The organism is Curtobacterium sp. Leaf154 (genome assembly GCF_001424595.1).
Classification (GTDB): domain Bacteria; phylum Actinomycetota; class Actinomycetes; order Actinomycetales; family Microbacteriaceae; genus Curtobacterium; species Curtobacterium poinsettiae.
Genome location: NZ_LMOS01000003.1, coordinates 112987 through 225976, shown reverse-complemented (window position 1 = coordinate 225976; position 112990 = coordinate 112987). Strand labels below are relative to the sequence as shown.

General features: G+C 71.1%; 111 protein-coding genes (2 of these 111 running past the window's edge). 75 read left to right on the top strand and 36 right to left on the bottom strand.

Going from position 1 to position 112990, the window contains the following annotated elements:
- The 12 genes from ASF75_RS05765 to ASF75_RS05710 all read left to right on the top strand — a co-directional run.
- Positions 1-1318, top strand: the 3' portion of a protein-coding gene (locus ASF75_RS05765) for an ATP-dependent Clp protease ATP-binding subunit (RefSeq protein ID WP_082509472.1). Its footprint begins 851 nt before the window's first position; the window shows 1318 of its 2169 coding nt (coding positions 852-2169); its start codon lies beyond the left edge, outside the window; it ends in the stop codon at positions 1316-1318.
- A 76-nt stretch (positions 1319-1394) separates the two neighbouring features.
- A complete protein-coding gene (locus ASF75_RS05760) occupies positions 1395-1949 on the top strand; it encodes a DUF2231 domain-containing protein (RefSeq protein WP_056069534.1) in 555 nt (184 codons plus the stop codon).
- 45 nt (positions 1950-1994) lie between these two features.
- On the top strand, positions 1995-2648 hold the full coding sequence (locus ASF75_RS05755; RefSeq protein ID WP_042538709.1) for a response regulator transcription factor: 654 nt from the start codon (positions 1995-1997) through the stop codon (positions 2646-2648).
- Between the two features lie 62 nt (positions 2649-2710).
- The gene (locus ASF75_RS05750) at positions 2711-3865 is read left to right on the top strand and encodes a sensor histidine kinase (protein ID WP_056069531.1); all 1155 of its coding nucleotides are present in this window, start codon (positions 2711-2713) and stop codon (positions 3863-3865) included.
- Positions 3862-4380, top strand: a complete 519-nt coding sequence (locus ASF75_RS17595) for a hypothetical protein (RefSeq protein ID WP_056069528.1) — start codon at positions 3862-3864, stop codon at positions 4378-4380. Before ASF75_RS05750 ends, ASF75_RS17595 begins: the two co-directional genes overlap by 4 nt.
- Positions 4377-5498: a peptidoglycan-binding protein gene (locus tag ASF75_RS05740; protein ID WP_156463796.1), complete on the top strand. Its 1122-nt coding sequence runs from the start codon at positions 4377-4379 to the stop codon at positions 5496-5498. The genes ASF75_RS17595 and ASF75_RS05740 overlap by 4 nt, the downstream gene beginning before the upstream one ends.
- Positions 5495-6256, top strand: a complete 762-nt coding sequence (locus ASF75_RS05735; RefSeq protein WP_235517551.1) for an ABC transporter ATP-binding protein — start codon at positions 5495-5497, stop codon at positions 6254-6256. Before ASF75_RS05740 ends, ASF75_RS05735 begins: the two co-directional genes overlap by 4 nt.
- Complete coding sequence (locus tag ASF75_RS05730; protein ID WP_235517550.1) at positions 6253-7440, top strand: ABC transporter permease; 1188 nt, start codon at positions 6253-6255, stop codon at positions 7438-7440. The genes ASF75_RS05735 and ASF75_RS05730 overlap by 4 nt, the downstream gene beginning before the upstream one ends.
- Before the next feature lie 197 nt (positions 7441-7637).
- Complete coding sequence (locus ASF75_RS05725; RefSeq protein ID WP_056069518.1) at positions 7638-8426, top strand: DeoR/GlpR family DNA-binding transcription regulator; 789 nt, start codon at positions 7638-7640, stop codon at positions 8424-8426.
- On the top strand, positions 8423-9418 hold the full coding sequence (locus ASF75_RS05720; protein ID WP_056069513.1) for a 1-phosphofructokinase family hexose kinase: 996 nt from the start codon (positions 8423-8425) through the stop codon (positions 9416-9418). Before ASF75_RS05725 ends, ASF75_RS05720 begins: the two co-directional genes overlap by 4 nt.
- A 73-nt stretch (positions 9419-9491) precedes the next feature.
- Positions 9492-11600, top strand: a complete 2109-nt coding sequence (locus ASF75_RS05715) for a fructose-specific PTS transporter subunit EIIC (protein WP_056069509.1) — start codon at positions 9492-9494, stop codon at positions 11598-11600.
- Between the two features lie 410 nt (positions 11601-12010).
- Entirely contained in the window at positions 12011-12784 is a 774-nt protein-coding gene (locus ASF75_RS05710) for a DedA family protein (RefSeq protein ID WP_228499450.1), read from the top strand.
- Between the two features lie 3 nt (positions 12785-12787).
- On the opposite strand, the gene ASF75_RS05705 is transcribed toward ASF75_RS05710, so the two are convergent.
- Positions 12788-12991, bottom strand: coding sequence for a DUF2945 domain-containing protein (locus ASF75_RS05705; RefSeq protein ID WP_017886355.1), 204 nt, complete (start codon positions 12989-12991; stop codon positions 12788-12790).
- 199 nt (positions 12992-13190) lie between these two features.
- Between ASF75_RS05705 and ASF75_RS05700 the strand changes: the two genes are divergently transcribed.
- Together ASF75_RS05700 and ASF75_RS05695 are read left to right on the top strand one after the other, a co-directional pair.
- On the top strand, positions 13191-14243 hold the full coding sequence (locus ASF75_RS05700) for a serine/threonine-protein kinase (protein WP_051067362.1): 1053 nt from the start codon (positions 13191-13193) through the stop codon (positions 14241-14243).
- Between the two features lie 77 nt (positions 14244-14320).
- The gene (locus ASF75_RS05695; RefSeq protein ID WP_017886354.1) at positions 14321-14941 is read left to right on the top strand and encodes a phosphoribosylanthranilate isomerase; all 621 of its coding nucleotides are present in this window, start codon (positions 14321-14323) and stop codon (positions 14939-14941) included.
- 233 nt (positions 14942-15174) lie between these two features.
- Here the strand turns inward: ASF75_RS05695 and ASF75_RS05690 are convergent, their stop codons facing one another.
- The 3 genes from ASF75_RS05690 to ASF75_RS05680 form a co-directional block, all read right to left on the bottom strand.
- Positions 15175-15933 carry an HAD-IIB family hydrolase gene (locus ASF75_RS05690; protein WP_017886353.1) on the bottom strand — a complete coding sequence of 253 codons (759 nt, stop codon included), beginning with the start codon at positions 15931-15933 and terminating at the stop codon, positions 15175-15177.
- Positions 15934-16015: 82 nt separating this feature from the next.
- On the bottom strand, positions 16016-16450 hold the full coding sequence (locus ASF75_RS05685) for an acyl-CoA thioesterase (protein WP_017886352.1): 435 nt from the start codon (positions 16448-16450) through the stop codon (positions 16016-16018).
- A gap of 85 nt (positions 16451-16535) precedes the next feature.
- Complete coding sequence (locus ASF75_RS05680) at positions 16536-17132, bottom strand: nitroreductase family protein (protein WP_056069506.1); 597 nt, start codon at positions 17130-17132, stop codon at positions 16536-16538.
- An 84-nt stretch (positions 17133-17216) separates the two neighbouring features.
- Between ASF75_RS05680 and ASF75_RS05675 the strand changes: the two genes are divergently transcribed.
- Both ASF75_RS05675 and ASF75_RS05670 read left to right on the top strand, forming a co-directional pair.
- On the top strand, positions 17217-18140 hold the full coding sequence (locus tag ASF75_RS05675; RefSeq protein WP_056069503.1) for an AEC family transporter: 924 nt from the start codon (positions 17217-17219) through the stop codon (positions 18138-18140).
- A gap of 416 nt (positions 18141-18556) precedes the next feature.
- Positions 18557-18955, top strand: a complete 399-nt coding sequence (locus ASF75_RS05670) for an aldehyde dehydrogenase (protein WP_235517549.1) — start codon at positions 18557-18559, stop codon at positions 18953-18955.
- A gap of 29 nt (positions 18956-18984) precedes the next feature.
- Here ASF75_RS05670 and ASF75_RS05665 read toward each other — a convergent pair whose 3' ends face one another.
- Both ASF75_RS05665 and ASF75_RS05660 read right to left on the bottom strand, forming a co-directional pair.
- The gene (locus tag ASF75_RS05665; protein WP_056069500.1) at positions 18985-19233 is read right to left on the bottom strand and encodes a hypothetical protein; all 249 of its coding nucleotides are present in this window, start codon (positions 19231-19233) and stop codon (positions 18985-18987) included.
- Positions 19234-19361: 128 nt separating this feature from the next.
- Positions 19362-20198 carry an exodeoxyribonuclease III gene (locus tag ASF75_RS05660; protein ID WP_056069497.1) on the bottom strand — a complete coding sequence of 279 codons (837 nt, stop codon included), beginning with the start codon at positions 20196-20198 and terminating at the stop codon, positions 19362-19364.
- Positions 20199-20313: 115 nt separating this feature from the next.
- Here ASF75_RS05660 and ASF75_RS05655 point away from each other — a divergent pair, with 115 nt between their 5' ends.
- The 6 genes from ASF75_RS05655 to ASF75_RS05630 all read left to right on the top strand — a co-directional run bounded on the left by ASF75_RS05655 (position 20314) and on the right by ASF75_RS05630 (position 23419).
- Complete coding sequence (locus ASF75_RS05655; RefSeq protein ID WP_017886346.1) at positions 20314-20808, top strand: Asp23/Gls24 family envelope stress response protein; 495 nt, start codon at positions 20314-20316, stop codon at positions 20806-20808.
- Positions 20805-20996 carry a DUF2273 domain-containing protein gene (locus tag ASF75_RS05650; protein WP_056069495.1) on the top strand — a complete coding sequence of 64 codons (192 nt, stop codon included), beginning with the start codon at positions 20805-20807 and terminating at the stop codon, positions 20994-20996. Before ASF75_RS05655 ends, ASF75_RS05650 begins: the two co-directional genes overlap by 4 nt.
- Entirely contained in the window at positions 20993-21406 is a 414-nt protein-coding gene (locus ASF75_RS05645; RefSeq protein ID WP_056069492.1) for a hypothetical protein, read from the top strand. Before ASF75_RS05650 ends, ASF75_RS05645 begins: the two co-directional genes overlap by 4 nt.
- Positions 21403-22017 carry a hypothetical protein gene (locus ASF75_RS05640; protein ID WP_056069488.1) on the top strand — a complete coding sequence of 205 codons (615 nt, stop codon included), beginning with the start codon at positions 21403-21405 and terminating at the stop codon, positions 22015-22017. Before ASF75_RS05645 ends, ASF75_RS05640 begins: the two co-directional genes overlap by 4 nt.
- A complete protein-coding gene (locus ASF75_RS05635; RefSeq protein ID WP_056069485.1) occupies positions 22014-22616 on the top strand; it encodes a hypothetical protein in 603 nt (200 codons plus the stop codon). Before ASF75_RS05640 ends, ASF75_RS05635 begins: the two co-directional genes overlap by 4 nt.
- Before the next feature lie 65 nt (positions 22617-22681).
- A complete protein-coding gene (locus ASF75_RS05630; protein ID WP_235517548.1) occupies positions 22682-23419 on the top strand; it encodes an aminoglycoside 3'-phosphotransferase in 738 nt (245 codons plus the stop codon).
- Between the two features lie 20 nt (positions 23420-23439).
- On the opposite strand, the gene ASF75_RS05625 is transcribed toward ASF75_RS05630, so the two are convergent.
- Positions 23440-24792 carry a M23 family metallopeptidase gene (locus ASF75_RS05625; protein ID WP_156463795.1) on the bottom strand — a complete coding sequence of 451 codons (1353 nt, stop codon included), beginning with the start codon at positions 24790-24792 and terminating at the stop codon, positions 23440-23442.
- A 74-nt stretch (positions 24793-24866) separates the two neighbouring features.
- On the bottom strand, positions 24867-26534 hold the full coding sequence (locus ASF75_RS05620) for a hypothetical protein (RefSeq protein WP_056069478.1): 1668 nt from the start codon (positions 26532-26534) through the stop codon (positions 24867-24869).
- 96 nt (positions 26535-26630) lie between these two features.
- Here ASF75_RS05620 and pyrE point away from each other — a divergent pair, with 96 nt between their 5' ends.
- Both pyrE and ASF75_RS05610 read left to right on the top strand, forming a co-directional pair.
- A complete protein-coding gene (pyrE, locus tag ASF75_RS05615) occupies positions 26631-27182 on the top strand; it encodes an orotate phosphoribosyltransferase (protein ID WP_017886338.1) in 552 nt (183 codons plus the stop codon).
- The gene (locus ASF75_RS05610; RefSeq protein ID WP_056069475.1) at positions 27179-29461 is read left to right on the top strand and encodes a septum formation family protein; all 2283 of its coding nucleotides are present in this window, start codon (positions 27179-27181) and stop codon (positions 29459-29461) included. The genes pyrE and ASF75_RS05610 overlap by 4 nt, the downstream gene beginning before the upstream one ends.
- Positions 29462-29629: 168 nt before the next feature.
- On the opposite strand, the gene ASF75_RS05605 is transcribed toward ASF75_RS05610, so the two are convergent.
- The gene (locus ASF75_RS05605; RefSeq protein ID WP_056069473.1) at positions 29630-30583 is read right to left on the bottom strand and encodes an aldo/keto reductase; all 954 of its coding nucleotides are present in this window, start codon (positions 30581-30583) and stop codon (positions 29630-29632) included.
- 108 nt (positions 30584-30691) lie between these two features.
- On the opposite strand from ASF75_RS05605, the gene ASF75_RS05600 reads away from it, so the two are divergent.
- On the top strand, positions 30692-31336 hold the full coding sequence (locus ASF75_RS05600; RefSeq protein WP_056069470.1) for a HEAT repeat domain-containing protein: 645 nt from the start codon (positions 30692-30694) through the stop codon (positions 31334-31336).
- Between the two features lie 372 nt (positions 31337-31708).
- Here the strand turns inward: ASF75_RS05600 and ASF75_RS05595 are convergent, their stop codons facing one another.
- Positions 31709-32398, bottom strand: coding sequence for a metal-dependent transcriptional regulator (locus ASF75_RS05595; protein WP_017886335.1), 690 nt, complete (start codon positions 32396-32398; stop codon positions 31709-31711).
- 37 nt (positions 32399-32435) lie between these two features.
- On the opposite strand from ASF75_RS05595, the gene ASF75_RS05590 reads away from it, so the two are divergent.
- A complete protein-coding gene (locus ASF75_RS05590; RefSeq protein ID WP_071250520.1) occupies positions 32436-33326 on the top strand; it encodes a CPBP family intramembrane glutamic endopeptidase in 891 nt (296 codons plus the stop codon).
- Positions 33327-33481: 155 nt separating this feature from the next.
- Here the strand turns inward: ASF75_RS05590 and ASF75_RS05585 are convergent, their stop codons facing one another.
- From ASF75_RS05585 to ASF75_RS05575, 3 genes are all read right to left on the bottom strand, one after another.
- Positions 33482-35449, bottom strand: a complete 1968-nt coding sequence (locus ASF75_RS05585; protein WP_235517547.1) for a phospholipase C — start codon at positions 35447-35449, stop codon at positions 33482-33484.
- A 152-nt stretch (positions 35450-35601) separates the two neighbouring features.
- Complete coding sequence (gene efeB, locus ASF75_RS05580; RefSeq protein WP_235517546.1) at positions 35602-37026, bottom strand: iron uptake transporter deferrochelatase/peroxidase subunit; 1425 nt, start codon at positions 37024-37026, stop codon at positions 35602-35604.
- Positions 37023-38216 carry an EfeM/EfeO family lipoprotein gene (locus tag ASF75_RS05575; protein ID WP_082509466.1) on the bottom strand — a complete coding sequence of 398 codons (1194 nt, stop codon included), beginning with the start codon at positions 38214-38216 and terminating at the stop codon, positions 37023-37025. The genes efeB and ASF75_RS05575 overlap by 4 nt, the downstream gene beginning before the upstream one ends.
- Before the next feature lie 555 nt (positions 38217-38771).
- Here ASF75_RS05575 and ASF75_RS05570 point away from each other — a divergent pair.
- On the top strand, positions 38772-39188 hold the full coding sequence (locus ASF75_RS05570; protein WP_042539144.1) for a hypothetical protein: 417 nt from the start codon (positions 38772-38774) through the stop codon (positions 39186-39188).
- A gap of 49 nt (positions 39189-39237) precedes the next feature.
- Here ASF75_RS05570 and ASF75_RS05565 read toward each other — a convergent pair whose 3' ends face one another.
- Positions 39238-40035, bottom strand: coding sequence for an HAD-IIA family hydrolase (locus tag ASF75_RS05565; RefSeq protein ID WP_017886329.1), 798 nt, complete (start codon positions 40033-40035; stop codon positions 39238-39240).
- Positions 40036-40223: 188 nt separating this feature from the next.
- On the opposite strand from ASF75_RS05565, the gene ASF75_RS05560 reads away from it, so the two are divergent.
- Both ASF75_RS05560 and ASF75_RS05555 read left to right on the top strand, forming a co-directional pair.
- Positions 40224-40913, top strand: coding sequence for a TetR/AcrR family transcriptional regulator C-terminal domain-containing protein (locus tag ASF75_RS05560; protein WP_017886328.1), 690 nt, complete (start codon positions 40224-40226; stop codon positions 40911-40913).
- Between the two features lie 42 nt (positions 40914-40955).
- A complete protein-coding gene (locus ASF75_RS05555; RefSeq protein ID WP_056069460.1) occupies positions 40956-41603 on the top strand; it encodes a TrmH family RNA methyltransferase in 648 nt (215 codons plus the stop codon).
- Between the two features lie 103 nt (positions 41604-41706).
- On the opposite strand, the gene ASF75_RS05550 is transcribed toward ASF75_RS05555, so the two are convergent.
- Entirely contained in the window at positions 41707-42696 is a 990-nt protein-coding gene (locus ASF75_RS05550) for a LacI family DNA-binding transcriptional regulator (RefSeq protein ID WP_017886326.1), read from the bottom strand.
- 515 nt (positions 42697-43211) lie between these two features.
- Here ASF75_RS05550 and ASF75_RS05545 point away from each other — a divergent pair.
- Entirely contained in the window at positions 43212-43850 is a 639-nt protein-coding gene (locus ASF75_RS05545) for an endonuclease domain-containing protein (RefSeq protein ID WP_056069458.1), read from the top strand.
- Positions 43851-43927: 77 nt separating this feature from the next.
- Here the strand turns inward: ASF75_RS05545 and ASF75_RS05540 are convergent, their stop codons facing one another.
- Genes ASF75_RS05540 through ASF75_RS05530 form a run of 3 tightly spaced genes read right to left on the bottom strand, consistent with a single transcriptional unit; the run spans position 43928 to position 47456 of the window.
- The gene (locus ASF75_RS05540; RefSeq protein ID WP_056069455.1) at positions 43928-46009 is read right to left on the bottom strand and encodes a YhgE/Pip domain-containing protein; all 2082 of its coding nucleotides are present in this window, start codon (positions 46007-46009) and stop codon (positions 43928-43930) included.
- Complete coding sequence (locus tag ASF75_RS05535; protein ID WP_056069452.1) at positions 46006-46794, bottom strand: hypothetical protein; 789 nt, start codon at positions 46792-46794, stop codon at positions 46006-46008. The genes ASF75_RS05540 and ASF75_RS05535 overlap by 4 nt, the downstream gene beginning before the upstream one ends.
- On the bottom strand, positions 46791-47456 hold the full coding sequence (locus tag ASF75_RS05530) for a TetR/AcrR family transcriptional regulator (RefSeq protein WP_250891817.1): 666 nt from the start codon (positions 47454-47456) through the stop codon (positions 46791-46793). The genes ASF75_RS05535 and ASF75_RS05530 overlap by 4 nt, the downstream gene beginning before the upstream one ends.
- Positions 47457-47754: 298 nt before the next feature.
- On the opposite strand from ASF75_RS05530, the gene ASF75_RS05525 reads away from it, so the two are divergent.
- The 10 genes from ASF75_RS05525 to ASF75_RS05485 all read left to right on the top strand — a co-directional run bounded on the left by ASF75_RS05525 (position 47755) and on the right by ASF75_RS05485 (position 62235).
- Positions 47755-51255 (top strand): S8 family peptidase, encoded by a 3501-nt coding sequence (locus ASF75_RS05525; protein ID WP_056069446.1) that lies wholly within the window; start codon positions 47755-47757, stop codon positions 51253-51255.
- Positions 51256-51419: 164 nt separating this feature from the next.
- Positions 51420-51584 (top strand): hypothetical protein, encoded by a 165-nt coding sequence (locus tag ASF75_RS17590; RefSeq protein WP_156155336.1) that lies wholly within the window; start codon positions 51420-51422, stop codon positions 51582-51584.
- Between the two features lie 230 nt (positions 51585-51814).
- Positions 51815-53149 (top strand): adenylosuccinate synthase, encoded by a 1335-nt coding sequence (locus ASF75_RS05520; protein ID WP_017886319.1) that lies wholly within the window; start codon positions 51815-51817, stop codon positions 53147-53149.
- Between the two features lie 2 nt (positions 53150-53151).
- Positions 53152-53709 carry a hypothetical protein gene (locus ASF75_RS05515; RefSeq protein WP_031259331.1) on the top strand — a complete coding sequence of 186 codons (558 nt, stop codon included), beginning with the start codon at positions 53152-53154 and terminating at the stop codon, positions 53707-53709.
- A gap of 158 nt (positions 53710-53867) precedes the next feature.
- Positions 53868-55670, top strand: coding sequence for a S8 family serine peptidase (locus ASF75_RS05510; protein WP_017886317.1), 1803 nt, complete (start codon positions 53868-53870; stop codon positions 55668-55670).
- Positions 55667-58342 carry a hypothetical protein gene (locus ASF75_RS05505; protein WP_056069443.1) on the top strand — a complete coding sequence of 892 codons (2676 nt, stop codon included), beginning with the start codon at positions 55667-55669 and terminating at the stop codon, positions 58340-58342. The genes ASF75_RS05510 and ASF75_RS05505 overlap by 4 nt, the downstream gene beginning before the upstream one ends.
- A 108-nt stretch (positions 58343-58450) precedes the next feature.
- On the top strand, positions 58451-58942 hold the full coding sequence (locus ASF75_RS05500) for an SRPBCC family protein (protein WP_017886316.1): 492 nt from the start codon (positions 58451-58453) through the stop codon (positions 58940-58942).
- A gap of 257 nt (positions 58943-59199) precedes the next feature.
- Complete coding sequence (locus ASF75_RS05495) at positions 59200-60174, top strand: CPBP family intramembrane glutamic endopeptidase (RefSeq protein WP_056069440.1); 975 nt, start codon at positions 59200-59202, stop codon at positions 60172-60174.
- On the top strand, positions 60161-61567 hold the full coding sequence (locus tag ASF75_RS05490) for a sensor histidine kinase (RefSeq protein WP_056069437.1): 1407 nt from the start codon (positions 60161-60163) through the stop codon (positions 61565-61567). The genes ASF75_RS05495 and ASF75_RS05490 overlap by 14 nt, the downstream gene beginning before the upstream one ends.
- Positions 61564-62235, top strand: a complete 672-nt coding sequence (locus ASF75_RS05485) for a response regulator (protein ID WP_056069434.1) — start codon at positions 61564-61566, stop codon at positions 62233-62235. Before ASF75_RS05490 ends, ASF75_RS05485 begins: the two co-directional genes overlap by 4 nt.
- A 47-nt stretch (positions 62236-62282) precedes the next feature.
- Here the strand turns inward: ASF75_RS05485 and ASF75_RS05480 are convergent, their stop codons facing one another.
- Positions 62283-62813 carry a hypothetical protein gene (locus tag ASF75_RS05480; RefSeq protein WP_056069431.1) on the bottom strand — a complete coding sequence of 177 codons (531 nt, stop codon included), beginning with the start codon at positions 62811-62813 and terminating at the stop codon, positions 62283-62285.
- Positions 62814-62930: 117 nt separating this feature from the next.
- Here ASF75_RS05480 and ASF75_RS05475 point away from each other — a divergent pair, with 117 nt between their 5' ends.
- On the top strand, positions 62931-63464 hold the full coding sequence (locus tag ASF75_RS05475) for a hypothetical protein (protein ID WP_156463793.1): 534 nt from the start codon (positions 62931-62933) through the stop codon (positions 63462-63464).
- Between the two features lie 179 nt (positions 63465-63643).
- On the opposite strand, the gene ASF75_RS05470 is transcribed toward ASF75_RS05475, so the two are convergent.
- Together ASF75_RS05470 and ASF75_RS05465 are read right to left on the bottom strand one after the other, a co-directional pair.
- Positions 63644-64927: a PP2C family protein-serine/threonine phosphatase gene (locus tag ASF75_RS05470; RefSeq protein WP_056069426.1), complete on the bottom strand. Its 1284-nt coding sequence runs from the start codon at positions 64925-64927 to the stop codon at positions 63644-63646.
- Between the two features lie 74 nt (positions 64928-65001).
- On the bottom strand, positions 65002-65724 hold the full coding sequence (locus tag ASF75_RS05465) for a CPBP family intramembrane glutamic endopeptidase (protein ID WP_017886308.1): 723 nt from the start codon (positions 65722-65724) through the stop codon (positions 65002-65004).
- A 131-nt stretch (positions 65725-65855) separates the two neighbouring features.
- On the opposite strand from ASF75_RS05465, the gene ASF75_RS05460 reads away from it, so the two are divergent.
- The 18 genes from ASF75_RS05460 to ASF75_RS05375 all read left to right on the top strand — a co-directional run bounded on the left by ASF75_RS05460 (position 65856) and on the right by ASF75_RS05375 (position 85938).
- Positions 65856-67328: a polysaccharide biosynthesis tyrosine autokinase gene (locus ASF75_RS05460; RefSeq protein WP_235517540.1), complete on the top strand. Its 1473-nt coding sequence runs from the start codon at positions 65856-65858 to the stop codon at positions 67326-67328.
- A 15-nt stretch (positions 67329-67343) separates the two neighbouring features.
- The gene (locus tag ASF75_RS05455) at positions 67344-68291 is read left to right on the top strand and encodes a hypothetical protein (protein WP_017886306.1); all 948 of its coding nucleotides are present in this window, start codon (positions 67344-67346) and stop codon (positions 68289-68291) included.
- A gap of 13 nt (positions 68292-68304) precedes the next feature.
- Entirely contained in the window at positions 68305-69771 is a 1467-nt protein-coding gene (locus tag ASF75_RS05450; protein WP_231564076.1) for a sugar transferase, read from the top strand.
- Positions 69772-70578 carry a WecB/TagA/CpsF family glycosyltransferase gene (locus ASF75_RS05445; RefSeq protein ID WP_017886304.1) on the top strand — a complete coding sequence of 269 codons (807 nt, stop codon included), beginning with the start codon at positions 69772-69774 and terminating at the stop codon, positions 70576-70578.
- A complete protein-coding gene (locus ASF75_RS05440; RefSeq protein WP_017886303.1) occupies positions 70571-71665 on the top strand; it encodes a glycosyltransferase family 4 protein in 1095 nt (364 codons plus the stop codon). The genes ASF75_RS05445 and ASF75_RS05440 overlap by 8 nt, the downstream gene beginning before the upstream one ends.
- Positions 71658-72770, top strand: coding sequence for a glycosyltransferase family 4 protein (locus tag ASF75_RS05435; RefSeq protein ID WP_235517537.1), 1113 nt, complete (start codon positions 71658-71660; stop codon positions 72768-72770). Before ASF75_RS05440 ends, ASF75_RS05435 begins: the two co-directional genes overlap by 8 nt.
- Positions 72763-73629 carry a glycosyltransferase family 2 protein gene (locus ASF75_RS05430; RefSeq protein WP_017886301.1) on the top strand — a complete coding sequence of 289 codons (867 nt, stop codon included), beginning with the start codon at positions 72763-72765 and terminating at the stop codon, positions 73627-73629. The genes ASF75_RS05435 and ASF75_RS05430 overlap by 8 nt, the downstream gene beginning before the upstream one ends.
- On the top strand, positions 73626-74927 hold the full coding sequence (locus tag ASF75_RS05425; RefSeq protein WP_042539119.1) for a hypothetical protein: 1302 nt from the start codon (positions 73626-73628) through the stop codon (positions 74925-74927). Before ASF75_RS05430 ends, ASF75_RS05425 begins: the two co-directional genes overlap by 4 nt.
- Positions 74924-76003 carry a glycosyltransferase gene (locus ASF75_RS05420; RefSeq protein ID WP_017886299.1) on the top strand — a complete coding sequence of 360 codons (1080 nt, stop codon included), beginning with the start codon at positions 74924-74926 and terminating at the stop codon, positions 76001-76003. The genes ASF75_RS05425 and ASF75_RS05420 overlap by 4 nt, the downstream gene beginning before the upstream one ends.
- Positions 76000-76569, top strand: a complete 570-nt coding sequence (locus tag ASF75_RS18290; protein WP_269429903.1) for an acyltransferase — start codon at positions 76000-76002, stop codon at positions 76567-76569. Before ASF75_RS05420 ends, ASF75_RS18290 begins: the two co-directional genes overlap by 4 nt.
- On the top strand, positions 76562-77650 hold the full coding sequence (locus ASF75_RS05410) for a hypothetical protein (protein ID WP_152427178.1): 1089 nt from the start codon (positions 76562-76564) through the stop codon (positions 77648-77650). Before ASF75_RS18290 ends, ASF75_RS05410 begins: the two co-directional genes overlap by 8 nt.
- A 143-nt stretch (positions 77651-77793) precedes the next feature.
- A complete protein-coding gene (locus ASF75_RS05405; RefSeq protein WP_017886296.1) occupies positions 77794-78621 on the top strand; it encodes a hypothetical protein in 828 nt (275 codons plus the stop codon).
- Complete coding sequence (locus ASF75_RS05400; protein ID WP_152427177.1) at positions 78618-80069, top strand: oligosaccharide flippase family protein; 1452 nt, start codon at positions 78618-78620, stop codon at positions 80067-80069. The genes ASF75_RS05405 and ASF75_RS05400 overlap by 4 nt, the downstream gene beginning before the upstream one ends.
- Positions 80070-80193: 124 nt before the next feature.
- Positions 80194-81099 (top strand): beta-1,6-N-acetylglucosaminyltransferase, encoded by a 906-nt coding sequence (locus ASF75_RS05395; RefSeq protein ID WP_017886294.1) that lies wholly within the window; start codon positions 80194-80196, stop codon positions 81097-81099.
- Between the two features lie 40 nt (positions 81100-81139).
- Positions 81140-82168: a GDP-mannose 4,6-dehydratase gene (gene gmd / locus ASF75_RS05390; protein ID WP_017886293.1), complete on the top strand. Its 1029-nt coding sequence runs from the start codon at positions 81140-81142 to the stop codon at positions 82166-82168.
- Entirely contained in the window at positions 82168-83139 is a 972-nt protein-coding gene (locus tag ASF75_RS05385; protein ID WP_017886292.1) for a GDP-L-fucose synthase family protein, read from the top strand. The genes gmd and ASF75_RS05385 overlap by 1 nt, the downstream gene beginning before the upstream one ends.
- 35 nt (positions 83140-83174) lie before the next feature.
- Positions 83175-84995 carry a DUF4012 domain-containing protein gene (locus tag ASF75_RS05380; protein WP_017886291.1) on the top strand — a complete coding sequence of 607 codons (1821 nt, stop codon included), beginning with the start codon at positions 83175-83177 and terminating at the stop codon, positions 84993-84995.
- 379 nt (positions 84996-85374) lie between these two features.
- Entirely contained in the window at positions 85375-85938 is a 564-nt protein-coding gene (locus ASF75_RS05375; RefSeq protein WP_017886290.1) for a hypothetical protein, read from the top strand.
- A 69-nt stretch (positions 85939-86007) separates the two neighbouring features.
- On the opposite strand, the gene ASF75_RS05370 is transcribed toward ASF75_RS05375, so the two are convergent.
- The gene (locus ASF75_RS05370; RefSeq protein WP_056069421.1) at positions 86008-86472 is read right to left on the bottom strand and encodes a VanZ family protein; all 465 of its coding nucleotides are present in this window, start codon (positions 86470-86472) and stop codon (positions 86008-86010) included.
- Between the two features lie 259 nt (positions 86473-86731).
- Here ASF75_RS05370 and ASF75_RS05365 point away from each other — a divergent pair, with 259 nt between their 5' ends.
- Together ASF75_RS05365 and ASF75_RS05360 are read left to right on the top strand one after the other, a co-directional pair.
- Positions 86732-87061 carry a hypothetical protein gene (locus tag ASF75_RS05365; RefSeq protein WP_056069418.1) on the top strand — a complete coding sequence of 110 codons (330 nt, stop codon included), beginning with the start codon at positions 86732-86734 and terminating at the stop codon, positions 87059-87061.
- Between the two features lie 101 nt (positions 87062-87162).
- Positions 87163-87492, top strand: coding sequence for a hypothetical protein (locus tag ASF75_RS05360; RefSeq protein WP_231564075.1), 330 nt, complete (start codon positions 87163-87165; stop codon positions 87490-87492).
- A 103-nt stretch (positions 87493-87595) separates the two neighbouring features.
- On the opposite strand, the gene ASF75_RS05355 is transcribed toward ASF75_RS05360, so the two are convergent.
- The 3 genes from ASF75_RS05355 to ASF75_RS05345 are packed head-to-tail and all read right to left on the bottom strand — an operon-like array spanning position 87596 to position 89705.
- The gene (locus ASF75_RS05355) at positions 87596-88327 is read right to left on the bottom strand and encodes an SOS response-associated peptidase (RefSeq protein WP_040419122.1); all 732 of its coding nucleotides are present in this window, start codon (positions 88325-88327) and stop codon (positions 87596-87598) included.
- Positions 88328-88376: 49 nt separating this feature from the next.
- On the bottom strand, positions 88377-89006 hold the full coding sequence (locus ASF75_RS05350; protein WP_056069415.1) for a hypothetical protein: 630 nt from the start codon (positions 89004-89006) through the stop codon (positions 88377-88379).
- A gap of 3 nt (positions 89007-89009) precedes the next feature.
- On the bottom strand, positions 89010-89705 hold the full coding sequence (locus tag ASF75_RS05345; RefSeq protein ID WP_056069413.1) for a hypothetical protein: 696 nt from the start codon (positions 89703-89705) through the stop codon (positions 89010-89012).
- A 254-nt stretch (positions 89706-89959) separates the two neighbouring features.
- On the opposite strand from ASF75_RS05345, the gene ASF75_RS05340 reads away from it, so the two are divergent.
- The 3 genes from ASF75_RS05340 to ASF75_RS05330 are packed head-to-tail and all read left to right on the top strand — an operon-like array spanning position 89960 to position 91770.
- Positions 89960-90385: an organic hydroperoxide resistance protein gene (locus tag ASF75_RS05340; RefSeq protein WP_017886283.1), complete on the top strand. Its 426-nt coding sequence runs from the start codon at positions 89960-89962 to the stop codon at positions 90383-90385.
- 10 nt (positions 90386-90395) lie between these two features.
- Positions 90396-90782, top strand: coding sequence for a YchJ family protein (locus ASF75_RS05335; protein ID WP_056069410.1), 387 nt, complete (start codon positions 90396-90398; stop codon positions 90780-90782).
- Between the two features lie 34 nt (positions 90783-90816).
- Complete coding sequence (locus ASF75_RS05330; protein WP_056069407.1) at positions 90817-91770, top strand: SDR family NAD(P)-dependent oxidoreductase; 954 nt, start codon at positions 90817-90819, stop codon at positions 91768-91770.
- A 20-nt stretch (positions 91771-91790) separates the two neighbouring features.
- Here ASF75_RS05330 and ASF75_RS05325 read toward each other — a convergent pair whose 3' ends face one another.
- Entirely contained in the window at positions 91791-92657 is an 867-nt protein-coding gene (locus tag ASF75_RS05325; protein WP_082509515.1) for a shikimate dehydrogenase family protein, read from the bottom strand.
- A 58-nt stretch (positions 92658-92715) separates the two neighbouring features.
- Here ASF75_RS05325 and ASF75_RS05320 point away from each other — a divergent pair, with 58 nt between their 5' ends.
- Positions 92716-93723: an iron-siderophore ABC transporter substrate-binding protein gene (locus ASF75_RS05320; RefSeq protein ID WP_056069403.1), complete on the top strand. Its 1008-nt coding sequence runs from the start codon at positions 92716-92718 to the stop codon at positions 93721-93723.
- A gap of 86 nt (positions 93724-93809) precedes the next feature.
- Here the strand turns inward: ASF75_RS05320 and ASF75_RS05315 are convergent, their stop codons facing one another.
- Positions 93810-94214 (bottom strand): DUF1304 domain-containing protein, encoded by a 405-nt coding sequence (locus ASF75_RS05315; protein WP_017886278.1) that lies wholly within the window; start codon positions 94212-94214, stop codon positions 93810-93812.
- A gap of 60 nt (positions 94215-94274) precedes the next feature.
- On the opposite strand from ASF75_RS05315, the gene ASF75_RS05310 reads away from it, so the two are divergent.
- On the top strand, positions 94275-94610 hold the full coding sequence (locus tag ASF75_RS05310; protein ID WP_017886277.1) for a chorismate mutase: 336 nt from the start codon (positions 94275-94277) through the stop codon (positions 94608-94610).
- On the top strand, positions 94607-95695 hold the full coding sequence (locus tag ASF75_RS05305) for a lactonase family protein (RefSeq protein WP_056069400.1): 1089 nt from the start codon (positions 94607-94609) through the stop codon (positions 95693-95695). The genes ASF75_RS05310 and ASF75_RS05305 overlap by 4 nt, the downstream gene beginning before the upstream one ends.
- 321 nt (positions 95696-96016) lie before the next feature.
- On the opposite strand, the gene ASF75_RS05300 is transcribed toward ASF75_RS05305, so the two are convergent.
- Genes ASF75_RS05300 through purS form a run of 4 tightly spaced genes read right to left on the bottom strand, consistent with a single transcriptional unit; the run spans position 96017 to position 100302 of the window.
- Positions 96017-96937 carry a 2-hydroxyacid dehydrogenase gene (locus tag ASF75_RS05300; protein ID WP_056069397.1) on the bottom strand — a complete coding sequence of 307 codons (921 nt, stop codon included), beginning with the start codon at positions 96935-96937 and terminating at the stop codon, positions 96017-96019.
- Between the two features lie 13 nt (positions 96938-96950).
- On the bottom strand, positions 96951-99332 hold the full coding sequence (gene purL / locus ASF75_RS05295; protein WP_235517536.1) for a phosphoribosylformylglycinamidine synthase subunit PurL: 2382 nt from the start codon (positions 99330-99332) through the stop codon (positions 96951-96953).
- A 17-nt stretch (positions 99333-99349) separates the two neighbouring features.
- Positions 99350-100045 (bottom strand): phosphoribosylformylglycinamidine synthase subunit PurQ, encoded by a 696-nt coding sequence (gene purQ, locus ASF75_RS05290; RefSeq protein WP_031259320.1) that lies wholly within the window; start codon positions 100043-100045, stop codon positions 99350-99352.
- A 5-nt stretch (positions 100046-100050) separates the two neighbouring features.
- Complete coding sequence (gene purS, locus ASF75_RS05285) at positions 100051-100302, bottom strand: phosphoribosylformylglycinamidine synthase subunit PurS (protein WP_017886272.1); 252 nt, start codon at positions 100300-100302, stop codon at positions 100051-100053.
- A 178-nt stretch (positions 100303-100480) separates the two neighbouring features.
- Here purS and ASF75_RS05280 point away from each other — a divergent pair, with 178 nt between their 5' ends.
- Together ASF75_RS05280 and ASF75_RS05275 are read left to right on the top strand one after the other, a co-directional pair.
- Positions 100481-101089: a PadR family transcriptional regulator gene (locus ASF75_RS05280; RefSeq protein ID WP_056069391.1), complete on the top strand. Its 609-nt coding sequence runs from the start codon at positions 100481-100483 to the stop codon at positions 101087-101089.
- Positions 101086-102630, top strand: coding sequence for a DHA2 family efflux MFS transporter permease subunit (locus ASF75_RS05275; protein ID WP_056069388.1), 1545 nt, complete (start codon positions 101086-101088; stop codon positions 102628-102630). Before ASF75_RS05280 ends, ASF75_RS05275 begins: the two co-directional genes overlap by 4 nt.
- Positions 102631-102733: 103 nt before the next feature.
- Here the strand turns inward: ASF75_RS05275 and ASF75_RS05270 are convergent, their stop codons facing one another.
- Together ASF75_RS05270 and ASF75_RS05265 are read right to left on the bottom strand one after the other, a co-directional pair.
- Positions 102734-103555, bottom strand: a complete 822-nt coding sequence (locus ASF75_RS05270) for a cytochrome c oxidase assembly protein (protein ID WP_056069385.1) — start codon at positions 103553-103555, stop codon at positions 102734-102736.
- A 166-nt stretch (positions 103556-103721) separates the two neighbouring features.
- Positions 103722-105035, bottom strand: a complete 1314-nt coding sequence (locus ASF75_RS05265) for an acyltransferase family protein (protein ID WP_017886268.1) — start codon at positions 105033-105035, stop codon at positions 103722-103724.
- Positions 105036-105204: 169 nt separating this feature from the next.
- On the opposite strand from ASF75_RS05265, the gene ASF75_RS05260 reads away from it, so the two are divergent.
- Together ASF75_RS05260 and ASF75_RS05255 are read left to right on the top strand one after the other, a co-directional pair.
- Entirely contained in the window at positions 105205-105651 is a 447-nt protein-coding gene (locus tag ASF75_RS05260) for a Fur family transcriptional regulator (protein WP_017886267.1), read from the top strand.
- A gap of 94 nt (positions 105652-105745) precedes the next feature.
- A complete protein-coding gene (locus ASF75_RS05255) occupies positions 105746-107263 on the top strand; it encodes a catalase (RefSeq protein ID WP_042539102.1) in 1518 nt (505 codons plus the stop codon).
- A 74-nt stretch (positions 107264-107337) separates the two neighbouring features.
- Here ASF75_RS05255 and ASF75_RS05250 read toward each other — a convergent pair whose 3' ends face one another.
- The 3 genes from ASF75_RS05250 to ASF75_RS05240 all read right to left on the bottom strand — a co-directional run bounded on the left by ASF75_RS05250 (position 107338) and on the right by ASF75_RS05240 (position 109738).
- Positions 107338-107904, bottom strand: coding sequence for a GNAT family N-acetyltransferase (locus tag ASF75_RS05250; RefSeq protein ID WP_056069381.1), 567 nt, complete (start codon positions 107902-107904; stop codon positions 107338-107340).
- A gap of 110 nt (positions 107905-108014) precedes the next feature.
- Entirely contained in the window at positions 108015-108884 is an 870-nt protein-coding gene (locus tag ASF75_RS05245; RefSeq protein ID WP_056069378.1) for a VOC family protein, read from the bottom strand.
- A 68-nt stretch (positions 108885-108952) separates the two neighbouring features.
- Positions 108953-109738 carry an SDR family oxidoreductase gene (locus ASF75_RS05240; RefSeq protein WP_056069376.1) on the bottom strand — a complete coding sequence of 262 codons (786 nt, stop codon included), beginning with the start codon at positions 109736-109738 and terminating at the stop codon, positions 108953-108955.
- A 127-nt stretch (positions 109739-109865) separates the two neighbouring features.
- Here ASF75_RS05240 and ASF75_RS05235 point away from each other — a divergent pair, with 127 nt between their 5' ends.
- The 4 genes from ASF75_RS05235 to ASF75_RS05220 form a co-directional block, all read left to right on the top strand.
- Positions 109866-110441, top strand: a complete 576-nt coding sequence (locus tag ASF75_RS05235; protein ID WP_139179626.1) for a hypothetical protein — start codon at positions 109866-109868, stop codon at positions 110439-110441.
- Complete coding sequence (gene lepB / locus ASF75_RS05230; RefSeq protein ID WP_071250460.1) at positions 110438-111085, top strand: signal peptidase I; 648 nt, start codon at positions 110438-110440, stop codon at positions 111083-111085. The genes ASF75_RS05235 and lepB overlap by 4 nt, the downstream gene beginning before the upstream one ends.
- Positions 111082-111909, top strand: a complete 828-nt coding sequence (locus tag ASF75_RS05225; protein WP_156463790.1) for a helix-turn-helix transcriptional regulator — start codon at positions 111082-111084, stop codon at positions 111907-111909. Before lepB ends, ASF75_RS05225 begins: the two co-directional genes overlap by 4 nt.
- 252 nt (positions 111910-112161) lie before the next feature.
- Positions 112162-112990, top strand: the 5' portion of a protein-coding gene (locus tag ASF75_RS05220) for an MFS transporter (protein ID WP_056069370.1). 791 nt of this gene lie beyond the right edge of the window; 829 of the gene's 1620 nt are visible here — the first part of the coding sequence; its start codon is at positions 112162-112164; the stop codon falls past the right edge of the window.

The window sequence follows — 112990 nt, the reverse complement described above, 5'->3', positions numbered from 1 at the left end:
CGCGCTCAAGCAGGAGAAGGACGACGCCTCCAAGGCCCGCCTCGAGACCCTGCGCAACGAGCTGCACACGCGCGGGGCCCGGCTGGCCGAGCTCGAGCAGCGCTGGCAGGCCGAGCGCGCGAGCCTGAACCGCATCGGTGAGCTCAAGCAGCAGCTCGACGACCTGAACATGCGGTCGCAGCGAGCCCAGCGCGAGGCCGACTACGAACTCGTCTCCCGCCTGGAGTACGGCGAGAAGCCCCGCATCGAGGCCGAGCTCGCCGCCGCCGAACAGGCCGAGAGCGCCGACCGGATGGTGAACGACAGCGTCACCGACGAGGACATCGCCGCCGTCATCGCGCAGTGGACGGGCATCCCGCTCGGCCGACTGCTGCAGGGCGAGACCGAGAAGCTCCTGCACCTGGAGAGCGAGCTCGGCCGCCGCATCATCGGGCAGCGCACGGCCGTGACCACCGTGTCCGAGGCCGTCCGGCGCACCCGCGCCGGCATCTCCGACCCGGACCGTCCGACCGGTTCGTTCCTGTTCCTCGGCCCGACGGGCGTCGGCAAGACCGAGCTGGCCAAGGCGCTCGCCGAGTTCCTGTTCGACGACGAGAAGGCCCTCGTCCGGATCGACATGAGCGAGTACGGCGAGAAGCACTCCGTGGCCCGCCTGATCGGTGCCCCGCCCGGGTACGTCGGGTACGAGGCCGGTGGGCAGCTCACCGAGGCCGTCCGGCGTCGTCCGTACTCGGTGATCCTGCTCGACGAGATCGAGAAGGCCCACCCCGAGGTGTTCGACGTGCTGCTCCAGGTGCTCGACGACGGACGGCTCACCGACGGCCAGGGCCGCACGGTCGACTTCCGGAACACGATCCTGGTGCTGACGTCGAACCTCGGGTCGCAGTTCATGACGGACCTGTCCCTGAGTGACGTGCAGCGGGAGGAGGCGGTCCGTGAGCTCGTGCGGCAGGCGTTCCGCCCCGAGTTCATCAACCGCCTCGACGACATCGTGGTGTTCCAGGCCCTGACCGCCGAGGACCTCGGACAGATCGTGTCGCTCTACGTCGACCGGCTGGCTCGTCGCCTGACCGACCGCCGGCTCGAGCTCGCGGTCACCCCCGAGGCGCGCGGCTGGCTCGCGGAGCGCGGGTACGACCCGCTCTACGGTGCGCGGCCGCTCCGCCGCCTGATGCAGCGGCAGATCGACGACCGGTTGGCCCGAGCGATCCTGTCGGGTGACGTCCGTGACGGCGACACCGTCCGGGTGGACGTCGCCGCGGACGGCGACGGCCTGACGGTCGAGCCCTTCGAGCTGGCCGAGATCGTCGAGGAGTAGCCCACCAAGACGGACGGGAGGCCCGCCACCGGTTCCTGAGACCGGTGCCGGGCCTCCAGGGTGTTGGCTGCAGAGCATGCCTGAGATCCGCGCGCTCCGCCGCCTCACCGACGCCGTCGAGCACGCCAGCGTGCTCGACAAGGCCGTCGACATCGACCGTGCCGTCGTGAATGCCCTGGCCAAGCCGAAGGCCCTGCGTCAGCTGCTGCACGGAGTCCCGTTCGGTCACCCGATCCACCCGCTCATGGTGCAGGTGCCGCTCGGCGCCTGGATCTCCGCCGCGGTGCTCGACCTGCTCGGCGGGAAGGGCAACGCGAAGGCCGCCAAGACCCTGGTCGGCGTCGGGGTCGTCTCGGCGAGCAGCGCCTCGGTCGCCGGCTACGTCGACTGGTCCGAGCTGGACCGCGAGCAGCTCCGCACCGGATGGGTGCACCAGGCCGTGAACTGGACCGGACTGTCGCTGTACGGCCTGTCGTGGCTGCAGCGGAAGCGCGGCAACCACGGGGCCGGCAAGCTGCTCGGCTTCGCCGGGTTCGCCGTCGTGAGTGTCGGCGGGTACCTGGGCGGACACCTGTCCTACCGGCAGCGCGCCGGCGTCAGCGACCACGGCGAGGTGCCGTTCGACGCCTGATCTGCCTCCCAGGTCCAGTACAGGTACGTCACGTGTGATGTATCGATGCGCGTACTCGTGGTGGACGACGAACGGCCCCTCGCCGACCTGATCGCGACGGGCCTGACCCGACAGGACATGGCGGTGGACGTCGCCTACCGAGGCGACGACGCCGACGAGCTGCTGGCGGTGCACGACTACGACGTCGTCGTGCTCGACCGCGACGTCCCCGGGCTGCACGGCGACGAGGTCGCACGGCGTCTCACCGCTCGTGGCGCACTCACACGGATCCTCCTGCTCACCGCAGCGACCACGTTGCGCGACCGGGTGCAGGGGCTCGAGCTCGGTGCGGACGACTACCTGACCAAGCCGTTCGAGTACCCGGAACTCGTCGCCCGGGTCCGCGCGCTCGGTCGGCGGAGCGTCCCACCCGTCGCCCCCGTGCTCGAACGCGCGGGACTCGTCGTCGACACGAACCGGCGGATGGCCACGCGTGACGGCCACCCGCTCGACCTGACGTCGAAGGAGTTCGGGGTGCTCGAGACCCTGCTCCGCGCGGACGGTCGCATCGTCTCCGCCGAGCACCTGCTCGAGAAGGTCTGGGACGTGAACACCGACCCGTTCACCGCCGCGGTCCGCGTGACGATGTCGAAGCTGCGCCGGAAACTCGGGGACCCGGACCCGATCCGGACGGTGCCCGGCCAGGGCTACTCGCTGTGAGTCGGTGGGCCCGAGGCTGGAGCATCCGGACCCGGACGGCTCTGACGTTCGCGCTGGCGGCCATGGCGCTCGCGACCGGGGTCGTGGTCTTCACGAACACCATGTCCCTGGCGGGCGTCGGCGCGGGTCTCGACACGGCAGCCGTCGAGCGACCACCGTCCGGATCGGACAGCGCCACGACCGCTCCGGCCCCGCTCGCGGTGGACCCGGCGGCGGCGGACGAGCGCACTGGTGCCGTGGCGGTGATCCGCCTCGTCGCGGTGCAGCAGTGGCAGTGGTCCGCGATCGGGATCGCCGGCGCCGGGATCGCTGCCGGCGGCATCGGTTGGATCGTCAGCCGCCGGGTGCTCCGTCCCATCGACCGGATCACGGCGACCGCGAACCGGATCTCCGCGTCGAACCTGCACGAGCGCATCGCCCTGGGCGGACCCGACGACGAGCTCCGACGGCTCTCGCGAACGGTCGACGACCTGCTGGCCCGCCTGGAGACCGCGTTCGAGAGCCAGCGACGGTTCGTCGCCCAGGCGTCCCACGAACTCCGGACGCCCCTGGCAGTGCAACGCGCCGCGGTGCAGATCGGGCTGCACGACGACGCCGACCCGGCCGAGGTGCGTGCCGTCCGCGCCGAGCTGCTCGAGCAGAACCGGCGGACCGAGCGGCTGGTCGCGTCGCTGCTCGTGCTCGCCGAGGCCGACCGCGGCCTGGCGGGCGCGACACGGGCCGTCGACCTCGTCGAGGTGACCGACGAGGTCGTCGCGAGCGCGGCCCGGGACGCGGCCGAGGCGGGAGTGACGCTGACCCACGAACGCCGGACCGGGCTTCCTGGCAGCCTGGTCGTGTCCGGCGAGCCGACGCTGCTGCGGCAGCTGCTCGGCAACCTCGTCGGCAACGCCGTCGAGTACAACGAACCCGGCGGTGCCGTGCGGGTGACGACGGAACCGGACGGCTTCGTGGTCGAGAACGACGGGCCGGTGGTCGCGGCGGACGAGGCGGCGTTGCTCGTCGAACCCTTCCGTCGCGGCGGCGCGGACGCCGGACGTGGGCAGCACAGCGGTCTGGGCCTGTCGATCGTGGCCGCGATCGTGCACGCGCACGGGTGGACGCTGTCGATCACCGCACGGCCGACCGGTGGGCTGCTCGTCCGGGTCGGTGTTTCGCCGGTGCAACCCGACGTGCACGCGGGGCGAAACAGCCCGTCCGCTGTGCTGGAGGCATGAACCACACCACGATGACGACCACCCGTCGCACCCGGTCCCTGATGAGCGTGGCCGCGGCCGTCGTCCTGCTGCCCCTGCTGCTGGCCGGCTGCTCCGACCCGGCACCCGACGACGACGCGACGACCGCCTCCGGGGGCGCGGCACCCGGCGTCGCCCTCGCCGAGTGCATGCGCGACCGCGGCTACGACATGCCGGACCCCGGCACCGGCGGCGGGTCGATGCAGCTCAGCGCACCGGACGGCGTCGACCCCGAGCAGTACCAGGACGACCTCAAGGGCTGCCTCGACGACTCTGCGGCCGCCGGTGACGCGCAGGCCGCGCAACCGATGCCCGGCACCGAGGAGATCGCCCGGAGGACGGCGGAGTGTCTCCGGGAGCAGGGGTTCCCGGACTACCCGGACGACCAGGACGCGCAGATGCGGTTCCAGCCGGACGACCAACAGGCGTTCGACGAGGCCGCCGGGCCGTGCACCGACGCGGCGTTCGAGGCTGTCCAGGGCGGAGCCGGGTCGTGACCCACCGACGCGCCCGTCGTCGGGTGATCGTGTCGGGGTGCCTCGTCGCAGCGGTGGCCGCGGGGGTCGGGACGTGGGCCCTCGTCGCGGCGCCGAGCGGTGCGGGCGCCTCGGCCAGCAGTGCGTCGCGCGGCGGGACTGCACCCGCCGGAGCCACCGGCACCGTCACGCGCGGTGACCTGACGGATTCGAAGGTGTTCGCCGGGACGCTCGGGTACGGCGCGGCCTCGGGGGTCCCCGGTGCAGCCGCCGGCACGATCACCTGGCTGCCCCGGGTCGGCGACGTGGTCGAACGCGACGGGGCGCTGTACGCCGTCGACGAGCGGGACGTCCGGTCGATGTACGGCACCGTGCCGCTCTGGCGCGATCTGGAACGGGGGCTGCAGGGCGCCGACGTCCGGCAGCTCAACGAGAACCTGGCCGCGCTCGGGTACGACGTGTCCGTGGACGACCGGTTCGGCCCGCGGACCGAGCGAGCAGTCCGGCAGTGGCACGAGGACCGGGGACACGAGGGCACCGGGGTGCTCACTGCGGACGACGTCGCCTTCGTGGACGGCGCGGTCCGGGTCGCCTCGGTCGAGGGGCGCCTCGGCGAGCGGATCGACGGTGGTGCGGGAGCGGCCGCGGGTGGTGCTGGTGCAGCGGCCGGCAGCGCGGGCGCGACGACCGACGTGCTGCAGGTCACGAGCACCCGGCGGGTCGTCACGGCGACCGTGCCGCAGCGCGATGCCGAGCGGCTCGCCGTCGGCACCGACGTCGAGGTCCGCGTGAACGGCGCCGGTGCGGCCATGCCCGGTTCCGTTGTCGACGTGCAGCCGACGACGAGCGAGGACGGCGGCACGGCCGTCGACGTCTCGGTGTCGTTCGACCCGGGCAAGCGGTCCCTGCCCGAGGCCGCGTCCGCGCAGGTCGACGCGGAGGGCGCCACCGAGCACGACGTCCTGTCCGTGCCGGTCGCCGCCCTCGTCGCGGGCGCCGGTGGCAGGTACGCCGTCGACGTCGTGCAGCGGGACGGCACGACCGAGCGGGTCCGGGTCGAGCCCGGCTTCAGCGCCGACGGGCGGGTCGCGGTCACCGGCGCCCTGACCGCGGGCGACCGGGTGGTGGTGCCCGGATGAGCGCCGTCGTTCCCGCCGTTCCCGCCGTGCCCGTCACGGCCGCCGTGCCCGCCGCGGCCGTCCTGCCGGCGGTCGCCGTCCTGTCGCTCCGGGACGTCACGAAGACCCACGGCGACGTCGGAGCCCTGCGCGGGGTCTCGCTCGAGGTCGGCGCGGGGGAGCTCGTCGCGGTCGTCGGCCCGTCGGGCTCGGGCAAGTCGACGATGCTCAACGTCGTCGGCACGCTCGACCGTCCCACCTCGGGCACGGTGACGATCGCCGGCAACGACGTCGCGACGATGTCCGACGATGATCTGTCCGGCCTGCGTGCCGACCACATCGGGTTCGTCTTCCAGCACTTCCACCTGCAGGCCGGGGCGACCGCCGCCGAGAACGTCGCCGACGGCCTGCTCTACCAGGGGGTCCCCCGGCGCGAGCGGCACCGCCTGGCCGTCGAGGCCCTGGTCCGCGTGGGACTGGCACACCGGGTGGACCACCGACCGCACCAGCTCTCCGGCGGCGAGCGCCAACGCGTCGCCATCGCGCGGGCCGTCGTCGGCGACCCGACGATCTTGCTCGCCGACGAACCCACCGGGGCGCTCGACACGGCGTCCGGTGCGACGGTCGTCGAGCTGCTGCGCGAGCTCAACGCTGCGGGCACGACGGTGGTGGTCATCACGCACGACCTGGACCTGGCGGCATCGCTGCCCCGGCAGGTCCGGATGCGCGACGGCATGATCGAGCCCGAGGTCGCGCCGGTCGACGAGGTCGCCCCGTGAGCCGCCGTCGGTCCGTGGGCGGACTCGACCTGCTCCGCCTCGGCGTCTTCGGGCTGCGGACCCGACCGGGTCGCGTCGTGCTGTCCGCGCTGGGCATCGCGATCGGCATCGCGGCGATGCTCGCGGTCGTCGGGATCTCGTCGTCGAGCAAGGCGAAGGTCGACGAGGTGCTCGACACGCTCGGCACGAACGTGCTCACCCTCACCCAGGCGCAGGGCCTCGGCGAACCGGTGCCGTTGCCGTCCACCGCACTCGAGTCGGTGCTGCGACAGGACGATGTCGAGTCGGCTGCTGCGGTCGGCACCGTGCCGGACACCGGCGTGTACCGGAACGACTTCGTCCCGGCACCCCAGACGAAGGGCCTCGGGGTCCTCGCTGCGTGGGGCGACGTGCCACGGGTGCTCGGCGGGCGGCTCGCAGCCGGGCGGTGGATCGACGACGACGCCGGCGCCCCGCCGCAGGTCGTGCTGGGAGCGCGGGCCGCAGTCGTGCTCGGCATCGGCGACCCACGGCCGGACAGCCGGGTCTGGCTCGGTGGACAGTGGGTGCAGGTGGTCGGGGTGCTCGAACCCGTGGCGCTCGCCGCGGACCTGGACTCGCGGGTGTTCGTGCCCCGCGGGTTCGCCGAGCAGCTGGGCTTCGACGGGGCACCGACCGCCGTCTACACACGCGTCGACCCGGCGCACGTCGAACGGTCGCGGGACCTGCTCGCCGGCGCGGTCCGGCCGGGGGACCCGCAGGACGTCGGCGTCACCCGGCCGTCGGACGCGCTGGCGGCGAAGGACGCCACCGACGACTCGTTCACCGGGCTGCTCGTCGGCATCGGCGGGGTGGCCCTGCTGGTCGGTGGCATCGGGGTGGCGAACACGATGGTGATCACCGTCCTGGAGCGCCGCGCCGAGGTCGGTGTCCGTCGTGCCCTCGGCGCACGTCGTCGGGACGTCCGCGACCAGTTCCTGGTCGAGTCGTTGCTGCTGTCGTTCCTGGGTGGGGTGGCGGGTGTCGTCCTCGGGGTCGGGGTGACCATCGTGTTCGCCGTCACCCGGGGGTGGCCGGTCGCGCTGCCGGTCTGGGCCGTCGTCGCCGGGCTCGGCGCCACCGTCGTGATCGGCGGGGTCTCCGGGCTCTACCCGGCGGCGCGCGCCGCAAGGATCCCACCGACGTCCGCCCTGGCGGCCGTCTGACGCGTGCGGTGGACGTCCGCACAGGAGGCCCGGTGTCGGTCCGCCGGACCGGCACCGGGCCTCCAGGCGGTCGCCGCGACCCCGCGGGCGTGATGGCCGATACCTGTGGACCTGTTGGTTTCAGGACGGAACGGTTGCGTTCTTGTGGGTTTGCGACGTACAGTGCTCGAAACCCAACGGAACGAAGGAGTTCGGGCATGTACGCAACCGAGCGGCACACCGCCATCGCCGCCGAGCTGCAGTCCGCCGGTCGCGTGTCCGTCGCAGGCCTGGCCGAGCACTTCGACGTCACCACCGAGACCGTGCGCCGTGACCTCGACGCCCTCGAGTCCGCCGGGGTCCTGCGCCGGGTGCACGGGGGAGCGGTGCCCGTCGGCCGCTCGAGCGTCGTCGAACTCAGCGTCGCCGAGCGCGAGGGACAGCACGGCACCGCGAAGTCGGCCATCGCCCGCGCCGCGATGCGCCTGGTGCCGCCCACCTTCACCGGCTCGATCGCCCTCGACGCCGGCACCACCTGCGCCGCCGTGGCCTCCGAACTCGCCCGCTGGGAGCCCGAGGTCGCCGGCTCGACGATCACCGTCATCACGAACTCGGTGCCGATCGCCGCGACCCTGCAGCACAGCGAGCACCTCGAACTGCACCTGCTCGGTGGCCGGGTCCGCGGCGTCACGAGCGCGGCGGTCGGCACGGCAACCGTCGAGCAGATCGGTGCGCTCCGCCCCGATGTCGCGTTCATCGGCACGAACGGCCTGTCCGCCGGCTTCGGCCTGAGCACTCCCGACGAGTACGAGGCCGCCGTGAAGGGTGCCTACGTGCTCGCCGCCCGACGCGCCGTGGTGCTCGCCGACGCCGCCAAGCACGGCGTAGAGGCCCTGATGCGGTTCGCACGCCTGGACGAGATCGACACGCTCGTCACCGACGACCAGCCCCCGGCCGACCTCGCCGGAGCACTCGCCGACGCCGACGTCGAGGTGGTCGTCGCATGAACGCCCGCATCGTCACCGTCACCCCGAACCCGTCGCTCGACCGCACGATCGAGCTCGCCGGTGAACTGCAGCGCGGCGCCGTCCAGCGCGCGACCCGGTCCACGGCGGAGCCCGGCGGCAAGGGCGTCAACGTCTCCCGTGTGGTCGTCGCGAGCGGTGGGGACACCGTCGCGGTCCTGCCCGGCGACGAGCTCGACCCGGTCCTGCTCGGCCTGGCCACGCGCGGCATCCCGACCGCCGCGCTGCCGATCGGGGCACCGCTCCGCTCGAACGTCACCGTGACCGAGCCGACCGGCACCACCACGAAGCTCAACGAACCCGGCCCCTCGCTCGCCGGGCGCCTCGACGACCTCGCCGCCCTGGTGGCCGACACCGCCGCCGCGACCGCCACCGGCCCCGCCGCCCGCTGGGTCGTGGTCGCCGGGTCCCTGCCGCCCGGTCTGCCGGACGACGCCCTCGCCGTGCTCGTCCGGGCCGTCCGTGCCCGCCACGGTGCGGACGTCCGGATCGCCGTCGACTCGTCCGGGGTGCCGTTCACCGCGCTGCTGCAGTCCGGCGAACACCTCGACCTGGTGAAGCCGAACGCCGAGGAACTCGCCGAGGTCGTCGGCGGTGACCCCGAGGAGTACGAGCGCGACCTCGACGCCGCCGTCGCCGGAGCCCAGCGGCTGCGGCGCAAGAACGTCGGCACCGTCCTGCTCACCCTGGGCAGCGCCGGAGCCGTGCTGGTCTCGGACGAGGGGGCCTTCGCCGCGGCCGCACCGAAGATCATCGCCCGCTCGACGGTCGGCGCGGGGGACTCCTCGCTCGCCGGCTACCTGCTCGCCGAGGTCGCGGGAGCGTCGCCGGAGCAGCGTCTCGCACAGGCCGTCGCCACCGGGGCCGCGGCCGCAGCACTGCCCGGCAGTGACGTGCCGGCACTCGACCAAACCGACCCGACGGCGGTCTCCGTCCGGGTGCTCGAAACGCACCCGGCTCCGGAACCCGCCTGATCCCCACCCCACCCGATCACCCCACGAACACCGCACCACCGCGCGATCAGCGCCATTGCGAAGGAGCAAGCACATGTCCGCAGACTCGAGTCCGCGCCTCATCAGCGCACAGCTCGTCGGCCTCGACGAGGACCTCGGCGCCACGTCGACCGACGTGATCCGGGTGCTCGCCGACCGCGTCGCCGCGACCGGCCGCGCCGCCGACGGTGCCACGCTCGCCGACGACGCCATCAAGCGCGAGGCGAGCGTCGGCACGGGCGTCCCCGGTGGCATCGCCATCCCGCACGCCCGGTCGGCGTCGGTGTCCGAGCCGACGCTCGCGTTCTCGCGCCTGGCCCGGAAGGTGCCGTTCGGCGCTCCGGACGGCGACGCCGACATCGTCTTCATGATCGCCGTGCCCGAAGGGGCGGACAAGGACCACCTGACGGTCCTCTCGACCCTGGCTCGCGCACTCATCCGTGAGGACTTCACCGCCGCGCTCCGCGCCGCGACCACGGCCGACGAGATCGTTCAGCTCGTCGACAACGAGGTGAGCGGCGAAGTGGCCGAGGCCGGCGTCGGGACGGCGAGCAGCGCCTCCGCTCCGGCGACGGCAGGCAGCGCGACCGCCGCGGCCCCCGCTGCCGACCGCAAGGTCTTCGTCGGCGTCACCGCATGCCCGACCGGCATCGCACACACCTACATGGCTGCCGACGCCCTCGTCGCCGCCGCCCAGCGCGCCGGTGCCGAGATGCACATCGAGACGCAGGGGTCCTCGCAGGTCGAGCCCCTCGACCCGGCCCTCATCGCCCGTGCCGACGCCGTCGTGTTCGCGGTCGACGTCGACGTCCGCGACCGCGGCCGGTTCGCCGGCAAGCCGCTGGTTTCCGGCCCCGTCAAGCGCGGTGTCGACGAGCCCGACAAGATGATCGCCGAGGCCATCCGCGCCTCGGAGGACCCGCACGCCGCACGCGTGCAGGGCGGCGCAGCCGTCGAGGGCGAGTCCACCGCCAAGAACGAGCACTTCGGCCAGTCGCTCAAGCGCTGGCTGCTCACCGGCGTCAGCTACATGATCCCGTTCGTGGCCGGCGGCGGGCTGCTCATCGCGCTCGGCTTCCTGCTCTCCGGGTACGGCATCGCGCTGGACCACGGTGACTCGGGGATGAGCAACGCCGCCTACACGCTCACGAACTCCACGCTGCTGAACCTGCCGCCGGAGGGCCTCGGGTACTACCTCGGCGCCGCCGCGTTCCAGATCGGACAGGTGTCGCTCGGCTTCCTGGTCGCCGCACTCGCCGGGTACATCGCCTACGCCATCGCCGACCGCCCGGGCATCGCACCGGGCTTCGTCGCCGGGTCGATCGCCGTCTTCATGAACGCCGGGTTCCTCGGTGGTCTGGTCGGTGGCCTGATCGCCGGTGCTGCCGCCTACTGGATCGGGCGCATCCCGACCTGGCGCTGGCTGCGTGGCCTGATGCCGGTCGTGATCATCCCGCTCTTCGCCTCGATCATCGCCTCGGGGCTGATGCTCCTGGTGCTCGGTGGCCCGATCGCCTGGGTCATGACCGAGCTCACCGCCTGGCTCAACTCCCTGTCCGGCGCCTCGGCCGTGCTGCTCGGGATCATCCTCGGCCTGATGATGGCCTTCGACCTCGGTGGTCCGGTCAACAAGGTGGCGTACGCGTTCGCCGTCGCCGGGCTCGGTGCCGGCACCGCCACGAACGTCGTGCCGTTCGAGATCATGGCCGCCGTCATGGCCGCCGGCATGGTGCCGCCGCTGGCACTCGCGCTCGCCTCGACCGTGCTCTACCGCAAGGGCTTCACGAAGCCGGAGCGCGAGAACGGCAAGGCTGCATGGCTGCTCGGTGCGTCCTTCATCTCCGAGGGTGCGATCCCGTTCGCCGCAGCCGACCCGCTGCGCGTCATCCCGGCGTCGATGGTCGGGGCCGCGATCACGGGCGCGATCTCGATGGCTGCCGGTGTGACCTCACGAGCGCCGCACGGCGGGATCTTCGTCTTCTTCGCGATCGGTGACGTCCTGATGTTCGTCGTCGCGATCTTGGCTGGGACCGTGGTGTCCGCGCTGGTGCTCGTCGCCCTGAAGAAGTGGGTGCGTCGTCGCCCCGTCGACGAGGCCGCTGCGGGCAACGAGGCTGCCGTGGCCGGCGAGACGATCGGCCAGCGCGCGCCGGTCGCCGCGTAGTAGATCCGCGAGACGCCGGCGTCCGACTGAGACGCCGTGGCGTCGCCGAGACGCCGTCGGATTCGGGGGCGTCTCGCGGGAGCACGGGCGCTTCAGCAAGACGACGGTGTCTCGCGGTGTCAACGCCACCATTCGACGGACGGGAGGCCCGGTGCCAGCTGGCACCGGGCCTCCCGTCCGTCGTCCCGTCGCCTTCGCCCGCCACGCGCGCCGAATCACAACGACTGGTCACGGATCGTCGTCTGCGCCGGTTCCATCCGACACTTGCTGACCAGTCCGCGGAGCTGAGCGGGGTGTCGTGACCGGGCGGCTCCACCGAGGCCGAAACCGAGGTCGTCGCTCTGCACGAACTCGGCCGACACCCAGGTGGCGCGCCGGGTCCTGACAGGGCGTTCAGGGATGCTGGGGGCATGACGACTGCCGTGACCGCCCGCGCCATGACCGTCGCCAGTGGCGACTCCACCGCCCCCTCGGACCTCGGTGGGCTCTCCGGCCTGGTGCTCCAGCTGATCGACGCCCTGGGGGAGTGGGGCGTCGGGCTGATGCTCTTCGTCGAGACGGTGTTCCCGCCGATCCCGTCCGAGGTGATCCTGCCGCTGGCCGGGTTCCTGGCAGGTGCCGGTCAGATGAACCTGGTGCTGGTCCTCGTGCTGGCGACGATCGGCTCGTACCTCGGGGCCCTGGTGCTGTACTGGCTCGGCGCGAAGATCGGGTTCGAACGCACCACGCGGTGGTTCGGCAAGCTGCCCCTCGTCGACGAGGACGACTTCCGCAAGGCGGCCGGCTGGTTCCACCGCCACGGCAAGAGCGCGGTCTTCTTCGGCCGGTTCATCCCGATCGTCCGCAGCCTGATCTCGCTGCCCGCCGGCGCCGACCGCATGCACCTCGGCACCTTCTCGGTGTTCACGATCATCGCGAGCGGCATCTGGAACAGTGCACTCGTGCTGCTCGGTGCAGCGTTCGGGTCGCAGTACGACAAGGTCGAGGCCTACACGGAGTGGATCGACCGCGTGCTCTACGTGGCCATCGCGGTGGTCGTGGTGAGCTTCGTGGTGCGGCGGCTCCGCCGGGTGCGGGCCGAGCGTCGTGCGGGCGGGTCCGACGACCACGACGACCGCGGCAGCAGCAGCCCGGCCGCGAGCGGTGCCCGGGGTCGTCGTCGCGCCGAGCCCGCCCGCGACTGACCCTCAGGCCTTCGTCAGCGCCGACTCCTTGTGGGCGGCCTGCTTGCCGCTCTTGCCCGACTCGACGATCCAGTACGGGTCGTCGTCGGTCGGCTTGAAGTGCTGTCCGTCGAACTCGAAGTCGCTCGTGCGCTTCCGCACGAGCGTGCCCGTCGTCTTGCCTTGCGAGGTGTTCCAGCGCACCTCGTCACCCTTCGACAGCGCCATGCTGTCCTCCTTGCGCGTTCGGTCTTCCTGATGGGTGTCGGACTGTACCCCGGCGATCCCCGGGAACCCGGGGAAGCACGGCGGTCACGATGTCGTAACGGCCCTGCGGATCCAGAGTCGGACGCGTACCGTTTCCCGTGAGTCCACACGTCGGCAGCGGCCGCGGAACCACGGGCTCCGGAACGGGACGACGGACACCATGACCCTGCTGGACAGCGCGCGGGCGGACACCGTCCTCGCTGCGCGGTACCGGCTCGTGAAGCTCATCGGCACCGGCGGCATGGGATCCGTCTACGAAGCCCGGGACGAGCACACGTACCGCGCCGTGGCCGTGAAGCTCTTCGCCACCCCGGACAAGATGACCACCGCCGACCGCGTGCGCCAGGAGCGCGAGATCCGGCTGCTCAGCATGCTCTCCCACCCCGGCCTGATCCCGCTGTACGACGCCGGCACCCACGAGTTCGAGGACGGCCCGCACCGGTTCATCGTGATGGAGCTCATCGCCGACACGACGCTGCTGCGCCGCCTGTCCGAGGGCGCGCTGCACAACTACGAGGTCGCCGACCTCGGCGCACAGCTCGCCGACGCCCTGGCGTACGTGCACTCGCGCGGCATCGTGCACCGCGACGTCAAGCCCGCCAACATCCTGATCAGCGACGAGGGCTCGTCCGGGTTCGCCCGCACCGTCAAGCTCACCGACTTCGGCGTCGCCCACTTCGTCGACGGCTCCCGCTTGACCAACGACGGCACGGTCATCGGCACCGCCGCCTACCTCAGCCCGGAGCAGGTCGCCGGCGAGCCCATCAGCTTCGCCACCGACGTGTACTCGCTCGGACTCGTCCTGCTCGAGGCGCTGACCGGCAAGCAGGAGTACTCCGGCACCCTGATCGAAGCAGCGCTCGCCCGGCTCCGCCGAGACCCCGAAGTGCCGGACGACGTCGCCGACGAGTGGCGCGAGCTGCTCAGCCGGATGACCGCCCGCGACCCCGAGCGCCGGCCCACAGCGGTCGCGATCGCCAACGCGCTGCGCGGTGGGTCCACCCAGATCACCGGCCCCGTGCCGCTCGGCCCGGAGCGCGTGAAGCACCAGCGCGACCACCGCATGCACCGCGCTGCCCACCGCCACGCCCGGCGCGGCACGTTCTCGGCGGTCCGCCGGTGGCGCCGACGGAACGTCCTGGTCGGGTCCTTCGCGGCGTTCGGCGTCACCGCGGCCTGCGTGGCCGCCTACGTCGCGGGCGCCCTGCACTGACCCACCCCGCGGATCCGGACTCCGGACTCCGGAGACCGGTGCGCTGCGGACAGCGGCACCCTGGCAAGATGGAAAGCATGACCGACCAGCGCTGGATCAAGATCTGCGGCCTGTCGACGCCCGACACCGTGGACGCCGCCGTCGACGCGGGTGCCGACGCCGTCGGGTTCGTCTTCGCGGCGGGCAGCCCCCGCACCGTCACCGCCGACCTGGCGAAGGAACTGGTGGAGCGGGTGCCGGACGGCATCGACGCCGTCGGGGTCTTCCGCGACCAGAAGATCGACGAGATCGTCGGCATCGCGTCCGAGGTCGGACTCACCACGCTGCAGCTGCACGGTGGCGAGTCGCCGTCCGACTTCGCCCGGGCGCGTGACGCCGGCTTCTTCACCATCCGGGCCCTCGCGGCCGAGGACTACCTGCGCGAGACGCCCGAACAGCGCGCCGCGTTCGACCACGACCTGCTGCTGCTCGACGCGGCTGTGCCCGGCAGCGGCCGACTGATCGACCCGGCCACGATCGACGGCGTCGACGAGGCCTGGATCCTGGCCGGCGGGCTGACCCCGGCGAACGTGGTCGCCGCGGTCGAGGCACTCGACCCCGACGGCGTCGACGTGTCGAGCGGCGTCGAGTCGGAGCGCGGCGTCAAGGACCCCGCGAAGATCCGCGCCTTCGTCGAGGCCGTCCGCAGCCTGGGCTGAGCGCGCGCTCGCGCCGATCGGCCGCGGTCGCGGCTCTGGACGCGACCGCGGACGGACAGGAGGCGCGGGGCGGGCCCGCAACGGGCCTCCCGTCCGCCGTGCCGTCCGTGTCGGGCGCGGAAGACGCCGTCGTGTCCTGTCGACGCCGCGATGCATCCGAGACGCCGCCGGATCCGGCGGCGTCTCGGCGACGCCGCGGCGTCCTGGCGAGACGCCGGCGTCTCGCGCGGGGATCAGCGCAGGGTGGGGATGAGCTCGGTCAGGAACGCGTCGGTGTCCTCCCAGCCCTCGACCGCGTGGCAGGGGACGCCCAGCGCCTTCACCGGGTAGTCGTTGCCCTCTGGGTCGAGCCGGTCCCCGACGAAGAGCATGTCGTCGAGCGCGATTCCGGTGATCTCGGCGAGGCGCTGCATGCCGTAGGCCTTGTCGATGCCCTTGCGGGTGATGTCGATGCTCGTCGAACCGCCCGAGCGGACCTCGAGGTCGGCGAGGTCCTGCTGCACCAGGCGGCGCAGGTGGTCCTTCTTCTCGCCCGTCGGGTCCCACTGCTTCTTGACGTCCACCGGTGCCGACTGGCCGAGGGCGGAGAACGTGATCTGCGACCCGCGGTCCTCGAGGATGGGGCCCCAGGTCTCGGACTCCCAGTACCCGGCTTCCTTCGCACGGGTCTCGACCGCGGCGAGGGCGCGGTCCTTCTGCTCGTCGGTGAGGTCCTCGGCGTACTGCAGCGCCCAGTCCTGGTCCTGCCACCGGTAGTAGCGGGTGCCACAGGTCGGCAGGAGGTGCAGGGCGTCGAGCGTCAGCCCGTCGCGCTGCCGGAGCGGGGTGACCAGCTGCTGCTCGAACTGCGTGAAGTTGCCGCCGGAGATGACCGCGACCGGCACGACCTCGAGCAGGGACGCGAAGGTCTCGAGCATGCGGGGGTCGAGGGAGGACTTCGACGGGGCGAGCGTGTCGTCCAGGTCGAAGGCGACGAGGCGGGGCGTGGTCATGCCCCTGATCCTGCCAGAGGCCGCCGATCACATGCCGCGTGCGGTGCTCCGGGCTGCCGGGTGCTGCGTGATGTCTGCGGGGTCACGCGCGGTGCGTGGCAGGGACCCGGTCGCGGGCGTAGGTGATGTCGGTGTAGCCGTGCGGGGCGGGGTTGCCGTCCTCGTCGAGGTTCACGAACACGACCTCGTCGATCGTCAGGATGCTCCGGTGCGTGAAGAGGTTGCGCGCCTCGGCCCGCATGGTGAGCGACGTCCGGCCGAACCGGGTGGCGACGAGGCCGATCTCGACGATGTCGCCCTCCTTCGCCGACGACAGGAAGTTGATCTCCGACATGTACTTCGTGACGACCTTGCCGTTGCCGAGCTGGATGATCGCGTAGACGGCGGCTTCCTCGTCGATCCAGCGGAGCAGGCTGCCACCGAACAGGGTGCCGTTCGCGTTGAGGTCCTCCGGTCGCACCCACTTCCGGGTGTAGAAGTTCATCTCCGGCGGGGCGTCGTCCTGGTGCTGATCCATGTCACGTCATGGTACGCCGACGGCCGCGCCCCCGCAGGGACACGGCCGTCGTGACGATCCAGGGGCGGCGGTGTGCCGCCGTCGCTCACTCCTTGACGAGGACGACCTCGTCGAGGGCGATGCGGCTGCGCGGGGCGACCTCGCGCTCGGCGGCCTTCTCGTCGAGCTGTGACGGGTGCGCGACGGTGCCGACTGCCGTGACGGTGTACGGGACGAACCGCTCCGGCAGGTCGAACGCGGTGCGCAGTCCGGCGGCGTCGATGCCCGCCATCTGGTGCACGTGCAGCCCCTCGGCGTGGGCCTGCAACGTCAGGGCGGCGAGCGACTGGCCGAGGTCGTACTGGGCGAAGGGACGCTCGTCGCCGTCGGCGGTCACGGTCTCGAGCACACCGACGACCAGGGCGCTGGCACGGAAGGCCCACGCGGCGTTGAAGCCGAGCAGGTTCTCGTTGATCTTCCGGAACGTCTCGGTACCGCGGCGGCCAGCGATGAAGCGGCGGGGCTGGAAGTTCATGGCCGACGGTGCCCAGCGAGCTGCCTCGAGGACGGCGTCGAGCTGGTCGTCCGAGATCGTCGCGGTCCCGTCGTACGAGCGGGGGCTCCAGCGCTCCTCGAGCAGCGGCACGAGCGGCTGGCTGGAGTCGGTGGACCGGGTCAGGGTGTCAGCGTTCGTCGAGGTCATGGTGCGCTCAACGGTATTCGATGCGTACGCATTTCCGACCTGAGTGACGTCACATCCCCGCCTCCAGGTGCCAGGATGGAGGGGATGGGTGGCGTGTTGACCGGCTTCGCGATCATCGGCGTGATCATCGCCGGTGGGTACGTCGTCGGACGCATCGGTCTGGTCGGCCCGCACGCACAGTTCGTGATGAGCCGGCTCGCGTTCTTCGTGCTCATGCCGTGCCTGCTGTTCCACACCATCGCGACGGCCGACATCGCGTCGCTGCTGTCGTCGATGCTCTGGGTCTCACTGCTGAGTGCTGCCGTGGTCGCCCTCGCCGCCGCCGTGGTGTTCCGCTTCGTGCTGCGGCGGTCCGTCACCACGACCACCGTCGGAGCGCTGGCCTCGAGCTACGTCAACGCGAACAACATCGGGCTGCCGGTGGCCGTCTACGTGCTGGGGCAGGCGACCGCGGTCGTGCCGGTGATCCTGCTGCAGCTCGTCGTGATGGCCCCGATCGCGCTGACGATCCTCGACGCCGCGACCGCGGGTGGTGGCGGGTGGGGCAGGCGGATCGCCGGGCCGTTCCGGAACCCGATCATCATCGCCTCGCTCGTCGGGCTCGTGTGCTCGGCGACGGGGCTCACCCTGCCCGACCCCGTGCTCGAGCCGTTCTCGCTCGTCGGCGCTGCCGCGGTGCCCGTCGTGCTGCTGTCGTTCGGGATGAGCCTGCACGGTGCGACCCCGCTGCGGGACCCGGCGATCCGGACGGACGTCATCGTGGCGTCGTCGATCAAGCTCGTGGTGATGCCGGCGGTGGCGTTCGTGTTCGCCCGGTTCGTGTTCGGCCTCGGGGACCAGGACGTCTTCGTGCTCACCACGCTCGGCGCCCTGCCCGCGGCGCAGAACGTCTTCAACTACGCGCAGCGCTACGGGGCCGCGGTGCCGGTGGCGCGTGACGTCGTGCTCATCTCGACCCTCGGCTCGGTGCCCGTGCTGGTCGCGATCGCCGCCCTGCTGCACCCGTAGCGCTCGAGACGCCGGCGTGTGGCGTTGCGGAAGACGCCGTCGTGTTGTCGAGACGCCGGCGTGTGGCGTTGCGGAAGACGCCGTCGTGTTGTCGAGACGCCTCGATCTCGCCGAGACGCCGCCGCATTCGGCGGCGTCTCGCGCACTTGCGGGCGTCGTGCGCGCACGCCGGCGTCTTCCGCGCCCTGGACGCGTGGCGGGACGGACGGGAGGCGCGTGGCGGGGCTGCACCGGGCCTCCCGTCCGTCACGTGGTGGCGACCACCGCGGACCGTGCGCAGGAGCGGTCGGGTCGCGCCCGCCGACCCGACCGTTCCTGCTCACGAAGTGGGAACAGCGCGCGCGTATGGTGGCGGGCACGCGGGGCGGACCGCCTCGCGACCGATGACCACGACGAGGAGACCTCCGATGGACACGATGGCGATGATGCAGAACATGTCGACGACGGACATGCCCGTGCAGATGGACATGAGCACGATGCAGGACACGATGATGGCGATGAACGCCGCGTCGATGGCCGCGACGATGTGTTCCGCGGCCGACATGCGCATGGGCGGCGACATGGCCACCTGCGCCGCGATGTGCTCGAACACAGCGATGCTCGCCGACACCGGCATGCGGATGATGATGCGTCCGATGGGCATGGACACGGCCGCGATGCAGGCGATGCTCATGGCCGTCGTCGCGATGGGCACCGCGTGCGCCGCCGAGTGCCGCACGCACCAGGACATGGACGAGTCGTGCCGCTACTGCGCGATGGCCTGCGACGAGATGGTGTCGAAGTGCCAGGCGATGCTCGACGCGATGACCGCGTGAGCCGCTCCGCGTGAGCCGCTCCGGCTGCGCTACGCGACGCGCGCGGTGGTCTGCCGGCTGCCGGCGCTGAGGATCTCGGCGACCGGGTGGTGGGCGACCGGCTCGCCGACCGACAGGACGCCGTCCGCGTCCGCCACCCGCAGCTGGGTGATGCTCCCGTCGAGGAACAGCACCACGGCGTCGGCTGCGCGGGTCTCGACGACGATGCCGTCGCGCCACGCAGCGGGGGCCGCGGTCGCCATGAGGCGCTGGATGGGAAGGATCGTCGTGCGGGACATGGCTTCACCTGCTCTCGAAGGGGTTCGGTGCAGGAAACCTACGTCGACGTGACGATCCCCGGCGCGACGGCGGACGCCGGGCGTAACAGAGCGGGTGCCGACGTTCCGGCCTGGTGCCCCGGCTCCGCTCAGAAGATCATCGGGCGGTCGTCGTCGAGCGACGTGTCCAGGTCGAGGTCCACCACCACGGGCACGTGGTCGCTCGGGGCGTCGCCCTTCCGCTCGTTCCGGTGGATCGACGCGTCGGTGACGACGTCGGCGAAGGCCTGCGAGCCGAGCACGAAGTCGATGCGCATGCCCTCGTTGCGTGGGAACCGCAGCTGCTTGTAGTCCCAGTAGGTGTACCCGTCGGGCACGATCGGGCGGACGACGTCCTGCAGCCCCCGGGCCTCGAACTCGCGGAACGCTGCCCGCTCGGGCTCGCTGACGTGCGTGGACCCTTCGAACACCCGCAGGTCCCAGACGTCCTGGTCGAGCGGTGCGACGTTCCAGTCGCCCATCAGCGCGAGCGGGGTCTCCGGCGACGCCTCGATCCACTCCGACGTCCGGTCGGCCAGCTGCGCGAGCCAGTCGAGCTTGTACGTGTAGTGCGGGTCGCCGAGCTCGCGGCCGTTCGGCACGTAGAGGCTCCAGAGCCGCACGCCGTCGACCGTGACGCCGATCGCGCGGGCCTCGACCGGCAGGTCCGGCCCCTCGTGGCCCTTCAGGAACCCGGGCTGGCCCGGGAAGTCGCGGGTGACGTCCTCCATCGGCAGGCGGCTGGCGAACGCGACGCCGTTCCACTGGTTCAGGCCGTGGGCCTCGACGTGGTAGCCCGCAGCCTCGAACTGCTCGACCGGGAACTGCTCCGGCTTGCACTTGATCTCCTGCATACCGAGGACGTCGACGTCCTCACGCACCAGCCAGTCGACGATCCGACCCACTCGGGTGCGGACGGAGTTCACGTTCCAGGTCGCCACGCGCATGGAACAAGAACCTACCGGTGCCGACTGACGACGAGGTCGGCAGGTGCATCGTCTGTGCGGCGTCCGGCACGATGGTGTTCGCTGGAGGCCAGCAATCGACCGCACGGAGGCAGCAATGGCATCGACGACGAACCGCGTCGACGGGACCCCGACGGGGGCCACGCTCGGCACCGGGGCCGGCAACACCCAGCCCGCAGGCACCACCACGACGCAGGTCACCGCCAAGGGCAAGACCATCATCGACGACACGGTCGTCGCGAAGGTCGCGGGCATCGCCGCTCGCGACGTGCCTGGCGTCTTCGCGCTCGGCGGCAACGCCTCGCGCGCGTTCGGCGCCATCCGCGACGCCATCGGCTCGAGCGCGCTCGGCCAGGGCGTCCGCGTCGAGGTCGGCGAGACCCAGGTGGCGGTCGACCTGACGATCGTCGTCGACTACCCGACGCCGATGATGGAGGTCGCCTCCGCGGTCCGCGCCGCCGTCACGAGCGCCGTGACCGAACTCGTCGGCCTCGAGGTCACCGAGGTCAACATCGCCATCAACGACGTGAACATCCCGGCCCTCAACGGCGTCGCGGACGAGCTCGACACCCGGGACGGTCGGGTCCGTTGAACGCCACCGTCGTCGGGATGGGCGTCGGTGCCCTGCTCGCGATCGTCGCCGTGACGCTCGGGTTCTGGGCGTTCGTCGTGGTCGCCGTCTGCGTGGCGCTCGGCGCACTGGTCGCACGCATCGTCACCGGCGACGTCGACTTCCGTCGCCTGCTCGACGTGCTGCGCGGACGCCGGAGCTCGTCGTGAGCGACGCCGCCGTCGCCACGACCGGCGACCGCGGCGTCCGGGTCCCCGGTTCCGGTCCTGGCGCTGCTCCCGTCGGTGTCCGGGTCCCCGGTTCCGACAGGATCGGAGCGCACGCGCTGGTGCGGACCGCGCAGGCGGTCGCCGCCGAAGCGCTGCGCGTTGCCGCCCGGGAGGTCCGTGCCCGCGTCGCCGACGACGGCCGCGGTGCGCTGGCGGTCGAGATCACGGCCCCGCTCGCCCTGCCGGTGCTGGGTTCGCACGCACTCCCCGACGAGCCGGTCGTCGCCACGGCGCACCGGGCTCGCGGCACGATCGCCGAGCGCTTCCGGACCATCACCGGCCGACAGGTCGCCCGCGTGACGGTGACGTTCGCGTCGTCGGTGGTGGACACCCCGCGGAGGGTCCGGTGACCGTCCCACCCCTCGTCGGCGGGCCCGCCGGGGACCACGCTGCCACCTACCGGCGCCTGCTGCGTCGGGAGACCCACGTCTCCCGTTCGGGCGCCGTCGTCGTCGCGATGCTCATCGCCCTGGTGCTCGCCGCCGCTGCGGTCTTCGCCGGGGCGCTCGTCCTGCTCGACCAGAACGTGCTCGGTGTCGACCCCCGTGCCGTGGTCGACGCCGCCCTCGCCGCGCCGGACGGCCTCGACACGACGATCGTGATCGGTGTCGGCGCCGTCGTCGCCCTGATCGGCCTGGTGCTCCTGCTGCAGGGGATCCTGCCGCAGCGGCGCCCACGCCACACGATGTCGTCCGACCGGCTCGCCGTGGTCGTCGACGACGAGGTCCTGGCCTCCGCCGCGGCCCGCGCCGCCCGATCCGCGACCCGTCTGGGCGCCGACGCCGCCGTGGGCACAGTCGGCCGTCGCACGGTCGACGTCGTGCTCCGGCCCGCAGCCGGGGTGGACGTCCCCGCGGTGGCCGCGACCGAGGCCGTCGAGCGGGAGTTCGCCGCGATCGACGCGCAGCCGGCCCTCGCCGCGCGCGTCCGGGTGCAGCCGACGGGGCGGGTGGACGGATGAGCGCCACGAACCGCGCACTCGGACGCACGGCACTGATCGTGCTCGGGCTCGTCCTGCTCGTCGCCGGGGTCGCCGCGATTCTGGTGCAGACCGCCCAGAGGTTGCCCCTTGTCGCGTCGTGGTGGCGCGCGGTCGGCGATGCCCTCGCCGGACTCGGCACCGGAGCGTCGCGTGACGACTCGGTGTTCGCGTGGACCTGTGTGCTCGGCGGTGGTGTCGTGGTCGGCGTGCTCGCCCTGGTGGTGCTGACGACGCTCGGCGGTGGTCGCGAGAGCACCGTCGTGGACAGCGACGGCTCAGCGGACGGCGTCGCCGGTTCGGTGCGCATCGAGTCCACCGCCGTGCAGCACGCGCTCTCCTCGGCCATCGGGGACCTGCCCCAGGTCGGCTCGCTCGCCGTCGACGTCTACCGGGTCCGTGGCGGTCGGGCGATCCGGGTGCGGGTCCGTCCGCGGCGGGGAGCCGCGCCGCGCGAGATCACCGAACGGGTCGAGGCCGTCTTCGCCGACCTGGACGCCCTGCTCGGCGAACGCCTGCCGGTGCTGCTCGAGATCGCCCGTGGTGGGTCGGGGTCCTCCCGCCCGGACCGCGTGCACTGAGCGTCGCCGTGGTGCGCTCGATCGGTGGACTGCCCCGGCCGGGTGAGACCGTCCCGGTACCGCGCGTGGTCACCGACGTCGCCCGAGGGCGTGAGGTCGCGCTCGTCTGGCACAACCAGATCGGCGGGACGACGTTCCGCATCGGGCCGGACGCGCACGCCGAGGAGTTCGTGAAGGTCTTGCCGCACGCCTACGGTTCGTGGATCAGCGGCGAGGCCGCGCGGCTGACGTGGGCGTCCCGGTACGCCCGGGTGCCGGAGGTGCTCGACCACGGCACCGACGAGGACGGCGTCTGGCTGCACACCCGCGCGGTGCCCGGCTGGAGCGCCGTCGACCCGTGTTGGCACGACGAACCCCGGACGGCGGTGGTCGCGGTGGGCGAGGGGCTGCGCGCGCTGCACGACGCCCTGCCGGTCGACGACTGCCCGTTCACGTGGTCCACGGCGGACCGGCTCGATCGCGCGCGTGCGGTCGACACCGACGCCGACCGCGGGCCGGGCGCGCTCGGTCCGGAGCCGCCGACCGACCGGATCGTCGTCTGTCACGGCGACCCGTGCACGCCGAACACGCTCATCGGTGCGGACCGGCGGTGGAGCGGGCACGTTGACCTGGACGCGATGGGGGTCGCGGACCGCTGGGCCGACATCGCGGTGGCGACGATGGCGCTCGGCTGGAACTACGGACCCGGGTGGGAGCCGCTGTTCCACCGGGCGTACGGGCTGCCGGACGACCCGGAGCGCACCGCGTGGTACCGGGCGCTGTGGAACACCGACGTGGACGACGTGGGGCCTGCCGCGGGCTGAGCCGGAGGCGGGCTGGTCCGCTAGAAGGCGACGCCGCGCGCCGACATGAACGGCACTGGGTCGGTGGTGGCGCCGTTGATGTGCACCTCGACGTGGCTGTGGCAGCCGGTCGATGCCCCGGTGGAGCCGACGAGTGCGATGAGCTGCCCCGCGGAAACCTGTTGTCCTCTGGCGACCCGGAAGCCGCCGTCGACGATGTGGCCGTACGCGGTCTGCACGCCGCCGCCGTGGTTGATCCGGACGTAGTTGCCGTACCCGCCGTACCAGCCGACGTAGTCGACGGTGCCGGCCGAGGCCGCGACGATGGGCGTGTAGCAGCCGCTCGCCAGGTCGGTGCCCTCGTGCATGGTCACGACGCCGGTGATCGGGTGCACGCGGTACCCGTAGGGGCTGATGACGTAGCCGCTGGCGGGGCGGACCCAGCCGGTCCCCGAGCCCGCGCCGACGGAACCGCCGCCGCCCGAACCGCTGCTGCCGGTCGAGCCGCCGCCTGACGGAGCGCCCCCGCCGGAGTTCGCGGCAGCCTGTGCGGCGGCCGCTCGCTGCGCGGCTGCTGCGCGCTCTGCAGCTTCGCGTGCCGCCTTCTCTTCCGCCGCCTTGCGGATGCGCTCACCCTTGGCGAACTCGGCTTCGGTCCGGACCCGGCCCGAGGTCAGCGTCGCGAGCTGGGCGTCGAGTCGTGCCTTGTTCGACTGCTGCTCGTCGTAGGCGGCCTGCACGGCGTCGGACGCCGTCTGGGCTTCCTGCATGCGGTCTTCTGCTTCGGCGGCGAGGTCGCCGAGTGCTTCGGCGGCGCGGTCTGCCTGCGCTTCGAGCGAGCTGGCGACGGCGGCGTCGGAGCTCGCGGCGGCCTGCACACGCTCGGCCTGCTCGGAGAGCTTGCTCAGCGCGCCGAGGTTGTAGAGGAGGTCGCTGGCGTCCTTGCCCTGGGTGATCACCGAGGTGGTGACGTCGGCGCCACCGGAGCGGGACATCTGCGCGGCGAACTGGCCGGCCTGCGCGGCGCTCTGGTCGGCGACCTCCGCGTGCTCCTTCGCGTCGGCGCGGAGCTGCTGTTCCTTCTCGGCGGCGGTCTGGGCCTTGCGCTGCGCCTTGTAGAACACGTCACCGAGCTTCTGCGCCTTCGCCTCGGCAGCCTCGACCTTGGCGTCGAGTTCGCTGATGATGCCCCGGATCTCGGTGATCTGCCCCTGCTTCGCGGATTCCTTGCCACGGGCGGACTTCACTTCGTCCCACGTGGGGTAGGTCACCGCCTGGGCTGCCGGGGCATCGACCACGACCGTGCCGACGAGGCCCGCGAGCGCCAGGCCGGTGACGGCGAGGCGCAGGCGCACGGGGACACGGGGGACGCGGAGGCGTGAGGGGCGAGACATCGAGCACGAGCCTATACATCCGTACAGCGAGCATCGGACGGCAACGCGCCGCTGTGGACAACTTCAGCAGCGGATCAGAAGCCGCGCTCGCGGCGGATGACGTCGGCGCTCCCGACGACGTCGCGCCGCAGGAGGGCCTGCCCCGCGGTGCCGGCGTAGTCGTAGACGTCGAAGCCGGTGCAGTGGGTGATCGTCGCCGGCGGGCCGAGGGAGTCCTCGACCGCGGTGGTCCAGAGGTCGTGCGACCCGACCACCACGAAGCTCGGGTCGGCACCGCGGTACGCCCCGAGGTCGACGAGCCACGGGTACGTCTCGAAGGTGTCGCGGACCTGCAGCAGCTCGAGGTTCGTCGACGCGTAGGTGGCGAGGGGACGGACGGTCCAGAACTGTCCGACGCCGGTGACCTGGCGTCCGTGCGCCCAACGGTCGAGGCACGCCGCCGCCGGGTACCGGGCGGTCGCCACGGCGTGGGCGGTCCCGGGGGCCACCGCGACGCCCACCGCGAGCACGGCGGCCATCGCGACCGCGCCCCCCGCTCGGACGCCCCGGTGGGGACGGTGGACCCGTGTCCGGCGCACCGCGGTGCGGGTGAGTTCGGCCACGGCGACGAGTGCGAGCAGCGGTGCGGTCACGATCGGCTGCAGGTAGCGCGGGGTCTCGGACCCGGCGACGACGACCCCGACGGACACGGCGACGACGGTCACCAGGGGGAGCAGCGTCGCGACCAGCACGGTGCGGGCGGTGCGGACCCGCCAGGCCCAGACCGTGCCGCCGACGGTGACGAGCACGCCGGCGAACAGCAGCAGCAGGCCGACGTCGCCCGGTGCCGTGCCCGCCCGGTCATCGGTCAGCGCCGCGAAGAACCGCAGCGTCTCCCCGGCCCGCGACGGCTGCACGTACGTCGCGGGGTCGAGGGAGACGAACGGCCGCAGCGGGATCCGCACCAGGTACCCGACGACCGAGCCGATGGTGACGGCACCGGACAGCAGCGCCGCCGGACGCCACGGCACCCGGCGCGCCAGCACCAGGAGCCCGAGCGTGACGACGACCGGAGCGGCGGACCACGGCACATACAGCGGGTTCGACGCCGTCGTGCACGCGGCGACGAGTCCGAGCACCACGAGCAGCAGCACCGACGCCCGGCCGAGCCGCACCGCCCGCAGCACGAGGATCGCGGTGCCGAGCATCGCCAGCACGGCACCGTAGTAGTAGGTCGTCGTGAGCAGCAGCGACGCCAGCTCGAGCGAGGTCGCCGTCGCCGACGACTCGGTCAGCACCAGCAGGGTGACGAGGCCGAGCGCCCCGGCCGACACCGCGATCCGGGCGGGGCGCCCGGCGGACGGCATCAGTTCGTTCGCGGCCGCACGCACCAGCGCGTAGACGGCGAGGAGCACGAGCACCCCGTTCAACGCCAGGGCCTGCTGCGGTGTCGCGGTCACCAGCGCGCTGAACAGGTACGCGGGCAGCTCGGGGAAGAAGAACAGCGCGGGCGACATCGCCCACTCGAACGGCTGCCCGGCCTGCAGCGAACGCTCGACGAGCGGCAGCAGCACCGAGTCGCCGTCGTACCAGAGCAACGCCACCCGTTCCGTCGCGATGACGTGGCGCAGGGCGATGACGGCCAGGGCCAGCGCGACCAGGCCGCCAAGGGCCTCCCGTCCGATCGTGACGGCCACGGCACCGGGCCGGCGGCCGCCGGCCGGAGCCGGCTCCACGGCGGCGCGACGCGGTGCACGGGACATGCCCCGGAGCGTACCGACGCTGCCTCGGTGCCAGCACGCACAGACGCTCAGGCTGGGGGAGCGCGCTGCGGGCCCGACCGGCTACCCTTGTGCGCTGTGACCGACGCGCGCGAACAGTTGATCCAGTACATCTCCTCCGAAGCGGTGTTCCACGGCGACTTCACCCTGACCAGCGGGAAGAAGGCGACGTACTACATCGACCTGCGGAAGGTCAGCCTGGACCACCGCGTCGCGCCGCTGATCGGACAGGTCATGACCGAGCTCGTGCAGCAGGTGCCGGACGTCTCCGCCGTCGGCGGGCTCACCATGGGCGCCGATCCCATCGCCAGCGCCGTCCTGCACCAGGCCGCCGCCCAGGGACTGACCTACGACGCCTTCGTCGTCCGCAAGGAGCCGAAGGACCACGGCCGCGGCAAGCAGGTCGAGGGCCCGGACCTGCAGGGCAAGCGCGTCGTCGTGCTCGAGGACACCTCCACCACCGGCGGCTCGCCGCTCAAGGCGGCCGAGGCGCTCGAGCGCGAGGGCGCGATCATCGCCGCCGTCGCGGTCGTCGTCGACCGGGACACCGGTGCCAAGGAGACGATCGAAGCGGCTGGCTACCCGTACTTCGCAGCCATCGGGTTGGCTGATCTGGGGCTGACCGCGTGACCGAGGAGCGTCCGGACGACGCACGCGAACCCGACGGCACCGCCGGCCCGGCAGACGGGGACGACGGCCAGGAGGCTCGGCGTGCGTCCGGATCGGACGCTCCGTTCCACGGTCTCCGCAGCGCTGCGGACATCTTCGGGGCCCCGCGGGGCGAGGAGGACTGGCCGTCGCGCCGGGAGCGTCGCGAGGCCGAGCGCACCGCGCGTGAGACGGGCGCACCGCTTCCCGAGCCGTTCGTGCCCGAGCCCGAAGATGCTGCGCCTGCGCCTGCGCCTGCTGCTCCTGCTGCTGCTGCTGCTCCTGCTGCGCCGGACGACTCGACCCAGGCCATCTCGATGCCCGCCGAGCTGCTCGCGCCGTCGGAGAACCCCGACGCCGCCGTCGAGCACGAGCGCTCCACGCTGCACGACCGGATCCCGGCCGCCGCGGACGTCCCCCCGGACTCCACCGCACCGCACCCGTCGTCGATCGTGCTGCCGACGGCCCAGGCCCACCGCGATGAACGTGCCGCCGCGTCCAAGGCGATCGAGGACGAGCGTCGCCGCGTCGACCCGTTCGGCGAGGGCCGTGCCGACGTCGACTGGCTCGGCCGTGCGACGGGATCGCACCCGGAGCCCGTGGCGCCCGCTGCGCCGCAGCCCCTCGGTGTCGAGAACGTGCTGCCCCCGACCGAGGAGCCGCCGACCTTCACCGACCTGTTGCGCATCACGAGCACCGGGCCGGTCCCCACGCAGACCGGCGCCCACGACCGGCCGTTCGACTGGGCGATCGGCGACGACGACGAGCCCGGCGAGGTCCCGGCGACGCTGACCACCGACTCGTTCGACACCACCGCACTGTCCGCAGGGTCCTGGTCGCTCGCCGACGAGTTCGACGACGAGGACGAGGTCGTGGCCGGCGAGGTCGACACCCCGGCCGCCGGGCTGCCCCAGGCGCCGCGCACCTACCCGGTGCCGCCGGCCGTGCCGGTGCCGCCCGCGGTGCCGCCGGCTGTGCCCGCTGCCGCCGCTGCCGGCGCAGGTGCTGCCGCCGCTGCTGCCGGCGCCGCTTCGCCGGACGCGAGCGACCCCGCGGACCCGACCGAGGCAGTGGACGCGCCCCGTGCGTCCACCGGAGCCGACGAAGCGGAGGCGACCGAGGGCCTCCGATCCGACGCCCCGACCACCGCGATCCCGGCAGCCGGGACGCCCTGGTGGTCCGAGCCCGACGCGACCGTGCCGCCGACCGCTGCGCCGCCGCTCGTGGAGCCGACCGCGGGTGCCCAGGAGTACCCGGCACACCTGCCGCCGTCGGTCGGACAAGACCTCGACGCCGTGCTCGGACTGGGCCGGACCGACACCGGTCCTCAGCCGGAGTCGCTGCCCGCCGCCGCGCCGGACGACCTGGACCAGTCCGAGTGGGACGGCCGCGAGACCAGCGACACGAGCGCCATCAAGGACCTGTTCGGCACCGAGGCCGTCGGGCAGCTCGGTGACACCGGCTACGACCCCGAGGACACCGGCACGCGGATGATGCCCGCGGCTGCCGTGCCCACTGCTGCTGCTGCGCCGGCTGCGGCCCGCCCTGCTGCTGGTGCTGGTGTCGGCCGGTCCGCGGCTGCTCCGGACCGACAGCCCGGCGAACGCGACAACTTCATCAACGAGGGCTTCGCGCGGCTGCGGAACGAGGGCAAGCGCGGCAAGCAGCTGCTGATCTACGGGTCGATCGCCCTGATCCTCGTGCTCATCGTGCTGGTCTTCCTGCTGTCGAAGTGGATCCTCGGCAACAACATCGCCGACCAGGCCGTCCCGACGAAGTCGCCCTCGGCTGCGTCGTCGGCATCGGCGGCCCCGACCGCCGCTCCCTCGACCGCGCAGTCGAGCGAGGCCACCGCACCCGCCGCCGCGCTGCAGTTCGCGACCACACCGGCCCAGCCCGGTGAGCACCCGTGGACCGACCTGGCCGGTGGGGAGTGCCTGTCCCCGTTCACGAACGCGTGGTCGCAGACCTTCACGGTGGTGGACTGCGCGACGCCGCACATCGGGCAGCTGACCGCACGCCTCGCCGTCGAGGGTGACACCTACCCCGGTGCCGAGGCCCTTGCGACCCAGGCGGCCGACCAGTGCCAGTCCGACACGGCCCTGAACGCCTCGGCCGCGGCTGCTGTGGGCGACGTGCAGGTGCAGGGTTCCTACGCGCCGGACCAGGCGACGTGGGACCAGGGTGACCGGTTCATCGCGTGCTTCGTGACGCGGTCGTCGGGGCAGCCGCTGACCGGGTCGCTGGCTCCGGGGGCGTAGGGGCGCGGGGCGGGGCGCACCCGTTCTGCGACGATCCGCCCCGTGATCGACGGGTGCTCTGTCGGAACATGCACACGCAGCGGATGCGTGCGCAACGAACGACATCCCACCCGTCGAACGACGAGTGGGATGTCGGAACATGCACGCGCATCCGTTGGCGCGCGGGCGTCAGGCGCTCGTCGGCACCTTCGCCGACACGTCGGACAGCGTCTGCAGCTCGTCGGCGGAGAGCTCGAGCTCGGCGGAGGCCAGCAGCGCCGGCAGCTGCTCGGTGTTCCGGGCGCTCGCGATCGGCGCGACGACGTCGGGCTGCGCCTGCAACCAGGCGAGTGCGACCGTGGCGATCTCGGAACCGTGCGCGTCGGCGATCGAGGACAGCGCGTCCACGACGGCGAGCCCTTCGTCGGTGAAGTAGCCGGACACCTGGCCCTCGCGGTCCTTGCCGGCGAAGTCGTCCTTCGTGCGGTACTTGCCGGTCAGGAACCCCGCGGCGAGCGAGAAGTACGGCACGACGCCGAGCCCGTGCTCGTGGGCGAGCGGTGCGATGTCGGACTCGTACGGCTGGCGGGTGACCAGGTTGTAGTGCGGCTGGATCGCGACGGGCTGGGCGAGGCCGTTCTCCGTCGCGATGCGGATCCACTCCGCGGCGCGGTCCTTCGAGTAGTTCGAGATCGCGGTGTACCGGACCAGACCGTCCTGCACGAGCTGGTCGAAGGCGCGGACGGTCTCCTCGAGCGGGGTCGACTGGTCGTCGAAGTGCGCGTAGTACAGGTCGATCCGGTCGGTGCCGAGGCGCTCGAGGCTGGCGCGGGCAGCGGCGGCGACGGTGTCGGCGCCCAGGCCCTGGAACTCCGGGTGCTGCGAACCCTTGGTGGCGATGACGACGTCGTCCCGCTTGCCCGAGGCCCGGAGCCACGAACCGATCACACGCTCGGACTCGCCACCCGAGTTGCCCGGCGCCCACGCGGAGTAGACGTCGGCGGTGTCGATGAAGTCGCCGCCGGCCGCGGTGTAGGCGTCGAGGACCCGGTGCGAGGTCGACTCGTCCGCCGTCCACCCGAAGACGTTGCCGCCGAGGGCGAGTGGGAACACGTGCAGGTCACTGGTACCGATGCGGGGCATGCGGAGGTCCTTTCGTGGTCGGAGGTGCGGTGGGAGCGAACCGCACGTCTCCCGACGCTATGCCCCGATGCTTGACACGGCCCCGGCGCGAGGGGCTTCGATGGAGGGATGACCACGCTCACCGCTGCCCTCACCGACCCGCGATCCTCTGCCCGGTTGCAGGCCGTGATGGCCGCGGGCACCACCCCGGACCCGTCGGACCTCGAGGTGCTCGTCGCGCAGTGCGCCGTGGAGCCGGACTTCTTCGTCCGCGACATGCTGACGTGGGCACTGACCCGACACCGGGCCGAGGGCGTCGTGGCCCGGGTGCTGCCCGAGCTCGAGCGCCCCGAGCCGCAGGCCCGCAGCCAGGCGCTGCACACCCTGTCGAAGATCGGTGACCCGGACGCCTGGCCGGCGGTGCGCCCGCTGCTCGGGGACCAGGACGACGAGGTGCTCCGAGCCGCCTGGCGCACTGCGGTCGCCCTGGTCCCCGGCGACGAGCGGGCGTCGCTCGCGCGGACCCTCGCGGTGCAGCTCGGCGTCGGCGACCGGGATCGTCGGCTCAGCCTGTCGCGTGCGCTGGTGGGACTCGGCGAGGACACCGTCGCGCCGGTGCTGGCCGCGGCTCCCGACCGGGGCTCCGACGTCGTCCGCGAGCACGTGCGCGAGACCGAACGCCTGCTGCACGACCCCGGCGTCGCCTCCGAGTACGCGCTCGAACGGGCTCGGCGCGAGGTCGCCCTCGGCCGGACGCGTTCGGTCAAGGGGTAGGGCCGGCCAGCGCGCCCGGCCGGGCGCGCCGAGTGGTCGCGGACTGTCGGTTTCGGGCCTGTCGGGCGACGGATGGTGACCGGTCGGCGGACGTGAGCGGGGTGTCGTGACCGGCGGGGGTGCCGGACGGGAGGCACGTGACGGTCGCGCGCTGAGCCTCCCGTTCGTCGCCACGCGCGTTCGCGGGGCGCGGTGCGGTCGCGACACCCCGTGCGCTGGGCGCCGAGCGGTCGCGAATCGTCGGTTGCGGGGCTGTCGGACGACAGTTCGTGACCGCTCGGCGGACGTGAGCGGGGTGTCGCGACCAGCCGACCGGCCGACCAGCCGACCAGCCGACCAGCCGCGACCAGTCGACCAGCGCCCGCAGCGCGGTCAGTCGCCGTCGGGCGCCAGCCAGATGGACGCGGCGGCGGCGGCCGGCAGGTCGACGAGGGACTCCGAACCGTCGGTCGAGCGTCGTGACACCGCGATGACGCCGGCGTAGTCCCGCACCCGCTCCACCCGCAGGTGCGTGCCCAGCCGGACCCCGAGCTCGTCGAAGTACCGCAGCAGCGACGGGTCGTCGTCCGAGACCCGGTCGACCGTGCCGCACGCACCGGGCTCGATCGCGCCGAGGAGCGTGCCGGGGGAGTCCGGCACGATGCCGTCCGCGCCGGGGATCGGGTCACCGTGGGGGTCGTGCGTCGGGTGCCCGAGGTCGGCGTCGACACGGTCCAGGAACCGCTCCGAGACCGCGTGTTCGAGGGCCTCGGCCTCGGTGTGGACCTCGTCCCACGAGTAGCCGAGCCGTCGCACCAGGAACGTCTCGATCAGCCGATGCCGGCGGACCATCGCCACCGCGACCTGCTGGCCCAGGGGCGTGAGGACGACGCCGTAGTACGGGGTGTGCTCGATCAGGCCGTCACGGTCGAGCTTCTTGAGGTTGCCCGACACCGTCGACGCCGACACCTTCAGCGACGCGGCGATGTCCCGCGTCGCCAGCCCGGGCCCGCCGCGCTCGCTGGCCTTCCAGATGAGCTTGACGTAGTCCTCTGCCATCGTGGACAGGGAGGGCAGGCGCATACCGCCAATCGTACGTCCCGCCTGGTACAACCGGGAGGTGACCACGACCACCCCCACCCGAGCCCGCCGCCGTCGCTGGCCGGTGCCCCCGTCGCTGCTGCTCGGGCTCGCGCCGCTCGTGGTGTTCGCGGCCATCAGCGCCTGGCGCTCGCGGCCGAGTGACGACTACGCGACCCTCGCGCAGACCGTCGACAGCGTCGTGCACGCCCTGGTCATCCCCGAGGGCATCGCCGTCGCCGCGCTCGCCGTGTTCGTCACGGCGCTCGGCTGGTGGCGGATCGCCACGGTCGACCCGGTCCGGACGCGGGTGCGGTGGACGATGCTCGCGCCGATCCTCGTGCTGGTGGTGTGCGTCGTGCGGCTGCCCCTGATCGACTGGACGGCGCTGCCGGCGCACTACTTCCTGCTGCTCGCCGTCGGGGTGCTGTTCGTCGGGGTGTTCGAGGAGCTGATGGCCCGCGGGACCCTGCTCGTCGGGCTGCGCCGCCGCCTGCCCGAGATGGGTGTCTGGGCGCTGTCGTGTGTGCTGTTCGGGCTGCTGCACCTGCTCAACGCGCTCGCCGGGGCGGGCATCGGACCGACGCTGATCCAGGTCGTGTTCGCGGCATCGTTCGGGTCGACGCTGTACGTCGCGCGTCGGCTGACCGGGTCCCTGCTCGCACCGGTGCTGCTGCACGCCTTCTGGGACTTCGGGTCGATCGGGTTCTCGGCGACCGCGGACACGGGCGACTTCGGGAAGCTGACCCTGCTCGGCCTGATCGGGCTGTTCTCGTTCGGGGTGCTCGCGTTCGGCATCGTGGCGGGCGGGGTCGTCGCCTGGTACGACGACCGACCGCGGCGGCTGGCGAAGCGGTGGCGGACGGTACCGCCCATGGGGGCGGTCGTGGTGCCGGGAGGCGAGCCGCGCCTCCAGGCCGACGTGGTCTGAGGGAACGGACGCGACGAGCGCGGGGCGACCCCGCGCAGACGCGACGGTGCCCCGGAACGCAGCACGCTCCGGGGCACCGGTCTGTCGAGTCAGTCGGCCCGACACGTCGTGTCAGTCGGCCCGACGCGTGGTGTCAGTCGGCCCGACGCTCCGTGTCAGTCGGCCCGACGGCGGAGCTGGCGACGGCGGATGACGACCAGCGCGATGCCGGACATCAGGAACACGATCGCGGCGATCGTGACCCCGGTGAGCTGCACACCGGTGAAGGCCAGGCGCGTCGCGGACGGGTCGGTCGCGGACGGGTCGGCGGCGACGGTCTGCCCCGCGGCCCCGGCTCCTGCTGAGGCACTCGAGACCGGCGCTGCCCCGCTCCCCGTGCCCGTGCCCGCACCCGTGCTCGAGCCGCTGCCCGTCCCGCCAGCGGAACCGGTGCTCGCGCCCGTGCCGCTGCCGGAGCCCGTGTGCGGCTTCGTCGTGGGCTTCGGGGTCGGCTTCGGCGTGACGGCCGTCGACACGATCCGCGAGACCGCACCCGTCTTGGTGTTCAGGAGCACCTCGCGGTGCTGCGGGTGCGTGAAGTCGAACATGCCCCGGAGGGACCCGGCCCGAGCATCGAACGACTGGTCACCGATCCGGCCCGTCGACCAGTTGTCCTCGATGAACTTCGTGGTCGAGGTCTGCTCGATGGCGGTGTGGTCGACGTGGTTCTGCTTGGCGAACGGCGAGATGACCAGGTACGGCAGCCGCTGCGAGGGGCCGCAGCGGTCGAGGTACCCACCGGCGACACCGACCTTGGTCGCGGCCGTGGTGCAGACCGTGGTGTCGTTCGAGGAGTCCGTCGAGCCGTTCAGGATCGTCGGCGCGACGTGGTCGTACCAGCCGTCCGAGTCGTCGTAGTTGATGACGATGGCCGTGCTCGACCACTCCGGCGACCGCTCGATCTCGTTGATCTTCGACGTCAGGAACTTCTGCTCGTCGAGCGGGTCGGAGTACGCGGCGTGGCCGTCCTGGGCCTCGGGTGCCTTGAGGAAGGACACGGCGGGCATCCGGTGCTCGGCGAGGGCCGTGTCGAACGCGGACAGGTCGTACTGGTGGTTCGCCCGGTCGGTGGAGCCGATCATGCGGTCGCTCGTCGGTGCCAGGTGGTGCGGGTTCGACGTCGACGCGTAGTACGCGAACGGGTTGTGGTGCGGCGAGTAGTCGTTGCTGACCGAGCCGCCGACGTTCGTCGTGGTGGCGTCGCACTTGGCGAGCGTGCCGGTGCCCGCGTAGGCCGTCGTCGGGGTGAAGCCGCCCTGGAACCAGCCCCAGGTGACGCCCTTCGCGTTGAGCAGGTCGCCGATGTTCTTGCCCGACATCTTCACCAGGTTCGACGTCGACGTGTGGTCCTTGTCGGAGCAGTCGTCGTAGGCGGGGTCCGGGTCGGCGGTGACGGTGCCCTGGCCCGCGGCGTCCTTCGCGACGACGGCGGTCGAGGTCGGCACCGTGGCCCCGGTGACCGAGTCCACGCCGGTGCCGCCGTGGGTGTTGCCGCTGATCAGGTTGAGCGCCCCGGGGGTGGAGGGGCCGAAGCCGGTGTCCCAGGCGTTGTCGCTCATCGCGTAGTTCTGGGCGTAGTTCCACAGCCCGGTGGTGGTGTTGCCGTCGTAGTAGTCCATCGTCAGGCCCGGCGACCCGTACAGCCCGGTGCAGGTGTCCACCGAGGTGCTCTCGACGAACTTGTCCATGGCACCGCCGTCGACGGCCTTCTGCTCGGGCAGGTAGTTGTGGTTCTGGTCGCAGGTGAGCGCCTGGGCGGGCGTCAGCCGTGACGGGGCGTAGGCGTTCGGGTTCTTCGTCAGGGTGCCGGAGGACGCGAGCGTGTTCACCTTCGGAGTGCTCCGTGCGGCGGTGAAGCGGGTGCCGTCGGTGTTCGCGGCCTTCGGGTAGGTGCCGAAGTAGTGGTCGAACGACACGTTCTCGTCGTACATGACGACGACGTGCTTGATCGGGGTGGTGGTCCTGAGGGAGTTGTCCGCGGCGGACGCCGACTGCGGGATGGCGAGGGCCGTCCCGGCGACGGCCGCCAGGGCCATGATGGCGAGCGCGCCCTGTTGGACGCGTCGTTCGGAAGGTCGGAACACGTGGAACCTCTCACTGGTCGGGACGGTGGGGTGGTGGGGGAGCGGTGGGGCCCGGCGGGCGGGCGGGTCCGTGCGGGCGGGGCCGTGCGGGGCCGTGCGGGCGGGGCCGTGCGGGCGACGGCCCGGGCTGGGATGTGCGAGCGTCGGCCCGGCTAGGTCCGTGCGAGCAGTCGACGGCCCAGCCAGTCGTCCGCGTGGCGGACCCCGGGCAGGGCGAAGAAGTAGCCGCCGCCGACCGGTGACACGTAGTCGACGAGGGGCTCGTCGACCAGGCGCTTCTGCACGGCGACGAACTGCCGTTCCAGGTCGGCCTGGAAGCACGCGAACAACAGGCCCATGTCGAGGTCGCCGTTCGTGTCGGTGCCGTTGTCGTAGTTGTAGGGACGACGGAGCATCTGCTGCGCACGGGCTTCGGCGGTGCGCGGGTTCGCCAACCGGATGTGTGCGTCCATCTGGATGACGTCGCCGGTCGGGTCGTCCTGGTACCGGGGGTCGTCGAACTCGCCGCTGCGGGTGAGCGGGGCACCCGAGTCGCGGTGCCGGCCGATCATGTTCTCCTGCTCGTGCAGCGAGACGCGGTCCCAGAACTCGACGAACATCCGGATGGTCCGCACGACGTGGTAGCTGCCCCCGGTGACCCAGTCGGGTTCGCCGTCCTGTCCACCGCGGGTCCAGACCAGGTCGTCCATCACGCTGCGGTCCGCGGTGGAGGGGTTGCCGGTGCCGTCCTTGAACCCGAGCAGGTTGCGCGGGGTGCCGGAGGGGCGCGGCGGGGACGCGAAACCGTCCTGGCGCCAGCGCACCTGCATGCCGCCGCGGGTGGCCCGGGCGATGTCGCGGACGGCGTGCAGGACGGTGTCGGTGTTGTGCGCGCACACCTGCAGCAGCAGGTCGCCGTCCGAGATCGACCGGTCGAGGTCGTCGTTCGGGAAGTCCTCCATCGTCCGCAACCGCGCCGGGCGCTGCCCCGACAGGCCGTACCGGTGGTCGAAGAGCGAGGCGCCGACGCTCGCCGTCACGGTGAGCCCGTCGGCCGCGACCTGCGGTCCGAGCACGCCGGAGTCGGCCGGCGGCGCGGTGATCCCGACGTCGGCAGGCGTGCCGCCGCGGGTCAGGAACCGGGCTCGCTCGGTGATCGTCCGGAGCAGGTCGGCGAGGTCCCCGCGGTCGGCCGCGGTCACGTCGAACGCCAGGAACGCCGACTGTCGCTGCGCGGGTGTGGTGATCCCGGCCTGGTGCGCGCCGTGGAACGCGTACGAGGCGTCGGCACCGCCGGTGGTCGCGGCGGCTGCCTGGAGGCCCGTCACACGCCCGGCGGTCAGGCTCGCTGCCGCCGCGGCGGCTCCGGCACCTGCCCCGACCGCGCTGGTCAGGAACGCGCGGCGTCCGACCCCGCGGGTGGGGCCGGGCTGCTGCTGGTCGTCCGGTGCGCCGGCGGGACACACACTGCCGTCGGCGGAGAGCCCGAGGCGGGCGTGCGCCTCGGCCATCCGGCGGTACGTCGCCGCGTCCATCCCGCGTGGGCGCTGCTGGCTCCGGGGACCCGCCGGGCCCGGGCGCTGCGGTCGTTCGGTCACGAGGTCCTCCTCGGGTCGCAGATGGCGGCGACGGGCGCGAGCTGTTCGAGCGCAGCGTCGAGGTCGGCGTCCAGGTGCTCGCGGGCGGTGCGATCGAGACCGTCGAGGGTGTCCCAGCTGCCGTCGGTCCGTCGGTGTGACTCGACGTCGGCGCGCAGGGTCGCCAGCGCACGGTCGGTGGCCCGGAGGCCCGGGTAGCGGGTCCGCAGGATCGACCGGAGCGGCTCGAGCGCGTGCTCCGTCCCGCTGATGTTCGCGTCGATCGTCGCCAGTGCCGTGTGGCTGACGGCGTCGGTGGCCCCCGTCGCCTCGAAGCGGAGCGCGTTCTCGAGGATCTCGTGCGAGCGCAGGCCGATGTCGAGCGGGTCGACCCGCTGGGTGGGGAACGTCCGGCGCAGGTGTTCGACCGCGGCGACCAGGGCGTCTGCGGGTGCGACGGCGCGGCTGCCGGGCGCTGCCGACCACAGCAGCGCTTCGACGCGGTGGAAGCCGGTCAGGTGCGGGTCGTCGAGTGCGGTCCGTCCGGCGGCGGGGAGCCCGTCGATCGCGGTGTCGTCGTCCCCGAACGCGCCGTAGGCGGCTCCGAGCTGCTCGTACTCGCGGTGACCGACCAGCCAGTCCCGTCGTGCGGCCCGGACGTCACCCGTCCGGACGTCGGCGTCCAGTGCACGCACGTCGGCGAGCAGCGTCGGCAGGCGGCTCTCGATCCAGTCGCCGTACGACTTGGCGGCGGGGATCAGGTCGTCGCGGGTGACCGGGACGATCCCGGGGGTCTCGTCGCTGACGTGCGTGGCGCCGCGCAGGTGGACGACGGGCCCGGTGCCGGGGTTCGCGTCGGCGGGCAGGCAGCGGAACCGGTACTGGCCGCGCGGGAGTCGGACGCCGTAGTCGTGCGTGGCACCCGCTCCCAGTCCCTCCGCGTCGAGGTAGACCGCGCCGTTCGTGGGGTCGACCAGCTGCACCTCGATCCCGGCGACGGAGGTGTTGTGGATCCGGAACGTCTGGGGGCCGGCGAGAGCGCGGTCCGGACTCGCGGGCCACCCCGTTCCGCAGGCGTCGGTGCCGGCCTGCACGGTGACCGCGCTCGTGTGCGGCGACGTCGGAGGGACCAGGTGCGGGGCGACGATCGCGGTCCCCACGAGTGCTCCGAGTGCGCCGACGACCACTGCCGTCGTGGCACGAACCGACATCGGCACCGATGACCCCATCCTGTAGCAATTCACAGAAAACCCTGGTCAGAGCCGCTTTCAGCTCGACCAGGGCAACCCTAGGGTCGCTCCCGGGGCAGTTTTCCCGTCGTTCACCGCGGAACGGTTCTGTTCACCGGATCGTCATCGTGCGCCGCGCCGCGCCGCGCCGCACGGTGCGGGGTGCGCGCCCCCGTGCGAGCTTGACGGCTGGGTGCGGTGCCACAGGCTTGCACCGAACCAGCACCGCGGCACCAGCTGCTCAACCTCGCACCGTGCGCCGCCGCCAACCTCGCGCCCGCCCCGTCTCGCCGGGCTCGGCACGGTGCGGGTTCGTTCATGCGGTGCGAGCTTGACGGCTGGGTGCGGTGCCACAGGCTCGCACGGAACCACCAACCCGGCGCCCGCTGCCCAACTCCGCACCGTGCGCCGCTGCCGCCCACCGTGCGCCGCCGCCACCCACCCCGCGTGCGACCTCGCCACGCCCCCGCCCCCCCCGCACGGCGCAGGCTGCACTCCGAAAGCGGCCCGGGGTGCGTGGGCCGCTAGGGTTCCACCATGAGCATGCAGCCGACCGGTGGGGCGCCGGCGCCGAGCCCAGTACTCGTCTCGATCGGATCCGTGGGGGTGACGCAGGACCGCATCGTCACGCCGAGCGGGACCTGGCCGGCCGCGCAGGTGAACATCACCGCGCAGGACCAGTCGTCGTCGACGTCGCACATCCCGACGTGGGCGATCGTGATGACCGTCATCACGGTGTGGTTCTTCCTGCTCGGACTCCTGTTCCTGCTCGCGAAGGAGCGACGGACGCAGGGCAACGTCTCCGTGTCGATCTGGGCCGCGAACGGTCAGTCGCACACCGAGTTCGTGCAGGTCTTCTCCGAGGAACAGCGCGTCGACGTGTTCAACCGGGTCTCCTACGCGCAGAACATCATCGGTCAGGCGCGCTGGCGCGAGTCGGCTGCCGGCAACTGACCGGCCACCGGCGCACTGCCGACGGCCCGACGCCGGTGGGTCGTCAGGGCTAGAGCTCGACCTCGAACGGCTCGGTGCGCACGAGTTCGTGCACGCCGGAGATGACCTCGCTCGGACGGAACGGGTACCGGTCGATCTCGGCCTGGTCGCTGATCCCCGTCATCACGAGCACGGTGTGCAGCCCCGCCTCGATGCCGGCCTGCACGTCGGTGTCCATCCGGTCGCCGATCATGCCGGTGTTCTCGGAGTGCGCGCCGATCCGGTTCATCGCCGACCGGAACATCATCGGGTTCGGCTTGCCCACCACGTAGGGCTGCTTGCCGGTCGCCTTCTCGATCATGGCCGCGATGGCGCCGGTGGCCGGCAGGACCCCCTCGGCGCTCGGGCCGGTGGCGTCGGGGTTCGTCACGATGAACCGTGCGCCGTCGCGGATGAGCCGTACGGCCTTCGTGATCGCCTCGAACGAGTAGTTGCGGGTCTCGCCGACGACGACGTAGTCGGGAGCGGTCTCGGTCATGATGAACCCGGCCTCGTGCAGGGCGGTCGTCATGCCGGCCTCGCCGATCACGAACGCGGACCCGCCCGGCATCTGCGACTTGCAGAAGTCGGCCGTCGCGAGCGCACTCGTCCAGATCCGCTCTTCGGGCACGTGCAGGCCGGAGCCCCGCAGCCGGGCGCTCAGGTCGCGCGGCGTGAAGATCGAGTTGTTCGTCAGCACGAGGAACTCGGTGCCGTCGTCGAGCCACTGCTGGATGAGCTCCGGCGCGCCGGGGAGCGCCTGGTTCTCGTGGACGAGCACGCCGTCCATGTCGGTCAGCCAGCACTCGACGTCGTCTCGGGTCGCCATGCGCCTCACCCTACTGCGCGGGGGTTCAGGTCCGGCTCGCGTCGGCTCGTGGCCGGCTCGGAAAGGGCCGGGAGGCCCGGGGCGGCTCTTGCGCGCTGCTGCCAGACCCGAGATGGTCGAGACACCGAACCGCGGTCGGGTTTGCCCTACGCTTTTCGGGACACGTACCGAATCAAGGAGGCCCCCTCGTGCTCGTCGAACCCGGAACCCCGTCCACCGCGCCCCGACCCACCCCGGTGTCGGAGACGGAGCTCGAGGTGACGCCGCGACGACGCCGAGGCCGCCCGAACGTGCTCTCCCGCGAGCAGGTGATCGACGCCGCCACGACCATCGCGAACGAGGACGGCCTCGACCGGCTGTCCTTCCGTGCGTTGGGCGTCCGGCTCGGCGTCGCCCCGATGACCGTGCACCGGACCATCGGCGGCCTGGACGACCTGCACGCCGAACTCGTCCGCCGCACGGTCGACGAGTTCACCGCCACCTTCGTCTGGCCCGACGAGTGGCACGCCGTCGTCCGCACCTTCGCCACGACGTTCCGCGACCTGATGCGCACCCACCCGCTCGTGCTCGAGTCGCACAGCCAGCGGGCCCCGCTCGCCTCGACCGAGTCGGACGCCGTCGTGGCGAAGGTCGTCGGTGCCCTGCAGGACGCCGGGCTGCCGCCGGCCGAGGCGATGTACGCCTTCTTCGTCGTCTACGACTTCGTGGTCGGGCACGCCGGGGTGCAGGTCGGACGCGGGGACTCCGAGGCCGGCCGACCCGAGCGGCACCGCCTGGTGGGCGAGATCCTCGGCGAGCACTCCTACGACGACCGGTTCGCGCTCGGCCTCGACATCCTGATCGCCGGCATCGAGGCGCGCATCGCCCGCACCGCCTGAGCCGGCGGCGCCCGACCCCGCGCCCGGCCGTACGCTGGTCGGGTGACCACTGCGCCCGAACCGTCGCACGAGCTGACGACCAACGGGGTGGGGCCGCACCCGGAACCCTGGCCCGACGACCCGAGGCTCGACCCGGAGCTGCTCGCCGCGGGGGATTCCCGGAACGTGCTCGACCGCTACCGGTACTGGTCGATGGACGCGATCGTCGCCGAACTCGACACCCGCCGGCACGCGTTCGACGTGGCGATCGAGAACTGGCAGCACGACCTGAACATCGGCTCGATCGTGCGGAGCGCCAACGCGTTCCTCGCCGGCACGGTGCACATCATCGGACGGCGGCGGTGGAACAAGCGCGGGGCGATGGTGACCGACCGCTACCAGCACGTCCGGTACCACCCCGACGTCGAAGCGTTCCTCGCCGCGATGGCCGATGAAGCGCGACCCGTCGTCGCCATCGACAACACCCCCGGGGCCGAACGCATCGAGACCGCGACGATCCCGGAGCGCTGCGTGTTCCTGTTCGGGCAGGAGGGCCCCGGACTCACCGAGCAGGCGGTCGCCGGTGCCGACGCGCACCTCGAGATCACGCAGTTCGGGTCGACGCGGAGCATCAACGCCTCGGCCGCCGCGGCGATCGTCATGCACAGCTGGGTCGTCCAGCACGCGGAGTTGCCCGGCGCGACGTCGTGAGCAGAAGTGGTCGGGTGCGGGCCCTGGACCCGACCATTCCTGCTCACGAAGCGGGCGTGACGGACGCGGGGCGGGCCTCCCGGCCGGGGGCAGGGGTGCCGCGTCAGCGCGCGGCGGTGGTGCGGCGCGCGACCAGGCGGGGTTCGACGAGCAGTTCCGTCGCGGCGATCCGCGGATCGGCGATGCGGGCGAGCAGACGCTCGCCGGCGCCGCGGCCGATCTCGACACTGCGGTCGTCGATGCTCGTCAGGCCGACGTACCGCATCGCGGCCACGGGGGTGTCGTCGTAGCCGATGACGGAGACGTCCTCGGGGACGCGCAACCCGCGTTCAGCGAGTTCGGACAGGGCACCCAGGGCCATCACGTCGTTCGCGGCGAAGACCGCCGTGACGTCCGGGTGCTCGTCGAGGAGCATGCCGAGGGCACGCGAACCGGCCTCTTCGGTGGGCTCGCCGGGCAGCACCGTCGTGACGACGGACGCACGTGTCGCCGCTACCTGCTCGAACCCGGCCTGGCGTTCCGCCGAGGCCGCCGAACTCGCACCGACGAACCCGAGTCGGGTGTGCCCGAGGTCGAGCAGGTGCTGCGCCGCGATGCCGCCACCGGCGTGGTCGTCGTTCGCCACCGTGTCGGCGCGCGGGATCGCGACGCGGCCGCCGGCGATCACGAGCGGCATCGAGGCGGGGATCGCCAGGTCGGTGGTCGGCTCGCCGGCGATCACGATGCCCTCGACGCGCATGGACAGGAAGCCCTCGACCGGTGAGGCGTCGAGCCCCGTGTTGAGGAAGCGGTCGGCGACCACGAGCCGGTGCCCCTGGTCCTGCAGGCTCTCGCGCAGGCCGGTGAGCAGGTCCACGAACCACTGGTTGCGGAAGTCGTCCAGCACCACACCGATGGTGCGGCTGCGGGTGCCGGCGAGGGACACTGCCGCGGTGGAGGGCCGGTAGTCGAGCTCCTGGATCGCCTTGAGCACCGCGGCCCGGCGCTGGTCGCTGACCCGGGGGGAGCGCTGCAGCACGAGGGAGACGAGGGACTTCGAGACCCCGGCGCGTGCGGCGACGTCGTAGATGGTCGCGGGCTTGCCGTCTCCCATGATGCGCTTCGACCTCCGTTGGCTCGTGCGTCGATCGTAGCGGTTGACGTGACATGGCCCTGCGGGCGGGCGGGGTGGGCGTGCGGGTGGTCGAGTGAGCAGAAGACGACGGGTCCCGAACAGCCACTCGTCGTCATCTGCTCACTCCCTTGGGTTCGCAAGTCCTCCACAGGGGAGGCGCGGTGCCGGTTCTGCACGGAACTTTGGTTCGGTGAGCGGGGCGTCGGCACCGGCTCGAGCGTGTCGGCATGCGACCACGACCACTCCCTCCGGCGCTGCGAGGCCGGGCCTTCGACATCGGCGCGGCTGATCGAGCCGGAGTTCCCCGACAACGACTCCAGCGGAAGGACCTGACGTGCCCGACGCGATCGATCCGATGGCCCCGGGACCGACCACCCGATCCGATCCGCCGCATCCAGGCACTGCGGCCGGTCCTGTTGCCCGGACAGTTCGTCAGCCACACCTCGGCGGCGGTGTTGTGGGGTCTGCCGGTGCCGTGCGGCCCTGACACACCGGTGCACATCACCAGCGTGCACCCGCAGGCGCAGCCCCGGCGCGTCGGTGTGGTCGGGCACCGCGTGGCGGCTGACCGGGTGAACACCCGGCAACGCCGGGGTGTTCCGTCCAGCAGCCCCGCGACGCTGTGGGTGGAGTGCGGTGACCTGCTCGGACTCGATGAGCTCGTCGTCCTGGGTGACGCCATCGTCACGTCGCGGGCCTGCGCGACCGCGCTGGAGGACCTCGCCGCCGCGCTCGCCGGGGCGGGGAATCGTCGTGGCGTGCGGAAGCTGCGCGTTGCACTCGAGCTCGTGCGGGTGGGCGCCGGGTCGCCGCAGGAGACCCGAGCGAGGCTGGCGATCGTCCGCGCGGGGCTGCCCGAGCCCGAACTGCAGTTCGACGTGCTCGACGAAGCCGGCCGGTTCGTCGGCCGTGTCGACATGGCCTACCCCGAGCAGCGCATCGTCATCGAGTACGAGGGCGACCACCACCGGACCGACGCCGAGCAGTGGGGCCGTGACCTCCGCCGCTACCGCGAGATGGAACGACTCGGCTGGGTGGTGGTCCGGTGGACCAAGTCCGACCTGACGCTGCACCGCTCAGCCGCAGTGGCGCACCTGAAGACGCTCCTTGCACGCGGAGGTCGCGTCGAGTGAGCAGAAGACGACGGGTCGCTATTGCACACCCGTCGTCTTCTGCTCACTCGATGTCGCGGCGCCGCCGCCCGCGCCCGCTACCCGATCAGGCTCGGGCGCAGGTCACGCAGCGTGCGGGAGCGGGTCTGCCGCGCCGTGACCACGAAGGACACCAGGAGCGCCCCGAGCAGCCAGCAGAGCAGCACGCCCGCGTCGGACCACGCGGCGCCGAGGTTCCCGCCGTACATCGTCTGCCGGATCGCGTCGACCGAGTACGTCATCGGCAGCGCGAAGTGCAGCGCCGCCAACGGCCCCGGCAGCGTCTGCCACGGGAACGTCCCGCCGGCGGTGACGAGCTGCACGAGCATGAGCACCAGGCCGAGGAACTGCCCCACCGAGCCGAGCAGCACGTTGAGCGCCATGATGATCGCCGCGAAGGTCGCCGAGGCCAGCACCATGATCCCGATCGTGCCGCCGACGTGCACCACGTTCAGGTCGAGGGCGAAGCGCACGATGAAGAACAGCGCCACCATCTGCACCAGGCCGAGGAGGGCCGGGGTCAGCCAGCCACCGAACACCACCGCGAGGGGCTTCCGCACCGCGGTGATCGCCCGCTTCGAGATCGGCTTGAGGATGAGGAACAGCGCGTACATGCCGATCCAGGCCGCGAGCGAGATGAAGAACGGCGCGAGGCCGGCGCCGTAGTTCGACGCGGCGGCGACGTTGTCGTCCCCGACCTTGACCGGGTCGGAGATGACCGAGGCCTGCGATGCACGCTCCGAGGCGTTCGACGCCGGGATCTTCGTGCGGCCCTGGTCGAGCGACGACGCGAGCTTCGACGAGCCGGTCGTGAGCTTGTCGAGCCCTGACGCGAGCGACGAGGCGCCCTGGTCGGCGGTCTTCGCACCGGTCGCGAGCTGCGATGCACCGGACGACAGGGTCGGAGCGGCCGAGGCCAGCTTCGACGTGCCGTCGGCCACCTGGGCGGCCCCCGATGCGAGCGTGGACGCCCCCGTCGCCGCCGAGGAGATGCCGGACGCGAGCGTCGGCGCCGCGGAGGCGAGCGACGACGTACCGGCTGCGACCTGTGCGGAGCCGTCTCGGAGCTTGTCCACCGAGGACTTCGTGCTCTCGTAGGTCTTCTTCGCCGAAGCGCCGGCGCTGTTGACCCGGGTGACGGCGTCGGTGACGGACGACTCCAGGGCGGTCTGCTGGTCCTTCGTGAGCTCGACGCCCTCGGGCAGGTTGTCGGTGATGCCTGCGATCACCGTCCTGGCGTCCAGCGGCTGGAGCGACTCGACGTCGGGGCTGTAGGAGTCGACCGTGTCGGCGAGCTTCTTGTTGCCGGCCGCGACCCGCTGCGCCCCACTGTCCAACTGCTGCGTCTGCGACGGCAGCGCCGCCGTCTGCTGCTGCGCGCTGGCCAGCCCGGACGCCAGGGTCGACGCCCCCGACGCCACCTGCTGCGCCCCGCTGTCCAACTGCTGGGTCTGGGACGGCAACGACGCCGTGCCGGAGGCGAGCTCCGCCGCACCGGACGACAGCTTGCCGGTGCCGTCCGCGAGCGTGTGGGCACCCCGGTCCGCCTTCTTGGCCCCGGAAGCGAGCTCATCGGCACCGTCGACGGCGTCGCCGAGGCTGTCGCGGACGTCGGCGAGCCCGACGAGCAGGGTCTTCGCGGCCTGCTTGCCGACGCGCTCGGCGACGGCGGTGCGCATGGTCTTGCCCGCCTGCTCGGCGATGGTCGAGGCCAGGTACGAGTTCGTGTCGGCCGTCGTCATGACGAGCTTCGCCTGGGTCGGGTCGTCGGACTGCGCGGACACCAGGTGCGCGGAGAAGTCGTGCGGGATGGTGACGACGAAGTCGTAGGTGCCGTTCCGGACACCGGAGCGGGCGTCGGCGGCGCTCGTCTTCGTCCACTTGAAGTCGGCGCCGTCGATGGCCTCCTTCGTGACGTCCTTGCCGTAGTCGACCTGGTCGCCGTCCAGCGTTGCGCCGGCGTCGAGGTCCACGATCGCGGCGGGGATCTGGTCGAGCTTCGCGTACGGGTCGCGGTTCGCCCACAGGTAGGCGCCGCCGTAGAGCAGCGGCACGATCATCAGCGCGATGAACGCCAGGCGTGCGAGCGGGGTCGCGGTGAGCCGCGCGAGTTCTGCGCGGACGAGCGAGGTGGTGGTCACTTCTGTGCCTCCGTCGGGACGGTTGCGGATGCTGTGGTGACGGAAGGAGCGGCCAGGAGGCCCGGCTCGGTTCCGTCGGTTCGGGCCACGTCCTCGGGGTCCTCGGTCTGGGGCTGTTCGAGCGTCTCGGCGACGCCGAGCGTCTCGGCGACGCCGGGCGTCGCGACGTCGTCGTGCGTCTCGATCGTGTCGAGCAGGTGCTCGACGGTCGCGGCGGCGGCCTTCGAGGTCACCAGCACCACGGTCACGCCCCGTCGGGCGACGTCGCGGACCACCTGGAACCAGTCCTCGACGGCGCCGCCGTGCCGCTCGGGCGAGGTGATCACGATGCCGGTGACACCGTCGCGGAGCAGCGCGAGCTCGACGAGCAGCCGGATGCGCACGGCCGTCGGGACCCGCTGCACGGCGGTGTCGACGTAGTCCCGCAGTCCGAGCTCGTCGAGCACCGTGTCGACGTGCTCGCGGTTCGGGCGCTGCCCGGCGAACGCGAGTTCCTCGCGCACGATCTGCTTGAGGGTCAGGACGGGGAAGGGTTCGGCGATCCCGGGGGTGTCGACCAGCGCGAACGCGCGGCGGACGGCTGCCGGGTCCTCGTGCCCGTCGAGCAGCAGGCGGCCGGTGTCGGGCTGCATGCGGCCACCGGCGACGAGGGACGCGAGCACGGGTGCCTGCTCGGTCTCGACGGCGAGGACCCCCGGGCGTCCGGGCGCGGCGACGGCGGAGACGACGGGCAGGGGTGCGCCGGGCTCCTCGCCGATGCCGACGTGGTCGAGTTCGAGGGTCATGCGTGGTCCTTCGGGGCGGGAGCGGGAGCGGGTGCTGCGGGTTCGGAGAGCAGTGCGGTGCGCCAGTCGATGCCGGCCGTGCCCAGCGCCGACACCACCACCATCCGCCGTCCGTCCTCGTCGCTCGTGCCGGAGCGGGTGGCTTCGTCGAGGACGGCGATGCACGCGCCCTCGACCAGGCGGCCGAGGGTCTCGGGGTCGACGTCGTCCCGCATCGCGCCGTCGGCGATGCCGAGCGCGCACGCCTGACGCACCTGTGAGCGCAACGGGGCGAAGACCTCGGCGACGGGTTCGGCGAAGGGGCTGCGCACGGCGATCCGGGCCATCGAGCGGACGTGCGAGACCTCGGTCCAGAGCGTCACCGCGATGGCGGCCAGGCGTGCGGCCGGCGGGAGCCCCTGCAGGTCCGAGGTGGTGGGCATGGCGGCGGCGATCCGGGCGGCGCCGGCGGTCACGACCTCGCGCACCAGGTCGTCGCGCGAGGGGAAGTGCCCGTACACCGCGCGACGCGAGAGGCCGGCCGCGGCGGCGATCGTCTCGATGGAGGCGTCCGGGTCCTGCTGCAGGCAGGTCCGCGCCGCGTCGAGGAGTGCTGCCCGGTTCTCCGTGGCGTCGCGGCGGGGCGCGCGGGAGGGGTGCTCGGTGGTGGTCACGCACCCCATCGTAATAACGTGCACACGTGTGTGCAACTTAACAGGTTCCGTCCCCTGGACGAGGGGTGTCCCCCAAAGTGCGGACTGTCTTCCCTGAGAACGAACGCATAGCTTCACAGGAATCTCATGCGAACCACGGACTGAGCCTGGAGTGCCCTCTTTGAACCGTGCAACACCGAACACCGACCCGAAACCCACCCCCCATCGCTTCACCCGCGTCCTGACCGCCGGCATCGCCGTCGCGGCCCTCGCATGCGGCGGTCTCGCAGTCGGGGGCGCGGCCTCCGCTGCTCCGGCCGGGATTCCGGTGGCCGACCTCAAGCTCTCCGCGCCGCTCCGCGACGCCAAGCCGACGAAGACCGTCGCGGCGTTCGTGCGCACGACCGGCCAGGGCGCCCTCGAGGTGGACGCCAAGGCCAAGGGCGGCGACCTGACCCAGTCGCGCAGGCAGTCCGCCGCCGCCGCGGACCGCGTCGAGGCGATCCAGTCCACCGTCGCCGCGGTGCGGTCGGCCGTCAAGCGCGCCGATGCCGACGCGACCGAGCTCTACTCGACCGAGTACACCGTGCCCGGCGTCGCGGTCGTCGCCGACGTCGACGCGTTCCGGAAGATCGCCGAGCGCTCCGACGTCGAGAGCATCATCCCGCTCACGCCGAAGAAGATCGTCGAGCCGACGGTCAACGAGAACGCCGACGCCGCTCCCTCGGGCGTCGACCCGAGCCTGGTGCGCCCCGGTGCCGACGGCGTCTCGCCGAAGAACGCCGCGAGCGACGTCTACACGCGCTCGCTCAACGCCTGGCAGCAGACCGGCCACACCGGCAAGGGCGTCAACGTCGCCGTCCTCGACACCGGTCTCGACTACACGCAGGCCGACTTCGGCGGCCCCGGCACCACCGAGGCGTACCAGCAGGCCCTGGCGAACGCGAGCAGCGGCGCCCCGGACCCGAGCCTGTACGACGCGTCGAAGTTCCTGGGCGGGTACGACTTCGCCGGTGCGACGTACAACGCCAACCCCGAGGACCCGAACACCTACGACCCGGTGCCGGCTCCCGACGACAACCCGATCGACGGCAAGGGCGGCGACCACGGCACGCACGTGTCCGGCTCGATCGCGGGCTACGGCCTGACCGCCGACAAGCAGCAGTTCGACGGCGACTACACCAAGCTCACCACGCAGCAGGTGCAGGACATGTGGATCGGTCCGGGCACCGCGCCCGAGGCCGGCCTGTACGCCCTGAAGGTCTTCGGTGACAACGGCGGTTCGACCGACGTCACCGGTGCCGCGCTCGACTGGGTGGGCAAGGCGCTCACCGAGGGCAAGGACATCAACGTCCTGAACCTGTCGCTCGGCTCCGACTACGGTGCACCGGACGACCCCGACAACGCCAAGATCGACGCACTGACCGCACGTGGCGTGCTCCCCGTGATCGCCTCGGGCAACGCCGACGACTTCACCGACATCGGTGGCTCGCCGGGCAACGCCGAGGGTGCGCTCACCGTCGCCGCGAGCGCCACCGGCCAGTCGCTCTACGACGGCGTGCAGGTCACCGCACCGGCCGACGTCGCGAAGACCTACCGGTCGCAGTACTCGTCCAACTTCAAGGGCACCTTGCCGGTCGAGGGCGACGTCGTCGTCCCGACCGCGAACATCGACGGCTGTGCCGCGTTCAGCGCCGCCGACGCCGCGAAGATCAAGGGCAAGGTCGTCTGGCTGAAGTGGACGGACGCCGCGCTCGAGTGCGGTTCCGCCGTGCGCTTCGACAACGTCGAGGCCGCCGGTGGTGTCGGTGTCCTGCTGGCGGGCACGCTCGACACGTTCGAATCCGGCATCGGTGGCAACGCGACCATCCCGGGTGCCGAGCTGACCGCGAAGAGCGTGGCGAGCCTCCAGGCCACCGCGAAGGCGGGGACCCTGCACGTGCGCTTCGCGGACGAGCTGAAGGGCTTCGAGGTCGCCATCGAGGCGGACGCCGTGAACACGCTCGCGTCGTTCACCAGCCGTGGTGTGCACGGGTCGTTCGACGACATCGTCAAGCCGGACATCGCCGGCCCCGGGGTCAACGTGATCTCGGCGGCGAACGGCACCGGTGACGGCCGCATGTCGATGAGCGGCACCTCGATGGCCACGCCGGACGTCGCGGGCATCGCGGCGCTGACGTTCCAGTCGCACCCGACCTGGTCCGCCCCGCAGGTCAAGGCGGCGCTGATGAACACGGCGACGCACGACGTGAAGGACGGCAACCGTTCGGCCACCCTGCTCCGCCAGGGCACCGGTCGCGTGGACGCGCTGCAGGCGGTCACCGCCGGCACCACGGTCCGCAGCGCCGAGAACGACCAGCTCGTCACCGCGTCGTTCGGTGTCGTCGAGGTCGCGAGCGGGACGAGCGAGACCCGCACCCTGCAGGTCGACAACACCGACAGCACGGCGCACACGTACGCCGTGTCGTACCAGCCGCAGGTGTCGCAGCCGGGTGTGACCTTCGCGCTCAGCTCGAAGCAGGTGACGGTGCCCGCCAACGGCACCGCCTCGGTCACGCTGACGTTCTCGGTCGCCGACCCGACGAAGCTCCGTCGTGTCATCGACCCGACGCAGGACGCCGTCCAGAAGGGTTACCAGCGCGAGTTCGTGACCGCTGCCTCGGGCATCGTGGCCTTCGCGCCGACCGACAGCACGCTCAACCCGATGCGCCTCGGTGTCTACGTGGCACCGAAACCCGTCAGTGCGGTGCGTGCGCGGACCACGGTCCCCTTCACGGGGCCGGGCAAGTCGGCCGAGCTCACGCTCAAGGGCCGCACGCTCGACCAGGGCGGCCTGACGACCGGCTACCACGCGGCCGTCGCCCCGTTCGTGCTCGGTGGCACCGACCCGGCCGAGACGTTCCCCGAGGGTTCGGCGGAGCAGTCGCTGCTGGCGGCCGACGTCCGTTCCTACGGTGCGTCGTACGACAAGGCGTCGGGCACCATCGCGTTCGGTGTGCAGACCGCCGGTCCGGATGCCGACCCCGGTGCCGTGACCAACGTCGAGGTCCTCATCGACACGAACCGTGACGGTGAGCCCGACTACCTGGTGTACGACGCGAAGTCGGCCACCATCGACGCCACGCTCGCGACGACGATGAACCTGGCAACGGGCAAGACGGTCGACGCGCAGCCGCTCAACGGCGGAGCGGCCGGCCAGGACGTCAACACCTTCGACAGCTCCGTCAAGGTGCTGACCGTCGGTGCCTCGGCGATCGGCGCGTCGACGAAGTTCGACTACACCGTGCTGACCGAGTCGGCCTACGCCCCGGGTGCCGCCACCAGTGGTTCGTCGGTGGTGGACGAGACCAAGCCGGTCACGTTCGACCCGACCAAGCCGAAGCTGTCGTTCTCGCAGGACGGCGCCACCGGCGTGCTGTTCGCCGACGCCGACTCGCTGACGGTCACCCGCGCCTCGGGTGTCACCAAGGCGACGGTGCTGCTGCTCCACCTCGACAACGCGGCGGGCAAGCAGGCCGACACGTCGACCATCAACGTGGTCCCGCCGAAGCTCGCGCTGGCGAAGGGGAGCAAGGTCACGGTGAGCGGGACGGCGAAGGTCGGCTCGACCCTCACCGCGAAGCACGGCACCTGGAGCACGACGAAGGCGACGTACAAGTACCAGTGGCTGCGTGACGGCAAGGTCGTGATGTCGGCCACGGGGTCGAAGGTCACGCTCGGCTCGTCCGACCTCGGGCACCGCATCAGCGTGCGGGTGACCGCCCATGACTCCGGGTACGAGGACGGTACGGCGAAGTCCGGCGCGACCGCGAAGGTCACGCGCCGCTAGGACAGGGAGCGCGCGCGGTTCACGCGCCACATGGTGAGCAGAAGAGGTCGGGTCCCGAGTGGGGATCCGACCTCTTCTGCTCACCAAGCGCTGGGCAGCCTTCTGAACGCGTGTTCGGGACAGATAGTTAGACAAACTAGTGAAGTGGTGCCAGTGTGGCTCCCATGCAGAGCACGCTGAACCAGCTCCGGTCCAACCCGGTCGAATGGCGCCGTCGTGGACTCACCCCGCCGGACGTCATCCAGGCCATGATCGAGCAGCGCCTGGCTGAGCCGGGGCACTCCCAGCCCGTCGGCGACCCGTCGTACCAGGACTTCTTCCGGAGCTGATCCGGACACTGTCGGACGGTCCGGGACGCACCGGACGACGGACGGGAGGCGCGGTGCCAGCTGGCACCGCGCCTCCCGTCCGTCCGTCTGGTCGCGTCCGGAGCCTCGCGCAGCGCGCCGTCCACAGGGGCGTCACGCCGGGTGGCGCGCAGGTGACCAGCCGATAGACTCGGGTGGACCACCGGCCCGGACGGCCGTGTGCGGTCCTCCGCCAACGTGAGGAGAACCAGATGCCCGCAGCAGTCATCATCGGAGCCCAGTGGGGCGACGAGGGCAAGGGGAAGGCCACCGACCTCCTCGGCTCCCGCATCGACTACGTCGTGAAGTTCAACGGCGGCAACAACGCCGGCCACACCGTCGTCGTCGGCGGCGAGAAGTACGCCCTGCACCTGCTGCCCTCCGGCATCCTGACGCCCGGCGTGACCCCGATCATCGGCAACGGCGTCGTCGTCGACCTCGAGGTGCTGTTCCAGGAACTCGACGCCCTGCGTGCCCGCGGCGTCGACGTCTCGAAGCTCCTCGTGTCGGCCAACGCCCACGTCATCACGCACTACCACCGCACCGTCGACAAGGTGACCGAGCGGTTCCTGGGCAAGCGCCAGATCGGCACCACCGGTCGCGGTATCGGCCCGACCTACGCCGACAAGATCAACCGCGTCGGGATCCGGATCCAGGACATCTTCGACGAGAACATCCTGCGCCAGAAGGTCGAGGCCGCGCTCGACCAGAAGAACCACCTGCTGGTCAAGGTCTTCAACCGCCGCGCGATCGACCCGGAAGAAGTCGTCGAGTCGCTGCTCTCGTTCGCCGAGCGCCTGCGCCCGATGGTCGCCGACACCGCCCTCGAGATCCACCGTGCGCTCGAGCGCGGCGAGACCGTCCTGTTCGAAGCCGGCCAGGCCACCATGCTCGACGTCGACCACGGCACCTACCCGTTCGTCACCTCGTCGTCCGCGACCGCCGGTGGCGCCGCGACCGGTTCGGGCATCGGCCCGGGCAAGCTCGAGCGGATCATCGGCATCGTCAAGGCGTACACGACCCGCGTCGGCGCCGGTCCGTTCCCGACCGAGCTGTTCGACGAGTCGGGCGAGTTCCTGCGCGCCAACGGCTTCGAGTTCGGCACCACCACCGGCCGCCCGCGCCGCTGTGGCTGGTACGACGCCCCGATCGCCCGCTACACGGCACGCATCAACGGTGTGACCGACTTCGTGCTCACCAAGCTCGACGTCCTGACCGGGCTCGAGACGATCCCGGTGTGCGTCGCGTACGAGGTCGACGGCGTCCGCGTCGACGAGGTCCCGGTCAACCAGTCCGACTTCCACCACGCGAAGCCGGTGTACCAGGAGTTCCCCGGCTGGACCGAGGACATCACCGGAGCCCGCACCTTCGACGACCTGCCGAAGAACGCGCAGGACTACGTCCTGGCGATCGAGGCGATGTCCGGCGCACGGATCTCCGCGATCGGTGTCGGCCCCGGCCGTGACGCCATCGTCGTGCGGCACGACCTGCTCGGCGACGACGAGCGTGCCGACCAGCGCGCCGGCGAGCGCACCGACGCAGCGTGACGATGCGGATCCTGTTCGTCTGCAGCGGCAACATCTGCCGGTCGCCGCTCGGCGCGCAGGTCCTGACGGCACGACTCGGCCCGGACGCCCCCGCGTTCGTGGTCGAGTCGGCCGGCACCATCGCCGACGACGGCGCCGCGATGGACGCCGCCGCGGCCGAGCAGTCCGTCCGGCTCGGGGGCGCCCCCTCGGCGCACCGGTCGCGGTACCTGACGGCCGAGATCGTCGCGAGCGCTGACCTGGTGCTGACCGCGGAGCGATCGCACCGTGCAGCCGCCGTCTCCCTGGCGCCCCGGGCCTCCAAGCGGACCTTCACGATCAAGCAGTTCGCGCGGGTGCTCGCCGGCCTCGAGCCCGGTGACCTGGCCGACGTGACGACCCCGCAGGAACTCGTGGAGCGCGTCGCCCGGCTGCGGGGCACGGTCCCGCCGCCCGCCGACCCGGCCGACGACGACGTGGACGACCCCTACCGTCGCTCGACGGCGACGCATCAGCGCGTGGCCGACGAGGTCGACGTGGCCCTGACGGGCATCGCGGACGCATTGCGCGCCGTGGTCTGACCCCCTGACGGACAGGAGGCCCGGTGTCAGTTGACACCGGGCCTCCCGTTTGTCCGGACTGCTCGTGTCCTGCGAGTGATAACGATTATCAGTTGCATGTAAGGTCGCTGTGGCAGCGCGCAGCGCTGCGTCCCCGCCTCTCAGCAGACCAGGAACCCATGCGTCCACGCTTCCTCATCGGTGCGCTCGCGCTCGCCGTGATCATCCCCGGCACGCTCCTCGTGCGCCCCGCACCGCCCTCGCCCGACCGACCGCTCGCGGACTCCGTCCCCGCCTGGACCGCACACGCCGAGCGCGGCGACCCGGTGACCGCCGACGAGTTGTCCCTCACCGTCCTCCTCGACCCCGTGCACCTCGACCGCGCCCCGGCCGTGGCGACCTGGTTGCGCGGTGCCGGGCTCCACGTCGGCCCCGTCGAGCGCTCGATCGCATCCCTGCCCGTTCGCGGGACGGCCGCGCGCATCGCGGACGCCTTCCACACCTCCTTCGCGCGGTGGGACGTCGCCGGACAGAGCGCCGTGGCACCGGTCCGCGCCCTCGCCGTGCCACGCGGGCTGACCGCCGTCGTCGGCGTGTCCGGAGCCGTTGACTCTGACGCCGTCCGACCGACCGAGACGACCACTGCAGCAGCGGCGGCACCCACCCCGGCACCGGGTGAGACCGTCCCGCGACCGCCGGTCCTGGCCGACGACGGACAGTGCGCCGCATGGTGGGGCGAGCGCCTCACGACGGACTGGCCCGCATCGGTGCCGGTCACGCACCGATCGAACGCGCTGTGCGGGTACCAGCCGGCCCAGTTGCGCGAGGTCCACGACGTGCCGGCCGGGTACACCGGACGCGGCGCGACCATAGCGATCGTCGCCGCCTACGACGACCCCGACGTCGAAGCGAACACGGACACCTACTTCCGGGCGGCGGGCGCCCAGCCGTTCCGCTCGGGGCAGTACCAGCACCACGCTCCGGCGTCGCCGGACACCTCCCGCTGCGGCGGGCCGCAGAGCTGGACAGAGGAGCAGCACCTCGACGTGCAGGCGGTGCACGCGATGGCCCCCGACGCCGACATCGAGTACTGGGGTGCCGACGACTGCAGCACCACCTCGTTGTTCTCGCGGATCCTCGACGTCGTCGAACACGGCAGTGCGGACGTCATCAGCCTGTCGTTCGGGTCCACCGAGGACCTGGACACCGCGGACGACCGGACGCTGCTGAACCGGGTGCTCGTCGAGGCGGGGGCCCGGGGCATCTCGGTGTTCGCGTCCTCTGGCAACGACGGCGACAACAGCGCCGTCGGTGACCACGACTCCGGCCCCGACGTGTCGTCGCCGGCGTCCAGCCCGTACGTGACCGCGGTCGGAGCGACCAGCACCGGGCTCGCCCGTGACGGTTCCGTCGCGGTCGAGGCTGGTTGGGAGACCGAGACCCGCTTCGCGCGCAACGGTGCCCTCATCCCGCCGGGCTTCGCGTACGGCGCCGGCGGCGGCCAGTCCGACGTCTACGGCCGACCGACGTGGCAGCGCCAGCTGCTCGACGAACCGGGGACCGGGCGACTCGTCCCCGACGTCGCGTCGATCGGCGACCCCAACACCGGCTTCGTCGTGTACGGGCCACACAAGGGCGTGACCGGCTACGTCACGCACGGCGGCACGAGTCTGGCGACCCCGATGGTCGCCTCGATGGTCGCCATGGCCAAGGCCGCCACGGGGGTCCGGATCGGGCTCGTCACGCCGATGCTCTACGAGATGCTCGGGACCGACGCCGTCCGCGACGTCCGCCCCGCTTCCGCTGCCACCTGGTCGCCGCGCGGGCCCGATGCCGGAGCGCTGTGGCCCGAGACCCTGTTCCTCTGGGACACCGGTCGGCAGGGACTCCGGTCCGCACCCGGCTGGGACGACGTGACCGGGGTCGGCGTCCCCGCCGGCCGCGCCTTCTTCACCGCGTTCGCCGAGGAGGCCCGCCGATGACCGATCGTCCACGCACCAGTTCCGTCATCGCGCTCGCGGCCTCGGCACTGCTCGGCATCGGCCTCGTGGCGCCCATGCTCGCGCTGCCGGCCAGCGCGGACACCGCGGCCGACGGCGCCACCCTCGCCGCCGCGTCGGGCGTCGAACTGACCGACATCGACGGTGGCACGCTCACCGCACCGACCCCGGCCGTGCGCTGGGACTCGGGCGACCCGACGGTGGCCCGGGTCGACACGACGCAGGACGTCCTGAAGCTCAACACCACCCGCACGAGCGGTCTGCGCTCGGAGGCCGGCCCGGACGGGGCGACCTCGACGATCGCGAGCGGGGAGTTCACCCTGCGCGATCGTCCCCCCGTCGTGTTCACCGGACTCCGCGCCGCGTGCACTCCCGGCGGCACCCCCGCGGTGTCGTTCGACCGCCTGACCATCGACGGCGACGACGTCACCACCGAGGCCACCGCGACGCCCGGGTGGAGCCGCGACCTGCCGGAGTCCCGTTACGGCGCCACCAAGGTCGTCGTCGGTAGCACCACGACGGCCGCCGACGGCACCACGACGACGGTCGCGCTCCGCATCGACGCCGAAGCCGGTGCCTCCGAGATCTGGCGCGTCCGTGCCGGATCGGTCTCCTGCGCGGCGGGTGACCGCTGGCCGGCACCCACCCCGACGCCGACGCCGACGCCGACCCCGACCCCGGCTCCGACGCCTGATCCCGCGCCGCAGCCGACCCCGGCCCACGGCGACGCCCTGGCCACCCGGAGCGTCAGCGGTGTGCAGGTGACTGCCCCGGACGGAACCGTGCTCATCGACGGGCAGCCCACGGTGACCGGCGTCGCGAAGCGCACCGCCGACCGGGTCGACGCTGCCGACGGTTCCCCGTCGACCGCACGTGGGGTCACCGTCTCGACTGCGGCGGACGGTACTTCGGACGTGCACCTCGACTCGTTCGAGCAGATCCCCGACCGGGCCTCGGACCCGGTCGCGGAGTACCGCTGGCCAGCGCTGCGCGTGTACGGCCTCGACGCCCACCTCACGCCGGAGGGGACGATGACCGTGGACTTCGCGAACGAGTCGAACGCGGTGTTCGTCAACGGGGTGTGGATCAACACCGCCACCGACCTGTACACCGGCGTCGACGCTGACGGCAAGGAGCGGGTCAGCGTGGCCTTCGGGGAGCGCACGGTGCACGCGGACGGCAGCACGACCCTGACCGCGCTGCACTACCGCGACCTGACGGGGGCGCACCCCGACGTGCGGCTCGGCGCCGTCACGATCCCGGCGAGGGCGAGCAGCCCGACGGACGCTCGGGTCACCGCCGCCTTCGGGGTGGGCGTCCGGGGGACGGACGGTACGGCGCTGGTCGCCCCGCAGCCGCGGATCACCAGTGCCGGGGAACACCGTTCCGCCGCCCGCATCGACGCGACCGCCGGCTACCCCGCCCGGGCAACCGACGTCACGGCGGCGATCGGGGACGACGGCGACACCGCGACCATTTCGGTCGGGCACTTCGAGCAGATCCCGGACGAGGCCACCGACCCCGTCGCCGCCTACCGCTGGCCGGCACTCCGCGTGAACGGGTTGCACGCCGAGGTGACGGCGGCCGGCACGATGACGGTCTCCTTCGACGACGAGTCGAACGCCGTGTTCGTCAACGGGGTGTGGATCAACACCGCCACCGACCTGTACACGGGGCTCGCCCCGGACGGGACCGAACGGGTCCGCGTCCACATCGGCGAACGGACCGAGAACCCGGACGGGACCGTCACGCTCACGGCGCTCCGCTACGAGGACCTGACCGGGACGCACCCCGACGTGCTGCTCGGCCAGGTGACGTTGGCGGCGGCGCAGCCCGCCCCGGACCCGACCCCGGGAGGGGGCGGCACCACGCCGACACCGGAGCCGCACGACCCGGCCATCGCACGCTGGCACGCCTTCGCGCTCCGGGCATCCGGACCGAGCGACGTCCCGGCGCAACCCGTCGCTGCGCCCGCCGCCGACGGCACCACCGTGACCGAGCGGGCGGACGAGGCCGGGGACGGCGCCACCGGACAGCTGCGTGTCGACGGGGTCACGGTGCGGTCGGCGAGTGACCGCGGCGAGGTCCGACTCGAACGGGTCGTCCTCTACCCGGGCACGAGCATCGCCGGCGAGCTCCGTGACGTCCGTGTCCGGGTGACCCACGGCGGTGCCACCGTGACGACCGCGGGTGGGCAGATCGCGGGCACCACCATCCCGGCGGGCACGATCCGGGCGAACACCCGGATCGCCCTGCCCGGCGGGCTGGGGAAGGTCGTGCTCAACGAGCAGCGGACCCGCGGGCGGGACCGGACCGTCACCGCGCTGCACCTGAGCGACCCCGCCGGGTTGGCAGCCGACGTGTCGGCAGCGGTGGTCACCACGGCAAAGGTCGATCCGCCCGCGAACGGCGGGAATGGCGGGCAGGGCGGCGGCAGCGCAGCCGGAGGCCCGGGCAACGAAGCGGCTCCCGGTGCCCTGACGCCGGACGGCACGAGCCCGGCCGGTACGAGCGGTACGAACGGCATCGGGCGGGGCAGCGGAGACCTCGCGTTCACCGGTGCCTCGCTCCTGCCGGGCCTCATCGCGGCGGTGCTCCTGTTCGGTGCGGGTACCGCGATGGTGGCGCTGCGGCGTCGACGGCGCGTGCGCTGACCGCAGGCCCGCGGGATCGCGGGACGTCAGGCCGGTGCCGGTCGGCACCGGGCCTGACGTCCGCCGCGTGGGGGAGGCCCCCGCGACCGCCACGTGCGAGGATGACTCATGCCCGTCGTCGAGTCCCGCTGCGTCGTCCCGGTCGAGCCCGACGTGGCCTTCGCCGTCTCGCAGACACAGGGGGCGATCCGGAAGCGTTGGGACCCCTTCATCCGCCGCCAGCACCTGATGGACGGCGCCACCGTGCCGGCGAAGGGCGTCCGGACGTACACGGTGCAGCGGTTCGGGCTGGCGATGGAGAGCGAGTACGTCTCGTACCACCCGCCGTCGAACGTGGGGATGAAGATGACGAAGGGCTCGTGGTTCTTCGAGCGCATGGGCGGGGGCTGGCGCTTCACGGCGGCCGAGGGGCAGCCCGGACACACGCTCGCGGTCTGGCGCTACAACTTCACGTGCCGGCCGAAGTGGCTCGCGCCGATCGCCGAGCGAATCGGCGTGCTGGTGCTGCAGCGGGACATCGACCGGCGCATCCTGGGGTTCGCCCGCGGCTGCGAGGACCCCGTCGTCCTGGCCCACGTGGCCGCACAGCGCGCTGCCTGACCGGACCTGCGAGACGTCGGGGTCCTGCGGGCCGAGTCGGTTCGGAAGACGCCGTCGTCGTGCGCAGACGCCGCCGAGTGCTCGACACGCCTCCGGATTCGGCGGCGTTTCGAGCGCAAGGCGGCGTCGAGCGATGACGACGGCGTGTTCAGGAGTGCCGAACCGAGCGAAAGGCACCTGCATCCTTCGATGGAACTCCCGCAGGTGCGTCCCGAAGCCGGTCGTCCCCGGGCGTGATGATTCCTAGCGTCGTCTGCATGACGAACACCACCCAAGTCCGGCCTCCCGCCGGCACCGCATCCCGCGACCGAGGGGGTGTCCGCGGCCTCATCGCCCGGCACCCGCTCGTGTCCTTCTTCACCATGGCACTCGGCCTGAGCTGGCTCGCGTGGGTGCCGTACATCCTGTCCCCGCACGGCATGGGGGTGTGGGACATCCACTTCCCCGAGGTCCTGGGCAGCGGTCAGTTCACGGGCGTCCTGCCCGGTGCGCTCCTCGGCCCGTTGGGCAGCGCGTTCATCGTCACGGCGGTCGCCGACGGTCGCGCGGGCCTGCGCCGCTGGGTGGGGCGACTGTTGCGCTGGCGGGTCGCCTGGTACTGGTACGCACTGGCGCTCGTCGTCGTGCCGGCCCTGATCGTCGTGTCCGCGCTGCCGTTCGCCGGTGGTGACGTGCGGGCTCCCTCGGGCCTGGCCTTCGCCATGCTCGTGCCCGGACTGATCATCCAGCTGTTCTCGACCGGTCTGAGTGAAGAGCCCGGCTGGCGCGACTTCGCCCTGCCCCGCCTGCAGCACCGTTTCGGGGGCCTGGGTGCGGCGGCGATCCTCGGTCCGATCTGGGCGCTCTGGCACATGCCGCTGTACCTCAGCGACTGGGGCGGGTGGCCGAACGCGCACTGGAGCGAGCCCGTCGTGTTCGCCATGTTCACCATCACCTTCAACGTGGTGATGATCCAGGTGTTCAACAAGACCCGCGAGAGCCTGCCCCTGGCCCTGCTGCTGCACGTCGGTGTGAACAACACGATCTCGACCCTGTTCCCTGAGATGTACCCGAGCATGACCGCCGGCACGCTGATGATCGGCCTGACGATCATGTCGACGATCGCCGCCGTGGTGCTGCTCGTCGCGACCCGTGGCCGCCTGGGCTACGACCCCGCCCGACGCGCCCTGCCCCTCGACACACCGGTCCCCACCCGCGCCCGCCTCGTAGGATCCAACGATGGCACCCGCTGAGCACGACGCGCTGCGCGCACCGGATGAGCCGGCCGCGCAGCCAGCCCAGCCCGCGCCGCCGGCCGCGCAGCCGGCCCAGCCCGCGCAGTCAGCGCAGCCCACGCAGTCGCCTCGACCCGCCCAGCGCGCCCGCCGCGTCGACGTCCTCGTCGCCCTCGGCACGGCCGTCGTCGCCCTCGGGCTGCTGCTCGGCCTGCCGCCCCTGGACAGCCTGGAACCGGACGGCCCCGCCCTGGCGCTGGGGGTCCCCGCAGTGTTCTCCGCCGCCTGGACCATCCTGGCCCTCGGCCTGCTGGCCCAGTCCGCCGCCCTGCTCGCCACCCGCCGGGCACCCCGCACCGCGCTGATCGTGGTCGCCGCACTCCCGGTGCTCGTCGCCGCGCTCGCCCCGCAGTCGTCCGACCTGTTCGGCCTGACCGCCCTGCCGGTGCTCGTCGGCGTCGTCGTCGCCGCACTCCGCGTGGCGCTGGCCCGCCTCTGGCCGACACTCGTGGTCGCCGCTGCCCTGGTGGCAGCCGGCAACGTGGTGCTCGCGCTCGCCGGTGACGCCACGACCGCCGTCTCCGGTTCGCTCGGGCAGGGCATGCTGCAGGCGATCGGCGCGGTCGGCCTGCCCCTGCTGGTCACCCTGCTCGTGCAGTCCCGCCGCGAGGTCCGCGTCGCCCGCACGGCCGAGGCCAGCGCCGTGGACCGTGAGCAGGATGCCCTGGTCGACGCCGCCGTGTCCCGTGAGCGTGCCGCGATGGCCCGCGAACTCCACGACATCGCCGCGCACCACCTGTCCGGGATCGCACTGATGGCAGCGGTCATCGACCGGCAGATCGACGCGGACCCGGAGCGTGCCCACGAGGGTGCCCGCCAGGTGCGGGAGCAGAGCACCGCGGTGCTCGAGGACCTCCGCCGCCTGGTCGGCCTGCTCCGCGACGACGCCCCCGCCGAGCGTGCGGTCGAGACGGTCGCCGGGATCGTCGACCTGGCCGAACGAGCCCGGTTCCGCAGCGACGTCCGGCTCGACGTGCTGCCGGGTGACCGGCCGCTCGCTGACGGCGTCGGCCCGCTCGCGCAGCTCGCCGCCTACCGCACCGTCCAGGAGGCACTGGCCAACGCCGCCCTGCACGCCCCGTCCGCCCCGTGCACCGTCACCATCGACGACCGCGACGCGACCCGGGTGGTGATCCGGGTGGAGAACGCACCCGCCACCGTGCCGGCAGCGGGGACCTCTCCCTCGGGCGGCAACGGCCTGCGGGGGATGCGCGAGCGGGCGGACCTGGTCGGGGCGCGCCTCCAGGCCGGCCCGACCGCGACCGGCGGATGGCTGGTTGAGCTGGCGCTCGGCCGGGAGGCACCTGCCGCACCCACGCAGGCCGCCGGCGGCGCCGGGGTGGTCGCGTGATCCGCGTGCTGGTCTCGGACGACCAGCCCCTGGTCCGCGCCGGGGTGTCCGCGCTCCTCGGCGCGGAGCCGGACATCGAGGTGGTCGGCGTGGCCGCCGACGGCGGCGAGGCGCTCGCGCTGGCGCGCGAGACGCGACCCGACGTCGCCTGCCTGGACATCCGGATGCCGGTGATGAACGGCATCGAACTCGCGCGGATCTTCTGCGCGCCGGACGCCGATCCGGCGATCCCCGCGCTCATGCTGACGACGTTCGACCTGGACGACTACGTGTTCGGGGCGCTCGAGGCCGGTGCCTCGGGGTTCCTGCTCAAGGACGCCGAGCCGGACACCATCGTCGACGCTGTGCGACAGGTCGCCGCCGGCAACGGCACCCTCGACCAGGCCCTGACCCGGCGGGTGCTGCGGGAGTTCGTGTCGCGGCGGAGCCTGCAGCCGGTGTCCGGCGACCGGGCCGACGGCGTGCTGACCGCCCGCGAGCGCGAGGTCCTGCTGCTGCTGGCGCAGGGGATGTCGAACGAGGAGATCGCGGTGGCGCTCGTGCTCGAGGTGTCGACCGTCAAGTCGCACCTGGCGCGGATGCTGCCGAAGCTCGGGGTGCGGTCGCGGCTGCAGGCCGTGGTGTGGGCGTACCAGAACCGGATCGTGACGGTGCCGGAGCAGCCGTAGTCGACCCGGTGTCAGCCGGCTGCTGCGTCAGGCTGCAGGATGCGGTGTCAGCCGGCGGGCTGCGGCTCGGCGGCGCCGGGGACGACGAGTCGCCAGACGGCGTCGTCCCCGGCGTCCCCGCCGTCGTCGGCGGGGGAGAGGTACAGGCGGAAGGTGCCCTCGTCGGCGAGGGGGTCCCCTTCGAGGTACTCGACCGGTTCGCCGCTCGTCTCGCACTCGTCCGAGGTGCTGATCACCTGGATCGTGTCGCCCGGCTTCGGACCCGAGGCGTCCTCGTCGCCCTTCGGGACGTCGGTGACCGTCGCCTCGTACACGTCGTAGATCCCCTGGAGCTCGACGGTCCGGTCGGTCTTGGTGACGTCGGCGTCGACGACCAGGTCGGCGGCGTCGCGGCGCTCGGCCGAGGTCTTCAGCGGGACGTAGTCGGCGCAGAACCCGGACTGCAGCGGCCCGGCCTGCGTGCTCGGACCCGTGGGGCCGGCGTCGTCGTCGCCGCTCGTCTCGGTGGCGCAGCCGGCCAGGGTGCCGCCGAGCACCACGACGAGTGCCACGACCGGTGCGATCCGTCCCCACTGCATGGGCCGAGTATGACCCACGCGACCCGTCGAGACCAGGGCGTTCGGCCCCTGTCCGGGGAACGCACGTTCCCGTTCGGGGGACTGGTCGCAGCGGCCACGGGCTGGTGCAGTGTCTGGATGCACATCGAGCCGCCGCCGGTGACCAGCCCCGACGACCCCTCCCTGCGGGGCGAGGCCATCATCGGGATGATCACGGCGCTGCGGTCCCGCCCCCTGCACGAGATGACCCCCGAGGTCGTCGCAGCGGCAGCCGGGGTGGACCTCGATGTCGTGGCACGCACGTTCCCGAGCTGGGACGGTCTGCTGCTCGCGACGATCGACCGGTGGAACGAGGAGCGCACCGTGCCGCTCATGCCCCTGGCCGAGCAGCACGGCACCGTCCGGTTCCTGCGCGCGATCGTGGCGGACCCTTCGCTCATGCGGTTCCTGACGGCGACGCTGAACATCGCGGCGTCGCCCGAGCCGGGCACGATGGAGCCGGCTCGCGGCTCGGAGCAGCTGCTCGCGACCTACGAGGGGCTGCAGCTGCAGTCCATGGTGCGGCCGGAGATGGACCTGCTCGAAGCCTTCGACCGCGCCGTGACGCGCCTGCGCGAGGGCTGGTCCCGCGCGTACGTGCCGCCCGTGTGGGAGCTCGACCTGGTCCACTGACCCGCCCGGTGGCCCGACGGGTCACCCCACAGACCGAGGACGCTAGGGCGTCCGAGGGCAGACGCACCGTCTGCACGCGTCGCCGCACGATTCGGGTTCGAGCGGCGGCGCGTACCACCCCGTCCCGCGGCCCGCGGCCCGCGGCCCGCGGCCCGCCTCACGCCTCCAGGGACCCGCCGTCAGTCGGCGTGCAGCGCGAGCGGTCGTGCCGAGTCCACCTGGACCGGCTGCCGACGGATCGCGATCACCGTCACGTCGTCGTCGTGCGGCACCTCGTCGGCGCGGGCCGACAGGGCGAGCACGACCGCGTGCGGGTCACGTCCGGCGCGCGCGATCTCGGCCACCGCCTCGATGGTCTCCTCGAGCCCCTCGTACAGGTCGAGCACGCCGTCGCTGAACGAGACGAGCAGGTCGCCCGGCTCCAGGGTGCTCTCAGCCGTCACCCACTCCTCGCGGATGCCGAGCCCGAGCGGCATGTCGCCGGACCGGAGTCGGTCGACGTGCCCGTCGGCCCGCAGCACGAAGCTCAGCCCGTGCCCGGCGTCGGACCACCGGAGGGTGCCGTCGTCGGAGATCCGGGCGTGGAACAGCGTGGTGAAGGCCAGGTCGGGCCCGATGCCCTCGGCGCTCAGGCCGTCGGACGCCCGCTTCAGCGCCTCGGCCGGGTCGTCGACCGTCCGGGCGCTCCGGAGCGTCGACCGGACCGCTGCGGCGATCAGGCCGGCACCGACGCCCTTGCCCATGACGTCGCCGAGACTCACCGCCACGCCGCTGTTGGTCGGGTACCAGTCGAAGAAGTCCCCGCCGACGCTCCGGGCGGGCAGGCAGGCACCGGCGACGACGACGTCCTCGGTGATGCGGCCCGTCGTCGTCGGGAGCAGGGAACGCTGCACCGCGGCTGCCCGGTCGATCTCGGCACGGACCTTGCCCTCGCGTGCTTCGGCGGACCGCAGGCTGCGTCGGGCCCGGCGGGAGAGCTCGTGCACGACGACGGCGACGGTGCCGAACACGACGACGAGGATGCCCAGACGGACGAGTTCACTCGGGCCGGGCGCGTCGGACGGGGTCAGGACGTAGGGCGCGAGGATCACGAGCACGATGCCCGCGATCGCGAAGAGCACGGTGCGACGGCCCTCGAGCGACGCCCACCAGACCACGGGGAGCACCACGATCGCCGTGAACAGCGACGAGCCGGAACCCGTCCCGGTGCGCAGCAGCGCGATCGTCACGAAGTCGACGGTGAGCAGGACCGGCACCAGCCAGGCGGCGCCGTGCACGAGCGCGGGGACGGCGCTCATCAGGGTCGCGACCACCGTGCACACCAGACTCGCCGCGAACAGGTGGTGGGCCGTGATCGGCAACGACGGCATCACGATGCTGAGCAGCGCAGACAGCGCCAACAGGCCGCTGATCGGAGCCTGACGGACGAGGGGGTTGTCGACGATGCTGGTTGGGCGAGTCATGCTCAGTGCAGGTTAGTGCTCCGCGACGGCCGACGACCGGTGCTGACCCCTTCTGGGGACGCCAGCGTGGCCGATCAGCGCGGCCAGGTCGCGACGACCGCGACCGCGTTGAAGAGCACGTGCGCCAGGATCGCACCGCCGATGCGGTCGGTCATCGCCACGAGCGTGCCGGTGAGGACGCCGAGCAGGAACGTCGTCACGAACACCTGGAACCCGCCGAGCGTCGTGCCGCCGGCTCCGAGCAGCAGGTGGAGCAGCGCGAACAGGAGCGCCGTGACCAGCACCGCGAGGAACCGGGTGCGGGGCGTGAGCTCGGCGGCCAGTCGGCGCTGGAACAGCCCGCGGAACACCACTTCCTCGAGCACCGGGCTGACGACGACGATGCCGATCGCCGACACGAGCAGCAGCCCGACGTCCGGCGTGCCGAGGGTCGGTGCGGGGACCAGGCCGGTCGTCCCCGTGAACGACAGGGACAGGAACACGTCCACCACGCGGCAGATGATCACGATGCCGATCGCGAAGACCACGATCCCCAGGTCGAGCCGCAGCCGTGACAGCATCGCCGGCAACGGGGTCCGACGGAGCGCCACGGCGGCGGCGATGACGAGCGGCACCCACACGGCGGCGTCCGCGGCGAGCACCTGCAGGACCGGCGACGGGATGCCCCCAGTCCGGGTGACCTGTCCGACGATCCGGGTCAGGATCACGGCGACGCCGAGCGCGACGAGGATGACGATGAGGTCCCGCTGCCGCCGCACGCTCGGCGTGGTCGCGGTCTGGGCCGGCTCGGAACGCATGGGGCCACCGTAGAGGACACCGCGCGCCGGATGGCGACTTCCCCCGGGCAGGACTCGTTCCTGTGGCACTATTTGTATGCCGTGTGCTGGGAGTACCCCGGTGCGCCTGTGTCGGGACCACGGGGACGGCCATGATCGGGGAAGGCAAAGGCGTGGAACTCCGCGACTACATCACGGTGCTCCGCAAGGGATGGGTACTGATCGTCGTACTCGCCCTGGTGGGAGTGGCCGCAGCCGCAGGGTTCTCCCTGCTGAAGAAGCCGGTCTACTCGGCATCGGCGCAGGTCTTCGTCTCCACCGAGACGTCGGGCAGCGCCAGTGACCTGGCGCAGGGCAACACGTTCACCCAGCAGCGGGTGCTGACGTACTCCAACCTGGTGTCGACGCCGATCGTGCTGCTGCCGGTGATCTCGTCGCTCAAGCTCGACATGAACGCCGACCAGCTCGCGACGATGGTGTCGGCGACGGCGCCGACGAGCACGACCCTCATCGCCATCTCGGTCGAGGGCACCGACCCGGTGCAGGCCGCGAACATCGCGAACGCGACCTCGCAGAGCCTGACCAACGTCGTGCAGGACATCGAGGCCACCGACGCGAGCGGCAAGAGCACCGTCAAGCTCACCCGCGTCAAGCAGGCCGACGTGCCGAGCACGCCGGTCAGCCCGAACGTGCCCGTCAACGTCGCGCTCGGGTTGCTCGTCGGGCTCGCACTGGGCATCGGCATCTCCGTCCTGCGCGAGACCCTGGACAACCGGATCCGCACCGAACTCGACGTCGAGAAGATCAGCGACAAGCCGGTCGTCGGCGGGATCGCCTTCGACGCCAAGGCGGCCGAACGCCCGCTCATCGTGCAGGTCGATCCGCGCAGCCCCCGCGCCGAGTCGTTCCGCACGCTCCGCACGAACCTGCAGTTCCTGGACATCGGCACCGGTGCCCGCACCTTCGTCATGACGTCGTCGATGCAGTCCGAGGGCAAGAGCACCACCGTCGCGAACCTGGCGATCGCCCTGGACAGCGCCGGGTTCCGCGTCATCCTGATCGACGCCGACCTGCGCCGCCCCCGCGTCGCCGAGTACATGGACGTCGAGAGCAACGCCGGGCTGACCGACGTGCTGATCGGTCGCGCCGACCTGGAGGACGTCGCCCACCCCTGGGGCCGCGGCAAGCTCGTCGTCCTGCCCGCGGGCCAGATCCCGCCGAACCCGTCCGAGCTGCTCGGCTCGCGGGCGATGCAGGACCTGATCGACCTGCTCGAGCAGCAGTTCGACTACGTCCTGTTCGACGCCCCGCCGCTGCTGCCGGTCACCGACGCCGCGATCCTGGCCAAGAAGGCGTCCGGTGCGATCATCGCCGTCGCCTCCGGGCAGACCCTGAAGGGCCAGCTCGCCGCTGCCGTCGCTTCGCTCGCGAACGTCGGCGCACCGATCTCCGGGTTCGTCCTGACGAAGATGCCGCTGAAGGGCCCGGGCGCCTACGGCCACGGCCGGTACGGCTACGGGTACAGCTACGGCCACGACGAGGACGACAACACCGTGACCACGTCGACGCACCCGCCGAAGCGTGCCAGCAAGAAGCTCGGCGTGCTCCGCCGCGCCGGACGCTGAGCGGAGCGGCGGACGATGAAGAATCGCCGGGGGACCCGGGGCCTCGGTCGTGCGCTGCCGAAGACCACCCTGATCGTGGTGGCCGTCGTGGTGGTGGCGCTGATCATCATCGACGTCGTGCTCGTCTCGCTCGCCCTGGGCCGCACCGCGCCCGAACAGAACGGACCCGCCGGTCCGATCCCGACCTTCACACGGATGCCGCACGCGAGCGAGTCCCCGCGGGCCAGCGCGACCGCTGACGCGGACGCCGCAGGGACCAAGCAACAGGGCCGGCGCCTGTTGGCAGCCGTCGACGGCCAGGAGGCATGGCGCGCGTCCGGCGGATCGTGCGGCGGCCCGCGGCCGGTGCTGGAACACTCCGTGGACGGCGGGGCGACGTGGGTCAAGGTGGGACTCGGGACGGATGTCGGATCGCTCATGGCGATCCGGGCCTCCAGTGCGGAGCTCTCGATCCTGGCGGGCGTCGGCGACGACTGCACCGCGACCGCGCGGACCAGCACCGACGCCGGTGTGACGTGGGCAGCCGGTGCGCCCGGCGCCGCCGGCGCCGGCATCAGCACCGACGGCGTCGTGCTCGCGAGCGGGACCGTCCAGGCGCCCTGCGCCGACCCCATCGACGCGTTCCAGGGCGACAAGACCTCGGTCGTCATCTGCGACGGCCAGCTCGAGTGGCGGACCGGCGAGGCAGCGTGGGTCGACGTGCCGCTGGGCGGCGTGCGCTCGGTCGGCGTCGACGGCGGGGAGTACACGCTCGCCCGTGTCGGCGCAGCGTCGTGCGACGGCGTGCAGATCGAGACCATGTCCGCTTCCGACGTGACGCCCTCGTCGTCCACCACGCCGATCGGCTGCGCCGACGGAGCCGACACCGACAACACCGTCACCATCGACCGCGCCGGGCAGGACGTGTGGCTGTGGGACGGCACGACCGTCCGGGTCTCGTCGGACGGTGGCGCGACGTGGTGACCGGACGGCGACCGTGACAGCGGACGCACTGCGCGCACCGCGACCGATCGGCGCGACGGACGAGTGGAGCCGGAGCTACTCACGCCGTGTGCTCTTCACCGACCTGCTGGCCCTGATCTGGGTCGTGTTCGGTGTGCAGATCGCCTGGCTCGGGCTGAAGTCGAACCTGGCGACGAACACCGCCGACCTGCGGCTGAGCTACTTCTCGATCTCCATCGTCGTGATCGTCGTGTGGATGAGCGCGCTCGCCCTGTACGACACCCGCGGCGCACGCGTCATCGGCGTGGGGAGCACCGAGTACCGGCTCGTCGCGGACTCCAGCGTCCGGGTGTTCGGCCTGCTCGCGATCGCAGCGTTCCTGCTGCACGTCGACCTGGCTCGCGGGTACGTGCTCATCGCGTTCCCCATCGGAATCCTCGTCCTGCTGCTCTCCCGGTGGATCTGGCGGCAGTGGTTGGTCGCCCAGCGCCAACACGGTGCCTACTCGGCGACGGTGCTGCTCGTCGGCTCCCCTGCCAGCGTGCTGCACATCGGCCGCGAGCTCGCGCGTTCCCCCGAAGCCGGCTACCGCGTGGTCGGCGCCGTCGTGTCGACGAACCACCGCGGCCTGCTGGCGGGTTCGAGCATCCAGAGCCACGGCGGCTTCGACGACGTCGGCTCCGCGCTGCGTGAGACCGGCGCCGACACCGTCGTGATCACGAGCTCCGACGACCTGCCGCCGGAGCGCGTCCGCGAGCTCAGCTGGTCGCTCGAGCCGGGGCGGCAGCACCTGGTCGTCGCGCCGAGCCTGACCGACATCGGTGGCCCGCGCATCCACACCCGACCGGTGCAGGGGCTGCCGCTCATCCACGTCGAGACGCCGACGTACTCGGGGCGCAAGCTCTACACGAAGCGTGCCTTCGACCTGATCGGCGCAGGCCTGCTCGTCGTCGTCCTGTCGCCGCTGCTGCTCGTGCTCGCCGTGCTGGTGAAGACGACCTCGACCGGTCCGGTCTTCTTCCACCAGGAGCGCGTCGGTCTGAACGGCAGCGCCTTCCGGATGATCAAGTTCCGGTCGATGGTCGTCGACGCCGAGGAACGGCTGCAGGAGCTCAGCGCACTCGACCGGGCCGAGGGGAACGACGTCCTGTTCAAGATGCGGAACGATCCCCGGGTGACCCGTGTCGGCGGGTTCATGCGCCGCTACAGCCTGGACGAGGTGCCGCAGCTGTTCAACGTCCTGGCCGGCAGCATGTCCCTGGTCGGGCCCCGACCGCCGCTGGCGCGCGAGGTCGCCCGCTACGACACACACGTCCACCGTCGGTTCCTCGTCAAGCCCGGCATGACCGGCCTGTGGCAGGTGAGCGGCCGGTCCGACCTGTCGTGGGAGGATTCGGTGCGGCTCGATCTGTACTACGTGGAGAACTGGTCGATCGTGGCAGACCTCCTCATCCTCTGGAAGACCTTTAAGGCAATCGCCAACAGCCGGGGTGCGTACTAGATGGTTGATCACAGCGACGCCCAGTCCGACGGTGAGAACAAGGCCAACCCCCGCGACAACCTGCTGGCCCTTCCCACGGTGCTCGTCGCGGGCGTGCCACTGGTCGCGGTGCTCGGATCGACGATCGTCGACGAACTGAGGCTCATCGCCGACCACCTGGACGACGTGGGGGTGCCGGTGCACTTCGTCAACGCCTACACCGTGTCGTTGACCGCTGATGAGCGCTACTTGCGTTTGTTCCAGTCGGACGGGCTGAACATCGCCGACGGGACGCCTCTCGCTTGGATCGCCCGTCGCGCGGGTGGCCAGGTGGCCCACCTGCGGGGTCCAGACGCATTCCGCGAGCTGCTCTCGTCGGACCCGTCCCACGGCATCCGTCATTTCCTCCTCGGCGGAAGCAACGCCTCACTTGCCCGTCTCGAACAGGCAATCGCGCGGGACTACCCCGATGCAGTGGTGGCGGGATCATTCAGTCCGCCCTTCACCGACTTCGAACCGAGCGATCGAGAACTGATCGACTCGTTGATTCGGGACTCGGGAGCGAACATGCTGTGGGTGGGTATCGGGACGCCCAAACAGGACTACGAGGTCCAGCGACTCGCTGAGCGGCACCCCGCAGTCGTGTTGGCGGTGGGAGCTGCCTTCAATTTCGTGTCTGGAGACGTGGTCGAAGCCCCGAAACTTTGGCGTCGGACGGGCCTGGAATGGTTGTACCGACTCTCCCGTGAGCCACGACGCCTCTGGCGACGGTACTTGCTCGGCAACGTGAAGTTCCTGCTCCTCGCGCTTCGGAGACAACATGGCTGAGGCAGGCGCGGACGTCGTCGTGATCAGCCAGCTTCCCCCGCCGGTGCACGGATCGACGATCATGACGAGGACGTTCCTGGACGCGATTTCTCGTTCCGGGCTGCGGGCGGTCCTCGTGGATCGACGATTCAGCAAGTCGGTCGACGAGATCGGCGGAACCAGCCTCAAGAAGGTCCTCAGCGCTTTCTCGCTCCTGCTCCGACTCGGGAACGCACTCCGACGCAACAGACGCGCGGTGGTGGTCTTCTTCACAACGAACCGGCCGCCGTCGTTCTGGGTCGACGTGATCATGAGCGCAGTACTCCAAGTGCTGCGGCGTCCCTACATCGCCTACGTGCACACATCGGGGTACCGCGAGCTTGCTGATCGAGGCGCAATGCAACGCCGCGGGGTCGCTCTTCTCCTCGGTGGCGCTACCTCCGTGGTCGTTCTCGGAGAGTCGATGGTCGCAGACGTCCGGCGATTCAACGACTCGCTCATCACGATCCCCAACGCTGTGTCGGCAAAGGAGCGGAAGCCCGCATCTGGCTCCGACGCATCGCCGATCGTCTTTTTGTCGAATCTCATCCCCGGCAAGGGTGCTGAGGACTTCATGCGCATCGCGAACCGGTGCCTCGCCAGCACGCCGGGATCGCGCGCCGTCGTGATCGGGCGCGCGTCGTCGGAGGAGTACCTCGATGGTCTCCGCGCGCTCCTTGCCCCGCACGTTCGCGATCGAGTGAACTTCACGGGTGCTCTGTTCGATGAGGAGCGCGACGATGTGCTCTCGACGGCAGCCGTGCTCGTCTTCCCCAGCACCTACCGCTACGAGGCACAACCCTTGACGGTGTTGGAAGCGATGCGGTTGGGCGTCCCTGTCGTGGCTTACGACGTCGGCGGCCTCGGTGACGTCATCGAAGACAACGAGAACGGATTCCTCGTCGCCTCGGGGGACTGGGAGGCAGCGTCCGATCGTTGTCGGGAGATCCTGTCGTCAGAGCGTGATCGCGAACGCCTTGCAGCCGGAGCGCTCGCAACCTCGCGTGAGGGCTTCGGACTCACTCGCTACAGCGCCGCTTGGGCCAAGGTCCTCAAGGCAGGTGTGTGAGGTGACAGGTCGACGGTTCGCAATCGTTCAGGAGTACGTTCCGGCGTACCGCGCGCCACTCTTCGACAAGTTGGCGGAAGCGCTGTCTGCGGAGGGTGATGAGCTCACCGTCTTCGGGGGAGAACCATCGGGCACGCTCGCACAACGACGAGATGCCGTTCGGGACCGCCCGTGGTTGCGCAAGATCCGGCAGCGAGAGGTACGTTTGCTCGGAAAGCGACTGACTTTCCGAGCCTTGCCTCGCGACGTCTGGCGAGCAGACCTCATCGTTGTGGAACAAGCTCGACGGAATCTCGACGTCCCGCTGCTGCTGCTCTGGCCCCGCATGGCGCGGAAGACAGCGCTGTGGGGTCACGGTCCCGACGTCGTGAAGGTACCGTCCCGCCTCGAACGCCTGTACAGCCGCCTGATAACGCGGAAGGCCGCCTGGTTCTTCGCGTACACGCCATCAGGTGCCGAGTGGGCAGCCGGGATCGGTCGAGATCCAAGGCGGACCACGACCCTGTACAACAGCATCGACGTGGGGCAGTTGCAGGAGGACCTCCGATCCGTCATGACGACGACGTCTGAGCACCAGGTGTGCTTCATCGGCGGCCTCGACGTCAGCAAGAAGATAAGCGAGCTGATAGCGATCGGTGAGGCTGCGCACCGTGCGGACCCCGCCTTCCGCCTGGCGGTCGGGGGCGACGGACGGCTTCGAAGTGTGGTCCAGTCCGCCGCTGACCGGCTTCCGTGGCTCGACTACCGCGGCGCTGTTTCCGGGCGGGCGAAAGCGGCCATGCTCCGCGAAAGCGAGTTGCTCCTGCTTCCGGGTCGAGTCGGCTTGGCAGCCATCGACAGCCTCGCAGCAGGCCGACCGATCGTCACACTCGCTTCTTCACTGCACGGACCGGAGTTCGGCTACCTCGAGCCCGGCCGGACCTGCGTCGTGTCTGATGGTATCGAGGCCGCCGCCCGGTCGGTCGTGATGCTCCTTCGCGATCCGCAGACGCTCGCGACGATGCAAGACAGCTGCCGCCGGGCGTCTCAGAAGTACTCCATCGAGAACATGGCGCAGTATTTCCACAGCGGTCTTAAGGAAGCGGTCAAGGACGACGATGAGTAAGTTGCACGTGATCGTGGCCAGCCACAACCGCGCTGAGACCACCGGAACCGCGTTGCGTTCGCTCCACGAAGCAGCTTCCGGTGCGGGCATCGAGTACGACGTCACGTTGTTCGACGACGGCTCATCAGATGACACCATCGCACAGGCCAACGCTGCCGTGGACCTGCTGATGGTGCTGCAAGGTGACGGTTCGGCCTTCTGGGCGTTGTCCATGGCCACTGCTGAGGCAGCGGTGCTGGCACGGAACGACGTCCAGGACGACGACTGGTTGCTGTGGTTCAACGACGATGTCCAGCTCGAGCGCTTCGGGTTCCGTGCCCTTTTCGAAGCGGGATCTCGTCTGCCGGGGGGAATCCTGATCGGGAGTACCGTCGACCCAGTTTCGGGCGAGCTGACGTACGGAGGCCTCCGCCGGGCGGGAATCCACCCGCTCTCGTTCGCTCTCGTCGAGCCGCCAGAACGCGTCGAGGAGGCGGTGCGAGTCGACGCGTTCAACGGCAATGTCGTGCTCCTACAGGTCGATGTCGCTCGGGTGGTCGGACCGATCGACGGAGGGTTCAGCCACGCGTACGCGGATGTGGACTACGGGATGCGGGCGACTTCGAGGGGTGTGCCGATCTGGGTGGTCGGGGGGACGGTCGGTTCCTGCAGCCGGAACCCGACCGTCTCGCATCGATCCATCATCACCGCCTGGCGCTCGTTCACCAGTCAGAAAGGCGCGGGCAATCCACGCTCGCTGCGGCGTTACCTGCGCCGGCACGGTGGGCGCTCGTGGTGGTTCTTCTACACAGCGTCCTATGCGCTCTGGTGGCTTCGGACCCTCCGCCGTACGATTCGCGACAAGGGGGCAAGCCGATGACGACCTTGCTCTTCCTCGTGGTGGCGATCATCTTGATGGTCCTCGCGATCGGCCTGGTGCGGATGCAGCCGCGCATCGTCTACTGGGCCGCCTCCCTGTACGCCGTGACGGCCTGGGAGTACCCGAACTTCGGAACGATCGGGACGTTCGGTGGCACGACCATCACCCTCGGCGACGGGCTTGCAGTGAGCCTGATCGTCGCGGGACTCCTGGACGCTCGGGCCGTTGTCCGGCGCTTCCCACCTGTTGCGGTCATCGCCGGTGCGGTGCTCGTCGCACTGCTCGCGATCTCGCTCGTGCACGGGATCGCGACCTTCGGGCTCGGCGTCGCCGTGAACGAAGCACGTGGGTTCTTGTACGTCCTCGGGATATTGTTTTGGGCTGTGACGCGTCCCTGGCCGCAATCCGAGGTCGTCTACGCGGAGAAGTTCTTCGTCATCGTGCAGGGTGTCGGTCTGTGCGTCGTCGGCCTTTACCACGTCGCGCGGTACGGGTTGGGCGGGACCGCGGACTTCGTGCTCGTCAGTGGAGAACTCAGCCAGACTGGCCGGCCTCTGGTCTCGGGCCAAGCCCTGCTCCTCACGCTCTGCGCAGTCCTTGCCCTCCGGCTCTGGCAACGCAATGCTCAGGCACGCTGGTTTTGGTTGTTCGGCTTGTTCATGGTGTTCGTGATAGTCAGCCAGCAGCGGACTGTTTGGGTGACGGCCCTCGCAGTCGCGGTCGTTCTCCTGCTTCGCGGACCTCGCGCGCTTCGCCAGAAGCTCGTGCTGCTCTTCGGGGTGCTCATCGTCGGGGGCGTCCTGGTGTCCGCTGCTCAGTCGTCGTCGAGCAGCATCGCGGCGGAGTTCGCCGGGTCAGCATCGAACACCGGGACGTACTCCGCGCGACTCACGAGCTGGATCGGGCTCATCGTGCAGTCGGTGAGCGAGGGCGCGCTGACTGTCCTGTTCGGAGCACCCTTCGGTCACGGTTTCGGCAGATTCGAGGGCGTTGGTCGATGGGTGGTCTTCGCCCCGCACAATTGGTACGTCACCGTGTACCTGCGGGAGGGGCTGATCGGGCTCGGTGCGATGTTGGTCATCTTCCTGCCTCGGTTCTTCGCAGGGTTCAGGGCCAACCGCGACGTGTTCTTGACAGCTGTGCTCGTGTGCTTCCTCGTCTACGGTTGGACGTACTCATGGCAGTGGTGGACTTGTCTGCCCCTCGCCCTGGCGTTCCTCGACCGTGACTTCCCCGAGGCGATCTCCCCGGAAGTACCCGCGTCCCGCGGCTCGCGGCGGCTTGAGGTGCACGGGTGAAGCCCAGGATTCGGGTCCTGCACGTCCTCGGGGATCTCAAACCGAGTGGCATGGAGCGAATGCTCGTATCCGGAGCACAGGAGTTCGAAACGGCGGGTGTTGACGGTCATGTCCTCGGCGTGGGCCGGCAACACCCGTTCGAAAGCGCGATCCGGGACGCTGGCTACTCGGTGACCACCACCGACCGCGCGTTGCACACCACCGCTGGGCGCGAGGTGCTGCGGCACCTCCTCACTGACATCGAGCCGGATGTCGTGCACATCCACACCGAGGGCCGGTACTTGCAGACAGTTCTCGCCTTCCGGAGGGTGAATCGGAGACTCCCCATCGTGAGGACCATCCACAACGTGTTCGACGCGCGCGGTCGATGGTTTGTGCGTCGTGCCTTGCAGGCGGTCGTCGCTGACCGATTGATCAGTGCTCTGATCGCTCCGAGCCCTGACGTGGCGGGGAATGAGATGCGCTTCGGCCGTCGGCCCCAGGTGATCTTCAACTGGGTGGAGGACAGGTTCTTCGATCTGGCGCGTCAGCGCGCCGAGTCGGCGGTTGCGCCCTCAGCCCCGATCGTCATCGTGGGGAACTGCTCGAGGATCAAGAACCACGAAATCGCACTCGAGGCAGCGCTCCTCGGGAACCTCCGCGTTGCCCACGTCGGTTCCGAAGAAGATGCCGGGCCCGTTGAAGAAGAGCTCCTCGAACGTCTCGAGCGAGCAGGACTCCTCGTCGCTCGCGGGGTAGCTGATCCGGGAGAAGCGCTCGTCGCTGGGCGCGTGTTCGCGATGCCCAGCCGTCACGAGGGCATGCCCGTTGCGCTTGCCGAAGCGTTGGTCGTCGGCCTCCCCGCGATCGTTTCGGACGTTCCGGGGCTCCGGTGGGCCGTGGGGCAGAGTGGTGTCGTCGCACTCGCAGAACGGGAACCGGCGAAGTGGAGCGAACGTCTCCGAGCGGGAGCCGTGGCGAGTAGCGGTCCGACGATCGACTTCCATGCCGCCAGGGGAGTCGCCGAGTACACAGCGGTGTACCGAGCCACCACCACCACCAGCACCACCAGACGACGAAGAAGGGCTGCCCCGTGATCCGAGGAGTGCTGACAGGCATCCGGCGGCGGCGGTGGTTCCGTGCGCTGCCGACGACCGTGTCCTGCGAGCGCGGCCTGCGCTTCGGCGCACGCGTCCGTCTCTGGGCGCCGACGTCGCTGACCATCGGCTCGGATGTCCATCTCGGGTCTGACGTCCGTATCGAAGTCGACGGCAGCATCGGCGACGCGGTCCTCATCGCCAATCGGGCGGCCATCATCGGTCGACGTGATCACGACATGACGGTCGTAGGGGTCCCCATCACAGCGAGTCCTTGGGTTGGTGACACTCCGACCCTCAGCGCCGTCACGACGATCGGAAGTGACGTCTGGATCGGGTTCGGAGCGATCATCTTGTCCGGCGTCACGGTCGGGGACAGCTCCGTCATCGCGGCTGGCTCAGTCGTCACGCAGGACGTCGAGGCGAACACGGTCGTCGCCGGCAACCCGGCAAAGGTCCTCAGGCCTCGATTCCGCGAAGGAGAACTGAGCGCGCACTGGGACGTCTTGCGAAGACAGGGTGTCCGGCTCGCCGTTGACAAGGCGGCAGGTGCACCCGATGCCTGAATCATCGCCACGGATCTTCTACGTGCCGAACGAGTTTGGCGGTTTCCGGCAACTCGGCTTTCGTGATCCGCTGGAAGCGCTGGTCAGGGCTGGTCGCGTCGCTTCACTCGCAACCTTCAGCGTCCTGGACGCGATCCGGAACGGTGGAGACGCCGAGCGTCACCGTGCGGAGCTCGTGCGACGGGTGTCGGATTTCCGCCCGGACATCCTGCTCATGCAACACCTCGGACACACCGGACTGCGTCGGCAGCACTTCGCGGCCCTGCGCGCAGCCTGTCCCGGTGATTTCATCTACCACGAGGCCGACCCTTACTCGAGGTACCTTCATCCGATCCCTCCCGAAGCGAAGGCGGCAGGCAGGGCCGCGGACGTCGTCTTCACGGTGGGGAGCAGCGGGTTCAGCGAGAACTTCCGCAGGGCGGGGAGCGCAGACGTCCGCTGGATCCCTTCGGCCTACGAACCGACGAGGAGCGCCAACTTCGACCGACCGATCCGGAAGGACCGCCCGTACGACGTCGTCATCGTCGCCAACCGGAATCGTCCTCGGCTCCGGGGTCTGCCGGACTGGCGGGAACGCATTCGATTCGTCGAGTTGATGCAGCAGCATTTCGGAGACCGGCTCGCTGTCTTCGGGAGAGGCTGGGACGGAACGACAGCCAAGGGGCCCGTGCCCTTCGAAGCGCAGGACGAGGCCATCACCTCAGGCTGGGTCAGCGCCAACTGGGATCACTTCGCGGGCGAAGCGTCCTACTTCTCGAACAGGCTGCCCATCTCGCTGGCTGCAGGGTCGATCCATGCGACGACCGAACACCCCGGGTACGACGAGATATTCCCCGCGAGCAGCAGCCGATTCCTGTTGCGTGGACGGACGCCGGAGGCCCTCATCGGTTCCATCGAGCAGGTGCTGGCCGAGACGACCACGACCGACCGCCTCGACGCGATCGCCGCAGGCCGTCGCTTCGCTGACGAGTCCTTTCGACAGGACGATCTCATGGTTCAGATGCTGAACTGGCGCACCCGGTGGATTGACCAAGCGGACGCCCACGCGGTTTGGGGCCGGACGAAGGGAGGACGGCCGTGAGGATCGGACCGATCAGTACGCTCCCCCTGCGTGCTTCGCTTCGGATCGAGCGGGGCAGGAACGCCAACGAGCTTCGCAGGAGGAGCGTTGGCCGAACTGCGCCCGGGGACTGGACACCTCCGCGAAACTTGCTGGGACTCCGTGTGCGCATCGATCCGTACCCCGATCTCGGCCATCAGCTGTCGACGTGGATCGCGGGTTACCTCTGGTCCGCCGATCTCGGGGTGCCGTACCTCGGAGGGGAAGTGACGAAGGACACGAAAGGGCTCTTCGACCTGGCGCAGCTGACTGCTGCCGCACCGTCCGAGAACGTGCTCGAGCATCGCCTCGCCGCTACTGGGTTCGAGACCGACGATTGGTCGCTTCACGCTCTCCAAGGATCGACGAGTCGTGCAGCACCTCGTTCGAGCCGTCCGTGGATCGGGCGCCTGGCGTTGGATCAGCGGCGCTGGGACCAAACGCCGGCTGCAGAACCGCTCCGACGCGCAGTCCTCGGGGGTTACCTCGGCGACCATCTCCAGAGCCTCGAGTCGAGTGCGGACTACATCGCTGTCCACGCTCGGCGCGGCGACATCGGCCCTCAGTCACATCCCGACCGCTGGATCGGTCTCGACTACTACGACCGCCTGATCAACGAGATCAGGGGCGTGCCAGCTCTCAGCAGCATGCCGATCAGGCTCTTCACATCGGGCGACGCTGCAGACCTGCGCGACCTGGAGCAAGTCGGAGTGTCGATCAGCGACGGAGGTGAGCGCGATCAGGACTTCATTGAGATTGCGGCAGCTCGGGTGGTCGTAGCGGCACCGAGTTCCTTCGGTTTCCTCGCCGCGCTCGTGTCGCGGGCTCCCGTCATCGCTCGGACCCCCTGGTGGCACCATGTGCCCGACTCCGGCCGCTGGCTTGCCTACCAGGAGGACAAGGGCCTCGATACCGCTCGTCTCGGCCGTCTGGTCGCGGGTGCCTCTTCGTGACGTCGAACGGGCGACGCCTCATGGCGGGGGCATCATGGGTCTACGGGCTGCAACTCCTCACCGTCGTCGTGCAACTCGGCTACGCGGCCCTCACGTCGAGGCTCGCTGCTCCCGGCGTCTTCGGTGCGTACAGCGTTGCGCTTTCCATCGCGGCACTCGTCAACCTCCTGGGTTCCGGTGGACTGTCGCAGACGGCCGCTCGTGCACCTGATGCGGAACGTTCGTCGACACGGCCCCTCGCGACCTACGCGCTGCTCCTCGGAGTGGCGGCGGCACTCTTCACCTTGGTCACAGCCGATCTCTGGAGCGCATTCTGGGGCGCTCCAGAGGCCGCCGGCGCAGTTCGTCTCCTCGCCTTGAGCGCGCTGGTGATGCCGTTCCTCAGCTTGAGCACGGGCCTCCTGCGCCGCCAGGGCGCTTTTCGTGAGATGGCGATCGCCACCTTCTGTTCCAACGTCGTCGGAATGGCCGCGGGTGCCGGAGCGGTGCTCCTCTTCCGAAGCCCGGAATCACTCGCCGTGTCGGCAATCATCGGACAGTGGGGGACCTTGCTCTGGGCGGGCACCCGGCTCCGCGGTGATCTCGTGCCAGGCCGACTCGCCCTCCGGTCCGACAACGTCAGCTTCAGCACCAAGCTGGTCGCGGTCTCGGTCTTCCAGTACATCTCCGGCAACGCCCCTCGGTGGAGTGTCAGTCAGTTCGTCGGAGCCAGTGTGCTCGGGGCGTGGAACCGCGCTGATGTCCTCTCGACGATCCCGTTCTCGCAACTCCAGAACGCGTTGATGCAGGTGATCTACCCGGAATTCCGTCGTTACCAAATCGGCTCGTCGGCCGCGAGAGCCGCATGGCTCGACATGCTGAGCCTCGTTGCCTGGTTCACGTTGCCGTTGGGTGCAGTCATCGCTGGAGTGGGACCAGAACTCGTTCACGTGGCGTTGGGGCCGGGGTGGGGACTCGCAGCTCAGATCCTTCCTCTGCTCGCCGTTCTCGGAGCTGTCCAGCCCTTGATGGTGCTCCTGGCCGGTGCGCTCGAATCAGCGGCGCTGTTCCGGGCCATCTGGATGTCCGAGGCCATCGCATTCGTTCTCAGTGCCGTCGGGGTGGCGATGGTCGCAGTCCACCAGCAGTACGTCTTCGCCCTTGTGGCGCTCATCGCAGCGACGGTCGGGAGGCACGTGGTCCACATCTTCGCGGCCCGTCGAGTCCGAGCGATCCGTCTCCGGCGACTCGTGCTCGGATATGCCCAGCCCGCCGCATTCGCGCTCGTGCTCTACTTCGCGCTCCTCGCGCTCTTCCGCGACTCATCAGTCTCACTCGCAAACGTCGCCGGTGGGAGTGTCGGGCTCGTCCTCCTTGCAGGGTGGGTCCTCGTTGCGCGTCGAGCTTTCCCACCACTTGAGATCCTTCGGCGCCGGGGGATCTTGGGGCGTCGCGGCAAGGCCGCCTAGTGGGCCACCGAAGCCCGGTTCGACGGGTGACCGAGCCTTACCCTCGTACGGTAGATTCGGCCACTCAGGAGACGGGTCGCGCCGCGGCGTGGACCGGGTTTCCCTCCACCATGAAGGGTCGACAGTGAAGCCCATATTCCTCGTCTACACCTTCCAAGACGCGGAACACCTCCGGGAGCTCGTCGACGCCTTGTCACCGCACGAAGTGATCGTGCATGTCGATGCAAAGGTCGAACTGTCGGCGTTCAGGCGAGCTGTTGCGGGCAGGTCCAACGTCCGGATGATCGAGGACAGGGTCCAGGTCAACTGGGGCGGCTACTCGCAAGTGCGGGCCATCCGGAAACTCGTGGAGCGAGGTCTCGAATTCGCAGACGACGATGACTACCTGATCCTGCTCTCCGGGTCCGACTATCCCCTTCGCGCAATGGGCGAGCTGATCGCGCAGCTAGTGGACCACCCGGGGCGGCAGTACCTCCGTGCTTTCGAGATATCGAAGAGCGAGCAGAAGTACCGTAGCCAGATCGACCGCCGTCATCACCGCGACCTACGTCTTCTGTCGACGCGGACGAACAACAGGGTCCTCCGGAAGATCCGGAACGGACTCATACGGATCATCGACGGCCCCTTGAGCATGCGGCGGGCTCCGCGCGTGCCTGACGGACTTCGAGTGGGCCACGGTGGGACACACTTCGCGTTGACCGCCACCTGCCTTCGCGAGATGGAGGCGCTGGTGACGCCGGAGGTCGAGCGTTACTTCGCGTCGATCTTCTGTCCGGAGGAGAAGTTCTACCAATCGTTGATCATGCAAACGCGGTTCGCGTCGTCGACCCCAGCGGGTGGCTTCGAGGACTACGTCGGGCCAGGGAACTGGCGGTACGCCAACCTGCATCTGATTGATCCGACTCTCATCCGGGTGTTCACTGCGGAGGATTGGCCACTGGTGGCCTCCAACGACGCGTTCTTCATCCGCAAGATCGTGTCGGGCCCCAGTACGGCTTTGCGAGACAAAATCAAGGCGGAGCGGCTCTGAGCCGCACGTTCGAATCAACGACGTGAAGTAGAGGACCAAGTTGCGTAAGAAGGCCTTGATCACAGGCATCACCGGACAGGACGGCTCCTACCTGGCCGAGCTGCTGCTCCGCAAGGGGTACGAGGTGCACGGACTCATCCGTCGTGCGTCCACGTTCAACACATCGCGGATCGACCACCTGTACGTGGACCCGCACAACCCCGATGCCAAGTTGTTCCTGCACTACGGGGACCTCGGTGACGGTGCGCGGCTCGTCAGCCTGCTCAGCGAACTGAAGCCCGACGAGGTCTACAACCTCGCCGCGCAGTCGCACGTGCGGGTGTCGTTCGACGAGCCGGAGCACACCGGCGACGTCACCGGTGTCGGCACGATGCGCATGCTCGAGGCGGTCCGCGTCTCCGGCATCCACACGCGCTTCTACCAGGCGTCCTCGTCCGAGATGTTCGGTGCCACCCCGCCGCCGCAGAACGAGGAGACGCCGTTCTGGCCGCGATCCCCGTACGGCGCAGCGAAGGTCTACAGCTACTGGGTGACCCGGAACTACCGCGAGGCCTACGGCATGTTCGCGGTGAACGGCATCCTGTTCAACCACGAGTCGCCGCGTCGCGGTGAGACGTTCGTCACCCGCAAGATCACCCGCGCCGTCGCTCGGATCAAGGCCGGCCTCGAGGACCACGTGTACCTCGGCAACCTCGACTCCGTCCGCGACTGGGGGTACGCCGCCGAGTACGTCGAGGGCATGTGGCGGATGCTGCAGGTCGACGAGCCGGACGACTTCGTCCTGGCGACCGGCGGTGACTTCACCGTCAAGGACTTCCTGACGACGGCGTTCTCCCACGCCGGGCTCAACTGGGAAGACCACGTCCGGTTCGACGAGCGCTACCTGCGGCCGAGCGAGGTGGACGCCCTCGTCGGTGACGCCTCGAAGGCCAAGGAGAAGCTCGGCTGGGAGGCCACGGTCGACACCGCCGAACTCGCACGGATCATGGTCGACGCCGACATCTCGGCGCTCGAGCACGAAGGCCGTCCGTGGATCGACAAAGTCCGACTCGAGAGCTGGGGTTCCTGATGTCCACGACCGACTTCACCCCCGGTCCAATCGACCGGTCCGATCGCGTGTACGTCGCCGGGCACCGCGGCCTGGTCGGCTCGGCGGTCCTCCGCAAGCTCGAGTCGGAGGGATTCACCGACCTGGTCGGGCGGACCTCGTCCGAGCTCGACCTGAAGGACCGCAGCGCCGTCTTCGCGTTCTTCGCGGAGCAGCAGCCGAAGCACGTCGTGCTCGCCGCCGCGAAGGTCGGCGGGATCATGGCGAACAACACCTACCCGCACGACTTCCTGAGCGAGAACCTGCAGATCCAGGTCAACGTGATGGACGCCGCGGTGGAGCACGGTGTCGAGCGCCTCGTGTTCCTCGGCTCCTCCTGCATCTACCCGAAGATGGCCGAGCAGCCGATCCACGAGGACGCGCTGCTCACCGGCCACCTGGAGCCCACCAACGACGCGTACGCCATCGCCAAGATCGCCGGCATCCTGCAGGTTCAGGCCGTCCGCCGACAGTTCGGTCGTCGGTGGATCTCGGCGATGCCGACCAACCTCTACGGCCCGGGCGACAACTTCTCGCCGACCGGCTCCCACGTGCTGCCGGCGCTCATCCGCCGGTACGACGAGGCAGCCCGCAGCGGTGCGTCGACGGTGGAGAACTGGGGGACCGGGTCGCCCCGCCGCGAGTTCCTGCACGTCGACGACATGGCGGCTGCCGTGTTCCACCTGATGGAGCACTACGACGGTCCTGACCAGGTCAACGTCGGGACCGGTTCGGACGTCACCATCAAGGAGATCGCCGAGACGATCGGCAAGATCGTCGGTTTCGAGGGTGAGACGGTCTGGGACACCAGCAAGCCGGACGGGACGCCGCAGAAGCTGCTCGACGTGTCGAAGCTGGCGGAAGCCGGGTGGACGGCGCAGATCGGGCTCGAAGACGGGCTCCGCAGCACCATCGACTGGTACCGCGAACACGCGGATTCCGTCCGTAAGTGATGGGTGCTGGACCCACGGAACCGTAGGATCGCTTCATGTCCGACCAGCCCGAGTCGCGACGCACTGCAGCACGCCGGGGGTCCAGGGCCCGGATCGTCCTGTGGGTCGTCCTCGCCCTTGTCCTGCTGCTGATCCTCGCCGTCGCGTGGGTCGGTGTGCGTGGCCTGCTCGCGAAGGGGCACCTGGAGCGTGCCGTCGGGGACGTCGACACGCTGCGGACCCAGCTGACGAGCGGCGACACCGGCGCTGCCCAGAAGACCGCACGCCACCTGGAGGACGAAGCCGCGTCGGCTCGGTCGCTGACCGGTGACCCGGTCTGGGGTGCGGCGCAGGCTGTGCCGTTCTTCGGAACCAACCTGCGGGCCGTGCGGGACGTGTCGGTCGTCGTCGATGATGTGGCCCGCGATGCTGTCAGCCCGGTGGCCGGAGTCGTCGGGAAGCTCGGGTCGGACTCGTTCGCGCCGAAGAACGGCCGGATCGACCTGCAGCCGATCGAGGATGCGCAGCCGGCGGTCGCGAAGGCCACCAAGACGCTCGAGCAGGCGCGCACCGACGCGGCACGGATCGACACCAGCGGAACCCTGTCGCCGGTCACCACCGCCGTGGGACAGCTCCGGAACGCGCTGTCGACTGCCTCCGAGCAGGCGGTCGCAGCGAACCGCATCGTGCAGCTCGCGCCAGCCATGCTCGGTCACGACGGGGACCGGAACTACCTGCTGCTGTTCCAGAACAACGCCGAACTCCGAGCCGGAGGCGGGATCCCCGGCGCAGTGGCGGAACTCGAGGCGAAGGACGGATCACTGCATCTGTCGGCGCAGGCCTCGAGCGGAGACTTCGGGCCGTACGACCAGCCAGTCCTGCCCTTGACCGCCGACACGCGTGGGCTCTACGGCAACATCACCGGCGAGTACATGCAGGACGTCACCCTCACGCCGCGGTTCGACGTCTCGGCGAAGCTCGCGCGGGAGATGTGGAAGCAGAAGTTCGGGCAGCAGGTCGACGGGGTCATCGCCATGGACCCGGTGACGCTGAGCTACATCCTCAAGGCGACCGGTCCGGTGCAGCTGCCGACCGGTGACACCCTGACGTCCGACAACGCGGTGAAGCTCCTGCTGAGCGACGTCTACGCGAAGTACCCCGATCCGGTGGTGCAGGACGCGTTCTTCGCGTCGGCCGCCGGCGCGGTGTTCGAGAAGATCTCGTCGGGCGGGTTCGACACGAAGGCGTTCGTGTCTGCGCTGACCCAGAGCTCGGACGAGGGCCGTCTGCGGCTCTGGAGCGCCGACAACGCCGAGCAGCGCAGGATCAGTGGGACCCCGGTCGCCGGTGAGCTCCCGACGGCGACCGCCGACTCGAGCCAGTTCGCCGTCTACCTGAACGACGGCACCGGCGCGAAGATGGACTACTACCTCGACAAGAGCGTCTCCGTCGGCAGCTCGGTGTGCCGCAAGGACGGTCGCCCCACGTCCGTCGTGCAGATCACGATCAAGAACACCGCGCCGGCCGATGCCGCGACGAGCCTGCCGCGGTACGTCACCGGTGGCGGCGACTTCGGCGTGGACCCCGGCAAGATCAAGACCCTGCTCGCCGCGTACGCGCCCGAGGACGCGATCTTCCTGGGCGCGACGAAGGACGGCAAGACGACCGCGGTGCAGACGGCCACCGACGGTGGGCACCCGGTCGCGCAACTGCAGACACTGCTCGCCCCCGGCGAGAGCCTGACCTTCCGGGTGGCCTTCCTCGGCGAGGCGAAGTACGCGAAGGCAGCCGTGCAGGCGAGTTCCACTCCAGGCGTCCAGCAGACGAAAACGAAGCCCCTGACGTTCGACTGTCAGCAGCCACTCGCCACTCGGTGACGGCAGAACCTCCGCAAAACGAACCGGCACGTTGCCCCCACTCCGAGGGGCGCCGGACGATCCTGTTCGAGCGCAAAGACTCTTGATCTCACGCACAGCGCACGTGTGTGGCGTCGCTCAGGCCGTCTCATCAGGGCTTTCGGTCGGTTGATGCCGGAATCGAGCGACCGCGCCGCTGCTCGTCCCGCCGATGTCGAGGGTGAACACACGTCGACCAGTGACCAAAATCCACGTGATCTGGCACCAAGCTGGGAAACTCCGCTAGATTGAGTCAACATCGCCATCACAACCGCCATTTCTTTGGCTGGGGTCAACCACCGGCGAACAGCGGGCTCTGGGTGTCAGGGTCTGGATATTCAGATCTTTAGGGGAACCATTCATGAAGAAGCTCATCGCAGCGGTGGTGCTGGCTGGCGCCGCACTGCTCGCCACTCCGGCCGTCGCCAACGCCGCCGGTTACACGCCTGACTCCGACGTCTCCGTCTCCGGCAGCGCCGTCGCCGGTGGCACCGCGGCCGTGAACTTCACGCCGGGTGCCTTCCAGGACAACGAGACCGTCAACGTCCAGGTCACCGGTGCCGGTGCGGTCACGCTCGGCGCGCTGCCGACCACGACCGTCTCGAAGACCTACACGGCCGCCTCGGATGGTTCGCTCGACGTCAAGGTCACGTTCCCCCAGGGCGCCTCGGGCACCTACAACCTGACCGCCACCGGCGCCACCTCGGGCGTCGTCGGCTTCGCGGCCTTCACCGTCGCCCCGGCTGACGCTGCTGCGGTTCCCGCAGCCGGCGCCGGCGCTGGCAACGGCACCGACGGCACGCTGGCCTTCACGGGTTCGACCGTCTCCGCCCTGGCCCTCTGGGTCGCCGGTGGCGCAGTCGTCCTCGGTGGTGGCCTCCTGCTGGTCCGCGGCTCGGTCCGCCGCCAGCGCGAGTCCGTCTGAGTCTCGACACACTGAACGAAGCCCCCGGAGCACCTGCTCCGGGGGCTTCTTCGTGCGCGGGGATCGTCGTCAGCGACGCCGGGCCGCACGGCTGAGGAGCAGCACGCCCGCCACGGCCCCCAGGAGCGCCCCCACGCCGTTCGCGACGACGTCGTCGATGGTCGCGGTGCGGGCCGGCAGGAACAGCGCCTGGCAGGTCTCGATGCACGCGCTGACGACGAGCCCCGTGGCGATGGCGGCCCACCACCACCGTGCACCGGCGAGCAGCACCACGAGCAGGCCGAGCGGCACGAAGTACACGACGTTCGCGAACGACTCGACCGCTGCGTAGTCGATGCGGTCCGGCAGCCCGTGACGGTGTGCGGCCGCGAGCGCACGGGTGAGCCACGGGCCGCCCGAAGCGTCGACGGGGGAGCCCCAGAAGCCGACGAGTGCCAGGGCGACGCCGTAGGCGACGGCCAGCCCCGTCGCGAACCGACGGCTGCGCCAGGTGGCGGGTGCGCGGTCGTCGACGCGGGGCTTGTCGGAGGTCACATGCCGACGCTAGCGAGTCGCGCCTCCAGACCGGTGATCGCACCGTTTCGTCCCCCGATCGCGTCGATCCGGAAAACGAGTACCCCGATCCTGGCCCTGTACCCCGGAAGTGCGACGCACCTGCCCGGAAATCCGGGGCTGGCCGATGGGTCGCATTGACGGAACCCGTGAATCCACGGGCCTCGCTGGCGATCCACGCGGCTGTTCTCGTAGCGTTCTGGTGTCAGCAGATGTACCCCGGATCGTGAAGGAGAGCGACATGAGCATCACCGTGAACAACGCGACGCAGGCCGAGGTCACCCTCGACACCGAGACCGTGGACACCATCGCGATCCTCGAAGCCGACGCAGAGCTCTCCTCGCGCCCGAAGCGCGCCAAGGTCACCTGGGTGCAGGAAGACCAGGGCGAGTGGATCGCCGGTTACGGCGGGTACTTCGGCGGCAGCGTCGACAAGCGGGACGACCGCTACGTGGCTTCCGACACCTTCGGACTCGTCGTGGGCGAGTTCGCCTCCCTCGAAGAGGCACAGACCAAGCTCGAGGACCAGCTGCACGTCATGCTCCCGCCGGTCATCCGGCCGGTCGAGTGACGACGGCGGACACCAAGACCCCCGGCGTCGACCGCGACGCCCGCACCACCCGGAACCACCGGCGCCACCCAGCACGCAGCACAGCACGAAGGAGCAGCACCATGAGCACGACCGTCGCCCACCGCCAGCAGGCCGAGGTGACCCTGGACACCCAGACGATCGAGGTCATCGCCGAGATCGAGGCCCAGGTCGTGGCTCCGGTGCAGGCAGCCCCCGTCCACATCACGTGGGCGCAGGCCGACACCGGCCTGTGGGTCGCGAACTACGGCGGCTACTACGGCGGCACCGTCGACCGTCAGGGCACCCACTTCTTCGTCGCCGACACCTTCGGCCAGTACGTCGGGGACTTCCGCTCCCTCGATGAAGCGAAGGCGCGACTGACCGAGCGCCTGCACGTGGTGCTGCCGGACGTCATCCGTCCCGCCGCTTGATCTGCTGCTGACCGATCGCTGATCCTCGAACCCCCGCCGGCATGCCGGCGGGGGTTCTTCGCGTCTGCGTGCCAGCCCTGCCCTGTCCGCGCGGGGCGCGACCCTACGCGACGGGCTCGATGAGCTGCGGCCCGTCGTTCCGCACGCTGTTCACCGTGCGGGAGACCTCGTACTGCGCAAGTCCCGCGGCCACCGTCAGCGACTCGTGGTCGAGCAGGGCCAGCAGGTCGTCGGTGTGCAGGTCTCCGCCGAGCCAGTCGTCGTAGCCGTCGGGCGTCAGGAACGCCGGCATGCGGTCGTGGACCTCGCCCGGAGCGACGTGGGCGTCACGGGTGATGATCGCGAGCGACAGCCGCCACTTGTCCGGGTCGCCCTCGGGCTTCGTGGGGTCGGGCCAGGCGCTCACGACGCCGGCCATCGCCAGGGCGCCGCCGGGTTCGTGCACGAAGTGGGGTTCCTTGCCGTCCTCGCGCACCACCCACTCGTAGTAGCCCTGCGCCGGGACGATGCAGCGGTTCGTGGCGAAGGCCCGCTTGAACATGCCGCTCGTCGCGACCGTCTCGATGCGCGCGTTGATCGGTTTCGGGCGCTGCTTCTGGAAGTCCTTCGCCCAGCTCGGCACGAAGCCCCAGCTGATCTGCGGCAGTTCGCGTTCGCCGTGGCGCTGGCGGACGGCGTACACGGGGTCGGTCGGGGCGACGTTCCAGCTCGGGGCGAGGCCGGGGTGCACCTCGCCGGTGTCCTGGTCGACGTGCTCGGTCCGGGCGGCGAGCTCGCCCATGAGCTCGGGCAACAGATCGGCTGTGGTGTCGGAGACGACGAACCTTCCACACATGCGCCCAGTGTGCCCGTCGCCGCCGACAGCGGTGCGGTGCCGTTCCTGCTCACGAAGTGGGGCGTGCGGGCGTCTCGGGTGCGGGCTCGAGGGACTCGGCGGCCACGCGGGCTCGTTCGGAGCGGCCGATGCGGACGAAGTACTCCGACAGCCCGACTGTGTACGCCGCGATCGCGAGCACGTGGAAACCGCTGGCGGCCCCGAGGACGAACGCCCCGAGGGCGGCGACGAGACCCGAACCGAGCAACGGTGCGACGCGGGCGAGCATGCCGATCAGCCCCCGCCGCAGCAGGACCGTGTCGGTGCGGACGATGTCGCGGTGCTCCGGCAGGACCGGCACCGGACGACGCTGCACGTACAGCTGCGTGGCACCCCGCGCGGCGAGCTGCCACGAGGGCCGCACCTGCCGGCCGTTGATCGTCGTCGAGGGGTCCGGCGGCTGCCACGTCGGGATGCACGCGAACGTCAGGAGCCCGACGCCGAGCGCCAGCAGCACCATCGCGACCACGCTGCGGACCGGAGTGGTCCCCGTCCAGTCGACCCGGGCCTCCAGGACGGCCATGCCGACCAGCGCGACGACCGCTGCGACGCCGGACCACACGGCGGCGTGTCGCACGCGTGCCGGATCGAGCACGTCCGTGACGTGCCGACGGAAGACCTGCCAGCCGAGCGTGAACACGGCTCACTCCTCCGGCAGGGCGAGCTTGCTGCCGATCCGTGCGCCGGGACGGCCGCGCGGTGGCAGGGGCGGAGGGACCGGCGGGAGCGCTTCAGCCTCGACGCGGAGCTGCTCCTGACGACCGAGGGTGCGCAGACCGCCGATGCCCGTGGTCGCGCCGGTGATGCCGAGGAAGAACCAGAACAGCGGCAAGCGGGACAAGCCGGTGTCGGCCGAGATCGCGGCGACGTCGAGGATCACCACGGCGAGCAGGGTGGCCGCGCACCCGGTCAGGAGCAGGAGGCCGCCGAGCGCCGAGCGGACGAGCAGGTCGCGGGTCTCCGGCAGCCGGTCGAGGACCGCGTCGCGGTGCTTCGGGTCGACCGGGGGTGGGTTCCTGCGGTGGTACCGGGCAACGGCCTCCTGCGTGCGCCACCCGATGCCCGGGATCGGCGCGATCGCCCACCCCTTCGGCCCGGACGGCACGCAGGCGGCTGCGAGGCACCCGAAGCCAACGGACAGGAGCAGGCCGACGACGACCCTTCCGGCGGGCGGGAGCGGAGTGGCGTCGAACGCGTCCGTCGTCAGCCCGAGCACCACCAACCCGACGAACGCCACGACCACCGCGATGCTGCCGACGAGCCGGATGCGGCGGCGGCGCCGGGCGTCGACGAGTGCGGGGAGGCGCTCGCGGAACACCTGCCACCCGATCTTGAACACTCATCATGTCTACCCGGTGCTGGTGCGGGGTGTCTGCGCGCGCTTTGCGTTCAGTGAGCAGAAGACGTCGGGTGCTGGCGGGGACTCGACGTCTTCTGCTCACTCGATGCGCGGCGTCCCGAGCCCTGCGCCCCGGCCGCGCCCGCACCCTCCCCACCCGGACACGCCCGAGCGCGCGCCGCCCGGAGCGCCCGCGCCCGCGACGTGGTGCTGCCCCTCAGCGATCGTCCAGGCGGGCACGGTGACCTCGGACCATGAGTCTCGACATCGTCTACACCGCCGCTGCCCACGCCACCGGGGGCGGCCGCGACGGGCACGTCCGCAGCGAGGACGACCGGCTCGACCTCGACACCCGTCCGCCCAAGGAGATGGGCGGCAGCGGCGAGGGCACGAACCCCGAGCAGCTCTTCGCCGCCGGGTACGCCGCGTGCTTCCTCGGTGCGCTGCACGCCGCCGGCAAGGAGCTCGAGCTCGACACCACCGGCGCCGAGGTCTCCGCCGAGGTCGGCATCGGCGGCATCGGCAACGGGGGCTTCGGCCTCGCCGTGGAGCTCGACGTCTACGCCCCGAACGCCCCGCAGGAGCAGCGGCAGCGTCTGGCCGAGCGCGCGCACGAGATCTGCCCGTACTCGAACGCCACCCGCGGCAACATCACGGTCACGCTGTCCATCGTCGACTAGCGTTCCGCCGGTGGTCCAAGACGAGACGCGCTGCCCCTGCCTGAGCGGCAACCCCTACGGCGAGTGCTGCGGCCCCCTGCACGCCGGGGCGGTGGCGCCGACCGCGGAACGGCTCATGCGCTCGCGCTTCAGCGCCTTCGCGCTGGGCCTGCCGGAGTACCTGCTGCTCACCTGGCACCCGCGCACGCGTCCGGCGGGCCTCGAGTTGGATGCGTCCCAGCGCTGGACACGGTTGGACGTGCTGGCGACCACCTCGGGAGGCCCGTTCGACTCCCACGGCACTGTCACGTTCCGCGCGTGGTGGCGTTCCGACGACGAGCGCGGCACGCTCGAGGAGACGAGCGACTTCGTCCGCGAGCAGGGACGATGGTTCTACGTGGACGGGGTCGTCGCCTGACGGCTCCGCACCACGCCAGCTGACAGGAGCCCACATGCCCGCACGCGACCTCACTCGCTTCGGCGAACGGACCACGGCCGCCGAGGTCGTCGACGGCCTCGACCTGACGGGGCGCACGGCGATCGTCACCGGTGCTGCGTCCGGCATCGGCGTGGAGACCGCCCGAGCACTCGCCGGAGCCGGGGCCCGCGTGACGCTCGCGGTGCGGGACGTCGAGGCCGGCCGACGGGTGGCGGACGACATCGCGCGGACGACGGGGACGGACGCACCGGCCGTCGTCGAGCTGCACCTGGACCGGCCGGCCTCCGTCGAGGCCTGCGCCGCGGCGTGGTCCGGGCCGCTCGACGTGCTCGTCGCCAACGCGGGCATCATGGACGCGCCCGAGTCGTCCACGCCCGCCGGGTGGGAGTCGCACTTCGCGACCAACCACCTGGGGCACTTCGCCCTCGCGCTCGGGCTGCACGACGCCCTTGCCGCCTCGGGTTCGGCACGGATCGTCTCCGTGTCGTCGAGCGGACACGGGGGTTCGCCCGTCGTGTTCGACGACCTGTTCTTCCGCCGACGTCGCTACGAGCCCGGACTCGCGTACGGGCAGTCGAAGACCGCCAACGTGCTGTTCGCCGTCGCTGCCGGCCGACGGTGGGCCGCCGACGGCATCACCGCGAACGCCCTGATGCCCGGCGGGATCTGGACCGGGCTGCAGAAGCACTGGGACCCGGCGGTCCTGGCCGCCACGAAGCTCGCCGCGGCCGACGCCGTGAAGTCCCCGGAACAGGGAGCCGCGACCTCGGTCCTGCTCGCCACCGCACCCGAACTCGACGGGGTCACGGGTCGCTACTTCGAGGACTGCCACGAAGCAGCGGTGGTGGAGCGGATCGAGGACGGCCTGCACGGCGTGCTGCCCTGGGCGCTCGATCCCGACCAGGCCGATCGGCTGTGGGACGTCTCCGTCGCGCTGCTCGATGCCGAGGCGCGGTCCCGCGGCTGACCGAGGGCTGCCCGGTTCGGCTAACCGCTGATGACGGCGGGCAGGTCGACCGCGGTGCGCATCGCCCGGCGGACCCCGGCCTCGTTGGGGAGCAGCTCGTCCTCGTCGCCGGTCAGGAAGAACCGGATCTGCCCGATCGCCTGCTCGGTGAGCATGTCGAGGCCGTTCAGGACCAGCCCCCCGGCCTCGGTCCAGCGGCTGGCGACCGCGGTCGGCCACGGTTCGTAGGCGACGTCGAACAGGACGGCGTCTGGTCCCGACGGCCGGACGTCCAACGCGTCGGCGGCGGCGCCCGGCAGCGTCGACAGGACGAACCCGTGGTGGGTGCCCGTGAGTTCGGTCAACGGGTGGACCTCGAGCGTCACCCCGAGCCGGACGGCCAGGTCGACCAGCGGGTGCGTCTTCGCGGTGTCGCGGACGAACACCCGCACGAGCGAGGCGCCGAGCCGCACGGCAGCGGTCAGGGCACTCGCCGCGGTGGCGCCGCCGCCCAGGATCGTGGCCTCACCGGGCAGGTGTCCGAGCGCCTCGACCGGTCGGACGAGGCCCTGGACGTCGGTGTTCGCGCCGGCTCGCACGATCGTGGAGCCCTCGTGGCGGAACGCGACCGTGTTGGCGACCCCGAGCTCGTCGACGAGCGGGGTCGTGCGGTCGAGCAGCGGCAGCACCTCGCGCTTGAGCGGCATCGTGAGGCTCAACCCACGCCATTCCGGACCCAGCCCCGCGACGAACGCGGCGAGCCCGCCGGACGCGACCTCGTGCCTCCCGTACGTGAAGGGCAGGTCGAGCGCATCGTAGGCCGCTGCGTGGAGCGTGGGCGAGAGCGAGTGCGCGATGGGGGAGCCGAGCACCGCGAGGTGCGTGCGGCCTGGTTCGGTGAACGCCACGGTCACCCAGCCTAGCCAGCCGTTTTCTTGAGCACCCCGTTAGGTTAGGCTACCCTTCGTGAACCGTTCCCCCTTGCGTCTCCGACGCGTGCTCGCCGCGGCTGGCGCCGTCGTCGCCGCGTCCCTCGTCCTCGCCGGCTGCGCGTCCGGCTCCGGCTCCTCGACGGACTCGGCGTCCTCGGGGACGTCCGACGCCGCGTTCCCGGTCTCGATCACGACCGGCCTCGGCACCACCACCATCGAGTCGGCACCGAAGCGCGTCGTGGCGCTCGGCTGGGGCGACGCCGAGACCGCCCTCGAACTCGGTGTGCAGCCGGTCGGCGCGAGCGACTGGCTCGCCTTCGGTGACGACGGTGTCGGCCCGTGGCTCAAGGGTGCGTACGACAAGTCCCCGAAGATCATCCAGACGCTCGAGCCGAGCTACGAGGACATCCTCAAGCTCAACCCCGACCTGATCCTCGACGTGAAGTCCTCGGGCGACAAGGAGCGGTACGACAAGCTGTCCGCGATCGCGCCCACCCTGGCGATCCCGAAGGGCGGCGCGAACTACCTCGCCTCGACCGAGCAGCAGACGACCATGATCGCGAAGGCGCTCGGCAAGGAGTCCGAGGGCAAGAAGCTGCTCTCCGGCCTCGACGACGCCTACGCCGCAGCACGCAAGGCGCACCCGGACTTCGCGGGCAAGACGGCCGTCGTCGGTGCCTACAGCTCCGAGGGCTTCGGGGCGTACGCCTCCACCGACAGCCGCTCGACCTTCATGCGGAACCTGGGCTTCGAGATCCCGAAGGCCATCGACCAGCAGGCCGGCAAGGAGTTCTCCGTGCACCTGTCCGACGAGAACCTCGACCTGCTCGACGCCGACCTGACGCTGATCCTGCCGATCTACGTGGACGCGTCCGAGGCTTCATCGAACAAGCTGTTCCAGAAGGTGCCGTCGGTCGAGGCCGGGCACGCGATCGTGTTCGACGACAAGGACGTGTCGTCGGCGTTCTCGATGGGCACCACGGCCGCGATCGAGTGGGCGCTCGACAAGCTGCCGGCGGAGTTCGAGAAGAAGCTCGGCTGACCCAGAGCGCTTCTCCACCGCGAAAGCGACAGGGTGCCGCCGATGTTCGGCGGCACCCTGTAGCTTTCGCAGTTCGGGGGGACGGACTAGGCGCCGACGGTGGACCCCAGCAGCGCGAAGAGCAGGGCGATCAGGGGGAGCGTGCCCTGCTTGAACGCGGAGTTGACGTACTTCCGGCCGGAGCCGATCAGGACGACCGCTGCCCCGAGCATGCTCGCGGTGGAGAACACCACGAGCGTCCAGCCGCTCACCGTGTTGCCCGCGAGCACGAGCACGACGCCGAGGATGGCCCCGATCGCCAGGAACAGGTTGTAGAAGCCCTGGTTGAAGGCGAGCGAGCGGGTCGCCACGGCTTCGGTCTCGGAAGCGATGCCGAAGATCCGGCGCGCTTGCGGACTGGTCCAGATGACCGATTCGAGGAAGAAGATGTACACGTGGATGAGGCCCGCGAGGACCGCACAGACGCCCGAGATCACCAGCAGGACCGACATGTGCACATTCTCGCAGGCGCGGGCGGGGTTCCGCTGCACGTCCGCCAGTAGGCTCGGACCATGAACGACGAGGTCACCCCGCCCGAGGCCGAACCGAGCGCGGAAACCAGCGCCGTCGCCGAACTCCGCAGCATCCGGCAGAGCATCGACAACATCGACGCCGCCGTGATCCACATGCTCGCGGAACGCTTCAAGTACACGCAGCGCGTGGGACACCTGAAGGCCGACTCGGGCATGCCGGCTGCCGACCCGGACCGCGAACGGACCCAGGTCGCCCGGCTCCGGTCGCTCGCCACCGACTCCCACCTCGACCCCGCCTTCGCCGAGAAGTTCCTCAACTTCATCGTCGCCGAGGTCATCCACCACCACGAGCGCATCGCGGGCCGCGACGAATGAACGTCGAGCTGCCGTCGCTGCTGATCGGGTCGTACACGGCGACCGGCGGCGGGAACGCCACGGGCATCTCGCTGGTCGACGCCGGCCCGGCCGGAACCACTCCGGCGCCCCGGACCGTCGCGGTGCTCGACGACCCCTCGTTCCTGGCCGTCTCGGGTGACCGGGTCTACGCGGTCTCCGAGACGAACGACGGCGCCGTGTCGGCCTTCCGGCTGCAGGGCGGCGCGCTCGAGCACCTGTGGGACGCCCCCGCCGGTGGAGACGCCCCGTGCCACATCCGGGTCGACCCCTCGGGCGCGCTCGTCGTCACGAACTACGTCTCCGGCACCGTCACGGCGATCTCCCTGCTGGCAGCCGAGTCGCACGCGGCCTCGCTGACGGCGAGCGACGGTGTGGTGCTGCACGGTGACGCCGACCAGCGCTCGGTGCCGGCCGACGCGGTCGAGGTCGCCGTGCTGCCCGACGTCACCGGCCCCGACGAGGACCGCCAGGACGGCCCGCACGCGCACCAGTCGATCGCCACCCCGGACGGCACGGTCCTGGTCGCCGACCTGGGCGGCGACGCCCTGCACGAGTTCCGCATCACGGTGTCCGCCGACGGGGTCCCCGACATCGAGGCGGTCCGCGTGCACCACGTGGCACCGGGTGCCGGCCCGCGGCACATGACCTGGATCGACGGCGACCTGCTCGTCGCCGGTGAGCTCGACGGCCGCGTGTACCGGCTGCGTCGCGACGACTCGGGGTCGCTCGTGACGATCGCCGCAGTGCCTGTGTTCGACGGTGCCGTGGGGGAGTCGCTGCTCAGCCACATCGAGGTCGACGACGCCGGCCGTGTCTACGTGGCCGTGCGTGGGCGTGACCTGCTCGTGGTGCTCGACGCGCGTGACGGCGGGCTCTCCGTCGTCGGGTCCGTTCCCTGCGGTGGGGTCTGGCCGCGGCACTTCGCGCGGGTGCCCGGGTTCGTGCTGGTCGCGAACCAGATGTCCGACGCGGTCGCCGTGCTGCCGCTCGACGCCGACGGCATGCCCGGCGAAGCCGTCGCGCAGATCCCGGTCGCCACCCCGACCTGCATCGTCCCCGTCTGACGCCGGCGTGTTCGTGCGTGCGAGCCTGCGTGACGCCGGCGTGTTCATGCCTGCGTGACGCCGGCGTGTTCGTGCCTGCGTGACGCCGGCGTGTTCGTGCCTGCGTGACGCCGGCGTGTTCGTGCGTGCGTGCCTGCGTGACGCCGGCGTGTTCGTGTGACGCCCCGAAGTCGTCGAGACGCCCCCGAATTCGGCGGCGTCTCGACGACACTGCGGCGTCGGAGCGACACGACGGCGTCTGGACAACGCCGCAACGCCGCAATGCCGCAGCGGGACGAGACGAGACGGGACGAGACGCCGGCGTGTTAGGACCGCAGCGCGCTAGAAGTCGATCAGGTTCTCGAAGGGGCGACCCTCGGCCAGCGCGGCGACCTGCTTGCGCATGAGCTCGATCGACCTCGGCACGCTCAGGTCGGTGTTGCCGCCGACGTGCGGGGTGAGCACGGTGTTCGGCGTCGTCCACAGCGGGTGTCCGTCGGGCAGGGGTTCCGGGTCGGTGACGTCGAGCGCCGCGAACAGCCGCTCCGACCGCAGCTCGGCGACCAGGGCATCGGTGTCGACGACCTTGCCGCGCGCCACGTTCACCACGAGGGCGCCGTCCGGCAGCGCCGCGAGCAGTTCCGCGTCGACCAGCCGTTCGGTCTCGGCGGTGAGCGGGGCGATGAGCACGAGCACGTCCGTCGTCAGGGCCAGGTCGGGCAGCTCGCCGAACGCGTGCACGTGCCGGCCGTCCTGGTCGCGGGCGGTCCGGGCGACCACCGTCACCTCGGTGCGGAAGGCCTCGAACCGGGTGGCGATCGCGGACCCGATCGCCCCGTAGCCGACGACGGTCACCCGGCGGTCGGCGAGCGATCGGGTCTCGCGGGCGTCCCAGACGCCGTTCGCCCGGTCGACCTGGAACGCCGAGATCTCGCGGAGCGAGGTCAGCGCCAGGCCGACGGCGAGCTCGGCGGTCTCGTCGTCGTGGATGCCGCGACCGTTCGCCAGCTGCGCGTGCCCGGGCACGTGCGGGATCGCGTGCTCGTACCCGGCGCTCGGCAGCTGCAGCAGCTGGAGCTCGGGCAGGTCGTGCACGAACTGCCAGCGGTGCCGCCCCGCGAAGTAGAACGGCAGGAACGTGATCGCGACGTCGTCCGGGCGACCGTACGGCGACTCGACGTCCCAGACGTCCAGCTCGATGCCGTCCGGCACGGGGCCGAACCGGTCGACGAGCTCGGCGAACGGCAGGGTGACGATCGGCATCCGCGGACCGGGCCTAGGCGTCGGTGCGCGGCGAGAAGGCACCGTCGGAGTCGAGCGGCCCGCGGCCGACGTACCCCTCGGTGACGTCCTCGACGATCACGTCGCCGAAGCGGGCCGGCAGCGTCGCGGCGTGGGTGCCGCGCAGCTCGTCGACCGTGGCCTCGAACGCGCCCTGGACCTCGAGCGTGCTCGACGTCGCGTCGGTCACGCCGATGCGCAGCACCGGGAAGCCCCGGCCGGCGCACATGCCCTGGAACCGCACGTCGTCCTCACGCCGGACGGTCACGATGACGCGACCGGTCGACTCGGAGAACAGCGCCGTTGCGGTGTCGATGCCGTCACGGGTCTCGAGCTCGTCGAGGACCACGCGGGCACCGATGCCGAAGCGGAGCACGGACTCGGCGAGCGACTGGCCGAGGCCGCCGTCCGCCAGGTCGTGCGCGCTGGTGAGCAGCTGCTCACCGGACGCCGCGTACAGCAGCTCGGCGAGGGCCTTCTCGCGCTCGAGGTCGACCGCCGGCGGACGCCCGCCCAGGTGGCCGTGCACGGTACCGGCCCACGCGGAGCCGTCGAGCTCCAGGCTCGTGGTGCCGAGCAGGTAGATGTTGTGGCCGTCGTCCTGCCATCCCGACGGCACGCGCTTGGCGACGTCGTCGATGATGCCGAGCACGCCGACGACGGGCGTCGGGTGGATCGGGGTCGAGCCGGTCTGGTTGTAGAACGACACGTTGCCGCCGGTGACCGGGATGCCGAGCTCCATGCAGCCGTCGGCCAGGCCCTCGACCGCCTCGGAGAACTGCCACATGACCTCGGGGTTCTCGGGGGAGCCGAAGTTCAGGCAGTCGGTGACGGCAGCGGGAACGGCACCGGTGACGGCGACGTTCCGGTACGCCTCGGCGAGGGCCAGACGGGCACCCTGCTTCGGGTCGAGCTGGCAGTAGCGGCCGTTGGCGTCGGTGGCGATCGCGACGCCGAGCCCGGTTTCCTCGTCGACGCGGATCATGCCGCCGTCGTCGGGGAAGGACAGCGCGGTGTTGCCGAGCACGTAGGTGTCGTACTGGTTCGTGACCCAGTTCTTCGACGCCAGGTTCGGCGAACCGAGCAGCTGCAGGAACTGCGCCTTGAGCGCGGGGCCGTCGGCCGGACGGTCGAGCGAGGCGGCCGTGTCGGCCTGCAGCGCGTCGATCCAGGTCGGGTAGGCGACCGGGCGGTCGTAGACCGGGCCGTCGACGGCGACGGTGCGCGGGTCGACGTTCACGATCTCCTGGCCCTGCCAGTCGATGACCAGGCGGCCGGTGCCGGTGACCTCGCCGAGCACGCTGGTCTCGACCTCCCACTTGCCGACGACGCTCAGGAAGTCGTCGAGCTTGTCGGGGCGGACGACGGCCATCATGCGTTCCTGGCTCTCCGACATCAGGATCTCTTCGGCGGTGAGCGTGGGGTCGCGGAGCAGGACGTCGTCGAGCGAGATGTGCATGCCGCCGTCACCGTTGCTCGCGAGCTCCGAGGTGGCGCAGGAGATGCCCGCCGCACCGAGGTCCTGGATGCCCTCGACCAGGTCCTTCTGGAACAGCTCGAGGCAGCACTCGATCAGGACCTTCTCGGCGAAGGGGTCGCCGACCTGCACGGCCGGGCGCTTGGTCGGGCCGCCCTCGGTGAAGGTGTCGGACGCCAGGATCGATGCGCCGCCGATGCCGTCGCCGCCGGTGCGGGCCCCGAACAGGACGACCTTGTTGCCGGCACCGGAGGCGTTCGCCAGATGCAGGTCCTCGTGGCGCAGGACGCCGACGGCCAGGGCGTTGACCAGCGGGTTGCCCTGGTACACCGGGTCGAAGTAGGTCTCGCCGCCGATGTTCGGCAGGCCGAGGCAGTTGCCGTAGAACGAGATGCCGCCGACGACCCCGTGCACGACGCGTGCGGTGTCCTCGTGGTCGATCGCGCCGAAGCGGAGCTGGTCCATCACGGCGACGGGGCGGGCACCCATCGAGATGATGTCGCGGACGATGCCGCCGACGCCGGTGGCCGCACCCTGGTAGGGCTCGACGTAGGACGGGTGGTTGTGCGACTCGACCTTGAAGGTCACCGCCCAGCCGTTGCCGACGTCGACGACACCGGCGTTCTCGCCCATGCCGACCATCAGGTTCTTGGTCATCTCCGGCGTGACCTTCTTGCCGAACTGCCGCAGGTAGTTCTTCGAGGACTTGTAGGAGCAGTGCTCGCTCCACATCACCGAGTACATCGCCAGCTCGCCCGAGGTGGGGCGGCGGCCGAGGATCTCCTTGATGCGGGCGTACTCGTCCGGCTTCAAGCCCAGCGCGTCGTACGGCTGCTCCTTGTCGGGGGTTGCTGCCGCGTCCTGCACGGTGTCGGGCTTCGGGCGAACGTGTGTCGTCACGGTGTCGTTGTTCCCTGTCACTTGACGAGCGCGTGCTCGATCACGGAGGTGAAGAAGGTCAGGCCGTCGGTGCCCGAGGCCATCGCGGCGGGGGTGTCCGGGCCGAACCCGGCCTCGGTCGCGTGCTCGGGGTGCGGCATCAGGCCGACGACGTTGCCGCGCTCGTTCGAGACGCCGGCGATGTCGTCGATGGAGCCGTTCGGGTTCACGCCGAGGTAGCGGAACACGACCTGGCCGTTGTCCTCGATGCGCTTGATGGTGTCGGCGTCCGCGACGAAGCGGCCGTCGGCGTTCTTCAGCGGGATGGTGATCTCCTGCTGGGCGCTGAAGCCGGAGGTCCAGGCGGTCGCGGTGGTCTCGACGCGGAGCTTCTGGTCGCGACGGATGAACTGCTGATGTGCGTTGCGGGTGTGTGCCCCGGGGACCAGACGGGCCTCGGCCAGCATCTGGAACCCGTTGCAGATGCCGAGCACGGGCATGCCCTTGCCGGCGGCGTCGATGACCTCGGCCATGATCGGGGCCTTCGCGGCGATCGCGCCGGCACGCAGGTAGTCGCCGTACGAGAACCCGCCGGGCAGCACGATCGCGTCGACACCCTGCAGGTCGTGGTCGCCGTGCCACAGGGCGACGGGGTCGGCGCCGGCGAGCCGGACGGCGCGCTGGGCGTCGCGGTCGTCGAGCGAGCCCGGGAACGTGATGACGCCGATGCGCATCCGGGTCACTGGCCTTCCACGGTCACGGACACGACGTCCTCGATGACCGCGTTGGAGAAGACGTCGGCTGCGATGTCGCGGACCTCGGCGAGCTTGGCGTCGTCGACGGGGCCGTCAACGGTCACCTCGAAGCGCTTGCCGATGCGGACGTTGGTCAGGTCGGCCTTGCCGAGGCGGGCCAGGGCGTTGCCCACGGCCTTCCCCTGGGGGTCGAGGATCTCGGCCTTGGGCATGACCTCGACGACGATCGTTGGCACGTGTTCTCTCCAGCACTTCAGGGGTGGGGGGACGCGACCAGTCTACGGGGCGCACGCGACACGCCGGGACGGCCCCGGGCCTCCAGGCGGGCACTTCCTGTGCGGTTGCTCACGTCTGTTCCAACGCGTATATTCCAAGTCGAATAGTCAACAACGAACAAGCGGACTGGAGGCACGTGTGCCGTCGCTCACGCCACTCGCGTTCGCCGCGCTCGGGCTCCTGGCCGAGGGGCCGACGCATCCCTACGAGATGTTCCAGACGATGACGCACCGCCGGGACGGCCGGAACGTCAAGGTCCGGCCCGGAACCCTGTACCACCAGGTCGGCCGACTGGTGGAGCTCGGCCTCGCCGAGATCGTGGGGACCGACCGGGCGGGCAACCGTCCGGAACGCACCACCTACGCCATCACGGACGACGGGTGGACGGCCCTGCACGACGGGCTCGTCCGGCTGATCGCCGAACCGGCCGAGGAGTACCCCGTCTTCCACCTGGCCGTCGCCGAGATCGAGAACCTGTCGGTCGACGAGGCCGAGTCCGCGCTGCGGGCGCGGGTCACGGCACTCCGGGCCCAGCGCGACGAGGCGGACGAGATCCTCGGGATCGTCCGGGCGAAGGACCTGCCCGAGCGGTACTGGCTCGACGTGTCGTACGTGCGTGCGATGCTCACGACGCAGATCGAGTGGCTCGCCGCCACGGCCGACCGGATCGCCGCCGGCCACATCTCCTGGGACGCCCACGCCGCGTCCGCAGACACCACCACGAACAGCGAGGAAACCACTCGATGACCACCGTCACGCCTCCGCGGACGACCGAGAAGAAGCCGTGGCCTGCCCTGTGGGCACTCGTCGTCGGGTTCTTCATGATCCTCGTCGACTCGACCATCGTGTCGGTCGCCACCCCCACCATCGCCCAGGAGCTCGACGCGGACATCAACTCCGTGATCTGGGTGACGAGCGCCTACCTGCTCGCCTACGCCGTGCCGCTGCTCATCACCGGCCGGCTCGGTGACCGCTTCGGCCCGAAGGTCATGTACCAGATCGGCCTCGTGGTCTTCACGCTCGCCAGCCTGTGGTGCGGCCTGGCCGGCTCGATCGAGGTGCTGATCGTCGCCCGCGTCGTGCAGGGCCTCGGCGCCGCGATGATGAGCCCGCAGACCATGTCGGTCATCACCCGCATCTTCCCGCCGCAGAACCGCGGCGCGGCGATGGGCCTCTGGGGCGCCGTCGCCGGTGTCGCCTCGCTCGTCGGCCCGATCGTGGGCGGCCTGCTCGTCGACGGCTTCGGCTGGGAGTGGATCTTCTTCGTGAACGTCCCCGTCGGTGTCGTCGCGTTCGTGCTCGCGCAGCGCTTCGTGCCGTCGTTCGAGCGGCACGGGCACCGGTTCGACTACCTCGGCATCTTCCTGTCCGCAGCGGGCCTGTTCCTGCTCGTGTTCGGCATCCAGGAAGGCGAGACCTACGACTGGGGTGTCATCGCCGGTCCGATCTCGGTGTGGTCGCTCATCATCGTCGGTCTCGTGGTGCTCGCCGGCTTCGTGGTCTGGCAGGGCGTGCAGAAGGGCGAGCCGCTGCTGCCGCTCGGTCTGTTCAAGGACCGCAACTTCACGCTGGCCAACGTCGCCATCACGGCCGTCGGTGTCGCGATCGCCTCGTTCGCGCTGCCGATCATGCTGTGGGCGCAGGACGTCCTGCGCTTCTCGCCGACCCAGGCCGCACTGCTCCTCGTGCCGCAGGCCGTGCTGTCCGCCGCGCTCGCGCCGGTCGTCGGCAAGAACCTCAACCGCTGGAACCCGCGCTGGGTCGCCGCGTTCGGGCTCGCCTGCTTCTCGGTCGGCCTGTTCTGGTTCGGTGCCCTGCTGACGAGCGGCGCCGAGTGGGGCTGGGTGCTCCTGCCGAGCGCGCTCCTCGGGCTCGCCAACGCCTGCATGTGGGGGCCGCTGTCCGTCTCGGCGACGCGCAACCTGCCGCCGAAGCTGGCCGGTGCCGGCTCGGGCGTCTACAACACCACGCGGCAGATCGGTGCGGTGCTCGGTTCCGCCGGCATCGCCGCCCTGATGGAGGCCCGGATCACCGCGAACTTCCCGGCGTCGTCCGGTGGGGCCACGGCCGGTGGCGCGGAGCAGCAGGTCGGCGCTCTGCCGGGCTTCCTGCTCGAGCCGTTCTCCACGGCCATGGGTGAGTCGCTCTACCTGCCGGCGATCGTGCTCGTCGTGGCCATCGTCGCGGCGCTGTTCCTGGCGAAGCCGAAGCAGACCGTCGCCTGGCAGCAGACCGGTTCGGTCACCACGCAGTCCGACGTCGAGCCCGCGGGGGCCCCGGCGAAGTAGGGCACGAGCGCTTCGGCGCCCAACGAGTGAGCAGAAGAAGTCGAGTCACCTCCGGGTACTCGACTTCTTCTGCTCACTCGTGTCGGGGACGCACCCCCGCCCGTCAGCTGCGGCGCTGCAGGTGCGCCCGGGTGAGCTCGTCCATCTGCTCGTCGGTCAGGGCGTCGACGTCCCGGGCCTCGCGGCGGTCGGTCCGCTGCCACCGGATGAACAGCGCGACGAGCACGGGGATGTCCGCCACCTCGGCGATGAACCACAGCAGGTCGCCCGCCAGGTGCTGGTCCTGCAGCGGGGACGGGTACCAGGCCCGTCCGACCACGGGCACGAGGGACCCGTCGAGCACGTGGTTCGTGATCCGCAGCACGATGCCCGGCACCGCGTCGACGACGAGCTCGACGAACGCCAGCAGGAACTCGGCCGTGGCGAACGTCGACGAGACGAGTACACCGACCTCGGACAGCGGGGCGAGCAGGCCGAACCCGAGCGCCGGCACGGTCACGGTGATGACGGCGGCCCAGACGGGGGACTCCCGGATCACGCTCGAGAACGGGGTGAGCAGGACGGCGAACAGCGCCAGCGCGACCAGCGGGGCGACGATCGCGTTGCCGAGCAGACGCACCGGACGTGACCCCATGACGGCGTCGGCGGCCTGCGCGAGGCGATCCGGGCCTCCGATCCGGAGCAGTGCGACGGGCGCACCGAGCGCGGCGAAGGTGGGGACCGCGAAGAACAGCAGGGCGGCGCGCAGGACGAACGCCCAGCGCAACCGCTCGTCGTCGACGCCGACGATGCCGAACTGCAGGACGCCGAACAGCACGAGCGCCGTGACGAAGGCGAGCGTGCGCCACCACGGCCACCGGGCACCTCGTCGGACCGCTCCGACGACCCAGCGGCCGTAGGCGAGCGCGGCGACGACGAGGAGCACCGCCGCCAGGGGGTCGAACCGCCAGGTGCTCCAGAACTCGGGTGTCGACGGCGTGGGGAGCCTCCTGGGGATCAGGCGGACTCGTCCGTCGTTCCGCCGGAGCCATCCTCCGTCCGCCCGGGGTGCGCCGGGGGTCCGGCGTGCCCCCGGGACGGTGAGAACCGGTTCAGATCCGGGCGACTCCGCGTGCCGGGACGGTCCGCGACAGCAGCCAGACGCCCACCGGAACGGCCACGGCTCCGACGAGCGCGACACCGAACGACAGGTGCAGCTGCATCACGAGGAACGCCGGGCCGATGGTGCAGAGGGCCGCGACGGCGACGACCGGCCAGGCCGGACGGTCCGCCGACGGCAGCAGGCGGGGGAGCGGCCGGTCGAACCAGCGCAGGGCACGTGCCACCCCGAGGGCGACGGCGAGCACCACGACCAGCGCGACGATCCGGGACGCCCACCACGGGCCGGAGCCAGGCGCCGGGAACGGCACCCCGACGAGCAGGGCGATGCCGTTCAGCGCGATGAACAGCGGCAGGTGCCACAGGTAGATCGTCATGCCGTCGCGGCCGAGCACGAACACGGCCCCGAGCGCGGCACGGGTGCGCATCAGCCGGGTGAGCGGCGCGTGCACGAGCTGGACCAGGCACGCCTGCGCGATCGCCAGGAACGCCAGCGGCAGCATCGGCGGGTTCAGGTCCTGCAGCATGTCCGGCGCCCACAGCCCGACCGAGGTCATCGGCACGAGCACGGCGTAGGCGGCGACCGCGATGGCCAGCAGGAGCACCTTCGATCGGCGCGCGAACCACCCGTCGGCCCAGAGGAACCCGAGCTGCTGCGCGAAGAGCCACACCGGTCCCAGGTTGAGCAGCCCGACCTCGGCGACCCCGGTGGCCAGGCGGACGGCGTCGACCACTGCGGCGAGCACGAGCAGCACGGCGAGGGTGGCCCAGGGTGCTCGCTCGTGCAGGCGCATCATCACGGGGACGCAGCACTGGGTGATGCCGTAGGCGGCCAGGAACCAGAGCGGCGACCCGATGCCGAACGCGACCTCGGCCAGCAGCTCCGGCGGCGTGCCCGCGGCCGTCGCGACCCCGAGCCCGAGCGCGAGGAACACGAAGAGCGGCACCGCGGGCCGGAACAGCCGCACCAGGCGGGTGGCCAGGTAGTCGCGGGCGGGGCTCGGCGCACCACGGGCGACGGTGCTGCGCCAGCCGACGGCGCTCGCGAACCCGCCGACCACGAAGAACAGCGGCATCACCTGCCCGACCCAGGTGGCGGCGACGTACCAGGGGAGTTCCTGCAGCGGGCTCGTCACCCGCACCCCCTGGGCATCGGCGGCGACGCCGACCATCGTGACGTGCACGATGACGACGAGGACGACGCAGGCCGTCCGGATGAGGTCGACGACCAGGTCCCGCTTCGCGATGATCCCCCGGACGTCCGCACTGCTGTTCGCCTGTTCAGGCAGACCTTGGCTCGTGGACATGTCCGGACGTTAGCGTGCGGAACGGTCGGTCCAGTGTCGTTCCAGCTGATCGCGACCGGATCGTGACACTTCGTATTCCGGTAGCGGCATGCGTCACCTCGCTGGCCAGCAGCAACAGCTCGTGTACAGTGGACGTGTTGTCTTGATTCCTGCAAAAGAAAGGCTCAGCATGGATGCCGACGCCGATCTGCTCCGCACGTCGGGGCTCCGGGTCACGACCCCGCGCCTCGCCGTGCTCCGCGCGACGGACTCGATGCCGCACGCCACCGCGGACGACATCGTCGTGGCACTCGCCGCCGAGCTGCCGACCACCAGTCACCAGGCGGTCTACGGGGTGCTGAACGCCCTGACCGGCGTCGGGCTCGTCCGCCGCATCGAACCGGCAGGCAGCCCCGCGCGCTACGAGCGCCGGACCGGTGACAACCACCACCACATCGTCTGCACGCTGTGCGGCGCGATCGAGGACGTCGACTGCGCGGTCGGCCACTCGCCCTGCCTGACACCGTCCGAGACCCACGGCTTCGCGGTCACCACCGCCGAGGTCACCTACTGGGGCATCTGCGACCGCTGCGCAGCGGCAGAGCGCGACGACGCAGACGCCCCCACGCCCGCCTGACGGCGACCGCCCCACCGCACCGGCGCCACGACGCGCCGGACCCCGAGCCACCCGAGCACCCCTGACCGAACCAAGTCCCACCCCAGGAGGAACCGTGTCCGACCAGAACACGCCGACCGGCACCCCGACCACCACGACCAACAGCGGCGCACCCGTCTCGAGCGACGAGCACTCGATGGGCGTCGGGGCCGACGGCCCCCTCGCGCTGCACGACCACTACCTGGTCGAGAAGCTCGCCCAGTTCAACCGTGAGCGCATCCCGGAGCGTGTCGTGCACGCCAAGGGCGGCGGCGCCTTCGGTACCTTCACCGTCACGCAGGACGTCTCGCGCTTCACCCGTGCCGCGTTCCTGCAGCCAGGGCAGACCACCGAGATGCTCGCCCGGTTCTCGAGCGTCGCCGGTGAGCAGGGCTCGCCCGACACCTGGCGCGACCCCCGCGGCTTCGCGCTGAAGTTCTACACGTCCGAGGGCAACTACGACCTCGTCGGCAACAACACCCCGGTGTTCTTCATCCGCGACGGCATCAAGTTCCCGGACTTCATCCGTTCGCAGAAGCGTCTGCCCGGCTCGCACCTGCGCGACCACGACATGCAGTGGGACTTCTGGACCCTGTCGCCCGAGTCGGCGCACCAGGTCACGTGGCTGATGGGCGACCGCGGTCTGCCGGCGAGCTGGCGTGAGATGGACGGCTTCGGCTCGCACACCTACCAGTGGATCAACGCCGACGGCGAGCGCTTCTGGGTGAAGTACCACTTCATCACCGAGCAGGGCCACAAGACCCTGACGCAGGAGGACGCCGACCGCATCGCCGGTGAGGACGCGGACTTCCACATCCGTGACCTGCACGCCGCGATCGAGCGTCAGGACTTCCCGCGCTGGACCCTCAAGGTGCAGGTCATGCCCTACGAGGACGCCGCGACCTACCGCTTCAACCCGTTCGACCTGACGAAGGTGTGGCCGCACGCGGACTACCCGCTCATCGAGGTCGGCACGATGGAGCTCAACCGCAACCCGGAGAACTACTTCGCGCAGATCGAGCAGGCGACCTTCGCCCCCTCGAACTTCGTGCCCGGCATCGCGGCGAGCCCCGACAAGATGCTCCTCGCGCGCATCTTCAGCTACGCGGACGCCCACCGCTACCGCGTCGGCACGAACCACGCCCAGCTGCCCGTGAACGCCCCGAAGAACGAGGTCCACTCGTACTCGAAGGACGGCGGCATGCGCTTCGACTTCCAGAAGTCCGAGGTGCCGGTGTACGCGCCGAACTCCCTCGGTGGTGCGCACGCCGACCCGACCGCGACCGACGACGCCCCGGGCTGGGAGTCCGACGGCGCGCTGCAGCGTTCCGCCGCGACCCTGCACCCGGAGGACGACGACTTCGGTCAGGCCGGCACGCTCGTCCGCGAGGTCCTGGACGACGCCGCCCGTGAGCGCCTGGTCGGCAACATCGCCGGTCACGTCTCGAAGGTGACGCGCGACGACCTGCGCGAGCGCGTGTTCGCCTACTGGACGAACGTCGACGCCGACCTGGGTGCGCGCGTGCGCGCCGCGGTCGCGCCGAGCGCGCCCGGCTCGAACGAGAACCCCGAGAAGGTCGCGGTCGAGGCGTAAGCCCAGGCCGCAACGAGCGGACGGGAGGCCCGGTACCAGCTGGTACCGGGCCTCCCGTCCGTCGGTCGTTGCGGCTAGACCTGCTGGCCGTTCAGCCAGATCGGGCCCGTCGGCCAGTCCTCGAGCTGCGCTGCCACCGGCAGCGCCATCCAGCCGCCCTGTTCGGTGTTGCTGACGCCGGCGCCCTCGGCGGTGAACGCCGAGAAGGTGCCGACGGCCTCGGGGAACTCGTGCCAGCCGAGCTTCGCGTAGAAGGGGATCCGGTCCTCACCGGCCCCGAGGAACCCGTACGGCACCTGCAGTCCGTCGAGGACCGCGTGGGTCCGGGTCATGAGCTCCCGGCCGACGCCGGTGCCCTGCAGCCGGGGTGACACGGCGACCAGGCCGGTGTCGCCGACCAGGACGTCCTGCCCGCCGACGGTGACGAACATGCGGCGGATGCCGACGTGGGCCAGGACGACCCCGTCGGCGTTGTGCGCGAGCACGCGGCGTTCCGGCTGCATGCCGGACCAGCTCCGGCCGCCCACGTACCAGTGCGACCAGTCGGGGAAGGCCTGCCCGAGCAGCGCCGCGATCGCTTCGTGGTCGGGGAGCGACAGCGTGCTCTCCTCGACCACCTCCCACCGGATGTCGTCAGTCACGGGTCCATCCTGCCGGTCCGGCGGCCGGTGTGGGGAGGTTTCGCGCTGGGCGACACCTCGCGGGTCCGGGCGGGCGTGGGGTGTCGGTCAGCGCGGAGTGTCGCGACACATCAGCCGCGACCGGGCGTCGTCACCTCGATGCGGTTCGCCCAGGGGTCGTCGAACGCCACGGTCCGGCCGTCGTCGGCGAGTTCCACGCCGCCGTGCCGCATGCGTTCGGTCAGCGCGCCGAGGTCGTCGACGGCGGGGACCTCGATGCGGACGAGGCCCAGCCCGAGGGCCTGCTGTCGTCGCCCGGCGCCGCGGGAGTTCCAGGTGTTCATCGCCATGTGGTGGTGGTAGCCGCCGGCGCTGACGAACAGCGCCTCGCCGAACCCCGCGGTGGTCTCGAAGCCGAGCGTGTCGACGTAGAACGAGCGCGCGGTGGCGACGTCGCCGACGGACAGGTGCACGTGGCCGACCTTGCCCGGGCGTGCCGCGGCGGTGTCCAGGGCGTCCTCGGTCAGGTGGGACTGCAGGAACGCGTTCGGGTCGACGTACTTCGTGTCCATGTCGATCACGCCGTGCGTCCACGACCACTCGGTGCGGTCGCGGTCCCAGTACAGCTCGACGCCGTTGCCCTCGGGGTCGGTGAAGTAGAACGCGTTGCTCACCAGGTGGTCGGCGCTGCCGGTGAAGGACGCCGGGTACTGCGTGGCGACCGAGTACAGCGCGGCGGCCAGGTCGGCCCGGGTGTCGAACAGGATCGCCGTGTGGAACAGTCCGGCCTCGCGCGGGCCGGCGTGCTGCATCGCGGGGGCGTGCTCGAGGATCACGATCGGCGTGCTGCCGCGACCCAGCACGGCGACGCCGCCGTCGTGGGAGAGCAGCGACAGCCGGACGCCGTCGCGGTAGTACCGGATCATCGCGTCCAGGTCCGCGACGCGGAGTGTGACGGCGCCCATCCCGGTGTCGGCGGCGAGGAGTTCGTGCGTTTGCATGCACCAAGTGTGCGCCCATTTGGTTGACGCGTCAACCAATTCGATGACGCGTCAACCAATCCGGTGCGTCAAGCGCTGTTCGAGATCCCGCCGTCCGACTTCAGCAGCTGGCCGTTCACCCACGCACCCTGCTCCGAGCAGAGGAACCCGACGAGCGCCGCGGTGTCCGACGGGCGTCCGAGCCGGCCGAGCGGCGTGCCCTCGACGGCCCACCCCTTGACCTCGTCGGACATCCAGCCGGTGTCGTTCGGCCCGGGGTTCACCACGTTGGCGCTGACCCCGAGGCTGCCGAGCTCCTTCGCGGCACCGAACACGATCCGGTCGAGCGCCCCCTTCGACGCCCCGTACGGCAGGTTGTACGCGACGTGGTCGCTCGTCAGTGCGACGATCCGGCGTCGGTCGCGCGGGGCGGCGTCACCGGCGCGCTCGAGCCCGGCCGCGTAGGCCTGCACGAGCAGGAACGGTGCGCGCGCGTTCACGGCGAAGTGGCGGTCCCACGACTCGACGGTCGTGGTGCGGAAGTCGGAGTCGACGGACTCGCAGTGCGACATGACGAGGGCGGAGACGGGGGCGCCGGCTTCCGTCTCGGCGCGGCCGACGAGTGCGGCCGCCTGCTCCGGGTCCTCCAGGTCGACCGGGAGGCGCGTCACCCGTGCTCCCGCCGCCTCGCACTCCTGCACCACCGACTCGACCCCGTCCGGGTCCGCCCCGCCGCTCACGCGGTCGTCGTAGGGCCCCCACCACGAGATGGCGAGGTCCCATCCGTCTGTTGCCAGTCGGGTCGCGAGTGCCGCGCCGATGCCGGCTCTGCGGCCCACGCCGGTCACCAGGGCGAGTGGTCGTGCGGACGTCATCCGTGCCTCCTGTCCGGCGCTCCGTCGCGCCGATCGGCACCCAGTCTGCCGGAACCGGCCACCCGTGTGGCCATCGCACCCGGTGTCCTGTCGGCGGACGGCCGACCGCGGGGGCCAAGATGGACGGATGCCACGAACACGACGGCCCTCGCGACCGGGGCGCGGACCCCGCGGCGGTCGCCCGGACCCCCGCGACCTGCCACTCGAGCACGTGCGCGACCGGATGTCGTCCTACATCTACGGCAACATCACGGTGCTGGCCGTCGCGATCGCGGTGGACCCGGAGCAGATCCACCACGGCGCCGCGGTGGCGACCGTGCTGGCGACCGCGGTGCTGACGTACCTGGCGCACGTGCTCGCGCACCTGGTCGCGCACGGCCTGGGCGACGACGGCGAAGGATCAGCCGCCGAGCGTGCTGCCCGCCGCGAGTCCGTCGCGACGATCGTCCGGAACGCCAACCCGATCGCGACCTCCGGGCTGATCCCGGCGGTCCTCTACGCGGCGGCCTGGATCGGCTGGCTGCCGGCCGAGTGGGCGCAGATCGCGGCGACCGTGATCCTGGTCGTGCGCATCGGTCTGGTGGGGGTGTTCATGCAGCGGTTCAGCGGGAAGCAGCCGACGTTCCTCGGGCTGTGGGGCGGGATCGTGCTCGCCGCGGTGGCGTTCGTGATCGGCCTCGTCAAGGTGGTGCTGACGCATTGAGTGACACGCACCCCGACGCCGGACCCGACTCCGGACCCGCCGCCGAGACCGACCCGAAGCGCGGCGGTCTGCGGTTCCTGCGCGACCTCGTCATCATCGTCGTCGTGGCGCTCCTGGCGTCCTTCCTGGTCAAGGCCTACCTGGTCCGCGCGTTCTCCATCCCCTCCGGCTCGATGCAGAACACGCTGCTCATCGGGGACCGGGTGCTCGTCAACGAGCTCGTGCCCGGGGTCGTCCCGCTGCAGCGCGGTGACGTCGTGGTGTTCCACGACCCGGGCGGCTGGCTCGGCATGGGCCAGGGCGACGACCTGATCAAGCGGGTCATCGGCCTGCCGGGTGACACGGTGTCGTGTTGTGACACCCGGGGCCGGCTGTCGGTGAACGGGCACGCGGTCGACGAGCCCTACGTCGTGCTCGAACGCGGGTCGAACCGCGTCGTCGGCAAGGACTTCGAGGTCACCGTGCCGAAGGGGCGCATCTGGGTGATGGGCGACAACCGGTACGACTCCGCCGACTCGCGGGTGCACGGCACCGTGCCGGTCGACGACGTCGTGGGGCGCGCCTTCGTGACGACGTGGCCGATCTCGCGGTGGTCGGTGCTGTCCCGGTACGGCGACGAGTGGGACCGGGTCCCGTCGCCGTGACCACGGACGACCAGGGATTCGGGTACGAGACCGGCGGCGACGACGACCTGTCGATCCACCGGATCGCGACCCCCGGCAAGCGGTCCGGCACGATCGGTCCGCGCCCCGACCACGTCGTGTTCTGGCTCGCCGACGGCCGGGCCAGCCTGACCGCGGACGACGGCGAGCACTGGGAGGTCGGGGCGGAGCGGCCGATGATGCTCTCGGCATCGTCCGCGTACGGCTTCGAGACCGACGCGACCGCCACGACGCTGCTGCACCTGTCGCCGTCGCTGCTCGGCGAGACGGGGGAGCCCTGGGTGTTCCGGCAGCCGGACGCGGCCGACCCCGCGCTCGAACCACTGCGGGCACTGCTGCGTGAGGTCTCCGGGCGCATCCTCGACCCCGCCCTGCCCGTCGACGACCGTGCGGCCCTGAACCGACGGATCGCGACCGTCGTCCTGTCGACCTTCACCCGGTCACGATCGGACGTCGCGGACCGGATGCGGCGGGCGATCGGCTTCGTCCACGACCATGCCAACCAGGTGCTGACCGTGGCGGACGTCGCGGCAGCCTGCGACCTGAGCGAGCGCGGGCTGCAGGACCTGTTCCGCCGTCGGCTCGGCGTCACCCCCATGGAGTACCTGCGCGAGGTACGACTCGACCGGGTGCACCTGGAGCTGGGGCGCCCGGGTGCCCGCGCGCTGCTCGTCAGCGAGGTCGCGCGGCGGTGGCGGTTCCGTCACCTGGGTCGGTTCGCGGCGTACTACCGGGATCGCTTCGGGGAGCAGCCGCACCAGACCATCGAACGGGGCGCCCTGGGCACGGGTCGACCGACGCGGTGATCCCGGATCGGGGCCGGCTCGGCCCGGCTCGGTCCGGTTCGTCCGTTGACCGAACCCGCGGAGCCTGGCCCTCCCGTACTTTGCGGATTCCGGCTATCCTGCCCGCAGTTGCCGCGCCGGGCGTGACGGCGCCCGGACCGTGCGTCCTGGTCGCCACGGTGCGCGTGTGACGCGACCACGGCCTGGAGGCGCGGTGTGCGCCCGACGCGCACCGCGCCTCCAGACAGTCCCGGTTCCACCCCAGGAGGCGACGTGACCACGGACCGCACCACCGACGCACCCCGCGGCGGCGCCCTGGCGCCGCTCGCGATACCGGTCTTCCGCGCCCTGTGGATCGCGGTGCTGGTGAGCAACATCGGCAGCTGGATGCAGACCGTCGGGGCGCAGTGGCTGCTCGTCGACGAGCACGCCGCACCCGTCGTCGTCGCCCTCGTGCAGACCGCATCGAGCCTGCCGGTGCTGCTCGTCGGGATCCCCGCCGGGGTGATCGGCGAGTTCGTCGACCGGCGACGCCTGCTCATCGGCGTGCAGGCGTTCCAGGTGGTCGTCGGCGTCGTGATGACCGTGCTGACCGCGACCGGCGACATGACCCCGGCGCTCCTGCTCACCGTGACGTTCCTGCTCGGCACGGCCTCGGCACTCCAGCTGCCCGCGTACCAGGCACTCGTACCCGAGATCGTGCCGCGTGCCGCCATCACCGACGCCGCCGCGCTGAGCTCCGTCGGGGTCAACGTCGCCCGTGCGATCGGACCGGCGCTCGCCGGCGTGGTGATCGCGCAGCTCGGCGTGCCGTTCGTGTTCGCGGCCAACGCGCTGTCGTTCGCGCTCTTCCTGGTGGTGCTCGTCGCCTGGCGCGGCTACCAGCGGCCCGAGACCCGGGCCGAACCGTTCATCGACGCGACCCGCGCCGGCCTGCGGTACGTCCTGCACGCGGCGGTCGTCCGCCGGTTGCTGGTGCAGCTCGCGGTCTTCATGGTGCCCGCGAACGCGCTGTGGGCACTCCTGCCGCTCGTCGCCGACGGGTCGCTCGGGCTGTCGTCCGGCGGGTACGGCCTGCTGCTCGCCGCCGTCGGCACCGGTT

Excerpts from the sequence above, each read along its gene's own strand:
- ASF75_RS05760 (WP_056069534.1), top strand. The coding sequence starts at position 1,395 with ATGCCTGAGATCCGCGCGCTCCGCCGCCTCACCGACGCCGTCGAGCAC.
- ASF75_RS05755 (WP_042538709.1), top strand. The coding sequence starts at position 1,995 with ATGCGCGTACTCGTGGTGGACGACGAACGGCCCCTCGCCGACCTGATC.
- ASF75_RS05750 (WP_056069531.1), top strand. The coding sequence starts at position 2,711 with ATGGCGCTCGCGACCGGGGTCGTGGTCTTCACGAACACCATGTCCCTG.
- ASF75_RS17595 (WP_056069528.1), top strand. The coding sequence starts at position 3,862 with ATGAACCACACCACGATGACGACCACCCGTCGCACCCGGTCCCTGATG.
- ASF75_RS05735 (WP_235517551.1), top strand. The coding sequence starts at position 5,495 with ATGAGCGCCGTCGTTCCCGCCGTTCCCGCCGTGCCCGTCACGGCCGCC.
- ASF75_RS05725 (WP_056069518.1), top strand. The coding sequence starts at position 7,638 with ATGTACGCAACCGAGCGGCACACCGCCATCGCCGCCGAGCTGCAGTCC.
- ASF75_RS05720 (WP_056069513.1), top strand. The coding sequence starts at position 8,423 with ATGAACGCCCGCATCGTCACCGTCACCCCGAACCCGTCGCTCGACCGC.
- ASF75_RS05715 (WP_056069509.1), top strand. The coding sequence starts at position 9,492 with ATGTCCGCAGACTCGAGTCCGCGCCTCATCAGCGCACAGCTCGTCGGC.
- ASF75_RS05710 (WP_228499450.1), top strand. The coding sequence starts at position 12,011 with ATGACGACTGCCGTGACCGCCCGCGCCATGACCGTCGCCAGTGGCGAC.
- ASF75_RS05705 (WP_017886355.1), bottom strand. The coding sequence starts at position 12,991 with ATGGCGCTGTCGAAGGGTGACGAGGTGCGCTGGAACACCTCGCAAGGC.
- ASF75_RS05700 (WP_051067362.1), top strand. The coding sequence starts at position 13,191 with ATGACCCTGCTGGACAGCGCGCGGGCGGACACCGTCCTCGCTGCGCGG.
- ASF75_RS05695 (WP_017886354.1), top strand. The coding sequence starts at position 14,321 with ATGACCGACCAGCGCTGGATCAAGATCTGCGGCCTGTCGACGCCCGAC.
- ASF75_RS05690 (WP_017886353.1), bottom strand. The coding sequence starts at position 15,933 with ATGACCACGCCCCGCCTCGTCGCCTTCGACCTGGACGACACGCTCGCC.
- ASF75_RS05685 (WP_017886352.1), bottom strand. The coding sequence starts at position 16,450 with ATGGATCAGCACCAGGACGACGCCCCGCCGGAGATGAACTTCTACACC.
- ASF75_RS05680 (WP_056069506.1), bottom strand. The coding sequence starts at position 17,132 with ATGACCTCGACGAACGCTGACACCCTGACCCGGTCCACCGACTCCAGC.
- ASF75_RS05675 (WP_056069503.1), top strand. The coding sequence starts at position 17,217 with ATGGGTGGCGTGTTGACCGGCTTCGCGATCATCGGCGTGATCATCGCC.
- ASF75_RS05670 (WP_235517549.1), top strand. The coding sequence starts at position 18,557 with ATGGCGATGATGCAGAACATGTCGACGACGGACATGCCCGTGCAGATG.
- ASF75_RS05665 (WP_056069500.1), bottom strand. The coding sequence starts at position 19,233 with ATGTCCCGCACGACGATCCTTCCCATCCAGCGCCTCATGGCGACCGCG.
- ASF75_RS05660 (WP_056069497.1), bottom strand. The coding sequence starts at position 20,198 with ATGCGCGTGGCGACCTGGAACGTGAACTCCGTCCGCACCCGAGTGGGT.
- ASF75_RS05655 (WP_017886346.1), top strand. The coding sequence starts at position 20,314 with ATGGCATCGACGACGAACCGCGTCGACGGGACCCCGACGGGGGCCACG.
- ASF75_RS05635 (WP_056069485.1), top strand. The coding sequence starts at position 22,014 with ATGAGCGCCACGAACCGCGCACTCGGACGCACGGCACTGATCGTGCTC.
- ASF75_RS05625 (WP_156463795.1), bottom strand. The coding sequence starts at position 24,792 with ATGTCTCGCCCCTCACGCCTCCGCGTCCCCCGTGTCCCCGTGCGCCTG.
- ASF75_RS05620 (WP_056069478.1), bottom strand. The coding sequence starts at position 26,534 with ATGTCCCGTGCACCGCGTCGCGCCGCCGTGGAGCCGGCTCCGGCCGGC.
- ASF75_RS05605 (WP_056069473.1), bottom strand. The coding sequence starts at position 30,583 with ATGCCCCGCATCGGTACCAGTGACCTGCACGTGTTCCCACTCGCCCTC.
- ASF75_RS05600 (WP_056069470.1), top strand. The coding sequence starts at position 30,692 with ATGACCACGCTCACCGCTGCCCTCACCGACCCGCGATCCTCTGCCCGG.
- ASF75_RS05595 (WP_017886335.1), bottom strand. The coding sequence starts at position 32,398 with ATGCGCCTGCCCTCCCTGTCCACGATGGCAGAGGACTACGTCAAGCTC.
- ASF75_RS05575 (WP_082509466.1), bottom strand. The coding sequence starts at position 38,216 with ATGTCGGTTCGTGCCACGACGGCAGTGGTCGTCGGCGCACTCGGAGCA.
- ASF75_RS05570 (WP_042539144.1), top strand. The coding sequence starts at position 38,772 with ATGAGCATGCAGCCGACCGGTGGGGCGCCGGCGCCGAGCCCAGTACTC.
- ASF75_RS05565 (WP_017886329.1), bottom strand. The coding sequence starts at position 40,035 with ATGGCGACCCGAGACGACGTCGAGTGCTGGCTGACCGACATGGACGGC.
- ASF75_RS05550 (WP_017886326.1), bottom strand. The coding sequence starts at position 42,696 with ATGGGAGACGGCAAGCCCGCGACCATCTACGACGTCGCCGCACGCGCC.
- ASF75_RS05535 (WP_056069452.1), bottom strand. The coding sequence starts at position 46,794 with ATGACCCTCGAACTCGACCACGTCGGCATCGGCGAGGAGCCCGGCGCA.
- ASF75_RS05530 (WP_250891817.1), bottom strand. The coding sequence starts at position 47,456 with ATGGGGTGCGTGACCACCACCGAGCACCCCTCCCGCGCGCCCCGCCGC.
- ASF75_RS17590 (WP_156155336.1), top strand. The coding sequence starts at position 51,420 with ATGCAGAGCACGCTGAACCAGCTCCGGTCCAACCCGGTCGAATGGCGC.
- ASF75_RS05520 (WP_017886319.1), top strand. The coding sequence starts at position 51,815 with ATGCCCGCAGCAGTCATCATCGGAGCCCAGTGGGGCGACGAGGGCAAG.
- ASF75_RS05515 (WP_031259331.1), top strand. The coding sequence starts at position 53,152 with ATGCGGATCCTGTTCGTCTGCAGCGGCAACATCTGCCGGTCGCCGCTC.
- ASF75_RS05510 (WP_017886317.1), top strand. The coding sequence starts at position 53,868 with ATGCGTCCACGCTTCCTCATCGGTGCGCTCGCGCTCGCCGTGATCATC.
- ASF75_RS05505 (WP_056069443.1), top strand. The coding sequence starts at position 55,667 with ATGACCGATCGTCCACGCACCAGTTCCGTCATCGCGCTCGCGGCCTCG.
- ASF75_RS05500 (WP_017886316.1), top strand. The coding sequence starts at position 58,451 with ATGCCCGTCGTCGAGTCCCGCTGCGTCGTCCCGGTCGAGCCCGACGTG.
- ASF75_RS05495 (WP_056069440.1), top strand. The coding sequence starts at position 59,200 with ATGACGAACACCACCCAAGTCCGGCCTCCCGCCGGCACCGCATCCCGC.
- ASF75_RS05490 (WP_056069437.1), top strand. The coding sequence starts at position 60,161 with ATGGCACCCGCTGAGCACGACGCGCTGCGCGCACCGGATGAGCCGGCC.
- ASF75_RS05480 (WP_056069431.1), bottom strand. The coding sequence starts at position 62,813 with ATGCAGTGGGGACGGATCGCACCGGTCGTGGCACTCGTCGTGGTGCTC.
- ASF75_RS05475 (WP_156463793.1), top strand. The coding sequence starts at position 62,931 with ATGCACATCGAGCCGCCGCCGGTGACCAGCCCCGACGACCCCTCCCTG.
- ASF75_RS05470 (WP_056069426.1), bottom strand. The coding sequence starts at position 64,927 with ATGACTCGCCCAACCAGCATCGTCGACAACCCCCTCGTCCGTCAGGCT.
- ASF75_RS05465 (WP_017886308.1), bottom strand. The coding sequence starts at position 65,724 with ATGCGTTCCGAGCCGGCCCAGACCGCGACCACGCCGAGCGTGCGGCGG.
- ASF75_RS05460 (WP_235517540.1), top strand. The coding sequence starts at position 65,856 with ATGATCGGGGAAGGCAAAGGCGTGGAACTCCGCGACTACATCACGGTG.
- ASF75_RS05455 (WP_017886306.1), top strand. The coding sequence starts at position 67,344 with ATGAAGAATCGCCGGGGGACCCGGGGCCTCGGTCGTGCGCTGCCGAAG.
- ASF75_RS05445 (WP_017886304.1), top strand. The coding sequence starts at position 69,772 with ATGGTTGATCACAGCGACGCCCAGTCCGACGGTGAGAACAAGGCCAAC.
- ASF75_RS05440 (WP_017886303.1), top strand. The coding sequence starts at position 70,571 with ATGGCTGAGGCAGGCGCGGACGTCGTCGTGATCAGCCAGCTTCCCCCG.
- ASF75_RS05430 (WP_017886301.1), top strand. The coding sequence starts at position 72,763 with ATGAGTAAGTTGCACGTGATCGTGGCCAGCCACAACCGCGCTGAGACC.
- ASF75_RS05425 (WP_042539119.1), top strand. The coding sequence starts at position 73,626 with ATGACGACCTTGCTCTTCCTCGTGGTGGCGATCATCTTGATGGTCCTC.
- ASF75_RS05410 (WP_152427178.1), top strand. The coding sequence starts at position 76,562 with ATGCCTGAATCATCGCCACGGATCTTCTACGTGCCGAACGAGTTTGGC.
- ASF75_RS05385 (WP_017886292.1), top strand. The coding sequence starts at position 82,168 with ATGTCCACGACCGACTTCACCCCCGGTCCAATCGACCGGTCCGATCGC.
- ASF75_RS05380 (WP_017886291.1), top strand. The coding sequence starts at position 83,175 with ATGTCCGACCAGCCCGAGTCGCGACGCACTGCAGCACGCCGGGGGTCC.
- ASF75_RS05375 (WP_017886290.1), top strand. The coding sequence starts at position 85,375 with ATGAAGAAGCTCATCGCAGCGGTGGTGCTGGCTGGCGCCGCACTGCTC.
- ASF75_RS05365 (WP_056069418.1), top strand. The coding sequence starts at position 86,732 with ATGAGCATCACCGTGAACAACGCGACGCAGGCCGAGGTCACCCTCGAC.
- ASF75_RS05360 (WP_231564075.1), top strand. The coding sequence starts at position 87,163 with ATGAGCACGACCGTCGCCCACCGCCAGCAGGCCGAGGTGACCCTGGAC.
- ASF75_RS05355 (WP_040419122.1), bottom strand. The coding sequence starts at position 88,327 with ATGTGTGGAAGGTTCGTCGTCTCCGACACCACAGCCGATCTGTTGCCC.
- ASF75_RS05340 (WP_017886283.1), top strand. The coding sequence starts at position 89,960 with ATGAGTCTCGACATCGTCTACACCGCCGCTGCCCACGCCACCGGGGGC.
- ASF75_RS05330 (WP_056069407.1), top strand. The coding sequence starts at position 90,817 with ATGCCCGCACGCGACCTCACTCGCTTCGGCGAACGGACCACGGCCGCC.
- ASF75_RS05315 (WP_017886278.1), bottom strand. The coding sequence starts at position 94,214 with ATGTCGGTCCTGCTGGTGATCTCGGGCGTCTGTGCGGTCCTCGCGGGC.
- ASF75_RS05310 (WP_017886277.1), top strand. The coding sequence starts at position 94,275 with ATGAACGACGAGGTCACCCCGCCCGAGGCCGAACCGAGCGCGGAAACC.
- ASF75_RS05305 (WP_056069400.1), top strand. The coding sequence starts at position 94,607 with ATGAACGTCGAGCTGCCGTCGCTGCTGATCGGGTCGTACACGGCGACC.
- ASF75_RS05300 (WP_056069397.1), bottom strand. The coding sequence starts at position 96,937 with ATGCCGATCGTCACCCTGCCGTTCGCCGAGCTCGTCGACCGGTTCGGC.
- purQ (WP_031259320.1), bottom strand. The coding sequence starts at position 100,045 with ATGCGCATCGGCGTCATCACGTTCCCGGGCTCGCTCGACGACCGCGAC.
- ASF75_RS05275 (WP_056069388.1), top strand. The coding sequence starts at position 101,086 with ATGACCACCGTCACGCCTCCGCGGACGACCGAGAAGAAGCCGTGGCCT.
- ASF75_RS05265 (WP_017886268.1), bottom strand. The coding sequence starts at position 105,035 with ATGTCCACGAGCCAAGGTCTGCCTGAACAGGCGAACAGCAGTGCGGAC.
- ASF75_RS05260 (WP_017886267.1), top strand. The coding sequence starts at position 105,205 with ATGGATGCCGACGCCGATCTGCTCCGCACGTCGGGGCTCCGGGTCACG.
- ASF75_RS05245 (WP_056069378.1), bottom strand. The coding sequence starts at position 108,884 with ATGCAAACGCACGAACTCCTCGCCGCCGACACCGGGATGGGCGCCGTC.
- ASF75_RS05240 (WP_056069376.1), bottom strand. The coding sequence starts at position 109,738 with ATGACGTCCGCACGACCACTCGCCCTGGTGACCGGCGTGGGCCGCAGA.
- ASF75_RS05235 (WP_139179626.1), top strand. The coding sequence starts at position 109,866 with ATGCCACGAACACGACGGCCCTCGCGACCGGGGCGCGGACCCCGCGGC.